Raw genomic sequence first — 114,403 nt, 5'->3', positions numbered from 1 at the left:
GCGCACGAGCCGGGCACGAAGCTCGCGCCACCGACGAGCGTGCCGGTCCGGGCGAAGCTGCTGCCGTCGGCCGTCGTCGTGCCGGAGGTCTCGTTGTAGGGGAACCCGAAGGAGGTCTGGGCGTTGTAGCTCTCGGTGAGGCAGTCGAAGGTGCCCGTCGCGAGGGTCGACCGCGGGTTCGCGGTCGGCGCCGCGTACCCGGCCGACGACCCGCCCGCGACGACGAGCGTCACGGCGAGACCGCCGGCGAGCGCGAGGAGCGACAGCGAGGCACCGGCCGTGCGGAGTCGGCGCAGGCGGCGCTCGCGGCGGCGGGCGGAGCGGCGTTCTCCGCGGGGCGAGGCGGGGGCGAGGCCGCGCTCGAGGCCGGCCAGGGCCTCCTGCCGGGCGCGCAGCGGCGAGTCGAGGCGACTGAGCGCCGTGAGGAGCAGGAGGCCCGCCGCCGTGACGACGAGGTGGCCGACCAGGCCCTCCCGCAGCCAGAGCACGGGGAGCCCCACGAAGGGGACCCGCAGGTAGGCGACGCCCTCGACGGCGCTGCGCTCGACGGGCGTCGAGTCGGCCTCGGGGTTGGCGTCGCCCTTCGTGACGAGGGTGCCCGCGGCCCCGTCGGAGTCGTAACGGTGCAGGCGCATGTGGTCGGCGTGGTCGGGGTCGTCGAAGAGGAGCACCTGGCCGCGGTGCAGGTCGGACTCGGCGACCGGCTTCGCGACGACGACGTCGCCGGGGTGGATGCGGGGCTCCATCGAACCCGTCATCACGGTCGTGGGGTGCCAGCCGATCGCGAGCGGCAGCGCGCCCCAGAGGGCCAGGCCGAGGACCGAGAAGAGGACGACGCGCGCGAGGGTCGCGAGCACGAGGCGCAGCCACTCGGTCGCCGCGTCCGACGAGCCGGGCAGTGCGGCCGACGCCGTGGGCGTGGCTCGCAGGTCCAGGTCGAACGTGGTCATGGCGCCCTCGTGGTCCCGTCGGGTCGTGTGGTGGTGGTGGTGGTGGAAGAGAGGCCCCCTCCGGCTCAGGGGGAGGAGGTCCGGAGGGGGCTGGCCCGCGCTCGGACCGGGGGGCGTCCGGGGCGGGGGCGGAGGGTCGCGGGAGCCGCGACTAGCTGTTCTGGGCCTCCCAGGTGAGGCCGAGCGACGCGGTGCCGCCCTGGGTCGTGTTCGGGGCGGCCGCGTTGACCGTGTAGGTGACCTGGTAGACGCGGGTCTCCGACGCGGTGCCCGTCGGGGCCCAGGTGCCGACGCCCGAGGCGAAGCTCGTGGACTGGGCGCCGAAGCCGGCCAGCGTGCCCGAGTAGAGCGTCGGGGTCTGCGCCGCGGCGACGGGGGTGAAGCCGGCGCAGGTGCCGAAGCCGCCGCCCGTGCCCTGCGTGATGCTGATGTCGATGTTCGACGCGAGGTCCTTCGTGCTCGTGGCGGCGGTGCCGTAGAGCTTGACGGTGGAGGCGAGCGAACCGGTCGAGGTGACCGCGATGCAGTTCTGGCCCGTCTGGCCCGGCTTGAGGTTGGACGCCGTGAAGAGCGCGGCGTTCTTGTCGTCGTCGGTCAGGGCGACGGTGCCGGCGGTCCAGTTGCTGGTGGGGTTGACCGTGGTCGACGAGAAGGCCGAGTACGAGGCCTGCGAGACGGCGAAGCCGCTGCCGACGAGCGCGGCGGGGATGGCGATCCAGGCGGCGAGGCGGGTGGCGCGGCGACCGGGGCGACGGGTGGTGGCGGTGCTGATCATGACGACTCCTGGTGAGGGGGTGGGGCGGGGAAGAGGAAGGGGGCGGGGCTGGTCCGGACGCCGGGTGCGCGTCCTGCTGCCCCTGCCGGTGAGCATCTTGCTGCTCAAGTGGTACGACCATCAAGTTATTTGCTCACCAAGATGCACGCAAGCCGTGACATGTCCCCAGAGAGGGGGTATCTTGATCACCGAGATGCACGCTGGTTGAATCAGGGTGCCGCCCTCGCCGGACCTCACCACCCCGTGCGAGCGGCAGCGGCCCACCCCACCCCTCGGACAGGAGACGCTGTGACCGCGACGACCGGCCCCACCCCCACCCGCGGAGCGATGCCGTGAACGACCGCGAGCGCTCCCCCCAGCCCCTCCCCGGCGACGCCCGGCCCCGCCTCGACGACGCGGGCGACGTCGACGTCACCGACGTCATGGCGGCCTTCAACGAGGTGCAGATGCAGAACGCCGCGATCCTCAAGGTGGTCGCGACCGACATCGGCATCGGCACGACGGACCTGCAGGCCCTCGCCTTCGTCAACGGTCGCACGGCCGTCACGCCCAAGCAGCTCAGCGAGCACCTCGAGCTCTCGACCGGGGCCACCACGAGCCTGATCGACCGCATGGACGCCGCCGGCTACGTGCACCGCGTGCCGCACCCGACCGACCGCCGCAGCACCCTCGTCGAGCTCGCACCAGCGGGCCAGGAGGCCATCTCCGGCGTGGCGACCTTCTACGCCCAGGCCTTCCGCGAGGCGGTCGACCCGTTCTACCTGGACTTCCTCGCCACGGCCTTCCGGTCCATCGGAGCCGCCGTGACCCGCCACGCGGAGGAGCGCTTCGGGTCGTAGCCTGGGCCGATGACGCCCTCACAGCTGCTCGTCGACGCGTTCGACCGCCTGCCCCCGCTCGCCCGCGAGGCCGTCGACGGGCTCGACGCCGACGCGCTCACGTGGCGTGCCGACGCCGAGGCCAACACGATCGCCTGGCTGCTCTGGCACACCGCCCGCGGTCAGGACGCCCAGATCGCCGACCTCGCCGCGAGCGAGCAGGTCTGGACCGCGGACGGCTGGGCCGAGCGGTTCGGCCTGCCGTTCGACGCGGCCGAGATGGGCTACGGCCAGGACCCCGCCGCCGTCGCCGCCGTGCGTGCCCCCGGCGACCTGCTCGTCGCGTACCTCGAGGCCGTCACCCTCCGCACCCGCGGGTACCTCGAGCTGCTCGACGCCGCCTCGTACGACGACGTCGTGGACGACGCGTGGGACCCGCCCGTGACGGCCGGCGCGCGCCTCGTGAGCATCCTCGAGGACTGCGTCCAGCACGTCGGCCAGGCCGCCTACGTGCGCGGACTGCTCGACCGGCACTAAGACGGGGCGCCACGAGGGAGCGGTGCCGGCGCGGGGAGGTGCGCGGCGACGCCGCCCGGGGAGCGGGCGCCTCCCGGCCGACCGGGGGTCGGCGGCCAAGGGAGCGGGCGGGCCGCTGTCAGGCGGCCGGGTCCTGCCCCACGTCCTGCGCAGAGCCCCCCGCGGGCGTGCCCCAGACCTCCCGCTGGATCGCGAGCGCGAGGTCGCGCAGCAGGTCGACGTCGACCGACGACGGATCGCGCGGGTGCGAGTCGAAGACGCAGAGGGCACCGATGCGGACGCCGTCGGGCGACTCGACGGGGTAGCCCGCGTAGAACCGCAGGTCGGACTCGGGCACGAGCACGTCGCTGCCGTCGGACGAGGCCGAGACGACGTACGGCCTCGAGGCCGTGATGGTCGTGCTGCAGAGCGACGCCTCGATCGGGCGCCCGCGCTCGTCGGTGCCCGCACGGGCGGCGTTGTGCTGCACCTCGTCGTCGAGCACGCTGAACGCGGCCGACTCCGTGCCGAAGAGCGTGCGGGCGTGCGCGACGATGGCGTCGAAGCGGGGTCCGGCGTCGGCCCCACGGAGGCGCTGCGCCGTCGGATCGGCCAGGAGGCGCGCGATCGACTGCGGCGCGAGGCGCGCGGCCCGGCTCGGGGCCAGACCACGGTCGGCCTCCTCGGCGTGCCGGGTCAGGCGGGGAGCGAGCACGCGGACGATCCGCTCGGCGACCCGGCGGTGCAGCAGGGTCGCGTCGTCGTCGTCGAGGGTCGGCGTGCTGGGTGCCGGCACGAAGGCCACGAGGTCGCGCTCGCCGTCGGCCTCGAGCAGCGCCTCGAGCGTGAGCTCGCCGAGCTCCTCGACCCAGCGGTCGGCGATGCTGCCCGGCGCGACCCGCAGGGCCGGGACGAGGCTCGACGGCTGCAGGCCGACGACGACGAGCTCGGTCGAGGCCGAGCCGACGCGCTGCACGGTCGCGACCAGCTCGTGCACGAGGGCCGTCCACGTGCGGTCGGCGGACACCGCCGCGGCGTCGTCCTGGCCGAGCACGACGACGACGGCGTCGTGGGCGGAGAGATCGCGGGCGCCCAGCACCGCGACGACCTCGGCCAGCGGGACGGCCGTCGCCGCGTCGGCCTCGACGAAGCTGCCGCGACCCGTGGCGCTGCTCAGCAGGCGCGTGAGCTGGGTCGGCAGGGCGAGCTCGCCCTCCCCCACGGCACGGCCGAGCGTCGGACCGCACCCCACCACGAGCACGCGGTCGGGGTCGGGGCCGGCGGCGTGCACGAAGGGCACGTCGGGCTGACGGGGCAGTCGCGTGGGCAGGCCGCCGAGGGCCCGGAGCCTCGAGCCGAGGACCTGGGACGCGACGCGACGGGTGACAGCACGCACGGCGGCTCCGGTTCTGATCGTGGGACGGGTCCCGGTGGTGAGTCGGTGACCCTGTGCTCGCCACGCTACCGGCCAGCGGGGGCCGGCCCGCCCCCCAGTGCGAGGGCAGGACGCGACGACCAGAGCGGCCCCGAGCGGCCCCGCGTGACGGACCGGGGCCGACGGGGCGGAGCGACGCGCGACTCCTGCCGCACGCCGCCCCCGCGCTCAGCGGCGCGTGCCCGCGAGCGTGCCGAGGACCGCGTCGCCGGGCCTGGTCTCCTCGAAGTCCGCCGTGATCTCGGCCCGGTCCAGGAGGTCCTCCATGCGCCGACGACGCGCGCGCGTGATGAGCGTCACGACCGTGCCCTGCTTGCCGGCGCGACCCGTGCGGCCGGCCCGGTGCAGGTACGTCTTGTACTCGTCGGGCATGTCGGCCTGGACCACGAGCTCGATGTCGTCGACGTGGATGCCCCGCGCCGCGACGTCGGTCGCGACGAGCACGTCGACGCGGCCGCTCGTGAGCAGCTGCAGGTTGCGCGTGCGGCGGGCCTGGTTGAGGTCGCCGTGCAGGCTCGTCGCCCGGATGCCCGCGTCCTCCAGCTGGTCGGCGAGCTGCTCGGCGAAGGCGCGCGTGCGGGCGAAGACCAGCGTCTTGCCCGGGCCCGCGGAGAGCTCCTCGATGATCGCGGCCTTGTCGCGCTGCTCGATGAGCAGCACGCGGTGGTCGATCGTGGCGCTGGCCTGGTCCTCGCCGGCCACCTCGTGCACCGCCGGCTCGACGAGGAACTCGTCGACCAGCGTGGCGACGCCGCGGTCGAGCGTCGCGCTGAAGAGCAGCTTCTGGGCGCGCGCACCCTGCGGCGTGACGTCGGCCGTGCGGCGGATGATGCGCTGCACCGGCTCCAGGAACCCCAGGTCGCACATGTGGTCGGCCTCGTCGAGGACCGTCACGACGACCTCGCTGAGGTCGAGGCGGCCCTGCTCGACGAGGTCCTCGATGCGCCCCGGCGTGCCGATCACGATGTCGACGCCGCGCTGCAGGGCGCCGACCTGGCGCCCCTGGGGCACGCCACCGTAGACCTGCGTGGTGAAGAGCCCGACCGAGCGCGCGATGGGCTGCACCGTGCGGTCGATCTGCAGGGCGAGCTCGCGCGTCGGCGCCAGGATCAGCGCGCGCGGCGCACGACCCATGGCGCGCTTGGCACCGCCGCCGTGCTCCATGAGCTTCTCGACGAGCGGGGCGCCGAAGGCGATGGTCTTGCCCGATCCCGTGCGACCGCGGCCCAGGACGTCACGACCCGCGATCACGTCGGGGATCGTCGCCGCCTGGATCGGGAACGGCGCCTCGGCACCGAGCTCGGCCAGCTGGCGGACGATGTTCTGGCCCAGGCCGAGGTCGCCGAACGACACGCCCTCGACGTCGGACGCCGTCAGCACCTCGGCCTGGAGCTTCTCGAGCTTGACGTCGGCCTCGGGGCTCCACGCCTGGCCGGAGCCGCGGCCGGAGGAGGAGGCGCCGCCGCGGTCGTCGCGACGGGGAGCACGGTCGGTGCGCTCGTCGCGACGGGGAGCGCGGTCGGTGCGCTCGTCGCGACGGGGCGCACGGTCGTCACGCTCGTCACGACGGGGCGCACGGTCGTCACGGACGAAGCCACGCTGAGGACGGTCCTCGCGGACGAAACCGCCCTGGGGCCGCTCCGTGCGACCGTAGCCGCGCTGCGGACGCTCGTCGCGTCCGCCCCGGTCGTCGCGCTGCGGCGCGCGGTCGTCACGGCCGTTCCCGCGCTGCGGGCGGTCGTCGCGACCGTAGCCGCGCTGCGGGCGGTCGTCGCGGCCGTAGCCGCGCTGCGGGCGATCGTCACGGCCGCCACGGTCGTCGCGCTGCGGCCCGCGGTCGTCGCGGCCGTACCCGCGCTGCGGGGCCCGGTCGTCGCGACCGTAGCCGCGCTGCGGGCGGTCGTCACGGCCGTAGCCGCGCTGCGGGCGGTCGTCACGGCCGTAGCCGCGCTGCGGGCGGTCGTCACGGCCGCCACGGTCGTCGCGCTGCGGCCCGCGGTCGTCGCGACCGTAGCCGCGCTGCGGCCGGTCGTCGCGTCCGTACGAGCGCTCGTCACGGGAGGCGCCGCGGGCACCGTTGCGGTCGTCGCGGCGGTCGCGGTCGCCGAAGCGGTCGGCGAACCGGCCGCCGGTCGGCTTGCGGGGCTCGAAGTTGGGGCGGCGGTCGCCGTCGCGCGGGGCGCCGGGAGCGCGGGTGCCGAACTCGCGGCGACCCCGCTCGGCGGAGTCCCAGCGCTTCTTCTGGCGGGGGGCCTCGGCCTCGTCGGGGCGGTGCCCGCGGTGCTTGGGGCTCTTGGAGCCGGCCCCGCGGGGGCCGTCGGGGCGGGAGGCGCGCGAGGGCGCCTTGTCGGAAGGAGACATGGTGGGTGCTTTCCGGGCCTGTCGGGTGACGCGACGGGACACCGGGCAGCCATCGGCCGGGACCGTCCACGATCGTGGTGTCGTCCCGACGAGATCCGTCGGGACTCCGGCCCCTGAGACTGACATGACCCTGTGGAAGGGGGACGCTGTACGCAGCGATCCCGTCGCGCCGTGGCGCGGTGTCTCGAGCCGACCGTACGACGATACCCGACGCGGGCCCCGATCGACAGGCCCGCGCCGGGACCGGCGTCAGGCCGTGGTCGTCCCGGCCGCCCGTCGGCGGTCGGCGCGGCGCTCGACGAGGCCGTAGACGACCGAGTAGAGCACCGGCAGCACGATCAGGGTGAGCACGGTCGACGACACGAGCCCACCGATCACGACGATCGCGAGCGGCTGCGAGATGAAGCCCCCGTGGCCGGTGATGCCGAGCGCCATCGGCACGAGCGCGAAGATCGTGGCGGCCGCCGTCATGAGGATCGGGCGGAGGCGCCGCGACGCACCCTCGAGCAGCGCCTCGCGCACGCGCAGCCCCCGGTCGCGGTACTGGTTCACCAGGTCGATGAGCACGATGGCGTTCGTCACCACGATGCCGACGAGCATGAGCACGCCGACGAGCGACGCGACGCCGAGGGGGATCCCCGAGACGAGCTGCAGCAGGATCGCGCCCGTGGCCGCGAACGGGATCGACACCAGCAGGAGGACCGGCTGCAGCAGGCTGCGGAAGGTCGCCACCATCACGATGTAGACGATGAGGATCGCGATGAGGACCGCGAGCCCGAGCTGCTGGAACGCGGTCGCCTGGTCGCTCGCCGCGCCACCGACGGCCGCGTCGGACCCGGCGGGCAGGTCGAGGTCGGCCAGGGCCGCGTCGACCGAGCTGGTCGCCGTGGACAGCTCGTCGCCGGACGGCGTCACCGTGACGGTCGCCGTGCGGACGGCGTCCTTCGTGGTCACCGACGTCGGCCCGGTGGTCTGCTCGACGGTCGCGATGCTGCTCAGCGCGACGGTCCCCGTGGGCGAGGGCAGCGCGAGGTCCCGCAGCTCCTGCAGGGTCTCGGGCGGCGTCGGTGCCAGCGTGTAGACGTCGACGCTCTCGTCGTCGATCTCGAGCGACCCGACGGCCTGCGGCTGGATCGCCTGGGCGACGATGCCGCCCACCGCGAGCTCGCTGAGGCCGAGGCGGGCCGCGGCGGCGCGGTCCACGTCGACGCCGATGACGGGCTGGGCCTCCTGCAGGTTCGAGGTCGCCTCGACCGTGCCGTCGATGCCGGTGACGGCGTCGAGCACCGTGCGCGTCGCCTCGTCGAGCGTGCCCGGGTCGGGCGCCGTGACGTCGATGGTGATGTCGTTGTCCGTCCCGAAGCCGCTCGACGTCGCGACCTCGAGGTCGCCGACGCCGTCGAGGTCGCCGAGGCGGGCCCGCACGTCGGTCTGCAGGGCGTCCTGGTCGGCGTCCTCGTCGGTCGTGACCGAGTAGGTCACCGTGCTGTCGCCGCCCCCGCCGAGGAACGCCGACAGGCTCCTGCCGCTGGAGCCGATCGTGAGCTGCACGGTCTCGATGCCCGCGACCTCCTCGAGCGCCGCCTCCACCTCGGCCGCGGCGTCGGACTGCACCTGCAGGCTCGACGCGGGCTCCAGGGCCTGCGTGACGGTGAGGGTGTTCTGGCCGCTCGAGCCCAGGAAGTTGGTCGACAGCAGCGGGACCATGGCGCCCGTGCCGATCAGCACGAGCACCGCGACCCCGAGCGTCGCCAGCGGACGCCGGAGCGTCGCGGCGAGCAGGGGCAGGTAGGCCCGCCGCAGGCGGTCCACGGCCACCGGTGCCGTGCCGTGCGTCGCGGGGGCGGTGACGGGCGTGGGGGCGTCGGGCGTGCCTCCTGCGCCGACGGCCCGGTCCTCGCCGCGTCGCGCGGCCCGCTGCTCGCGACGACGCGCCTCACGGGCGTCGACGAGCTGGGCGGCACCCACGGGCAGGGCGTCGGGGTCGGTGGCCTCGGTGCTCGCGGCGCCGTCGGCGTGCTTGTGCGCCTTCGGTGCGCGGAGGAACCAGTACGCGAGCACCGGCACGATCGTGAGGGCCACGAAGAGCGACGCGGCGAGCGCGATCGTCACGGTGAGCGCGAAGGGCCGGAACAGCTCGCCCGTGATGTCGCCGACGAACGCCAGGGGCAGGAACACCACGATGGTGGTCACCGTCGACGCGGTGATGGCACCGGCCACCTCGCGCACGCCCGTCGTGATGGCCGCGAGGCGGTCGGTGCCGGCCGTCAGGTGGCGCTTGATGTTCTCGATGACGACGATCGAGTCGTCGACCACGCGGCCGATCGAGATCGTGAGGGCCCCGAGCGTGAGGATGTTGAGCGAGTAGCCCGAGGCCTGCAGGCCGATGAAGGTGATGAGCACGCTCGTCGGGATGCTGATGGCCGTCACCAGGGTCGACCGGACCGACAGCAGGAACACGAGGATCACGACGACGGCGAAGACGAGGCCGAGCAGGCCCTCGGTGGCGAGGCTGTCGATGCTCTGCTGGATGTAGGGCGCCTGGTCGAAGACGACCGTGAGGTCGACGTCGCCGCCGAGGGAGTCGACGAGGTCGGGCATCGCGGCCCGGACGGCCTCGGACACCTCGACGGTGTTGGCCTCGAGGGACTTCGTCACGGCGATGGTGAGGGCGTCGGCCCCGTCGACGCGGCTGATGGAGGTCACCGGCGCCGAGGTGAGCTCGACGTCGGCCACGTCGCCGAGCGCCACCTCACCGTCGCCGCCGAGGAGCGGCAGGGCCGCCACGTCGTCGACGCTGGTGAGGCGTGAGCCGGCCTGGATCGACAGCGTGCGGCCGTCCTCGGTGAGGGTGCCGCCGGGCAGCAGGGTGCCGTTCGCGTCGAAGGCGTCCGAGATGGCCGCGGTGGTCAGGCTGGCCGCGGCGAGCGCCTCCTGGTCGGGGGTGATCGTCACGCGCTGACCGGCCGCACCGAAGACGCTGGCCTCGCGCACGCCGTCGATCTTCTGCAGGTCGGGCACCGCGACCGACTCGACGCGGTCGACGAGGGCCTGGTCGGTGCTGGCGTCGACGTCGCCCGTCGCCGTGACGGCGATCTGCAGGATCGGCAGGTCGTCGAGGCTGCCCGTGACCACCTGGGTGTCGACGTCGTCGGGCAGGCTCAGCCGGTTGATCGCGGACTGGATCTTCTGCTCGCTGGTCGCGAGGTCGGTGCCGTAGGTGAACTGCACCGACACCTGGCTCTGCCCGGTGGTCGACGTCGCGGTCGTCGTCTCGAGCCCGGGGATGACCTGCACGGCCTGCTCGATGGGCGTCGAGACGTCGTCGCTCACCACCTCGGGCGTGGCCCCCGGGTAGGAGCTGATGACGGCGACCTGCGGGAACTCCACGCTGGGCGCCAGCTCTTGCTTGAGCGAGGTGAGCGCGATGCCGCCGAAGATCGCCACGACGATCGTCACGAGCGCGATCAGGGCTCGGTTGCGCAGGCTGAAGACGGAGAGGAAGTGCACGGGGCTCCTGGTGGTTCGGCGGACCGAGACGACCGGGGTCCTCCCCGGCGGATCCAGGACGATCATCGCCCCCCGACACTGGGAATGCGCAGCGCACGGCGAGGTCCGTGGGGTACCGGCCGCCACCCCCGACGGGGAGGAGTGGTCGTCACGGGCGCGGGGTGCTGCTGAGATGGGGGCGTGACCCTCCTGCTCGAGCGCTCCGCGCGCCTCCTGATCGGCGTCGTGCTCTACGGCGTCTCGCTCGCGCTCATGGTCCGGGCCGACATCGGGGTCGGTCCGTGGGACGTCCTCAGCCAGGGCCTGTCGCTGCGCACCGGCCTCACCTTCGGCACGGTCACCTTCCTCACGAGCCTGGTCGTGCTGCTGCTCTGGATCCCGCTGAAGCAGCGTCCCGGCGTCGGCACCGTCGTCAACGCCCTCCTCATGGGCCCCGTCGTGGACGTCGCGCTCGCGGTCGTGCCCGTGCAGGAGGAGTGGTGGTCGCAGGGCCTGGTCTTCGCGGGCGGGCTGCTCCTGCTCGCCGTCGCCTCCGGCCTCTACCTCGGCGCCGGGCTCGGCCCGGGCCCGCGGGACGGCCTCATGACGGGACTGCACCAGCGCACCGGCTGGCGCATCGGTCGCGTGCGCACCGGCATCGAGCTCTCGGTGCTGCTCGCGGGGTGGCTGCTCGGCGGGCAGGTCGGCGTGGGGACGGCCGCCGAGGCGTTCCTCATCGGACCGCTCGTGGCGGTGACGATCCCCCTGCTCAGGATGCGCCGCGGGGCCTCTTCACGACAGGTGTCGCCAGACGCCGAGAGGGGGTCCGCGCCCGCGAGTTGACAGGGCCTCAGGCAGGAGTAGATTCGCCGCTCGTGACCACCGAGACCCGGTCGCCGAAGCGATGGCTGATCGGCGAACCGCTCCCCTCCGAGAAGCTCGAGGGGCAGCTGCTGCCGAAGCACCTGGCGCTGCCGATCTTCGCCAGCGACCCCCTGAGCTCCGTGGCCTACGCCCCGCAGGAGCTCCTCATGATCCTGCTCATCGGCGGCCTCGGCATGCTCACGCTCGCACCCTGGGTGGCCCTCGCCGTCGTCGTGCTGCTCGTGGTCGTCGTCGCGTCGTACCGGCAGCTCATCAAGGCCTACCCGTCAGGAGGCGGCGACTACGAGGTCGCGCACCGCAACCTGGGCGAGAAGGCCGGCCTGGTCGTCGCCTCGGCGCTGCTCGTCGACTACGTCATGACCGTCGCCGTCTCGGTGGCCTCCGGCATCGACAACATCATCTCCGCGGTGCCCGAGCTGGCACCCGCCCGGATCGAGCTGGCGGTGCTCGCCGTCGTGGTCCTCGCGGCCGTGAACCTCCGGGGCGTCCGCGAGTCGAGCAAGGCCTTCGCGATCCCGACGTACCTCTTCGTGGGGAGCGTCGCCGTCATGATCGTGGTGGCGCTGGTGCGCACCGCCCTGGGCGACCCGCCCGTCGCCGAGAGCGCCGGGTACACCGTCGAGGCGGAGGGCCTCACCCAGGCCGCGTTCGTCCTCCTGCTGCTCCGCGCGTTCTCGTCGGGCTGCTCCGCGCTCACCGGCGTCGAGGCGATCTCCAACGGCGTGCCGGCCTTCCAGCGGCCCAAGATCGGCAACGCGCAGAAGACCCTCGTGCTCATGGGCGGCATCGCCATCGCGCTCTTCGTCGGCCTCACCACCGTCGCGCTCATCGCCGACGTGCACTACGCCGAGGTGCCCTGCCAGCTCATCGGCTGGGAGGCGTGCGCCACCGACCCCCAGCGCAGCCTCATCGCCCAGATCGCCGCCGCCGTCTTCGGCGACGCCCTCTTCGGGCTGCCGTTCTACCTGATCCAGGCCTGCACGGCGGCGGTCCTGCTGCTCGCGGCGAACACGGCCTTCAACGGGTTCCCGCTGCTCGGCTCGATCCTCGCCCGCGACACCTACGCCCCCAAGGCGCTCAGCACCCGCGGCGACCGCCTCATCTTCTCGAACGGCGTGATCGTCCTCGCGCTCGTGGCGTCGGTGATCCTGCTGGTGTTCCGGGCGAACGTGACGCAGCTGATCCAGCTGTACATCATCGGCGTGTTCGTGTCGTTCACCCTCGGCCAGACCGGCATGGTGCGGCACTGGCTGCGCATGCTGCGGAACGGCTGCAGCGACCGCGGCGCCGTCACCCGGGGCCTCGTCATCAACGCCGTGGGTGCGGCGATGACCCTGTCGGTGCTCGTCGTCGTCACGGTGACGAAGTTCACCCACGGCGCGTGGATCGTGTTCGTCATCATGCCGGTCCTGTTCGTGCTCATGCTCGGCGTGAACCGCTACTACCGCGACGTCGACGCCGAGGTCGAGCCCGACGCCACCACCACCTTCGGCGCCACGGGCGACCACGCCGTCGTGCTCGTCAACCGCATGCAGAAGCCGGTGCTCAAGGCGCTCGACTACGCGATCGCCGCCCGTCACGAGTCGCTCGAGGCCGTGCACGTGAGCATCGACGACGAGGCGACGGCCCTGCTGCGGCGCCAGTGGGACGAGCAGAACATCGAGGTGCCGCTGCGCGTCGTCGCGTCGCCGTACCGCGACATCGGCGTGCCGCTGATCCACTACATCAAGCAGCACCGGGCCGAGCACGGCAGCGAGGTGGTGACGGTCTACACGCCCGTGTACATCGTCGGCCACTGGTGGGAGTCGCTCCTCCACAACCACCGCGCCCGCCGGATCCAGCAGAAGCTCATGCTCGTGCACGGCGTCACGGTGTCGCTCGTGCCGTGGCTGCTCGACTCGTCCGAGCTGCTCTACGGTCGTCGGTCGCGGCCGATCCCCGGCCAGGACCGCCGCGGCGAGCCCGTGCGGCCCGTCCGCCGCGCGCTGCAGCCCGGGCACGGCCCGGCAGGAGCCGCGGGTGCGGCCGGCGGGTCCGGCACGATCGTCGGCGACCCTGCCGCGGCGCTCGCCCCCGACACCGGTGCCGGTACCGCGAAGCAGCCCGGCCCCAAGCAGACGCCCCGCGAGCCCGGCAAGGGCAAGAACGTGGGCAACCAGGGCAAGGCCGCCCGGCGACGGGCACGGTCCGCGGCACGGAACTCGCCGCACGGCGGGCGCAAGAGGTCCTGACGGGAGCAGTGTCCTTCCGGTCGCGAGCAGTTATGGTGGGTGCCACGTCTGGCCTGGGGACCGCTCGGCCGTAGCTGAGAAGGATCATCGATGACGGACATCTTCACCACTGAGCACGACGAGCCACCGCAGTCCGAGCGGCGCCGCAGGCGGCTGTCGAAGCCCGTGGCCGTCGTGCTGATCGCCATCGCGGTGCTCGTGGGCGTCGCGCTCCTCGTCGCAGCGGTGGTCGGCGTGTACGCAGCGAGCCTGGCTCGCTCGTTCGACGAGCGGACGACGAAGATCGAGCAGGCCTTCCCCGACGAGGCGACGCGGCCGGAGGCGTCCGACGAGGGGGCCGTCAACATCCTCCTCATGGGCAGCGACTCCCGCGCGGACGCGACCGAGCTCGACGACGAGGGCCCGAGCGACCAGCGCACGGACACGATGATGCTCGTGCACGTGGACGCCGACCGGCAGAACGTCTACGCGATGTCCATCATGCGCGACCTCTACGTGCCGATCCCGGGCAGGGGCGAGGCCAAGATCAACTCGGCGTTCGCCTACGGAGGCTCCCCCCTCACGGTGCAGACCGTCGAGCAGCTCACGGGTGCCCGCATCGATCATGTCGCGATCATCGACTTCGAGGGCTTCAAGGGCATGACCGACGCCCTCGGCGGCGTCGACCTGGTGTCTCCCCGGGAGTTCACCGCCCGGGGCACCCAGATCCAGGTCGGACAGAACCACCTCGACGGCGAGGACGCCCTCAACTTCGTGCGAGAGCGGTACTCCTTCACCGACGGCGACTACACCCGGGTGGCGAACCAGCAGCTGTTCCTCAAGGCGATCGTCGACGAGGTCATCAGCCAGGACACCCTCACCGACCCGGGCAAGATCTCGGCGTTCGTCGACTCGGTGTCGGACTACCTCACCGTCGACGACACCCTCGACGCCGGCACCATCGCGTCGCTCGGCCTGAGCCTGCGCTCGGTGCGCTCGTCCGACATCCACTTCTTCACCGTCCCCACGAGCGGTACGGGCATGGTCGGGTCGCAGTCGGTGGTCTTCACGGCCGACGACAAGATGTCCGTGCTGCAGCAGGCCCTCCGCGACGACAACCTCGAGGCTCACCTACCGACGCTCGTCCGTTGATCGGCCCTCGCCGCCGTGCGCCGTGGACCAGACTGGTCATTTCGCACTGAAGAACATTCGGCACTATTCTTCACGTGCACGTCCGCTCCCGAGGGCTGGTCGAGGTCGACGGTCCGAGGAGGTACGGGGCCACGGCACTCGCCGACGTGCGACCGCCGACCGACACGGCGAACGTTCTTCAGGGGGGACGACCGAGTGAGCACCACAGCAGGGCAGCACCACGGCCTCCGGACCGAGCAGCCCGCTGCCTGGGCCAGGAGGTACTCCCGCTACCTGAGCGCGACGGACGCCGTCGTGGTGGTCGTGGCGGTCATCCTCGCCGAGATCGCCTGGCACTCGTGGACCGTCACGGTGGGCAACGGCGCCTCGTCGACGGGGCCCCTCCTGACCAACCGCCACACGATCGCCTCGGTCGTCCTCGTCGTCTGCTGGTTGACCGCGCTGTCCGCCTACGGAACGCGCGATGCCCGGATCATCGGGCAGGGGACGCTCGAGTACCGCCGGGTCCTGCAGTCGTCGCTCATGCTCTTCGGCACGTACGCCATCGTCGCGGTCATCCTCGACCTCCAGCTCGGCCGCAGCTTCGTCCTGACGGCGTTCCCCCTCGCGGCGGTCGGACTGATCGCTTCTCGGTGGGGCTGGCGACAGTGGCTCGTGCGGCGCCGCGAGGCGGGCCAGTACGTGTCCCGCGCACTGCTCGTGGGTTCGCGCCACACCGTCGAGCACCTCGCCGAGCAGCTCGCCGGCCAGCCCAGTGCGGGGTACGACCCGGCCTTCGGTTGCATCCCGGGGGGCCGAGAGGGAGAGGTGCTCGGGCGACGCGGTCTGCGCGTCGTGGGCACGATCCAGGAGGTCGAGCTCGCCCTGTCGCGCATCGACGTGGACTGCGTCATCGTCACGAGCAGCGACGACCTGTCCCCGAGGGCCGTTCGACACCTGGGTTGGTCACTCGAGGAGTCGGGCACGGAGCTCATCGTCGCCCCCGCGCTCACCGATGTCGCGGGCCCGCGCATGCACGCGCGTCCGGTCGCGGGCCTACCCCTCATCCACGTCGAGTCCCCCGTCTTCGGTGGGCGGAAGGCCTGGACCAAGATCGCCATCGACCGCGCTGCAGCAGCCCTCGGCGTCCTCCTGCTCTCACCCCTGTTGATCGGCATCGCGATCGCGATCAAGTCGACCTCGACCGGCCCTGTCCTGTTCCGGCAGCAGCGCGTCGGGCTGGGTGGCGAGACGTTCACGATGTTCAAGTTCCGGTCGATGAGCACGGACGCCGAGGCGCGACTCGAGGCCTTGCGCCAGGCGCAGCCCAGTGCGGGCAACGAGGTCCTGTTCAAGATGAAGGAGGACCCTCGCGTCACGCGCGTGGGAGCCGTCCTCCGTCGGTACAGCTTGGACGAGCTGCCGCAGCTCTTCAACGTGCTCAACGGGACGATGTCGCTCGTCGGGCCGCGTCCTCCCCTCGACGCGGAGACGAAGGCCTACGAGAAGCACAACTTCCGGAGGTTCCTGGTGCGCCCCGGCATCACGGGCCTCTGGCAGGTCAGCGGCCGGAGCGACCTGTCGTGGGAGGACTCTGTCCGACTGGATCTCTACTACGTCGAGAACTGGTCCGTGCTCAACGATTTCATCCTTCTCGCGCGTACGGCGCGCGCAGTTCTGGCGGGAACGGGAGCCTACTGATGCCCCACGGGAGAACGCCTCCCGTGACCGCGGTCACGACCCCCACGAGAATGCGCTGGTGAACATCCTTGAAGAACGGTAACGCGCCAACATCATCCGTGCGCGTCGTCCCAGAGCTCCGGAGCGTCCACATCGAACGCTTCTTCGCTGGTCGGCCGAGCGCGCTGTACTACCTCGGACGCAACTACGACCTGGGCACGCAGACCGTGCCCGGCAGGATCGAGCACGCCTCTCTCTCCAGGCTGGTCGCGACCCTGTGGCGCAGCGATGCGGAGGTCCTCGAGACCCCCGAGCCCCTGTGGATGCGCGAGTTCCCACGGACGGCAGTCATGGGCCTGACCTGGAAGCTCTCGGGGGTGCTGCGCCGGAGACGACGTCGCGTCGTGTCCTACTGCATGGAGAACAACGACTTCACCACCCTGGTCCTGGGACGAGGACGACGAATTCCCGGCGTCGTCTCCATCGGCCGCGCCGCCATCGCCGCGTACATCCGCACGTGCGTGGACAAGCTCGCCTTCGCGAGCCCCGCAGCCCGCACGGCGTACGGTCCCTTCTTGCGCGGCGATACGGCTCTCGAGCGCAAGGACTTCCTCGAGCTGCCCCCTGCGGAGCCGGTGCTCCCCGACAAGCGGCCGGAGAGCGCGGTGTTCGTCGGAGCCCTCGAGACGAGGAAGGGCGTCGACGAGCTGCGACGCGCCTGGGAACAAGTGGAGCACGCGCGGCCGGATGCCACCCTGACGGTCGTCGGCACTGGCGACGGCGCGGCCTCCTTCGTCGCTTGGTGTGGACGACGTCCCACCCACCGTCGCTACCTCGGTCTCGTGAGCCGCGAAGAGGCGATGGCGGAGATCGCGCGGAGCACTGTCCTGGTAGCCCCCTCGGTCCCCGACGGTCGCTGGAGGGAGCAGATCGGGCTGCCCATCAAGGAAGCCCTCGCACGAGGCTGCCAGATCGTGACGACGGATCAGACCGGACTGGCACCGTGGCTCGGCGAGCACGGACATCAGATCGTCAGTGTCGAGCCCCGGCACGACTTCTCGGATCGCATCGCGCACTCACTGGACATCGCTCTGGGCGCCCCACTGGAGGTGAGCACGATCACCGGTTCCCTGCCCCGGCAGGACCAACGACTCGCGGCAGATGCATGGCTGCACGAGCAAGGCACCGTCTCCACCGAAGAGGTCGCCCTGGTCAACCCCCTGGGCCACGCCCTCGCGCACTACACCCACGCACTCAGTGAGACCCTGTCCGCGGAGGGCGCCCGCGTCTCGACCGCCTCCGTGCCGGAGCCGTCGGCCGACGGCAGCAGCCGGGCCGCATGGCTCGCGGCTTACGCCGGGAAGGTCCGTGAGCTGCGACGGTCCCGCCCAGACCACCTGATCGTGACCTGGCCGGTGCTCGGCTGGCTCGATCTGCTCGTCCTCGGCGTCCTGGCGCCCCGTGGGACCCGGGTATCACTCGTGGTCCACGATCCGGTGCCCCTCGTCCGGGCGATCGGGTACTCCTGGCTGGCGCGCTTCGCAGGGAGCACCGCCCTCCACCGGGTCTCCGTCATCGCGCACAGCAGATCCGCCATGGAGGCCCTGCCTCCAGGACGCATCTCTGACAAAGCGGTGCATCTCCCGCACCCCATCCTCGATCGCGTCCCCGCGCAGGAGCGCCCGACGTCGGAACGCGCCGTCGTCCGTGTGCTCGGCCAGTACAAGCCCGACCGCGACCTCGCGACGCTCGACGCGCTGGGGCGACACCTCGCGGGCCGGTTCGAGCTCGAGATCGTGGGCCGGGGGTGGCCCCACGTGGATGGGTGGACGGTGGAGGACGCCTTCGTCCCAGAGTCGCGCCTCGACCATCTCATCGCGACGAGCTCGGTCGTCCTCATCCCCTACAGCCGCTTCTTCCAGAGCGGCATCGCCGTACGTTGCCTCGAACTCGGCACCCCCGTCGTCGGGCCGAGGGACAGCAGCCTCGCTGACCTCTTCCTCGGCATGGACGACCTCCTGGTGCCTCCGGTCGCCCAGGACGTCGCTCGTGCCGAGGAGTGGGACACGTGCATCAGGCGTGCCGCCGTCATGGCCACGAGCGAGGTCCACGACGTCCGACGAGACGTCCTGGCAAGCAACCGCACGGCCTGGAGGAACTGGCTCCGAGGAACGGGACCCCGCGCGTGACCCACTCGATCCTCTTCATCGCCGCCTGCCTCGCACTGTCCCTCGTCGGCCTCCGTCGGCCGGTCGTGACAGCGACGGTGGCCGTGGCGTTCTACGTCTTCGTCCCCCTCGCGAGCAGCCAGCTCGTCGTGGGCGTCGCCCTGGGGCAGCTCGCTCTCCTTCACCCGTCCACGCTCCTCGTGCTCATCCAGCTCGCGATGTCACTGCTGCTGGACGGGCGCAGGTTCTTCAGCGCGCTCGGATCGGTCCCCCTGATGACGGTGGCCGTCGGCCTCTTCATGACGCTCGCCGTGTTCTCGACGTACCCCGTGACGGGGCTCGGTGGCCTGACCATCGTCTTGCACCAGGTGCTCGCTCCGTTCGGCGTCTTCCTCCTCGTCCAACAGCTCGACACTCGTGCGGCCCGACGCCTGGTGCAGGCCTTCCTCGCGTTCTGCGCGGTGCAGGCACTGCTCGTCGTGCTCGTGGCCATCGGCGTCGTAGGACAGCCCTATGCGGCCACCCTTCGAGCGACCTTCAGCTGGTACGCCCTGGACGCAGCGGGCGGACGAGCCCTCGGGACGGCGGATCATCCGCTGGTGCTCGGCATGCTGCTCGCTCTGGCGATCCCGTTCGTCACGGTCCTCCAGAGGGTCTGGCTCCAGGTAGCACTGTCGGGCCTTTTCGTCCTCGGTGTGGTCCTCGCTCAAGCCAGGACGAGCCTGGCGTTGGCAGTCGTGGCCGTCGCTGCGCTCGTCATCCGCTCCAGCCTGTCTCGCCGTGCACGAGGTGCGCTCGTGGTCGGTCTGCTGATCGCGGGAGCCTTCGCCGTCTCGTCCAGCCTCACTGCCGGCCTCTCGGAACGACTGCGTGACGACGGCGGATCAGCGGACGGCCGCCTGCGGGCCTGGTCGAACGCCTTCGATCTGTGGGGCTCCAACCTCACCCTGGGCTCGGGCCCAGGAGCGAGCGCCCAGGCAGCCTTCGCGGCCGGGCTCGGGACATCCTTCGAGAACCCCCTCCTCATGTACGCGGTCGAGTACGGCGTCCTGGGCACCTTGGCGCTGTTCATCGGCATGTTCGTCGTCCTGCGGCACCGGGCGGGCACCTCCAGCGCTGTCAGCGGGGCCACGGTCGCCGCCCTCGTCGCGATCGTGGCGGTGCACTCGTTCAGCTCGCTGGCCACCATCAACAACTCGGGTGGCCTGCTCTTCCTCTGCCTCGCGCTCGCGTCCCTCCGCACGTCCACCGCGGACGGGACCGACGACGACGCGCTCCAGGACACATGGAGGGATTCGTCGCGAACCCGCCCGGTCGACCGGACCCTGGCGCCTCGATGAGCGGTCGACCACCAGGCGGCTGGAGCAGCAACGTCCTCCTCACGATGGTGGGCAACTCGTTCGCCCCGCTCGCCGCCCTCGCCACTGCCCCCGTCCTCGCCCAGTCGCTGGGCGTCTTCGGGCGAGGACAGGTGGCCGGCGCGATCGCACCGCTCCTGCTCGCATCCACCGTCGCGACCCTGGGGATCCCCGCCGCCGTGAACTACAGCGTGGCGCGACACCCCGCTCTCCTGCGTCGCGTGCTCAGCAGGGCCGCGGTCGTCCTGCTCGTGTCCGGCCTCGTCGCCTCCGCCTCGGTGTTCCTGCTGGTGGGATTCCTCAGCGATGGTGATCCTGCGCTCGGGCAGCTCATAGCCGTGGCGGCCGCGGCCGTGGTCCCCACCGTGCTGACCGGTCTGCTGCAAGCCGCCGCCTCGGGGCTGCACCTGTGGCGGTGCGTCTCCAGGGAGCGCTTCATCTCTGCCCTCGTGCGACTCGTCGCCATCGTGTTCCTCGCCGTGGCCGGCGAGCTCGACGTCTTCCGTGCCGTCGTCGTCCTGGCCGTGTCGCCCGTCCTCGGCTCGCTGGCCTACGGCCCCGTCCTCGCGCTCCTCTGGTCGCACTCGACACCCCGGGACGACGTACCGGGCGATGGGGGACGAACGGGCGAGCTCTTCACGTACGGTCTCCGTGTCTGGGTGGGATCGATGTCCGGTGTGCTCCTGACGCGTCTCGACCAGACGCTCATGGTGCCACTCTCGAGCGAGGTCCAGCTCGGCCTCTACGTGGTCGCCGTCACGGTCGCTGATCTCCCCCTCATCATCACCAACGCTGTGCGCGACGTCACGTTCAGTAGCGACGCTGCCAAGGCGAACGATGCCAGGCTCGGCATGGCCGCGCGCATCTCCACGCTGGCGGCCCTGGTGGTCTGCGGGGGCCTTGCAGCGAGCTGCTGGTGGTGGATCCCCCTCTTGTTCGGCGACGACTTCGCGGGTTCCGTCCCCGTCTGCCTGATCCTGCTGCTCTCGGTCGTCCTGGGGACTCCCGGCTCGCTTGCCGGCATCGCCCTGAGCTCGAGGGGATCACCACAGCTCAGGAGCACCTCCCTGCTCGTCGCGTGCGTCGTCAACATCGTCCTGCTCCTGCTCCTGGTCCCTGTCATGGGAGCCGTAGGCGCCGCAGTGTCGACCCTCGTCGGCACGATCGCCGCAGCGAACCTCAACGTGCTGTTCCTGCGCCGACGCTTCGGGATACCGGCTACGGCGTTCTACGGGTTCCGGGCGGACGATGTCAGCACCCTCCTCGCCCGACTGCGCCGGAAGGACAGGTGAGCGGACGCCGCCTCGACCGCTCAGGCCCCCTGGTCTGGGCACTAGGCAACCTCCGACGTCCTGGTTACCGTAGAACCACCATGCTCGACCGGGGATGAAGTCGAGGTGATTGACCCAGCCCCTTGAACGGTAGGAACTGGTCATGCGACGTACCCGGCTGATGGCGACGGTGGCCCTCACCCTCACCCTCATCGTCACCGCCACGAGTCTGAGCCTCGGTCCGGCGGCTCCCGCGAGCGCTCTCCCCGCGCTCGGCAAGGTCGTGGCGCATCCTCGGCTCCTGGCGGACGCCGAGCAGTTCCAGCAAGCGCTCGGCGGCCTGAGGCAAGACGATCTCGGCAGTGAGTGGCTACGCTCCCTCTCGCAGCGGGGTGAGGAGCTGGCCCGGGCCGACCGGCCGACGTACGACGTGTCCTCGGGCGACCTCCTCGAGGTGTCGCGCTCCGTCCTGGACAGGTCGTACCACTTCAGCTTCCTGTGGCGCCAGACCGGAGAGCGGCGCTGGCTCGACCTCGGCCGCGCCGAGCTCCTGAACGCCGCGAGCTTCCGCGACTGGAACCCCGAGCACTTCCTCGACACCGCCGAGATGATGCACGCGTTGTCGCTCGGCTACGACTGGATGTACGACGGACTGTCCGAGCAGGACCGGCAGACGATCCGCACGGCCCTCATCGACAAGGGCCTCGGGCCGGCTCGGGCCCAGTACACAGCCGGTGCGAGCTGGACGAGACAGTCGGGCAACTGGAACCTCGTCGTCAACTCGGCCGTCGGGATCACGGCACTGGCCCTGGGCACGGAGGGCAGCTCGATCTCGCAGGCGAGCCTCGACGCGGCCAACGAGAGCATCAAGCACGGACTCGCGACCTACGCCCCTGACGGGGGCTTCGACGAGGGCCTGACGTACTGGTCCTACGGGACGAGCTACCTGGCCACCTACCTCGATTCCCTCAGGACGGCCTTGAACGACGACGGGGGGCTCTCACGAAGCCCGGGCCTCAGTCAGACCGTCGCGTTCAGCGAGCACGTCGTCGGCCCGTCCTCACTCGGTTTCGCCTTTGGCGACGCCTGGCAGAACGAGGCCCTGACCGATGCCTCCTTGGGCATGGAGTGGGTCCTGGGCACGGCACCCACCCCGGATCGCGCCGTGGGGCAGCCCCGGACCGACATCGACGCGGCGTCGCCGCGCGGCATCCTCTGGCTCGGCAAGGGTCTGGCAGCGCAGTCGCCCTCGGCTCCGCCCCTGCCCCTCGACAAGGTGACCTCGTCCGCGGGCATGGTCTCGATGAGGGGCGCGTGGAACGACGTGGACACAGCGTTCGTCGCGGCGCGGGATGCGTCGACCGAGCGCACCGGGCACAGCGACCTCGACCAAGGCTCGTTCGTCTTCGATGCGCTCGGCGAGAACTGGATCACGGAGAAGGGCGCCGACTCGTACGGCCTCGACGGGTACTTCGACGTGCCCGGGGGCGAGCGCTGGCGCTACTACTCGAAGCGAGCCGAGGGCCACAGCACCCTGGTGACGAACCCTGCCGACAAGGCCGACGCCATCCCTGCGAAGGGCCAGGGGGCCGCCACGCGCGTTGTCCAGTCGGACGGCGACGCCGGGGCCGCGATCATGGACCTCCAGGGTGCCCGAGCCGACCTCTCGACGTGGCGCCGCGGAGTCCGACTCTTCGATGGTCGCAAGCAGCTGCTCGTGCAGGACGAGATCACCCCCAAGGGCAGTGTCGACCTCTGGTCGTTCCTGCAGACCCGCGCAGCCGTCACCGTGGGCAGCGACGGACGCTCGGCGACCCTGTACCAGGGCGGGAAGAAGGTCCTCGTCCGACTGGTCGGCGGTCCCGGGACGCTCCGTGCCATGCAGGACGCACCGTTGTGGAGCTCCCCTCAGCCGAGTCAGAAGGACTTCTCGCGGAGCACCAAGCTCATGGTGCACACCAGGGTCACGGCCCCCACGACGTTCACGCTCCAGTTGACCCCGCTGCCGACGGACGACGTCCCCGCCGCCGTCACGCCGCAGGCGATGTCGACGTGGCCGAGCACCAGCGCCCGGAACAAGGCCGGGTCCATGACGATCAACGGAGCACCGCTGCCCGCGTTCTCGCCCTCGCAGTTCAGCTACACGCTGACCGCCTCGGTGAAGGGCCCCCCTCCGGTGGTCGGAGTCGCCCCGGGGGTCGGGCAGGAGGTCCGTGTGACGCAGGCGACGAAGGTGCCGGGTCGCGCCACCGTCCGAGTGACGTCGGGGCAGCAGCAGGCCGGCCTGTACACGATCGATTTCGTTCGGGGAGCCCTTCCTCTGGCCGCCCCGACAACGGCCCCGAACGGCGCACACGAGGCCTTGGACCGCGACCGCTACTCCGCCTGGGACGTGCGCGGACGCCAGGTCCTGACCCTGCCCCTGGGACAGGAGCAGATGGTGAGCCACGCCGAGTTGACCTGGGCCGCGGGCGACACCTCCGACACGGCCTACGGCATCGAGGTCTCCGCGGACGGGAGGACCTGGCGACGCGTGTACACCGGGTCCCCCCGATCGCAGGGCGTCGCTGAGTGGGCGTCCTTCACGACGGGCCCCGTACCGGCACGCCACGTCCGTCTCATCGTGAACGCGGGCTCCACTGACCGGGCGGTCTCGCTGCGTCACTTCGAGCTGCACGGCGACAATGCTCCGAGGCGAGCGACGAGCCCCGCAGGGGACACGACCCGCATGACGGGCAGCAACACGCCCGCGCAGCTCAAGCTCGGGTCGACGATGCAGCTGTCCTACGCGTTCGAGGGCGCTCACGCCGCCGCCGCGAAGGACGCGCGGCCGACCTTCACCTCGACCGATCCGTCCGTCGCGACAGTGTCGTCCACGGGAGCCATCACGGCGAAGGGCGCAGGTCGGACGAACGTCGGCGCCTACCTGACCGTCGGCGGCAAGCTCCTGTTCACCGTTCGTCCGATCACGGTGACCGATCCGAAGGAGCTCGAGCTCACGGCGGTCGAGGACGCTCACGTGCACGGTGGCGGGAGCAACGCCACGACGACGTTCGGTCGCGCCCCGGCCATGAGCATCTTGCACAAGCCGTCGTACCCGGCTTTCGATCGCGAGGGCTACGTCAAGTTCGACATCGGCACGCTGCGAACGTCCGACGTCGCCGCCGCTACCTTGGTCGTCCGGTCGTCCTTGCCCGGCGGTACGAGTTCGTCCAAGGAGACGCTGGCCGCCCGCGCGGTGAGCAGCACGTGGGACGAGAAGACCGTCACCTTCGAGGGGCGGCCGTCGATGGGCAGGGTGCAAGGTACTGGTGTCGTGAGCGCCGCCTCGGTCACCACCTCGATCGACGTGACCGACTACGTCCGATCCGCATCGGGTCGGTCGCTGTCGCTCGGGCTCACCCAGACGACCCAGTCACCGACGACGGAGATCTCCGTGGGCACGAAGGAGGGACGGCTCCCGGCGACGCTGCTGATCACCTATCGGTAGCGAAGAGCTCGACCGCTTCGCCCACGCTAGCGGAGCGGCTCCACCGCCCTGTGCAGCCCCTCGACGAGGTCGTCCACCGAAGCGTCGACGGCTTCGGACTCCTCGACAGCGGCGTCGTGCTGGACGCGACGCTCGTCGTCGTCGAGGAAGGCCTGATAAGGGATGAGATGAGCAGGTCTCCCCACGGACGAGAAGTAGTCGCGGTACTTGAACGCGGGAGCCGCGGGCGCGGTCTCGGCGAGGCTGATGAGACGTGCGGGCGTACGGAGGGCGTGCGAGAGGATCAGCCCGTGCATGCCCGATGTGAGCACCTGCTCTGCCCCCTGGATCGCATCGATCATGTCGAGGGGGTCCGTCGTGGGTGGCACGACGCGGTAACCGGCGGCTGCGAGCTGACGCAGCCGCGACCTCGCACCAGCGGACTGGAAAACAGTGAAGTGCGGGATGACGATGGCCCCTGAGCGTCTGCGACCGTCCGCGAACGACCTGGTCAGGAGCCCCGGGTCTCCTTGCGGCGTCCCATCAGGAACAGCGAGCGCCCGCGCCGTGCCCGGTCCTCTGACCGCAAGGACCTTTGCGGGGTCGAGGGCTGATCTCTCCTGGGCCGTCACCTCACGATTGAGACCGCTCCCCCAGATGAGGCCGACCCCACCCTGCGTCAGGTACGGGACGAGGACGGAACCGATGGCCACGACGTCCTCGCTCCCCAAGGGCGCCCACCGCACGCGGGCACCAGTGACCCGGGCGAGGAGCACCTCGTTCAAGGCATCCCCGAAATTGGTCATGGCACGGGAGAGGGGCGACCGAAGCGCGGTCCATGCGATGCCGTGGTCCTTGAGCTCTCGCAGGAACAAGCGTGGGGAATGACGCGGACTCCACCAGTGGACGGCGATCTCAGTGGTCATCGTGCTCCTCCAGGGCGTGCGCGAGGTCGTGTCGGTCCTGAGCGCCGTAGGTCGCCCGGATCTGGTCGTCGTTGCCGCCGCCCCCGACGTTGGAGTCGAGGAGACCGCCTCCGCCTGCGCCTCGGACCGGCACGATCATCGCGGTCCCTCGGCCCAGGACGTGCCTCGTGGGAACGCCAGCCCTCAGACTCGTGGCGTGCAACCAGACGTCGTCCGCCCTGGGAGCGCACGTGAGGAAAGCGAGTCCGCCCTTCGCGAGGGCCGCCAGGACAGCGGGCGGATAGAGCGCGCCCCCCACACCGGTCGAGAAGTTCGCGAATGACCTCGAGCCGGACGGCGCCATCCGCCACGTGGAGTAGGGCGCGAGATCGGTTCCGTCGAAGCGCAGACGGCGCACGCGGTGCGCCATGACCGAGTGGGGTTCGCGCACATGGGCGTCGACGAGGGCGCGCAGCCAGTCGCGCGCGTAGAACACGTCGTCGTCCGCGGTCACGAGCGGGAGGTCGTCGTGCTCGTTCCGTCCGTCCACCACGCCGAACCACTTCTTGTGCGGGCCGAGGTCCGCCGCGAGACAGACCTCGAGCCCACGGCGCTCGAGGCGGCGGAGCACGCTCGGTCGTGGCAGTGAGAACTGGTCCTCATCGAGCCACAACAGGACTCGCCGTGGCTTCACGGTGCCGTGCCCGATCGACTCCACGACCAGGTGCACGTTGCGGAACCGTGCCCCGTACGTCGTCAGCGACACGACCACGGGTGCGGTCCCGGTCACAGGTGACCGCGACAGCCGGTTGCGGGCCGCGTAGAAGACCGTCTTCGACGCTCCGAGGGCCTCCGCACGCATCCGCCTGACGATGCCGCCGAGTGCCGTGATCCTCATCGCGCGGCTGACGGGACTGCGGGGTGACCCATCAGCGCCGCCGATCCGTCTGCCGCAGACCGCCCGTCAAAACGACGCCCCAGAATCGACCGAGACCCGCGTCGTGGTGCCGTCCGAGAGCCATACGGACTCCTGCGCGGCGGCGACGACGATGCTCGACGCCGTCGGGTCGAGGTCGGCGGCACAGCCGCTGAGCGCGGCCGTCGTGGCGGACGCGTCCCCGACCGTCCTCAGGACGCCCACGCCGTCGCAGGCGGGCGAGCCCGCGATGGCCAGGACATAGGTCTGGTCCGTGGAGCTCACCGAGACGGCGTAGGGGACCTGCACGCCGGGACTCCACGTCACCCCACCGTCGGCCGTCGTCATCAGGGCGCCGTCGGAGCAGAGCACGCCCGCGGCCAAGTCGGTCCTCGGAGCGAGACTGACGATGGACTCGCAGGGGGCGACGTCCACGCGGGAGGGCGAGCTGAGCTCGCCGTTCTCGACGGACGACAACCGCCAGGTCGCCGGCAGACGCTCGGGATAGGCGCCGAAGCCTTGCCCCGAGGTGTAGGTCGCTGTCAGGTCGAGGGTGCACGAGGGACCGCTCAGCCCGACCAGGTAGGCGTAGTCGGCAGTGACGGCCTGCAGTCGGGTGACCGAGTGCATGTCCGTGCTGACGGCAGAGGCGCTCCACGTGGCGCCACCGTCGTCGGTCTTCTCGAGGACCGTCGAGCTACCCGCTCCGCAGTCGCCGGTGGCGGCCCGGTACGCGGTCTGGGAGTTCACGGCGGACAAGAACGACTCCGGCGGGGCGAGCGGGCGGGGCGGCTCCGTAGGCTCAGGCGTCGTCGAGGCCTCCGACTCCTCGGGCAGCGCCTCGGGCGGGCTCACGGCCTCGGCCGATGCTGCGCCCTCGTCGGGCCGCAGGAGCACGTGCGCGACGAGTGCCACGTCGAAGATCAGGAACACGACGAGGCCTGCTATGACGAGGGGCTTCCACGAACGCGTACCGCGACGCTTGGCCTGCTTCGGTCGACGAGCCATCACTCGCCCTCACTTTCTCCAGTCCGGAGCCGCGCGGCGACGGCGAGGAGCTGGATGACGACGTCCGCCGCAGGCACCAGCTGTCGTCCCGACTCCTCGTAGACCTCGTCCGAGCGGCGATAGGGATCGACGACGTCGTCGTCGAGGGGGCTGTCGGGGCCCTCGACCGTTCCGCGGCGACTCGCAACAGCCATGACCGCTTCCCTGAGGCGGCCCTTGACGTCGTCGATCGGCAACGCGGCCGCTGCATCGAGGTCGGTCGTGACCATCCCCTCGGCCAACCGGGCGAACTCCCGCAGCGTGAAGGTGTAGCGCGAGGCCCGAGGGAACTGGGACACCACGGCGCGACGGTGCTCGCGACCCATCACGAGGACCAAGTCCGCTTGGGCGATGTGACCCTCCATGAGGAAGCGAGCCTCGTGCGCGTCCGGGACCGCGCCATAGCGACGCGAGAGCGCCTGCGCTTGGTCAGGCATGCGCTGCCCGTCACGGGCATCGGTGCCCGCGCTCTCGAGGACGATGCCCTCGACGAACTTGGACTCCAACCCCACTCTCAGGTACTGCTCGGCCAGCGGCGAACGGCAGATGTTGCCCGTGCAGACGGTCAGGATCCGGAACACCGACGCCGTCATCAGCTGCGCGCCTTCGATCGAGCTGAACCTTGAGGCGTCGACGTCGACGACTGCACGTCGTCCTGGTCCATGCCGTAGTAGTGGCCGTAGTTGCCGTACCCGTAGGAGTCGGGGCCCTTCGTGGGGAGCATGGTGAGGACGATGCCCAGCACGGTGCTGCCGATGTGGTCGAGGTTCCGGAGCGCGGACTCCAGCTCCGTGCGACGTGTACGGCCTGCTGCCGCCACCACGAGGGCGCCACCCGTGAGCTTGGACAGGATGGCGGCGTCTGTGACGGGCAGGAGCGGCGGAGCGTCGATGACCACGTAGTCGAAACCCGTCGTCAGGCGTTCGAGCAGCTCGACCATCGCTTTCGACCCGAGGAGTTCGCTCGGGTTGGGCGGCACCTGCCCGGCGGGGAGCACGAACATGCGTCCTCGACCCCAGGGCTGCATGACGTCCTCGAGATCTGCTCGCCCGATGAGGACATCGGTGAGGCCTGCTGCGCCTTCCAGGCCCATCGTCTCGGCGAGACGGGGCAGGCGGAGGTCTCCATCGACGACGACGACCGAGGCTCCGCTCTCAGCGAGAGCGATGGCGAGGTTCGACGTCGTGGTGGTCTTGCCCTCACTCGGCAGCGAAGAGGTCACGACGAAGGAGCGAGAACCTCCGTCGAGATTGACGAACTGCAGGTTCGTCCGCAGGGACCGGAACGACTCGGCTCTCGGATTGCGGGGATCGACGTGCACCACCAGGGGCTTTCGCTTCGCGTCGGGGTCGAAGCTGATGCCACCCAGGATCGGAGCGCTGGTGACGGTCTTGATGTCGTCCAGGCCGTGGATCCGGGTGTCAAGGGTACTGCGGAGCACGGCGGCACCGACGCCGAGCGCGAGGCCCGCGAGCAGGCCGAGCGCGATGTTGATCAGCGGACGGGGAGATGAGGGCGTCGTGGCGGAGATGGCGGGCTCGACGGTCGCGATCTTGACGAGGCTCGGACCGCCACCCGTCGGGGACTCCAGCTCGTCGACGACGACTGACGCGAAGCTCGCGCCGACGGCATTGGCGATCTCGGCTGCCCTCTCGCCATCCGTGTCCTGCACCGTGATGTCGATGAGGACGGTGTTGGTAGGAGTCTCGGCGTTGATCTGATCGGCGAGCTGCTGCGGGGTGACCGCGAGCCCCAGCTCGTCGATGACCGGGGAGAGCACGCTGCGACTGGTGACGACGTCGACGTACGACCGGACCTTCTGCTGCGCGGCGCTCGAGCCCTGGACCAGGTCACTGGCGCTCGAGGACTCCGACGACTGAACGCTGACGAAGAGCTGGGTCGAGGCGGTGTACTTTGGCGTTGCCGCCAGGGTCGCCAGACCGGCTGCCGCGACGCCGACGAGCATCACCGCCACGATGATCATCCAACCCTTGCGGACGATCCTGATGTAGTCACGCAGCTCCATGCGGCGGCCTCTATTCCTGTCGACGGTCGGGTGCTCGGCGACATCAAGACCCCCGAGAAAGCCCGGGTGGTCGCTGCGCGACGAATGCCGCTGCGGCTCGACCACTCCCCTGAGCCCGACACCATCTTGACACATGGAGGCGCCGTCTCCGAGGAACGGGGCTCCGTGCACCCCAGGGGTACCGCGAAGGGGGGGCCCGCGGCGCGTCAGGCGTCGAGGCGGGCGAGCACGGCTCGCGCGGTGCGCCGCCCGGCACGGGAGGCGCCGATCGTGGACGCCTGGGGACCGTACCCGGCGAGCAGCACGCGCGGGTCGCGGAGGGCCACGCCGCCCTCGACCGGGACGCCGCCCTCCAGCCCGCGCAGGCCGAGGGGGGCGAGGTGGCGCAGCTCGGCGCGCCAGCCGGTCGCCCAGACGATCGCGTCGACGGGCGTCCTCGTGCCGTCGGGCCAGACCACGGCCTCCTGCTCGACGCGCGTGAACATCGGGCGGTCGACGAGCACGCCGCGCTCCCGAGCCGCGGCCGCCGCCCGCGTCAGCCAGAGCCCGGTGCCGGCGACGATGCTCGGCAGCGGGCGACCGGCACGGGCGGCCCGGTCCTGTTCGGCGACGGCCGCCACGGCCTGCGCGACGCCGAGCTCCGTCCCCTCGTGCCAGTGCACGGGGCGCCGCGTCGCCCAGGTCGTCGACGCCGCCACGCCCTCGAGGTCGAGCAGGTGCCCGACCGCGCTCGTGCCGCCGCCCACGACGACGACGCGCAGGCCGCGCAGGTCCGACGCGTCCCGCCACTCGGCCGTGTGCAGCTGCCGCCCGCGGAACGCCCCTCGCCCCGGGACCGTGGGCACGAACGGTGCACCCCAGGTGCCGCTCGCGTTGACGAGCACCTCGGTGACGAGCGGTCCGGAGGCCCCGGTCGCCGACACGAGGAGCCCGCCCCCGCCGTCGGCCGCGTCGGCGACCCGGGTCACCTCCACCGGGCGCCGCACGCGCAGGCCGAAGGCGTCCTCGTAGCGGGCGTAGTACCGCGCCACGACGTCGCGCGCGGGCTCGTCCCTTGCGGCCGTGTCGAAGCTCAGGCCGAGCTCGGACATGCCCGGCAGGTCGGCGACGCGGTGCGCCGCGCCGAGCCGCAACGATGCCCACCGGTGCTGCCACGCGCCTCCTGCGCCCGGGCCGCGGTCGAGCACCACCAGGTCGCGTCCGGGCTCGAGGCCGAGGCGCCGCAGGTGCCACGCGACCGAGAGCCCGGCCTGCCCAGCGCCCACCACGACGACACGGGTACGCTCAGCGGCGCTGGTCTCGCTCACCTGCCCATCATGGCGTGCCGCGACCCCGTCCCGGGGTCGGTGCTCGTCGGGGTACATGATAGGATCAGCCGCAGTTTTTCCACTGTCACCTGTCGGTAGTCCCCGGTTCGTCCGACACCGTTTCCGGGCCTGAACAACGAGGGGGTCACGCATGGGGCGCGGCCGTCAAAAGGCGAAGCACACCAAGGTCGCTCGCGAGCTGAAGTACTTCAGCCCCGACACCAACTACGGTGCGCTCGAGCGAGAGCTCGCGAGCAAGAGCGAGAGCGGCGACGAGTTCGTCGACAAGTGGGCCGACGACTACGACGACGAACAGGCGCACGGGCACGACAAGTCCGCCTGACGCACGTCCGTCCGGCACCGATCGCCGAACAGCAGCAGCACTGAACGATGGAGTCCAGGTCACCCTGAGGTGACCTGGACTTCGTCGTGCTGCCGTCGTGCGGCACCGGCGCAGCGGGCAGGCGCACGGCGAGGGCACCGGCCCGCGGACCACCGGCCTGACCGGGAACCAGTGCGATGACCGGTTCCCGGTCAGAGAGGTGGTTCCAGGCGCGCGGGGCGCGGCGCCGCGAGGCTCAGCCCGCGTACGCCCCGACGAGCCGCACGGCCCCGCCGTCGACGCCCTTGGCGCCCTGCTCGAACCCGTCGAGGTCGCGCGCCGCGGTCGAGACGGTGCCGACCTGCCAGGTGTCGATGCCGGCGACGCGCAGCGCGGTGGCGACCTGGTCGGCGCGCGCGGCGTCGACGACGGCGATCATGCCGATGCCGAGGTTCCAGGTGCCCTCGCTCGACTCGAGCGTCGAACCGGCGAGGTCGCTGAGCACGCGGAACACGGGCAGCGGCGACCAGGAGGCACGGTCCAGCTCGGCCCACGCGCCCTGCGGCAGGACGCGCGCCAGGTTCGCCGCGATGCCCCCGCCCGTGACGTGGCTGAGGGCGTGCACGGCGCCGTCGAGCAGGCCGTCGTCGAGGACGGTGAGCAGCGGCGACGTGTAGAGCCGGGTGGGCTCGAGCAGCGCCTCGCCGATCGTGCCGGAGAGCTCGGGGAGCACGTCGCCCCAACCGAGGCCGCGCTCGGCGAGCACGTGCCGCACGAGCGAGAAGCCGTTGGAGTGCACGCCCGAGGAGGCCATCGCGAGGACGACGTCGCCGTCGCGCACGAGGTGCGGGCCGAGCTGCCGGTCGGCCTCGACGACGCCGACCGCGGCGCCGGCGACGTCGTAGTCGTCGGGGCCGAGCAGGCCGGGGTGCTCGGCGGTCTCGCCGCCGACGAGGGCGGTGCCCGTGGCGGAGCAGGCCCGGGCGATGCCCTCGACGATGCTCGCGATCCGCTCGGGGACCACGCGGCCGCAGGCGATGTAGTCGGTCATGACGAGGGGCCGCGCGCCCACGACGACGATGTCGTCGACGACCATGCCCACCAGGTCCTGCCCGATCGTGTCGTGCTTGTCGAGCGCCTGGGCGATCGCGACCTTGGTGCCGACGCCGTCGGTGGAGGTGGCCAGCAGCGGCCGGTCGTAGCCCTTGAGGAACGACACGTCGAACAGGCCGGCGAACCCGCCGACGCCCCCGACGACGCCCGGACCGTGCGTCGCCGACACGGCGGCCTTCATGAGCTCGACCGCCCGGTCGCCGGCGGCCGTGTCGACCCCCGCTGCGGCGTAGGAGGCACTGCTCGAGGCGGCGGGTGAGGTCACCATTCGTTCATCCGTTCGGTGGCGTGGCAGACTGCTGCGGTCACCCCAACTCTACGGTCTGGAGCCAGATCCGCATGTGCGGCATCGTCGGCCTCGTCGCGCACGAGCCCGCCAATCAACTCGTCTACGACTCGCTCCTCCTCCTGCAGCACAGAGGCCAGGACAGCACCGGCATCGCCACCGCGGAGGGCGGCGTCTTCCACATCCACAAGACCAAGGGGCAGGTGCGCGAGGCGTTCCGCACCCGTGACATGCGGGCCCTGCTCGGCACCATGGGCCTCGGCCACGTGCGCTACGCCACCCGGGGCGCGGCGACGAACGAGCAAGAGGCGCAGCCGTTCTACGTGAACGCCCCCTACGGGATCATCCTCGTGCACAACGGCAACCTCACGAACACCCGTGAGCTGACGAGCGAGCTGTTCCACGTCGACCGCCGGCACCTCAACACCAACAGCGACACCGAGCTGCTCGTCAACGTGCTCGCGCACGAGCTGCAGGCGCAGGTGGGCGGCACCGAGCTCGACCCCGACCAGGTCTTCGCGGCCGTCTCGCGGGTGCACGAGCGGGTCCAGGGCTCGTACGCGGCCATCGCGATGATCGCGGGCCACGGCCTCCTGGCGTTCCGCGACCCGTTCGGGATCCGCCCGCTGGTCCTCGGCCGCCGCACCACCGACTCCGGCAAGGAGGAGTGGATCGTCGCGAGCGAGTCGCTCGTGCTCGAGTCGGGCGGCTACGAGGTCGTGCGCGACGTCGCGCCCGGCGAGGCGGTCTTCGTCTCGCTCTCGGGCGAGATGGTGTCGCGGCAGTGCGCCGCGTCGCCGAGGCTCGTGCCGTGCGCCTTCGAGTACGTCTACCTGGCACGGCCCGACTCGGTGATGAACGGCATCTCGGTCTACGACGCGCGCCTGCGCATGGGCGACAAGCTGGCCGACACGATCGCGACGTACGCGCCCCTGGGCGACATCGACGTGGTCATGCCGATCCCCGACTCGTCGCGGCCCGCCGCGATGCAGGTCGCGCAGAAGCTCGGCATCGAGTACCGCGAGGGCTTCTACAAGAACCGCTACGTGGGCCGCACCTTCATCATGCCGGGACAGGGCGAGCGCAAGCGGTCGGTGCGCCAGAAGCTCAACGCGATGAGCAGCGAGTTCAAGGGCAAGAACATCCTCATCGTCGACGACTCGATCGTGCGCGGCACCACGTCGCGCGAGATCGTCGACATGGCGCGTGCCGCGGGCGCCGCGAAGGTGACGTTCACGTCGGCCGCTCCCCCGGTGCGCTACCCGCACGTGTACGGCATCAACATGCCCACGCGGCAGGAGCTCATCGCGCACGACCGCAAGATCCCCGAGATCGCGCGCGAGCTGGGCGCCGACCACCTCATCTACCAAGAGGTGGACGACCTGCGCTCGGCGATCATCGACGGCAGCGACGTGACCGAGCTCGAGATGAGCTGCTTCACGGGCGAGTACGTCACGGGCACGGTGAGCCCCGAGTACCTCGCCTGGGTCGAGGCGACCCAGCTCAGCTGAGCGCAGGAGGCGCGGGGCCGCTCCGGCGCCCGCGCCTCCGTCGGACGACGGGTGCGGCCGGACCCCCGCACTCCCTAGTCTGGGTGACATGAGCGACGCTGCACCTGGACCTGTCGTACCGGCGCCCGGGGGCGCGCCGGACCCGACCACGACCTCCGGCGCCCCCGCCCTCGCGATCCGCGGCCTGCGCAAGGCCTTCGGCCAGAAGGTGGCCGTCGACGACCTGCACCTCACGGTGCCCACGGGGTCGTTCTACGGCCTCGTCGGGCCCAACGGAGCCGGCAAGACCACGACCCTGTCGATGGCCACGGGACTCCTGCGCCCCGACGCGGGCACGATCACGGTGCTCGGCACCGACGTGTGGCGCGACACCGTGAAGGCGAAGTCGCTCGTGGGCGTGCTCAGCGACGGCGTCGCCCTGTTCGACCGGCTCACGGGCGAGCAGCTGGTGACCTACCACGGGCTCCTCAACGGCATGGACCGCGACACCGTCGCGCAGCGCACGGGCGACCTGCTCGACCTGCTCGACCTGCGCTCGGCGGGCGGCACGCTCGTCGTCGACTACTCCGCCGGCATGACGAAGAAGATCGCCCTGGCCTGCGCCCTCGTGCACGCGCCGCGGTTGCTCGTGCTCGACGAGCCGTTCGAGTCCGTCGACCCGGTGTCGGCGGCGAACATCCGCGACATCCTCGCCGGCTACGTGCGCGGCGGGGGCACGGTCATCGTGTCGAGCCACTCCATGGACCTCGTGCAGCGGATGTGCGACCACGTCGCCGTCGTGGCGTCCGGGCGCGTGCTCGCGGCGGGCACGACCGACGAGGTGCGCGCCGGCTCCACGCTCGAGGACCGCTTCGTCGAGCTCGTCGGCGGCCGCCAGCACAACGAGGGGCCCTCGTGGTTGCACACCTCCTGAGGCTGCGCTTCCGCCTCCTGTTCAACGGGTTCCGACGCAGCACCTGGCAGCTGGTGGGGGCCGTCATCGGCGCCCTCTACGGCCTCGGCCTGCTCGCCGGCATCGTGGTCGCCATGGTCGGCCTGTCCTTCGCCGACGCCGAGTGGGGCCGTGCCGTCGCCGTGCTCGCCGGCGCCCTGCTCGTGCTCGGCTGGCTCGTCGTGCCACTGCTGCTCCGCGGCTTCGACCAGTCGCTCAGCGTGGCCAAGCTGCGCTCGTTCCCGATCCCGCCCCAGCGCCTCCTGGTCGCCCTGCTCGTCGTCGGGCTGCTCGGCGTGCCCGGCCTCGTCACGCTGTTCGCGTCGCTCTCGACCACCCTCAGCTGGATCGGCGAGCCCGTCGCGATGCTCGCGGCGCCCTTCGCGGCCCTGCTGGGCGCGCTCACCTGCGTGACCGCGTCGCGGGCGCTCGAGTCGGTGGGGGCCTCGCTCGCCTCCGGCCGCCGCTACCGCGAGGTGATGGGCGTCGTCGTCTTCGTGCCCGTCCTGCTGCTCGGCCCGCTCATCGCGGTCGTCGGCGGGTCGGTCGCGAGCATCGTCGACGACCTGCCGAGCATCGCCGAGACCGTGTCGTGGACGCCCCTGGGCGCCGTCTGGTCGATCCCCGGCGACCTCGCCCTCGGCGACGGCGGGGCGGCACTGGCCAAGACCGGCATCGCGCTCGCGACGCTCGGCGTGCTGCTGCTGCTCTGGCGGCGCGCCCTGGCGGTGTCGCTCGTCGCGGCGCCGCCCTCGTCGGGCGGCTCGAGCCGGGCCAAGGGCCTCGGCGCGTTCGGGCTGTTCCCGGCGACGCCCACCGGCGCGGTCGCCGCCCGCACCGCCGTCTACTGGCTGCGCGACCCCCGCTACGGCGGCTCGCTCGTGGCACTGCCCGTGCTCGTCGTGCTCGGCGTCTTCCTGTCGGTCACCGGATCGGACTGGTTCCTCGTCGCCCTCGGCCCGCTCTTCGGCGCCGTGCTCGGCATCACCCTCTGCGCCGAGATCTCCTACGACGGGACCGCGTTCGCGGCGCACCTGTCCACGGGGCTCGACGGCGCCGCCGACCGCGCGGGGCGCGTCCTCACGCTGGGCCTGTTCTCGGTGCCGGCCGTCGTGCTCGCGACGGTCGTGCCGCTCGTGCTGCTCGGCCGGGGGGCGGACGTGCCCGCCCTCCTCGGGATCGCCCTCGGCCTCCTGCTCACCGGGTTCGGGGTGTCGAGCGTCGCGTCGACGCGGTTCCTCATGCCCGTGCCCGCCGCGGGCGAGAGCCCCTTCAAGACGCCGCCCGGGTCGACGTTCAAGTCGCAGCTCGGCATGTACGCCGCCTGGGCGATCGTGTTCGCGCTCTCGGCACCCGAGATCGCGCTCGGCGTCGCCGCCGTCGTCACGGGCGAGCTGTGGCTCGGGCTCGCCGCGCTGGTCCTGGGCATCGTGCTCGGCGGGGTGCTCTGCGTCGTCGGCGTCCGCCGCGGCGGCGCGATGCTCGACCGCCGCGGACCGGAGCTGCTGGCCAGCCTCCGCCGCACCCAGGGGGCGTAGGGGCGGGGGCGGGCCCGCGGCCGGGGCGGTCCCGCGGCCGGGGCGGTCCCGCACGACCGGGCCCGGCGGCCCCCGCCCTGGTCGGAAAAGGCGACCACCAGCGGCCGATCTGCCGTACGCGCCCGACCGGAGGCGGCGCGTCGTCCCCGGTCGGTCGCGTCCGGCGCCGAACGGCACGGGGGCGTGGTCGCAGGAGGCACGGGTCCCGGTCCGCCTCCCCGGTCCCTGGGCGCACATGGCGACAGATCGCCCTCGACACGCCGCCCGTACCCACTCGTGGGCGGCGGGGCGGGCCCCGTCGGTCGCGTTCGGCACCGGACGACACGGATCCGGGCTCGCCGGGCAGGTTCCGACAGGAGGCGCAGGGCCGGTACCGACAGGCGGCCCGCGCCGGTGACCGCGAGGGTCACGGGCCCGCCCGGCAGGAGGCGTCGGCCGGTCCTGGGAGGAGGCTCAGGCCCGACAAGTAGCCGTCCCCGCAGACCCGGCAGGCAACCGTGCCGGCCCGAGGTCCGCCCTTCCCGCAGGACGCGCGCGCTACCCTTCGAGGTCGCCCTCGACGACGGGCGGCTCGGCCTCGGCCCGGCGCCGCTCGGCCGAGAAACGGCGGGCGCGCGCGCTCGCGCGGCGGTCGAGCACGAGGGCGACGACACCGCCGACCAGCATGCCGACGACGACGCCCCAGAGGGCCATGTAGCCGAGGGTGGACCCGGCGCCCTCGCCCACCTGGAAGGGGAACGCGATCGTCACGACGACCGCGAGGACGAGACCCGCCAGGGCACCCATGGCGAGGAAGACGGGCACCTTGGGGGCGCGGCGGACGGTCACCTCGTCGCGATCGGCGACCTCCTCGCGGGCGGGGGCCTCCTCGGGGGCGGTGGTCGGGCCTCCTGCGGGCGTCGCGTCGCCGGGGACCTGCGCCGCGAGCGGGACGCCGGCGGCCGCCGACTCGTCGCCGATGCCGGGCACGGGCGGGCGCGGCGCGGCGGACCGGGGGTCGTCGGGGCGGGCGGCGGGGTCGGAGGGGGTGCTCACGCACCCATCCTCCCAGCTCGGGGCAGGAGGCCGCGTGGGCGTTCGCCGTGGGCGTGGGCCCCGCCGCCGCGCCGGCCGCGGGTCCGCGGCACGACCGTCAGCCCGCGGGCAGCTCCCAGCGCACGGGCACGTAACCGGTGAGGTCGGCCCTGCTGCCGCTGGCCGAGACGGACCCGCCCGCGCGCGCCTCCTGCCAGGTCGCGCGCCCGGTGGCGAGCGCGACGAAGGTGGCCGCGTCGGTCTCGACGACGTTGGGCGGCGTGCCCCGGGTGTGGCTCAGCCCCTCGCGGAACTGCACGGCCCCGAACGGCGGCACCCTCACCTCGACGGTCGCGCCCGGCTCGCGGTCGGCGAGCACCTGGAGCAGGTAGCGCACGGCCGTGGCCGTCGTGGGGCGGTCGGCGGTGCCGCCCCCGTCGGTCGCCACGAGGACGGCGCGCACGGCGGCGGCCCCCGCGGTCCCGTCGATCCTCGCCCTGGCCATCCCTCCACGGTAGCCCCGTCGTCCCCAGGCAGGAGGCGCACCCCTCCCCCGCCCTCGGCCGCGCCCCCGCCGATGGGTAGGGTGGCCCCGTGCGAATCCTCGTCCTCGGCTCCGGTGCTCGTGAGCACGCCATCATCACCGCCCTGCTCCGCGAGGACGCGGGGCACGAGATCGTCGCCGCCCCGGGCAACGCCGGCATCGCCGCCGACGTCGAGGTTGTCCACCTCGACCCGTCGAACGGCGCCGTCGTCGCCGAGTACGCGCTCGAGAACGACGTCGAGCTCGTCGTCATCGGCCCCGAGGCCCCGCTCGTCGCGGGCGTCGCCGACGCCCTCCGCACGCGCGGGGTGCCCGTCTTCGGTCCGGGCAAGAAGGCCGCGGCGCTCGAGGGCAGCAAGACGTTCGCGAAGCGCATCATGGACGCCGCGGGCGTCCCCACCGGCCGTGCGACGCGGGTCGGCACGCTCGACGAGGCCGTCGGCGTGCTCGACGACTTCGGCGCCCCCTACGTGGTGAAGGCCGACGGGCTCGCGGCCGGCAAGGGCGTCGTCGTGACGACGGACCGCGCGCACGCCGTCGACCACGCGACCTATTGGTTGCAGCACGGCCCGGTCCTCGTCGAGGAGCACCTCGAGGGCCCCGAGGTGTCGCTCTTCTTCCTCAGCGACGGCCACACCGTCGTGCCGTTGGCACCCGCCCAGGACTTCAAGCGCCTCCACGACGGCGACGAGGGCCCCAACACGGGCGGCATGGGCGCCTACTCGCCGCTGCCCTGGCTGGCCGACCGCTTCGGCAGCGAGAAGGACTTCGTCGACGAGGTGCTCGACACCGTCGCGACGCCCACCGTGCGCCAGCTCGAGTCCGAGGGCACGCCCTTCATCGGGTTGCTCTACGCCGGCCTCGTGCTGACCGAGCAGGGCGTGCGCGTCATCGAGTTCAACGCCCGGTTCGGCGACCCCGAGACGCAGGTCGTGCTGCCCCGCCTGAGCACGCCGCTCAGCGGGCTGCTGTTCGCCGCGGCGACCGGCACGCTCGGCGAGCACGAGTGGCCCCGCTTCTCGCGGCACGCCGCCGTCACGGTCGTGCTCGCGAGCGAGGGCTACCCCGAGGCCGTCGTCAGCGGCCGGGCCATCACCGGCCTCGACGAGGCCGCGGCGGTGCCCGGCGTGCACGTCGACCACGCGGCGACCGCGACCCTCGACGACCAGCTCATCGCCACCGGCGGGCGCGTGCTCAGCGTCGTGGGCGAGGGCGACGACCTCGCCGCCGCCCGTGCCCGCGCCTACGAGGCCCTCGGCCACGTGCGGCTCGAGGGCGGCCAGCACCGCCGCGACATCGCCGAGCGGGTCGCCCGGTGACCGACGCGCCCCGCGAGCTGCCCGGCTGGGTGCACGCCTACTCCGGCAAGGTCCGCGACCTCTACGTGCCCGCCCCGGTCGAGGGTGCCGTCGGTGACGCGGCCACCCTCGCCGACACCGAGCACCTGCTCGTCGTCGCGAGCGACCGGGTGAGCGCCTTCGACCACGTGCTCGAGCCGGGGATCCCCGGCAAGGGCGCTCTCCTGACCCAGCTCAGCCTGTGGTGGTTCGACCAGCTCGACGTGCCCGACCACCTCCTCGACCCGACCACCGCCGACGTCGCCGTCCCGGCCGAGGTGCGCGACCGCGCGATGCTCGTGAGGCCCCTCGACATGTTCCCCGTCGAGGCCGTCGTGCGCGGGTACCTCGTGGGCAGCGGCTGGCTGGAGTACTCCGAGCACGGCACCGTGTGCGGCATCGAGCTCGCACCAGGCCTGAGCAACGGCGACCGCCTGCCCGAGCCGATCTACACGCCCGCGTTCAAGGCCGAGCTCGGCGACCACGACGAGAACATCTCCTTCGAGCGCACCGTCGAGCTCGTCGGCGCCGAGACCGCCGCCGAGCTCCGCGACCGGTCGCTCGACCTCTACCGCCGCGCGTCCGCCGTCGCCGAGGCCCACGGCGTCGTGCTCGCCGACACGAAGTTCGAGTTCGGGGCCGACCGCACCACCGGCGAGATCCGTCTCGGCGACGAGGTGCTCACGAGCGACAGCAGCCGCTACTGGGACGCCACGGCCACCGCCGCGGGCGACCGCACGGCCAGCTTCGACAAGCAGATCGTGCGCAACTGGCTCCGCGACCACTGGGACGGCGAGGGCGTCCCGCCCGAGCTGCCCGACGACGTCGTCGAGCGCACCGCCGGCCGCTACCGCGAGCTCGTCGAGCGCCTCACCTCCTGACGGGGCGCCGCGCCCGTGCCCGCGCACGTGCCCGCACCCGCAGCACGCGGCCGCGCACGTAACCGCGCCCGCGCCCGCAGCACCCCGCCGCGTAGCGTGGGCCCATGGACTCCGCACCGCAGCCCACGTTCCGCACCGTCGCCGAGGGTGAGCTCGCGCTCGACGAGCACGAGGCCATCACGGCGCTGCTCGCCCAGGCGTTCCCGTCGTACGACCACTGGTACCTGGGCGCCCGCAGCTGGGCGGGCATGCAGCCCGAACGACGCGTCCTGGCGACGGTGGACGACGTCGTCGTGGCGCACGCGGGCCTCCGGCGCCAGTTCGTGACGGTCGGCGGGGAGGACCTGCTCGTCACGGCCGTCGGCATGGTCGCGGTCTCGCCGCGCCTCCAGGGCACCGGGCTCGGCGGGGAGCTGCTCGGGCACGTCGACGACGCGCTGCGCGCGCTGGGCTGCCAGTTCGGCCTGCTCGAGACGGGCGAGGGGACGCAGGGCTTCTACCGCCGTGCCGGGTGGCTGCCGCTCGAGGGCGTGACCGGCCACTTCACGGCGTTCAGCGCCGACGGGGCGGGCGTGCTCGTGAGCCAGGACGAGGGCTGGCTCGTGCGCGAGGTCGCCTCGGCGCTCGACGCGTGGCCGTCCGGCGACCTGCACTGGAACGGGCAGATGGTCTGAGGGCGCCCGCGCCCGCGCCCGCGCCGCGCCGGTGCGGCGACCGGACGGACCACCCTGCACGAGCACGCACGGTCGCGTTCGGCGCCGAACGCGACCACCGGACTCGGACACGCCGCCAGGAGCCCCCTGCGCACGGCGCACCCGCCCGCGCTGGTCGCCTTTTGCGCCCACGAGCTGGAGCGGCGACGGCGACGGCGGCAGCAGGGCGGGGCGGGGCGGCGGCAGCCGGGCGGGGCGGGACGCGCAGGAGGCGCGCCGTCCTGGTCGGGACGACGCGCCTCCCGCGCACCACGGGCGGGTGCGTCGCGGCCGGGCGGGTAGCCCCGCTCGGCCGGCCCCGCCCGCCGAGCGGGACTACGCCCCGACGCCGACGGCCGTGGGCTCCTCGTCCGAGCCGGGCGCCGAGGGGCGCACGCCCGCCCGGACGCGCATGCCGAGCTCGGGGTGCACGTTCGTCCAGTACTCGAAGACGCGCTCGAGCAGCTCGGGGCGGGTGACCTTCGACACGTGGCCGACGATGTTCGCGACGAGGCGGTCGCGGGCGTCGTCGTCGAGCACCTCGGAGTACAGGGTGCGGGCCTGACCGAAGTCGTCGTCCTCGGCGTGCAGCGTCGCCGCCGAGCGCACGAGCTCGCCGTCGCTCTCCCAGCCGCCGGTGTCGCCGGCGACCTGCGGGTCGGCGTGCGCGCCGCCGAGCGAGTTCGGCGCGTACACGGGCACCTCGGACTTCTGGAAGTCGAAGCGCATGGCGCCGTCCTTCGAGTACGAGTGCACCTCGTTCTTCGGCGCGTTGACGGGCAGCTGCGCGTGGTTGGTGCCCACGCGGTAGCGGTGCGCGTCGGCGTAGCTGAAGATGCGGGCGAGCAGCATCTTGTCGGGGCTGGCCGCGATGCCGGGCACGAAGTTCGAGGGCGCGAACGCGGCCTGCTCGATCTCGGCGAAGTAGTTCTCGGGGTTGCGGTTGAGCTCCATGGTGCCGACCTCGACGAGCGGGTAGTCCTCGTGCGGCCACACCTTCGTCAGGTCGAAGGGGTTGAAGCGGTAGGTCGCGGCGTCGCCGTAGGGCATGACCTGGACCGAGAGCTTCCAGGTCGGGAACTCCCGGCGGTCGATCGCGGAGGAGAGGTCGCGGAGGTGGAAGTCGGCGTCCTCGCCCGCGATGCGGTCGGCGTCCTCCTGCTTCAGGATCTCGATGCCCTGGTCGGTCTTGAAGTGGTACTTGACCCAGAAGCGCTCGCCCTGGGCGTTGATCCACTGGTAGGTGTGCGAGCCGAAGCCGTCCATGTGGCGCCACGAGCCGGGCAGGCCGCGGTCGCCCATGAGCCAGGTGACCTGGTGGGCGGACTCGGGCGAGAGGGTCCAGAAGTCCCACTGCATGTCGTGGTCGCGCAGGTGGGTGCCGGGGAGGCGCTTCTGCGAGCGGATGAAGTCGGGGAACTTGATGCCGTCGCGGATGAAGAACACCGGGGTGTTGTTGCCCACGAGGTCGTAGTTGCCCTCGCTCGTGTAGAACTTCAGCGCGAAGCCGCGGGGGTCTCGCCACGTGTCGGGGCTGCCCTGCTCGCCGGCGACGGTCGAGAAGCGCGCGAGCATCTCGGTCTCGACGCCGGGCTGGAACAGCGCCGCGCGCGTGTAGGCCGAGACGTCGCCCGTGGTGGTGAAGGTGCCGAACGCGCCGCCGCCCTTGGCGTGCACGACGCGCTCGGGGACGCGCTCGCGGTTGAACTGGGCGAGCTTCTCGACGAGGTAGTGGTCGTGCAGCGCGATGGCGCCGTCGCGGCCGACGCTCTGCGAGTGCTCGTCGCTGGCGACGGGTGCGCCCTGGTTCGTGGTGGTGATCGGTCGGTCGGTCACGGTTGCTCCTTCGTGGTGCTGGTGCGGTTCAGGGGTCGGCGGGGTCGTAGGGCGCGTGCGGGCACGCGGGACCGGCCCGTCGGTCGGGCGGGCCCTTCGGGGCAGGAGGCCGGGGCGGGGCGGGCAGGACGGGCGCTCAGCGCGCGACCACGACCTCCGGCTCGTCGGCGAGCGCGTCGCCCGGCTCGTCGGCGAGCGCGTCGTCCGGCTCGTCGGCGGTCTCGCCGTCGCCGGCGGCGCAGCGCGGACAGAGGCCCCAGAAGGTGACCTCGGCGGTCTGCACGACGAAGCCGGCGTCGTTCGAGGGCGTCAGGCACGGTGCGTGCCCGACGACGCAGTCGACGTCGGAGACGCTGCCGCAGACGGTGCAGACCACGTGGTGGTGGTTGTCGCCGATGCGCTTCTCGTAGCGGGCCGGCGAGCCGGCGGGCTCGATGCGGCGCACGAGGCCCGCCCCGGTGAGGGCGGCGAGCACGACGTAGACGGCCTGCAGCGCGGTGCGCGGCAGGACCTCGACGACGCGGGCGTGCACCTCGTCGCTCGACGCGTGCGCCTGCCCGTCGAGGGCCCGGAGCACCGCGAGGCGCTGCTCCGTCACCCGCAGGCCGGCGGCCTTGAGGGCGGAGCGGTCCGCGTCGTCGATGTCGGTCACGAGGACAGTCAACCACCAATCGTGAACGGTTCACAACAACGGGCGGTCGTGCGGCGCGTCGCGGTCGCCCCCGGACCGGCGGGCACGCCGACGCGGGCCGCCGCCACGGGCCGCCGCGACGCGCCGCCGCGACGGGCCCGTCGGCCACCTGGACCGCCCGGTGCGCCCTCCAACTGGGGCGAGCGGCCGTGGCAGCCGCCCGGATACCGTCGAGCGCGGGGGACGACCGCCGCACGGCGGCTCGAGCGAGGCACCCGAGGAGCACCACGTGACCAGGACGGTCGACACCAGCACCACCACCGGCAGCACCACCAGCGGTCCCGGCGACGCCGGCAGCAGCACCGAGGCGCGCCCCTACGAGCGGCTCCGACCGCTCATGCGCCTCTGGTACCTGTGGTGGCTGAAGCGGTCGCGGCACGTGACCTCGCCGCGCGACGAGCCGTCGTCGCGCTCCGACGACCCCGCCGCCGACACCGTCCTCATCGTCGGCAACGGCCCCGCGCACGGCTGGGGCGTCGCGACGCACGCCGACTCGCTCGTCGGCGCCCTCGCCCGGGCCTCGGCCGCGACCACGGGCCGCCCCTGCTCGGTCGACCTGGTCGGCGACGAGATGATGAGCCTCGAGTCGACCCGCGCCTGGCTCGGCGACACCGACCTCGGCCTGTACGACGCGGTCGTGGTGATGGTCGGCATGAACGACGCCGTGCGCCTCACGCCGCTCGACGTGTGGGAGCGCGAGCTGCGCACCCTGGTGGCGACCGTCCGTCGTCGCGTGCACCCCACGGCCCGCGCCGTGCTCGTCGGCGTGCCGCCCGTGCGGTCGGTGCAGGCCTTCGACGCCGTGCCCGGGCGCCTCGCCGAACGCCACGCCGAGCGCATGAACGCCATCACGGCCCGCCTGGCCGTCGAGGCCGACCTGACGTACTTCCGCCTGCCGGCCGGCCTGCGCCGCGAGGGCTCGCCGCACGGCTCGCCCGAGACGTACCGGCGCTGGGCCGACCTCGTCACCGAGCACGTGGCTCCCGTGCTCGACCGGGTGCGTCGCGGCGAGCCCGACGAGCGGCTCGAGCGCACGCTGCCCGGCCGCGACTTCGCCTGGAGCGGCGGTCGGCGCCTCGTCGAGCAGGCGGCCACGGGCGGCTCGGAGACGCTGCAGCAGCTCGCGAAGGAGGCCGAGCGCGAGTTCGGCGTCGACGTCGCGGTGGTCAGCCTGCTCGACGGGTCGCGCCTCTGGTACGGCATGAACACCGACGTCCTGCCGACGTCGATCCCGCGCGAGCTGTCGTTCTGCGAGGTGACGGTCGCGGAGGACGACCTCGTCGTCGTGCCCGACGCCCGCCGCGACGAGCGCTTCGCCGACAACCCCTACCTCGACGTCAACCACGGCTGGTTCTACGCGGGCGTGCCGATCCACGCCTCGACGGGCGAGGCCATCGGGTCGTTCTGCCTGCACGGCGTGCGGCCGCGGCGGGCCTCGTCGATCTCGGCCGACCGCCTGCGCGCCTTCGCGCAGCGCGCCGAGGCCGAGCTGCAGACGTACGAGCAGGTCGCGCCCGCCGCGACCCCGCTGACGCGTCGGGCCCGGCGCGAGGCCGAGGAGCGCGCGGCCCTCGAGCAGCACTGAGCCGCACGGGAGGACCGGCTCAGCACTGAGCCGCGCAGGAGGCCCGGCTCAGCGCTCCGAGCGCGGCACCTGGACGAGGGCCCCGGCCGCCTCGTTCGCGGCGGAGGCGGCGTCGTGCAGGGTCGCCCCGCCCGCCAGCTCGGCCGCGAGCACGCCCGCGAACTCGTCGCCCGCGCCCGTGGTGTCGAGCGCGACCACACGGGTCGTGGACGGCACGTGCCGGACCCCGTCGGAGTCCGCGACGAAGGCGCCCGCGCCTCCTGCCGTGACGACGACGCTGCGCGCGTGCTCGACCAGGCGACCGGCCACGTCGGCGGGCCGCCAGGCCCCGCCCTCGCGGCCCGCCGTGCGCTCGCCCGGCGTGCCGACCGGCCGTCGCGCCTCGGCGGCGCGCAGCACGGCGAGGCCCTCGGCGGCGTTGACGACGAGCGGGTCGCCGGCCGCGAGCAGCTCGGCGGGGACGTCGCGCACGGGGCTGACGTTGAAGACGAAGCGGGCGTCGTGCTCGCGGCACCACGCGGCGGCCTCGTCGAGCACGGCCGTCGCGACCTCGTGCTGCACGAGGACGGCGTCGGGCCCGGTGCGGTCGAGCTCGGCGCGCACGTGCGCGGGCTCGAGGGCGTCGTTGGCGAGCGGGGCCACGACGATGACGTTCTCGCCGTCGGGCTCGACCGTGATCAGCGCCCGCCCGGTGAGGCCCGGTGCCCGGTGCACGCCCTCGACGTCGAGCCCGTGCCCGGCGGCGGCGGCCACGACCCGGTCGCCCACGGCGTCGTCGCCGACCGCCGCGACGAGCGACGTGGGCACCCGCCGCACGGCGCCCAGCGCCTGGTTGAGGCCCTTGCCGCCCGGCACCTCCTCGTAGTCGGAGCCGAGGACGGTCTCGCCCGCCCGGGGGAACGACCGCACCCGGGCGACCAGGTCGAGGTTGACGGATCCGACGACGGCGACGCGCGCTCCTGCAGTGCTCATGCGACCATCCTGCCCCGCGCCCCCGGCGCCGCGACCGGACGCCCCGGAGGCCCACGAGCGCCCCCGGCCGCGCACGGCCGGTCCCCTAGACTCGGAGCACCCCCCGCAGCCAACGCTAGGAGAGCCCGTGCCCACCGTCGTCGTCGAGGTCATGCCGAAGGCCGAACTGCTCGATCCCCAGGGCAAGGCCGTGGCCGGGGCCCTCTCCCGGCTCGGCCGGAGCCGCTTCACCGACGTGCGCATCGGCAAGCGCTTCGAGGTCACCGTCGAGGGCGAGGTCACCGACGAGGTGCTCGCCGAGCTGCGCGAGCTCGGCGAGGAGCTCTTCTCCAACGCCGTCATCGAGGACGTCGTGCAGGTGTCGGTGCTCGACGCGACGCCCGCCCGCTGATGCGCGTCGGCGTCGTCACCTTCCCCGGCTCGCTCGACGACCGCGACGCGCAGCGCGCCGTCCGCCTCGCCGGCGCCGAGCCCGTCGCGCTCTGGCACGGCGACCACGACCTGCAGGGCGTCGACGCGATCGTCCTGCCCGGCGGCTTCAGCTACGGCGACTACCTGCGCGCCGGGGCCATCGCCGCCCGCTCGCCGATCATGACCGAGGTCGTCGACGCCGCCGGCAAGGGCGTGCCCGTGCTCGGCATCTGCAACGGCTTCCAGATGCTCGCCGAGGCGCGGCTGATCCCCGGCGCGCACACGCGCAACGCGCACCAGCAGTTCATCCGCCGCGACCAGGTGCTGCGCGTCGAGAACGCCGGCACCGACTGGACGGCCGGCTTCACCGAGGGGCAGGAGATCACGATCCCCCTCAAGAACGCCGACGGCCGCTTCGTCGCCGACGCCGAGACCGTCGCGCGCATCGAGGGCGAGGGCCAGGTCGCCTTCCGCTACGTCGGGGTCAACCCGAACGGCTCCGTCGACGACATCGCCGGCGTCTCCAACGCCCGCGGCAACGTCGTGGGCCTCATGCCGCACCCCGAGCACGCCACCGAGCCCGGTTTCGGCCCCGACACCGCCGCCGCCATGGCGAGCGGCGTCGACGGCCTCACCTTCTTCACGTCCGTCATCGAGAGGGCCCTCGCCAAGTGAGCGACACGACCGACCCGACCACCCCCGCCTCCTCCGGCTCCGATTCCGCCGCCGCCGCCGCCGCCGCCGCGACCACGCGTCCCGAGCTCGCGACGGGTGCCGACACCGGCTCGCACGGCGCCGACGCCGAGATGATCGACGTCCGCACCGGGGGCCACGTGCCCGACACGGTGGCGAACGCGGCGGCCACGCCCGACAAGGAGCAGCCGTACGCGGCCCTCGGCCTCAAGGCCGACGAGTACGCGCGCATCAAGGAGATCCTCGGCCGCCGCCCCACGAGCGGCGAGCTGGCGATGTACTCGGTCATGTGGAGCGAGCACTGCTCGTACAAGTCGAGCAAGGTCTACCTCCGCCAGTTCGGGCAGAAGGTCACGCCCGCGATGACGAAGAACCTCATGGTCGGCATGGGCGAGAACGCCGGCGTCGTCGACGTCGGCGGCGGCTGGGCGGTCACCTTCAAGGTCGAGTCGCACAACCACCCGAGCTACATCGAGCCGTTCCAGGGCGCCGCGACCGGCGTCGGCGGCATCGTCCGCGACATCATCTCGATGGGCGCCCGCCCGGTGGCCGTCATGGACCAGCTGCGCTTCGGCGACATCGACGCCCCCGACACGGCCCGCGTGGTCGACGGGGTCGTCGGCGGCATCAGCTTCTACGCGAACTGCCTCGGCCTGCCCAACATCGGCGGCGAGACGATCTTCGACCCGGTGTACCAGGGCAACCCGCTCGTCAACGCGCTCAGCGTCGGCGTGCTCCGCCACGAGGACCTCCACCTCGCCAACGCCCGCGGCGTCGGCAACAAGGTCGTGCTGTTCGGGGCGCGCACAGGAGGCGACGGCATCGGTGGCGCGTCGATCCTCGCGTCCGACACGTTCTCGTCGGGCGGCCCCACGAAGCGCCCCGCGGTGCAGGTCGGCGACCCGTTCGCCGAGAAGGTGCTCATCGAGTGCTGCCTCGAGCTGTTCCGCGACGAGCTGGTCCAGGGCATCCAAGACCTGGGCGCCGCGGGCATCAGCTGCGCGACGAGCGAGCTCGCCTCGAACGGCGACGGCGGCATGTACATCTCGCTCGACGACGTCCTGCTGCGCGACCCCACGCTCACGGCGGAGGAGATCCTCATGAGCGAGAGCCAGGAGCGCATGATGGCCGTCGTCGCGCCCGAGAAGCTCGACGCGTTCCTCGCCGTCACGGCGAAGTGGGACGTCGAGACCAGCGTGCTCGGCGAGGTCACCGACACCGGGCGCCTCGTCATCGACTGGCAGGGCGAGCGCATCGTCGACGTCGACCCGCGCACCGTCGCGGTCGACGGTCCCGTCTACGAGCGCCCCGTCGCTTACCCCTCCTGGATCGACGCGCTGCAGGCCGACACGGCCTCCGGGCTCGCCCGCCCGGAGACCGGTGACGAGCTGCGCGAGCAGTTCCTGCGCCTCCTGGGCTCGCCGAACCTCGCCGACAAGAGCTGGGTGACGAACCAGTACGACACCTACGTGCTCGGCAACACGGCGCTGTCGTTCCCCGACGACGGCGGCATGGTCCGCGTCGACGAGGAGAGCGGCCTCGGCTTCGCGATCGCCACCGACGCGAACGGCCGCTGGTGCCAGCTCGACCCGAAGCAGGGCGCGCGCCTGGCCCTCGCCGAGGCGTACCGCAACGTCGCCGTCACGGGGGCCGTGCCGGTCGCCGTCACCGACTGCCTCAACTTCGGCTCCCCCGAGGACCCTGAGGTCATGTGGCAGTTCGCGCAGGCCGTCGAGGGCCTCTCGGACGCCTGCCTCGAGCTCGAGATCCCGGTCACCGGCGGCAACGTGTCGTTCTACAACCAGACCGGCACGACCCCGATCCACCCGACGCCCGTCGTCGGCGTGCTCGGCGTCGTCGACGACGTCGCCAAGCGCGTGCCCTCGGGCTGGCAGGACGAGGGCGACAACCTCTACCTGCTCGGCACCACCGCGCTCGAGCTCGACGGCTCGGCCTGGGCCGGCGTCGTGCACGACCACCTCGGCGGTCGCCCGCCCGCCGTCGACCTCGACGCCGAGCGTCGCCTCGCCGGCCTGCTGCACGCCGCGGCCGACCAGCAGATCGTCACGAGCGCGCACGACCTCAGCGACGGCGGCCTCGGCCAGGCCCTCGCCGAGGGCGTGCTGCGCTTCGGCGTCGGTGCCCGGGTGTTCCTCGGCGAGATCGTCGAGCGCGACGGCGTCGACCTGGCCACCGCGCTGTTCAGCGAGTCGACCGGGCGCGTGATCGTCTCGGTGCCCCGCGAGGACGACGTGAAGTTCCGCGGCCTCTGCGAGGGGCGCGGCTACCCCGTCGCCCGCATCGGCGTCACGGACGCCGAGAGCGGCACCCTCGAGGTGCAGGACGCCTTCACGGTCGGCCTCGACGAGCTGCGCGAGACGCACCGCGGCACGCTGCCGGCCCGCTTCGGCGCCACGATCGGCTGAGCCCGCCCGGCGCTGCGCCCGAGCCCCTCCCGGACACCCGGGAGGGGCTCGATCGTGGGGCAGGAGGCGCGGAGCAGCCCGCCAGCCGGGCGCCCGGCGCCCGCCGCCCGGCGCCCGGCCGCCCGGCCGCCCGGCGCCCGGCGCGCGCACCGCGGCACGGTGACGACACCGCGGCACATTGGCACGTGCCGCGGTGTCGCGGACGTGCTGCGGTACGGCGTCCGGTGCGCGGCGGGTCAGGCGGCGACGACGCAGGCAGGGCTGCCGAGCGCGAGCCGTTCCACGGCCGGCCCGGGCACGCCCGTGGCCGGGTCGAGGGGCAGGAACGCGACGGTGTCGTCGCCCTGGTTGGCACAGACCAGCACGTCGTCGACGATCGCGAAGTGCCGGGGCCAGGCGCCACCGCAGGGCACCTCGGCGACGAGGGCGAGCGACGCGGCGTCGCCCTGGTCACCCGCCGCACCGACCCGGGGCTCGAGCACGCTGATCGTGTCGCGCCCGCGGACGGCCACGTAGACGCGGCCGTCGTGCACCGCGAGGTGCGAGAGCAGCACGCGCTCGACGTCGTGCTCCCCCGCGCCCTCGAAGGCGGGCACCGACGACTCGAGCACGTACCGCTCACCGTCGCGGCGCAGCACGTGCACGTGGCCGTCGAGCTCCCCCGCCACGACGAGCCGGTCGCCGAGGTGGTCGAGGTGCCGGGGCCCGGAGCCGGCGGGCAGGTCGTGCACGGCGACGACGTCGGGCACGAGGGTGAGCGGGTCGACCCGCAGCTCGTGGAGCCGGTCCGCGCCGAGGTCGGCGACGAGCACCGTGCCGCGCGGGGTGGGCACGACCTGGTGCGCGTGCGGCGCCTCCTGCCGTGCGGTGACGGGACCGGTGCCGGGGGGCAGCGCGAGGGTGCGGGTCGCGCGCTCGGGGTCGGCGGTCGTGGCCGAGAGCACGCCGACCGTGCCGCCGACGTAGGCGGCGACGACGAGCGCTCCCGACGACGGGTCGAGGGCGACGTGGCAGGGCGCCGCACCGCCGGCTGCCGCGACGAGGGCGGGCTCCCCGAGCAGTCCGTCGACGAGGGGCCAGCTGAGCACACGGCCCACCGTCGTCTCGGAGACGGCGTGCAGGGCCCCGCCGGCGAGGGCGAGGAACGACGGGTCGTCGACCTCGACGACCTGCACCGCGCGCCACGCGTCCTCCGCGTGCTCGCGCTCGAGCACCGTCAGCCCCGCACCGGAGCCCCCGCTCACGGCGGTGTACGCACCGACGTAGAGGCGCCTCACGCGTCGCCGCCGGCAGCGATCTGCTCGTGGTGGTGGATCACCTCGGCGACGATGAAGGAGAGGAACTTCTCGGCGAAGGCCGGGTCGAGCCGGGACTGCTCGGCGAGCTCGCGGAGGCGCGCCACCTGCACGCGCTCGCGCTCGGGGTCGCTGGCCGGGAGCCCCGCGGCGGCCTTGAGGTGGCCGACCGACTGCGTGAACTTGAAGCGCTCCGCCAGCAGGTGGACGAGGGCGGCGTCGATGTTGTCGATGCTCTGCCGGATGCCGTTCAGCTCGTCGAGCGCGGCGCGGTCCTCGCCGTCGAGGGCGGAGTCGGACCCGAGGGGGCTGTCGAGGGGGGTGTCGGAGGCCATGCCCCGCAGCCTAGCCAGGGTGCCGTGCGCGCGTCGCGACGCCCGCGCCTCCTGACGGGGGCACGGGCGTCGCGAGCGGTGGGACCGGTCGTCAGTCGACGAGCGTGAGGGTCACCTCGACGTTGCCGCGGGTCGCGTTCGAGTAGGGGCAGACGTGGTGCGCGGCGTCGGCGAGCTCCTGGCGGCGCTCGGCCGGCACCTGGGGCACGTAGATGTCGAGCTCGACGGCCAGGCCGAAGCCGCCGTCGCCGTTGTCGCCGATGCCGACGCTGGCCGAGACGGCCGCGTCGGTCGTGTCGACCTCGAGCTTGCGCGCCACGGAGTGCATGGCGCTGAGGAAGCACGCGGCGTAGCCGGCGGCGAAGAGCTGCTCGGGGTTGGTGCCCTCGCCCGACCCGCCGAGCTCCTTGGGGGGACGCGTGTCGAAGTCGAGGCGGTCGTCCTCGCTGCGGACGTGGCCGTCGCGGCCTCCACCGGTGGCGTGGGCGATGGCTGTGTAGGCGATGTCCAGGGTCATGGGGCCAAGTCCATGCCCCGATCCTGGACGCGCGCTGAGCGATCGGGGCGCGCTGGTCCGTCGGGGTGCGCTAGGGCGTCAGGAGGCACGGGGCGCGCCCGGGGGACGGCGCACCGACCGCACGCCCAGCCGCCCGGCGTAGACCGGTCGCCGTGCACCACCGGCCCGCACCAGGGCCACCACCGGCCCCCTCCGGGCCACGACGAAAGGGACCGACATGGCCACCACCGACCTCACCGGACGCCGCGTGCTCGCGATCGTCACCAACTACGGCGTCGAGCAGGACGAGCTCGTCGTCCCCGCCCGTGAGCTCCGCGACGCGGGAGCGACCGTCGTCGTCGCCGCGCAGTCGACCGAGCCCGTCGAGACGCTCGTGGGCGACAAGGACCCCGGCGAGAGCGTCCGCCCCGACACGACCCTCAGCGAGGTCGACGCGGCCGACTTCGACCTCCTGCTCGTGCCCGGCGGCACCATCAACGCCGACACGCTGCGCCAGGACGACACGGCCGTCGGCCTCGTGAAGGCCTTCGCGTCGTCGGGCCGCCCCGTCGCGGCGATCTGCCACGGCCCGTGGGCGCTCGTCGAGGCCGGCCTCGTGCAGGGCAAGGAGCTCACCTCGTTCCCGTCGCTCGCGACCGACGTCCGCAACGCCGGCGGCAGCTGGGTCGACCGCAGCGTCGTCACCGACGTCGAGGGCGGGTTCACGCTCGTGACGTCGCGCACGCCCGACGACCTCCCCGACTTCGTGCGCGAGGTCGCGACCGCGGCGGCCTCGGCCGAGCGCTCGGCCTGACGGTCGTCGCGCCGACCACCGCGTCGGCACGGCAGCACCCGGGGCGCCCCGTGACGGTCCGATCCGTCGCGGCAGCGCCCCGCTCGTCGGACGGGCGCTGACGCCGGGCCACGACGTGCTGCCCGTCGCGCAGCACGATCGACGGGTCGCCGGTCACGGTCGTCCCGTGCACGCGCACGGCGCCATCGGCGACCCGGTCGGCGGGCGCCGATCTCAGCGGGGCGGGCACCCGACCGTGGTCCCCCTCGGCGAACGATCGGCGTCCCCGGCGTCGACGACCGCGACGTGGTCGATCCGCGTGCCGGGGTGGTCCTCGACGGCGCCCAGCCCGGCGCTCCAGCTCCGCGCCAGGTGGCCGACCCACAGGGTGGCCCCCGCGGCGGCGACCGTCACGAGGACGACGAGCACCACCACGAGGACGGCGAGGACCCCCAGCCCGCGCGCCCGGGGCTCCGGACGCGCCCGCCCGCGGGCCCCTCGACGGTCGCGGATGCGGGTCGTCGGCTCGTCGCCGTCGCTCTCGGGGGTGGGCATGGTCGCCTCCGGTCGGTGGGGAACATGATATTTTACATCACCATGTCCGACCGATCGACGAGCACCCGCGAGCCCCCGCTCCCCCGCGCCCCGTCCGTCGACGGCGCGCCCCCGCGGCTCCGGGCGCGCTGGGACGCCGCCGTGCCCACCCTCGTGGCGACGGGGTCGGCGCTGCTCGCGTTCCTGGGCACGGCGTACTCCGCGGCACGCCCGTCCTGACGCGCGCGGCGCCTCCTGCACGCCGCACGCGCCGGCGCGCCACGGCTCCTGCACGCCGCACGCGCCGGCACGCCGCGCCTCCTGCACGCCGCGCGCACCGGCACGTCACGCCCCTGGCACCCCGCGCCTGCCCGCGCACCGGGCCGCTGCGCCGTGCGCGAGCAGATCAGCGGTGCGACGCGGCGCTAGGCCTCGAGCAGGTCGTGCCGCTGCACGATCGCGTCGCGGCCGGGCCCGACGCCGATCGCCGAGATGCGGGCGCCGCTCATGGCCTCGAGCGCGAGGACGTAGTCCTGGGCCGTCTGCGGCAGGTCGGAGAACTCACGGGCACCGGTGATGTCGTCGGTCCAGCCCGGGAACCGCTCGTAGATCGGCGTCGCGTGGTGGAAGTCGCTCTGCGACACGGGCACCTCGTCGTGGCGGACCCCGTCGACGTCGTAGCCGACGCAGACCGGGATCTCGTCGAGGCCCGTGAGCACGTCGAGCTTGGTGAGCACGAAGTCGGTGACGCCGTTGATGCGGGCCGTGTAGCGGGCGATCGGGGCGTCGTACCAGCCGGTGCGGCGCGGGCGGCCCGTGGTCGTGCCGAACTCGAAGCCGGCCGCGCGGAGGAACTCGCCCGACTCGTCGAACAGCTCGGTCGGGAACGGCCCGGCACCGACGCGCGTGGCGTAGGCCTTGACGACGCCGATGACGCGGTCGATGCGGCCCGGGCCGATGCCGGAGCCGGTGGCCGCGCCTCCTGCGGTCGAGGACGACGACGTCACGAACGGGTAGGTGCCGTGGTCGACGTCGAGCATCGTGGCCTGGCCGGCCTCGAAGAGGACCGTCTTGCCGGCCTCGAGCGCCTGGTGCAGCTCGAGCCCCGTGTCGGCGACCATCGGCCGCAGGCGCTCGGCGTACGAGAGCAGCGACTCGACGATCTCGTCGGCCTCGATCGCGCGACGGTTGTAGACCTTCACGAGCAGGTGGTTCTTCTGCTCGAGGGCCGCCTCGACCTTCTGCCGCAGGATGTTCTCGTCGAAGAGGTCCTGGATGCGGATGCCGACGCGGTTGATCTTGTCGGCGTAGGTCGGGCCGATGCCGCGGCCCGTGGTGCCGATCTGGCGCTTGCCGAGGAACCGCTCGGTCACCTTGTCGAGGGTGCGGTGGTAGTGCGTGATGACGTGCGCGTTGGCGCTCACCTTGAGGCGCGAGACGTCGACCCCGCGCGCGATGAGCGCGTCGAGCTCGTGGAAGAGCACCTCGATGTCGATGACGACGCCGTTGCCGATGACGGGGGTGACGCCCTCGGTGAGGATCCCGGACGGCAGCAGGTGCAGGGCGTACTTCTGGTCGCCGATGACGACCGTGTGGCCGGCGTTGTTGCCGCCGTTGAACTTCACGACGTAGTCGATGCGGCTGCCGAGGAGGTCGGTGGCCTTGCCCTTGCCCTCGTCGCCCCACTGGGCTCCGATGATGACGACTGCCGGCATGGGTCTCTCCTCGTGGTCGGGGACGCACCGTGCGGGTGCACTCGATCCTACCGGGAGCGACGTCCGGGCGGCGTCGGACCGCGTCGTCGGACCGGGCCCGGGGCGAGGGCCGGTCGAGAGAGGATGACCGCGGTCCCCACCGCGGCCACCCCGGCCGCCCGGTCCCCGAAGACCGGTGGCGCTTACCCGAGGTCGATCATGGCGCACGCCGCGTCCCGGGCGCGTACCCCATTGCGGGGGACGTCGCGGGGGCGGGGCGCAGGAGGCGCAGGAGGCACGGGCCGGGCCCGGCAGGACCGCTAGGGTCGCGACGTGACCGACCGACCGACGCCCGAGCCCCGGCCCGACGCCGCCCCGACCTCCCCCTCCGGGTCCGGTCCCGTGCGGCCCGCCCCGGACCGGTCCGCGGACCGTCGGGCCCGTCGGCTCGCCGGGACCGCGCTCGCCGTCGCCGTCGTGGCGCTCGTCGGGTGGGGCGTGACGACGGTCGCGCTGGTCGCGGCCACGACGGACGACGCCGCGACGCCGGTCGCGACGGGTGCGCCCGGGTCGACCGGGGACTCCGGCCCTGCCGTCCGCTCCGTCGCCGACGTCGCCGAGGCGGCGCGCCCCTCCGTGGTCACCGTGCGCTGCGCGGGGCTGCAGGGCAGCGGCTTCGCGGTCGACGACGGGCAGGAGGCGCGCGACGGCTCCGCCCTCGTGACCAACGCGCACGTCGTCGAGGCCTGCACGGCCCCCGCGAGCGGCGCCCTCACGGTCACGACCGCCGACGGCGAGGAGCACCCCGCCACGGTGACCGGCGCCGACGCCGACCGCGACCTCGCGGTGCTCGACGCCGACGTCGACCTCGCCCCGCTGCCGCTCGGCGACGCCTGGCGCCGGGGCGACGTCGTCGTCGCCGTGGGCGCTCCCGGCGGCTTCGAGGGCACGGTCACCTCGGGCGTGCTCTCGTACGACGACGAGCGCGAGCTGCAGTCCGACGCCGCGACGAGCGAGGGGTCGTCAGGAGGCCCGCTGCTGCGCCTCGAGGACGGCCGCGTCGTCGGCGTCACGGCCGGCTCCTACGACGACCTCGAGGACGCTTGGTACGCGGTGCGCGTCGACCTGCTCTGCGACGGCCTCCTGCCGTCGTGCCCGGTGGGCGACGCGGGCTAGGGTCGAGGCATGCCGTCGACCGTGACCGAGGACTACCTCAAGGTCATCTGGAAGGCCGAGGAGTGGCCCGCCCCGGACGGCACCCCCGGCAGCATCACGACGAACGAGCTGGCCGCCACGCTCGGCGTCGGGGCCTCGACCGTGTCGGGCACGCTCCGCAAGCTCGCGCGCGACGGCTACCTCGAGTACGAGCCGTACCGCCCCGTCACGCTCACGCCGCTCGGCCGCGAGGTCGCCGTGCGCACCGTGCGGCGGCACCGCCTCGTCGAGACCTACCTCGTCGAGAAGCTCGGCTACGGCTGGGACGAGGTGCACGACGAGGCCGAGGTGCTCGAGCACGCCGTGAGCGACCGGCTGCTCGCCCGGTTCGACGACGAGCTCGGCCACCCCACCGCCGACCCGCACGGCGACCCGATCCCCGCGGCGGACGGCACCGTCGTGCGCCCGGTCGGCACGCGCCTCCGCGACGTCGCCGAGGGCCGCTGCGGCACGGTCGTGCGCGTCGCCGACGACGAGCCCGAGCTGCTGCGCTACCTGGGGCAGCTCGGCCTGCGGATCGGCGCGCACGTGCTCGTCGGCACCCGCCGCGAGTACGCCGACTCGCTGCAGCTCGAGGTCACCGACCCCGCGACCGGCGCCACCGGCACCGTCGAGCTCGCCGCCCGGGCCGCCGCCTCCGTCTGGGCGGACCCGGCCGAGCACCCGCACGCCGCCGCCTGAGCCGCGGGGAGGGCCGGGCGCCCGGCGTGCCCGTCAGCCGGGCGGCGGGCGCCGACGGGTCGCAGGCGACGGCGGGCCGGACCCGCTCTCGGCCTGCACCCGGGCCTCCTGGTGCGGTACGGTCCCGTCAGCGCGACGGGCCCGACCGTCGCCGACCCGGGGACCCTCCCCGGGGGAACGGACGCACGCGCATGGCAGCACGACGATCGACGACCGGACGACCCCGACGCGAGCGCCCCGCGGTGGCGGTCATCGGCACCCGGGGCTACCCGAGCTGGTACGGCGGCTTCGAGACCGCCGTGCGCCGCCTCGCCCCTGCGCTGGCCGACGCCGGGTGGGACGTCACCGTCTACGGTCGCCACGGCTCCACCCGCCCGGGCGACCCGAGCCGGGACCGCCGCGTCCGGTCCCGCCGCACGCGCGGCGTCGAGAGCACCTCGCTGAGCACGTTGTCCTACGGGCTCACCGCGGTGCTCGACGCCCTGCGCCAGCGCCCCGACGCGGTGCTCGTCATGAACGTCGCCAACGGCTTCTGGCTGCCGCTGCTGCGTCTGCGCGGCATCCCCGTGCTGCTCAACGTCGACGGCATCGAGTGGGAGCGCGCCAAGTGGGGCCGCGCCGCCAAGCTCACTTTCCGGGCCGGCGCGTGGATGAGCGCCCGGTTCGCCGACCGGCTCGTCGGCGACGCGCACGAGATCGTCCGCCGCTGGCGCGCCGACTTCGGCGTCGAGGGCGCGTTCATCCCCTACGGCGGCGACCCCGTGCCGCCCCTGCCCGTCGAGCCGGGGCTCGAGCACCGCGGCTACGCGCTCGTCGTCGCGCGCTTCGTGCCCGAGAACACCGTCGTCGAGTTCGTCGAGGCCGCCCGCGAGCTCGCTGCGACGCACGACGTCGTCATCGTGGGCTCGACCGGCTACGGCGGCGAGCTCGACGAGCTCGTCCGGGGCCTCGCCGAGGCCGAGGAGCGCGTGCACTGGTTCGGGCACGTCAGCGACGACGCCCGCCTGCACGCCCTCTGGCAGCACGCGGGGGCCTACTTCCACGGGCACAGCGTGGGCGGCACCAACCCCGCGCTCGTGCAGGCCATGTTCGCCGGGGCGCCCGTCGTCGCCCGCGACACCGTCTACAACCGCGAGGTGCTCGGCGGCGACGGGGCGTTCGTGGCGCCCGACCCCCGGTCCATCGCCCGCGAGGTCGCGCGCGTGCTCGGCGACCCGGCCGAGCAGCAGCGCCTCAGCGAGGTGTCCCTCGCCCGTGCCGAGGGCGACTACACGTGGCCGTCGGTCTGCGCCCGCTACGAGCAGGAGCTGCGCGACCTGCTCCCCTGAGGGCCGGCTGGCCCTGCTGCCCCTACGGCCCGGGTGCGCGGGGGCGCGGGTTCGCGGGTGCGCCTGCTGTCCCGACGGCCCGGGTGCGCAGCTGGCCCCCGGGCCCCCTCGGGTCGCGGCCCTGGGCTCGTGGCTCGTGGCTCCTGGCTCCTGGCTCCTGGCTCCTGGCTCCTGGCCATGCCCCCTGGCCTCTGGCCTCTGGCCTCTGGCCTCTGGCCTCTGGCCTCTGGCCTCTGGCCTCCTTACCTCCTGCCTCCTGCCTCCTGCCTCCTGCCTCCTGCCTCCTGCCTCCTTACCTCCCGCCTCCCGCCTCCTGCCTCCTGGCCCCGGTCCCGGCCTCCTGGCCCCGACCTCCTGCGGGCACCGACCGCCCCTCGGGGGCCCCGTCCCCGCCGGGTGCACCCTCGTCCCGCCCAGGGCGTCGACGTGACCCGAACTGCCGCGCCAGCGCAGCCCGAGCAGCAGTTCGGGTCACCTCGACGAGCAGCGGCACCGTCGGGAGCGGCCCCGGGGACGAGCGGCGGCACGGCGCACCTGTCGCGTCCGGCGCCGGACGCGACATCTCGCCGGTGACACGCCGCGCAGCACGTCCTGTGCCCCTAGCGACTGTCCGCCGTGGTCGCCTTTTGCGCCATTGGGCCGGGCAGGGCCAGGCAGGGCCGGGGCGGGCCGGGGGCAGGGGGCAGGGGGCAGGGGGCAGGGGGCAGGGGCGGGGCAGCGGGCACCGGGGAGCCGGGCAGGAGCGGGCGCGCAGGAGGCGCGGGTCAGCGGGCGCGGTCGGCGCGCTGCCGGGCGGTGACGGCTCGACGGCGGGCGGTCCGCACGGTGTCGGAGGCACGCCGAAGCTCGCGCTCGAGGTCGCGCTGCTCACGGTCGAGGGCGGTCCCCTCGTCCTCGAGGGCGGCGAGGGCACGGCGCAGCTCCTCGAGCCGGTCGGCGAGGCCCGCACGACGAGCGTCGACGTCGGCGAGGCCGTCCTCGACCTCGGTCCGCGCGGCCTCCGCCCGCTCGAGCTCGCCGTCGGCCGCGACCGCGGCGGCCTCGGCCTCCTCGGCGGCACGGCGGGACTCCTCGGCACGGGCCTCCTGCGCACGGCGGGCCTCGTCCGCACGGGCCCCGGCGCCCGCACCCCGGCCGGACCGCGGAGAGGCGGGAGCAGGGGCCTGCTCGGCCGCGACGTCCGCACCGGGGCGACCCGCGCCTCCTGCACCCGAGCCCGCCACGGCCCCGTCGAGGTCGACCGGGCCGAGCCCGTCGGCGCGCAGCCCGCGCACGAGGCGCCCGGTCCGCACGGCGGCCGCGGCCCAGCGGTCGGCGACGACGGCCCGGGCGGTGGCGTCCACCTCGTCGAGGGCGGCAGGGCTCAGCGGCTGCGCGGCGGCGCGGGCGACCTCGCGGGCGCGACGGCGCCAGCTCGCGACGAGGGCCTTGCGGTCGGCGGACGCGGCCGTGAGCGCCCGGCGGTCGCCCGCCTCCTGCGCCTCGCGGAAGCGCTCGCCGAGCGCCTCGGCCTCGTCGACCACGGGGTCGCCGGAGCGCACGAGCGCGCTCACGACCCAGGCCGAGGCCGACGGCCGCCGGAGCCGCGCCACCCGGCCCGCGAGCTCACGGTCGCCGTCGTCCCGCAGGCGGCGCACGAGCGCGTCGCGCGCGGCGACGAACTCGGAGGGCGCACACGCGGCGAGCTCGTCGGCGGCGTCGTCCAGGGTCACCGCCCGACCGTACCGCGCCCTCCCCGCCCCCGTCGGCCCTGCACCGACATCTGACATCCCACGTGCGCTACCCTCCCTCGGAGGCGGAAAAGGCGACCAGGAGGCGCGCGCAGGGGGCCTGCCGCCAGCCCCTGACGGCGCGGCGCCGCCTCCTGGTCGCGTTCGGCACCGAACGCGACCACCTCGCACCGCCCCGCACCCGCACACACCACGCACCACGCACCCCGCACCCCGCACCCCGCACCCCGCACCCCGCCCATCTTGCACACGCGTGTGCAAGATCGTACGATGAAGGCCATGTCGACCCCACCCGCACCCCGCGCCACCCGGCGCGACGCCGCGGCCAACCGCGAGGCGCTCGTCGCCGCCGCGGTGACCCTGCTCAACCGCGACCCCGCCGTGCCGCTCGAGGCCATCGCCGCGGAGGCCGGCCTCTCGCGCCGCAGCGTCTACGGCCACTTCGCCACGCGCGACGACCTGGTCCGCGAGGTCACCCTCCGGGGCGCGTCGCGCGTCGCCCGGGCCGCCCGCCCCGCCGCGATCGACGACCCGCTGGTGCAGCTCGCCGCCCTGGCCGCCGAGCTCTGGGCCCAGGTCGAGCACGTGCGCGTCCTGGCGCGCATCACCGTCCGCGGCCCGCTCGTCGGCGACGTGGCCGCAGCCCTGGCTCCGCTCCGGGGGGCCGTGCTCGACATCGTCCGACGCGGTACCGCCGAGGGCAGGATGCGCCACGACGTCGATCCCGCGCGCCTCGCCCGCCTCGTCGAGGGCGCGGCCTTGGCGGTCCTCGACGAGGCCGCCGTGACCGACCTCAGCCGCGCGGAGGGGCACCGTCTCGTCGTCGTGACCGTGCTCGGCATGGTCGGGCTCGACTGGCGCTCCGCCGACGAGCTGGTGCGCACCCGTCCGGAGCTGCAGCTCGACGCGCACGCCGGCGACCTCCGCGGGGCCGACGCCGCCACGGCGAGCGCGGCAGGGGCCGCGTCCGAGCCCGAGGCGGCCGTCCGGTGAGGCTCGAGCTGCACGACGTCGCGATCGGCGACGGGCCCGGCGCCGCGCTGCCGCCGCTCTCGGCGACGGCCTCGGACCTCCTGCCGGGCGTCGTCGCGGTCGAGACGCTCGACGCGCCGGTGCTGGCCTCGCTCGTCGCGGGCGGCCGCATGCGCCCCGACCACGGACGCGTCACGCTCGACGGGGTCGAGGACGACGCCGCGGTCCGCGCCGCGTTCGCCCTCGTCGACACCCCCGAGGTCGCCGAGCCCTTCGCCTCCCTGCGCGTCGACCAGGTCGCGCGCGAGGAGCTCGCGCTCGCCGGCCACCGCACCGACCGGGCCACCGTCGCCGAGCTGCTCGACGCGGTCGGCCTCGCCGAGCACGCGCGCACCCGGATGCAGTCCCTGCCCGCCGCCGCGCGCCTCCGGCTGCTCACCGAGACGGCCCTGCTGCGGCCGGGCGTGCGCGGCCTCGTCGTCACCTCGCCCGAGCGGCACGGCGGCGACGTCGCCGACTGGCTCGCGATCGTGCACGACCTCGCCGCCCGGGGCACGGTCGTGCTCGTCGTGACGAGCGTCGCGGCTGCGGCGGCCGTCGCGGAGCTGACCGCCCAGGAGGCCCGGGTCGCCCCGCTCTCCCCGGTGACGGACCTCCTGCCCACCAGCACACCCTCCTCCCCCACCCTCCCCGACGACGACGAGGTCGCCCCCCTCCCCGAAGGGAACGCACCGTGACGATCCTCGCCCTCGTCCGCACCGAGCTGCAGCGCCTCACGAGCACGCCGCTGGCCCGCCTGGCCCTCGCGGCCCTCATGACGGTGCCGCTGCTCTACGGCGGCCTCTACCTGTGGGCCAACCAGGACCCGTACTCGAACCTGAGCCACGTGCCGGCGGCGATCGTCGACGCCGACGCGGGCGCGACGGTCGACGGCGTGGCGACGAACTACGGCCACGACGTCACCGAGCAGGTGCTCGAGGGCGGCGACTTCGACTGGCACGAGGCGTCGGCCGCGGAGGCGCGCCGCGGCCTCGACGACGGCACCTACGACTTCACGTTCACGATCCCGTCCGACTTCTCGGCCGACCTGGCCTCGGCGTCGGGCGACTCCCCGCGCCGCGCGCAGATCGTGCTCTCGACGGACGACACGAACAGCTACCTGGCGACGACGATCGCCGAGCAGGCCTCGAAGTCGATCCGGGCCTCGGTGGCCGAGCGGGTCGGCACGGAGGCCGCGTCGCAGCTGCTCGTGGGGCTGAGCGACGTGCGGACCAGCCTGGGCGAGGCCGCGACGGGCGCGGGCGACCTCAACACCGGCCTCGTCGACGCGGTCTCCGGCGCCGACGAGCTCGTGACGGGCTCCGGCGACGCCGCGACGGGTGCCCGCTCCCTGAGCGACGGCCTCGACGAGCTGGCCCCGGGTGCGTCCGCCCTGGACACGGGGCTGCAGACGCTGCGGTCCTCGACGACGGACCTCCCCGCGCAGGCCCGGGCCCTGGCCGACGGCGCGGCGCAGGTCGCCGCCGGCAACCGCACCCTCGCCGACGGCGTCCAGGAGGCCGCGACCGACAGCCAGGCCGACGTGGACGCGGCGGGCACGCAGGAGGCCCAGCAGGCCGCGCAGGACGCCCTCCGTGAGGCCCTGCTCACCGCCGACCCGTCGCTCGCCGACGACCCGGCCCGCCTCGCCGCGATCGCGAGCGCGGTCGACGAGGCGGTGCAGCCCGTGCGCGAGCAGGTGCTCGGGGCGAACCAGCGGCTGCAGGAGCTCGACGGGCAGGTCGGCGCCCTGGCCGACGGTGCCGAGGAGGTCTCGTCGGGTGCCGCGCAGCTGTCGTCGGCCGCGCCCGCCCTCGCCGACGGCATCGCGAGCGCCGCCGACGGCGCCGCGCAGCTCGACACGGGCGCCGCGAGCGCCGCCTCCGGCGCCTCGACCCTCGCCGACGGCCTCGACGCGCTCTCGACGGGCACGACGAGCCTGCGCGACGGCCTCGTCACGGCCCGTGACGGCAGCGCCACCCTGCGGGACGGCCTGCAGGACGGCGTCACGCAGATCCCCGCGAGCACGCCCTCGGGCCGCGACGCCCAGGCCGACGCGATCGGCGACCCGGTCTCGGTGACGGACGACGCCGTGACCCGGGCGGGCAGCTACGGAGCAGGCCTCGCGCCGTTCTTCGTCAGCCTCGCCGCGTGGATCGGCATGTACGCGCTGTTCCTCATCGTCCGGCCGTTCTCGAAGCGGGCGGTCACGGCCGTGCGGCGGCCGGCGCGCGTCGTCCTCGCCGGCTGGGCCACGCCCCTGGTGCTCGGCGTCGTCCAGATGGTGGCGCTCTTCGCGATCGTCCGGCTGGCCCTCGGCTTCGAGGTGGTGCACCCGGTGGCGACGGTGTCGTTCATGGTCCTGGCCTCGGCCACGTTCGGCGCGATCATCCTCACGCTCAACGTGCTGCTGGGCAGCGTCGGGCAGTTCCTCGGCCTCGTGCTCATGGTCCTGCAGCTCGTCTCGGCCGGCGGCACGTTCCCGTGGCAGACGCTGCCCGCCCCCTTGGCGGCCCTGCACCACGCGCTGCCGATGAGCTACGCGATCGACGCCCTCCGGCAGTTGATGTACGGCGGCAGCCTCGTCACGGCGGGCGAGGACGCGCTCGTCCTGGGCGCCTGGCTGCTCGGCGCGCTGCTGCTCGCCTGGGCGGCGGTCCGCCGCATGACGCGGCACCGGACGCAGCGCGACCTCCGGCCCTCGCTCATCGGCTGAGCGGGGCCCGGGGCGTCAGGAGGACCGCCGCACCGACGCCCCGCCCCGCCGCGCCCCGAGGGCGGTGCCCCCGGCGTCAGGCCCGGCCCTCGAGGTGGTCCACGGCCGTCGGGTCGGCGTCGCGCAGGAACGCGTCGAGCCGCTCGACCTCGGCCTCCTCGCCGATGGCCGCGGCGCCCCGACGCAGCGCCCAGAGCGACCGGAGCACGCCGCGGTTCGGCTCGTGCCGCCACGGCACGGGCCCCTGGCCGCGCCAGCCGGCCTTCCGCAGCGAGTCGAGGCCGCGGTGGTAGCCCACCCGCGCGTAGGCGTAGGCCTCGACGACGGCGCCGCGGGCGTCGGCCTCGTCGGCGAGCAGCGCCCAGGCGAGCGACGACGCAGGATGCTCGGCGACGACCTCGGCGACGGGTCGCGTCGCGAGCGCCCCCGTCACGGCGGGGTCGTCGGGCAGCAGGGTCTCGGGCACGCCGAGCAGGTTCGTGGTCATGGCCCCACCGTAACGCGCGCCCTACCGGCACGGTCGGGAGATGTGTAACATGTCAGATCGCATCGTCCAAGGCCCGACCGAAAGGAGGCCTCGTGCCCGAGCCCTCCGCACCCCGCCCGCCCGCCGTCGGTGAGGCCGTCGCGACCGAGGGGCGCGCCCTCGACGCGCACCGTCGTCACGTCGTCACCCTGACGACCCCGCGCCCCGCCCTGGTCGACCGTCTCCGGCGCGCGAGGACCCGCCGCGCGCCCGGCCGTCCCCGCTCCGCCGACGGCCCCCCGCGACAGGGGCGCACCCGGGCCCTGCTCATCGGTGCGGGCGACGTGGCGGAGCACCTGGTCCCCCAGCTGGTGCTCGACCCCGCCTCGCCCGTGCTGCCCGTCGGGCTCCTCGACGACGATCCCGCGCGTCGGCACCGCCGCGTGCACGGCGTGCCCGTCCTCGGCCGGACGGACGAGCTCGTGCGCGTGCTCGACGAGACCGGTGCCGAGGCCGTCGTCGTCGCCGTGGCCCGGGCCGACTCGGCCCTCCTGCGCGAGGTCGACGCGGTGGCCACGGCGGCCGGGGCGCACGTGCTCGTGCTCCCGCCCCTCGACGAGGTCCTCCGTCGTGGGGCCCGTGCCCGCGACCTGCGCGACCTCTCGCTCGACGACCTCGTCGGCCGGCGACCGGTCGACATCGACCTCGAGGCGGCGTCGGACTACCTGCGGGGCCGACGCGTGCTCGTGACGGGCGCGGGCGGGTCGATCGGCAGCGAGCTCTGCCGTCAGATCGCGGCGCTGCGACCCGCCGAGCTCCTCATGCTCGACCGCGACGAGACCGGCCTGCAGGCCGTCCAGGTGGCGATCAGCGGACACGGGCTGCTCGACACGGGGGACGTCGTCCTGGCCGACATCCGCGACGCCGGGGCCCTCCAGGCCGTGTTCCGCGAGCGACGCCCCGAGGTGGTGTTCCACGCGGCCGCGCTCAAGCACCTGCCCATGCTCGAGCAGTACCCGCTCGAGGCCTGGCAGACGAACGTCATGGGCACGCTCAACGTGCTCGACGCGTGCGAGGCGGTCGGCGTGACGACCGTGGTCAACGTCTCCACCGACAAGGCCGCCGCGCCGACCAGCGTCCTGGGTCGCTCGAAGCGGCTCGCCGAGCGCCTCACGGCCGATCGTGCCGCCCGCACGGGCCACCGCTACCTGTCCGTGCGCTTCGGCAACGTCTTCGGCAGCCGCGGCTCCCTGGTGCCCCTGTTCCGCTCGCTCATCGAGCAGGGCCGCCCGCTCACCGTGACCCACCCCGACGCGACGCGGTACTTCATGTCGATCCCCGAGGCGTGCCAGCTCGTCGTCCAGGCAGGAGCCGTGGGCGCACCGGGCGAGGCGCTCGTGCTCGACATGGGCGAGCCCGTGCGGATCCTCGACGTCGCCCGCCGCATGGTCGAGATGTCGGGGCGCGACGTCGACATCGTGTTCACGGGCCTGCGCCCCGGCGAGAAGCTGCACGAGGAGCTCACGGCACCCGGCGAACAGGCCCACCGGCCGGTGCACCCCCTGATCTCGCACACGGCCGTGCCTCCGCTGGTCCCCTGCGACCTCGATCCCGCGGCGGTGCGCAGCGACGGTGCCGGCGGGCGCGACCGCGTCCGGATCTCGCCCTAGGCTCCCTGCGCAGGCGACGACGGCCCCTGCGGGCGGGGGTCGTCCGCGTGCTGCACCAGCCAGGCGTGCATGACGACCGCGGCAGCCGCGGCGGCGTTGATGCTGCGCGTCGAACCGTACTGGGCGACCTCGACCACGAGCTCGGCCTCGGCGAGCGCCTCGGGCGAGAGGCCCGGGCCCTCCTGCCCGAAGAGCAGCACGCAGCGTTCCGGGAGCGCCGTGCGGTGGACGAGCGTCGAACCCGGCACGTTGTCGACGGCGACGACGGTCAGCCCCTCGTCCCGGGCCCAGGCGACGAACGCGGCCACGTCGGGGTGGTGCACGACGTGCTGGTAGCGGTCGGTGACCATGGCGCCGCGCTTGTTCCAGCGCCTCCTGCCCACGATGTGCACGGTGTCGGCGAGGAACGCGTTGGCACTGCGCACGATCGACCCGATGTTGAGGTCGTGCTGCCAGTTCTCGATGGCGACGTGGAACGGGTGCCGACGCTCGTCGAGGTCCGCGACGATGGCCTCCATCGTCCAGTAGCGGTACCCGTCGACGACGTTGCGCCGATCGCCGTCCCGGAGCAGCTGCGGATCGAGGCGTCGGTCGTCGGGCCAGGCCCCGGGGCCGCCGGGCCAGGGACCCACGCCGTGCGCGGGCTCCGCGCCGACGGCACCCTCCGAGCCGGTGCCGCCAGGTGCCCGGTCGCCGGGCTCGCGGTGGCCGTCGTCAGCGCCACGGTCGCCGGGGGTCTCGGTCTCGGGGCTCACGTCTCGAGCCTACGGTCGCCGGGCGCGCCCGAGGCGCGGTGCCCGGGCGCCGGACGACGGACCTTCCCCGGCGGACCCCGAGCACGACGGAGGCCCCGACCAGGGGTCGGGGCCTCCGTCGCGGGCGCTGTGACCGGTCGTCAGCGGGCCTTGAGGGTGTTGCCCTGACCGTCGCTGAGGTCCTCGGGCTCGTCCCCCGTGTAGGTGATGACGTTGTCGTTGCCGGACGCGTCGACCCGGCGGAGGGTCTCGGCGTTCACGGTGTTGCCGTCTCCCATGACCGTGAGGTCGTCGGAGGGGCCGATGGTGGCGGTGCCGCCGTCGCCCAGGACGACGACGGACCGGCAGCCGTCGGGCAGGTCGAGCTCGGTGACGTCGTCGCGGAACTGCAGGTAGGCGACGTCGTCGACGCAGACGTTGTCCGGTTGCCCGGTCGCGGTGGGGGTGGGCGAGCCCGACGCGGACGTCGTGTCGTGCGAGCCGGTCGTGCAGCCGGTGAGGGCCGCGACGAGGGCGAGGCCGGAGAGGCCGGCGGCGAGGGGTGCGGTGCGCATGGTGGGCCTTTCGTTCGGGGCGGTGGTCGTCCTCGGCGAGCAGGGCGTCGCGGACGAGGGGGCCGGGGCCGGGCGGGAGGTGTGCTCCGCGCCCGGCCCCGGGCGTGGGGACGACCGTCAGCTGGCGGGGCCGAAGGCGTCGAGGCGGAGCACCTGCTCGGCGGCGGTGCCCTGGTCCTGGACGAAGTTCAGCCGCCAGATGTAGGTGCCCATGTCGGCGCGGGTCCACGACCAGGTGCCGTCGGCGGCGACCGTGGCGGTGCCGAGGCGCAGGCCCTTGAGGTTCTGGATCGTGATGGTCGACCCCGCCTTGCCGACGCCACGGAAGGTGTACGGGGCGTTCGGGGCGTACCCGGCCTGGATGCGCGCCGCGTCGGGATCGACGAGGGCGAGAGCACCCAGGGGCAGCGGCTTGAACCCGGCCACGCGAGCCTGCTGCTGGGTGACCTGGCCCTTGTCGGCGATGAAGTCGAGCGTCCAGGCGTAGGTGCCCATGTTCGCCCTGGTCCAGGACCACCGGCCGCTCGCGTCGGCGGTCGTGGTGCCCAGGAGGGTGCCCTTGGCGTTCTGCACGGTGACGGTCGCCCCGGCGCGGGCGGTGCCCTCGAACGTGAACGGCCTGTTCGCGAGGTACCCGACGGACACGTCCGCGGGCTTCGTCACGACCACGGGGGTGGCTGCCGACGCGGCCGGCTTGAAGTCGGCGATCCGGACGGTCTTCTGCCCGGCCTGGCCCTTGTCCTGGACGAAGTCGATGACCCACGTGTAGGCACCCATGTCGCTGCGCGTCCACGACCAGGTGCGGTCGTAGCCGACCTTCGTCGTCCCGAGCAGCAGGCCCTTCGCGTTCTGGACGGTCACCGTGGAGCCCGGAGTGCCGGTGCCCGTGAAGGTGTACGACCCCCCGGGGGCGTAGCCCGCGGCGATCTGCGCCGCGTCGGGGTTCGTCACCCTGAACCGGGGCGCTCCCGTCAGGCCCGGGTTGACGGTCAGCTCCGCGCGGGTGGTGTTCGCGCCCTTGCCCTGCTGCGTGACGACGAGGTGCTGCTCGATGTCGGGGAGGGGACCGGTCGTCAGGCGGTAACGGCCGTCGTCACCGACCCTGCCCCGGGCCAGCACACGCTCCTCGGCCGGGGTGCCGGGCAGGTAGTCGCCCTCGTTGGTGAGGACGACGGGTGCCCCCGCCTCACCCGTGCCCGACACCGTGAGCTCGGGGTGCGCGGGGTCGATCTCGGTCCCCTCGCCCGGCGAGGTGATGGTGACGGCCGGCCCGTAGGGGACCACGACCTCGCCGGAGCCGGCGTCGTAGCCGCGCAGGGACTGCGTGAGCCCGAGGCGCTCGTCGCCGCCCGAGCCGGGCGCCGCGATCGCGAGCGTCCAGGTGCCGTCGAGGCGGACCGTCGTCCGGCCGACCCGCTGCTGGCCGCGCATCACGTCGATGGTCGAGTCGGCCTGGCCCCGTCCGGCCAGCGTCACGTTCTGGGCGCGGTCGCCGGGGAAGGTGGCCACCGCGCTCGGAGGGGTGAAAGCGAGGTCGACGTCGAGGTCCACGCGGTCGATGACCGTCGCCCCCTCCAGCGCCTCGACCCTGACGGGGTTGGAGCCGGGCCCGAGGCCGAGGACCTCGGCGGACCAGTCGCCCGTGGCGGTGTCCGGGTCCACCAGCATGGACTGGGTCGAGTCGAACAGCTGGTAGGTGACGCGGATCCGCGTGGCGTTCGCGGGAGCTCCACCGCTCAGCACGGCCTTGCCCCAGCGCACGTCGGTCTCCTGCACCGAGGCGGTCAGGGGCCTGGGGTCCTCGGCGACGGGGTCGACGGGGACGGTGGTCCATCGGTGGCTCCCCTGAGGGTTGCCCAGGTCGAAGCCGGAGGCGTTGTTGGTGATCGTCCGGACGACGGGCTGGAGGTCCGCTCGCTCCAGGGAGCTCCTCCACGTGCCCGACGGCGACCAGGTCCAGACGTAGGAGGTCCCGGTCAGGTCGCAGGTGCGGATCGCTCCCCAGAACAGGCCCACGCCCGTGGTGTAGGCGCACTTGCCCGTGCGCCCGGCGGCGTCGTAGGTGTCGGCGTCGTACAGGACCCAGAGGGGGGTGCCGTCGCGCTCGTAACCGGCGATCACGGGGAGGAAGGTCGTGGCCGCGGCCTCGGCGGCCTCCTGCGAGGAGAACCGCTGTAGGCCGCTCTGGCCCGGGACGGACGCCCAGAACTCGCTCCTGCCCACCTTCTGGCTGACGAGCGAGAAGGTGCGACCGGCCTGGCCGACGTGGGTGGCGGTGCCGCGCTCGGCGTCGGGCTCTGCCGCCAGGGCGGCGGGCCCGGAGGCCAGTCCGCTGACGACCAGGGCTGCGGCGAGGCTCGTGGCGGCCGCAGCTCGAAGGGATGACTTCATGTCGAGGTGTCTTTCGGAGTCGGGCCGCGCGGATCACGCGATCACGCGGCGGGGCGGGATGAGAAATATCTCATGGCAGAGTTCCGAAGTCAACAAAGGTGCAGTCGATGCATCACGCGAACTTGACACGACCCGACTCAGGCGTAGACTTGAGCGCAGCGGACGCAAGTCCGCGACGACTTCCCCTCACCGCACCGACAGAAGGAGCACCAGCACATGGCACGTGCAGTAGGAATCGACCTCGGGACCACCAACTCGGTCGTCAGCGTCCTCGAGGGCGGCGAGCCCACGGTCATCGCGAACGCCGAAGGGCTCCGCACGACCCCGTCGATCGTCGCGTTCACGAAGGACGGCGAGGTGCTCGTCGGCGAGACCGCGAAGCGCCAGGCCGTGACGAACGTCGACCGCACCATCGCTTCGGTCAAGCGCCACGTCGGCACCGACTGGAAGGCCGACATCGACGGCAAGCAGTACACGCCGCAGGAGATCTCGGCGCGCACCCTCGGCAAGCTCAAGCGCGACGCCGAGCAGTACCTCGGAGAGGACGTCACCGACGCGGTCATCACCGTGCCGGCCTACTTCAACGACTCCGAGCGCCAGGCCACGAAGGAGGCCGGCGAGATCGCGGGGCTCAACGTCCTGCGCATCATCAACGAGCCCACCGCGGCCGCCCTCGCCTACGGCCTCGACAAGGGCAAGGAGGACGAGCTCATCCTCGTCTTCGACCTCGGCGGCGGCACGTTCGACGTCAGCCTGCTCGAGGTGGGCAAGGACGACGAGTTCTCCACGATCCAGGTGCGCTCGACCTCGGGCGACAACCGCCTCGGCGGCGACGACTGGGACAACCGCATCGTCGACCACCTCGTCACGAAGTTCAAGAGCGAGCACGGCGTCGACCTCTCGACCGACAAGATCGCGAAGCAGCGCCTCAAGGAGGCCGCCGAGCAGGCCAAGAAGGAGCTCTCGTCGTCGATGTCGACGAGCATCCAGCTGCCCTACCTGACGCTCACGGCGAACGGTCCGCTCAACCTCGACGAGACCATCACCCGCGCCCAGTTCGAGCAGTGGACCAGCGACCTGCTCGAGCGCACGAAGAAGCCGTTCCACGACGTGATCAAGGAGGCCGGCGTCTCGGTCTCCGACATCGCCCACGTCGTGCTCGTCGGCGGCTCGACCCGCATGCCCGCCGTCAGCGAGGTCGTCAAGTCGCTCACCGGCGGTCGCGAGCCCAACAAGGGCGTCAACCCCGACGAGGTCGTCGCCGTGGGTGCCGCGCTCCAGGCCGGCGTCCTCAAGGGCGAGCGCAAGGACGTCCTCCTCATCGACGTCACCCCGCTCTCGCTCGGCATCGAGACCAAGGGCGGCGCGATGACGAAGCTCATCGAGCGCAACACCGCGATCCCGACGAAGCGCAGCGAGACCTTCACCACGGCCGACGACAACCAGCCGTCCGTCGCGATCCAGGTCTTCCAGGGCGAGCGCGAGTTCACCCGCGACAACAAGAACCTCGGCACCTTCGAGCTCACCGGCATCGCCCCGGCCCCCCGTGGCGTGCCGCAGATCGAGGTCACCTTCGACATCGACGCCAACGGCATCGTGCACGTGTCCGCGAAGGACAAGGGCACCGGCAAGGAGCAGTCGATGGTCATCTCCGGCGGTTCGTCGCTCTCGAAGGACGACATCGAGCGCATGGTCCGCGAGGCCGAGGAGCACGCGGCCGAGGACAAGGCGCGTCGCGAGGAGAACGAGACCCGCAACAACGCCGAGCAGCTCGTCTACTCGATCGAGAAGCTCATCAAGGAGAACGACGACAAGCTGCCCGAGGACGTCAAGTCCGACGTGCAGGCCGATGTCGACGCGCTCAAGTCGGCCCTCGCCGGCGACGACGCCTCCGCCGTGAAGCCCGCCTTCGACAAGCTCAACGAGAGCCAGACGAAGCTCGGCCAGGCGATCTACGCCCAGTCGCAGGGCGACGAGGCCGCGGCCGGTGCCCCCGGTGCCGGTGCGACCGACGGCGCCCCGGCCTCCGGTGACGACGAGGACATCGTCGACGCCGAGGTCGTGGACGACGACGACAAGAAGTGAGGGAGACCGTGACGGAGAACCACCAGCACGACCCGCGCGACGAGTCCGCCGAGCCCCGTCCCGAGGCGGCCACCCCGTCGGAGGACGGCGGCACGGCCGACGTCACCGAGCCCGAGGAGCTGATCGAGGCCGAGGCCCCCGACGTCGAGGTGTCCAGCGACGCCGAGGCGCCGGAGGGCGCGGCCGAGGCGGCCGCGCAGCTCAGCGCCGAGGACGAGGCGATCCTCGGCGAGGCCGAGCGCGACCTCGTCGGCGAGATGCGCCAGGACATGCTCCGGGCGCAGGCCGAGCTCGTGAACTTCCGGAGGCGCGTGGAGCGCGACCGCGAGGCGAACCGCGAGGCCGTCGTCGCCGAGGTCGTCCGGAGCCTCCTGCCCGCCCTGGACGACCTCGCCCGGGCCGAGCAGCACGGCGACCTCGCCGAGGGGCCGATGACCGTCATCGCGCAGAAGATCCGCGGGGGGCTCGACAAGTTCGGGCTCGTCACGGTCGGCGCGAAGGGCGACGTCTTCGACCCCACCAAGCACGACGCGCTCGTCCAGCTGCCCAGCGCCGACGTCACGGTCAACACCGTGGCCGACGTCATCGAGCCGGGCTACGCGCTCGGCGACCGGGTCGTCCGTGCCGCCAAGGTCGCGGTGCACACCCCGCAGTAGCAGCACCCGCGGCGCGAGCCGCACCGGCGGCGGCCCCCTCCGAGGGGCCGCCGCCTCCCCCCACGTTCCCCGGTCGGCCGCACGTCGACCGCGCACAGCACGAGAGGAGGTGCCGCGTGGCTAGCCAGGACTGGTTCGACAAGGACTTCTACGCGATCCTCGGCGTCTCCAAGGACGTCACGCCCGCCGACCTCAAGAAGGTCTACCGCAAGCTCGCCCGCAAGTACCACCCCGACTCCAACCCCGGCGACGCCGCGGCCGAGGCGAAGTTCAAGGAGGTCAGCGAGGCGCACAGCGTCCTCAGCGACCCCGAGCAGCGCCGCGAGTACGACCAGATCCGCGCCATGGGCAACGGCGCCCGGTTCACGGCCGGCAGCGGCGGCCCAGGAGGCGCCGGCGGCGGCTTCGAGGACGTCTTCGGCGGCATGTTCGGCGGCGGAGCAGGAGGCCCCGGTGGCCAGCGCGTCCGGTACCAGCAGGGCGGCGGCGGCTTCGACGACATCTTCGGCGGCATGTTCGGCGGCGGCGGCTTCGGCCAGACCTCAGGAGGCTTCCGCGGCTTCGGCGGCCCCGCCAAGGGCCGCGACGTCACGGCCACGACGACCCTGGACTTCCAGACCGCGATCACCGGTGAGACCGTCACGCTGCAGCAGTCCGACGGCAAGCCGATGAAGGTGCGGATCCCGGCCGGCGTCTCCGACGGGCAGAAGATCCGTCTCCGCGGTCGGGGCGAACCCAGCCACGACGGCGGGGAGCCCGGCGACATGGTGCTCACCGTCTCGGTGAGGCCGCACCCCGTGTTCGAGCGCGACGGCAAGAACCTCCGCGTCGACGTCCCGGTCACCTTCGCCGAGGCCGCGCTCGGTGCCACGATCGAGGTGCCCACGCTGGGCGGCGACCCCGTGCGGCTCCGGGTCGCCCCGGGCACGCCCTCCGGGCGCGTGCTCCGCGTCAAGGGGCGGGGCGTCGCCACGAAGGAGGGCACGGGCGACCTGCTCGCCACCGTCCAGGTCGCCGTCCCCTCGCACCTCAGCGACAAGGCCCGTGAAGCCGTCGAGGCCCTCGCGGCCGCGCTCCCCGCCGAGGACCCCCGAGCCGACCTGATCGACCGCGCTCGCCGCTGAGCCGGGGCGAGGGCCCTCGTGCCCCGCTCCCCCTCGGACCACCGCATCCGGCCCCACCCGCCCGCAGGAGGTGCAGACGATGACCGACACCAGCAGCGCCGACCAGCCGCTCGACGAGAACTCGCCGATCTTCGCGGTCACCGCGGCGTCCGAGCTCGCGGGCATGCACGCCCAGACCCTGCGGCAGTACGACCGCCTCGGCCTCGTCGTGCCCACCCGCACCCGGGGCGGTTCGCGGCGGTACTCGATGCGCGACGTCGTGCAGCTGCGCGAGGTCGCGCGCCTCGGCGGCGAGGGCGTCTCGCTCGAGGGCATCAAGCGGATCCTCGAGCTCGAGAACTCCGTCACCGCCCTGCAGCAGCGCGTCCGCGAGCTCGAGACCGCCCTCGCCGACGAGATCACCAAGCGCCCCGGTGCACGCGTCTTCGCCGCGGGCCCGGCAGGAGGCGTCGAGCCGCTCCGCCACGGCACCCGCCCCCGTCGACAGACCGCGCTCGTCGTCTGGCGCCCCCAGCGGTAGAACGGCGCGGACCGGGCGGTCGGCGCGCAGCACGGCCGGACGGCGCGCGGCACGGGCCGGTCCGTCGGAGGCGGACCGCGCCGGTCGACCGCCCTCGGCGCACCCGCCCGAGCTCCCGCCGCTAGCGTGGCCCGCATGACGGACACCACCGACCAGGCCCGCGGCGCTGCCGCCCGCGTGCAGCACAGCCGCCCCCTGCGGACCGCGGCCCGCGTCGGCTACGCCGTCAACGGCCTCCTGCACGTGCTGATCGGCGTGATCGCGCTCGGCATCGCCCGCGGCGGTGGCGGCGAGGCCGACCAGGGCGGTGCGCTCGGACAGCTCGCCGGGCACCCCGCAGGCGCCGCCCTGCTCTGGGTGATCGTCGTCGGGCTCTGGGGCCTCGGCCTGTTCCAGCTGCTCGAGGCCGCGCTCGTACGCGGCACCGACCGCGACGACTGGGCGGAACGGGCCAAGGAGGGCGGCAAGGGCATCGCCTACCTCGCCGTCGGCGTGACCGCCTTCACGGTGGCCCGCGGCGGCTCGACCGACAGCTCCGAGCAGACGCAGACCCTCAGCGCCCGCTTGCTGGGAGCTCCCGGCGGCGTCGCCCTGCTCGTCGTCCTCGGCCTCGCGGTCGTCGCGATCGGCGGCTACTTCGTCGTCAAGGGGGCCCGCCAGAAGTTCCGCGAGGACCTCGTCGTGCCCGGCGGCAGGCAGGGGCGCGTCGTCGTGGGGCTCGGCGTCGTCGGCTACGTCGCCAAGGGCGTCGTCCTCGTGCTCGTCGGGGCGCTCTTCGTCGTCGCCGCGCTGCAGGCCGACCCCAGCGAGGCCACGGGCATCGACGGTGCCCTGAAGGCGCTGGCCGGGGTGCCGTTCGGCGTCGCGCTGCTCGTCGTCGTGGCCGTGGGCCTCGTCGCGTACGGCGTCTTCCAGTTCGTCCGCGCCCGCCGCGCCCGGCTGTAGCGCCGCCGCCCGCTGGCCGCCGACCGCTAGCCGCGAGGGAACCAGCGTTCTGCCGCCGAACCAGTCTCTTGCCTGGTTCCCGGTCAGGGAACTGGCTCGCGACCCGACCCGCCCCGAGGCGACCCGCCCGGCTCCGGGCGACCCGGTCCGGCCGGGCTCGGCCCGGCGTGCCCCGCCGCGCCGCGCCTCACCCCGGCGGACCGCGCCGCACCGGCCCCGTAGGCTCGGCGTCGTGCTCGACCTCGACGACCTCCGCCGCGCGCCCGACGTCGAGGCGCCGAACCTGTTCGCCGTCGACGCGACCGACCGGCTGGTCCTCGACGAGGCGCAGGAGGCCGTGCGCGCGCACCCCGCCGACGTCGCCGTCCTGGGCGACCACCACGGCGCCCTCACGCTCGGAGCGATCGACCACCTCGGGGCCGTGCGACCGCGCGTGCACCAGGACACCCTGGTCGGCGAGCGCGCCCTCGCCCGCAACGCGGAGCGGCTGCTCGGCGGCGCCGCCCCCGGCACCGCGTGGACGCAGCACGACCTCGACCCCTCGCTCGTGGCCGGTGCACGCGTGGTGCTGCTGCAGCTGCCGCGGAGCCTGGACGCGCTCGACGAGCTCGCGTCCCTCGTGGCCGCGCACGCGCATCCTGAGGTCGTGCTCGTCGCCGGTGGCCGGGTCAAGCACCTGACGACCGGCATGAACGACGTGCTCGCGCGGTCGTTCGGCGAGGTGCGGGCGTCGCTCGCCCGGCAGAAGTCGCGCGCCCTGCACGCGGCCGGCCCCCGGCCGGGCGTCGTCGTCGAGTGGCCCCGCCAGGCCCGGCACGACGACCTCGGTCTCACGGTCGTGGCGCACGGAGCCGCCTTCGCGGGCACGGCGATCGACATCGGCACCCGGGCCCTGCTCGCCGTGCTGGGCGGCGCCCTGCCCGCCGCCCGCGACGTCGTCGACCTCGGCTGCGGGACGGGCGTGCTCGCGACCTCCGTCGCGCTGCAGCGGCAGGAGGCCCGGGTCACCGCCACCGACCAGTCCGCCGCCGCGGTCGCCTCGGCCCGCGCGACCGCCGTGGCGAACGGCGTCGCCGGGCGCGTGGCCGTGGTGCGCGCCGATGCGGGGGACGCGCTGCCCGACGGGTCCGCCGATCTCGTACTGCTCAACCCGCCGTTCCACGTCGGCGCCGCCGTGCACACCGGCCTGGCGGAGCGCCTGTTCGCGGCGGCCGCGCGCCTCCTGCGCCCCGGCGGCGAGCTGTGGACGGTGTACAACTCGCACCTCGGCTACCGCCCGACGCTCGAGCGCGTCGTCGGTCCGACGCGCCAGGTGTCGCGCACGCCGAAGTTCACGGTCACGGCGTCGGCACGACGCTGACCCCGGTGGCGGGGTGGTCCGGGCCCCCACCGTGGGAGCCGGGTCCGTCGGTGGTCGGCCCGTCCGTGCCGGGCCCGTCCGTGCCGGGCCCGTCCGTGCCGGGCCCGTCCGTGGCGGGCCCGTCGGCGGTCCCCGCCGCGCGGGCGTCGCGCTCGACGATGTCGCAGAACCGGCGCGACAGGAGCTCGAGCGAGTAGCGCTCACGGGCGAGCCGGCCGGCGGCCGCGCGTGCGGCCCGCGTGCGCGCGTCGTCGTCGAGGAACGCGACGAGCTCATCGGCGGCCCGAGCCGGGTCCCGCGGAAGACGGAAGCCCGCCCCGGTCTCGGCGAGGACCTCGGCCTGCCAGCCGCCGTACGTCGTCGCCACGGGCCGGTGCGCGGCCAACGCGTCGAAGAACTTGTTGGCGCTGTTCGCCGCGAGCGCCGGGACGTCCGCCGTGCAGCTCAAGGCCAGCGCGGACGCGGCGTAGACGTCGGGGAGGTCCGCCTTCCGGACGGGGTCCACGAGGACGACCGAACTGCCGAGGACGCCTGCGCGCCGGGCCGCAGCCTCGACGCGCTCCCGGTCCGGACCGGTGCCCACCAGCACGATCGTGATGTCGCTGCCGCGGTCGTGGAGGGCGCGCGCGACGGGCACGACCCGGGTGAGGTCGTTCGCGCGGCCGAGGGTGCCGCAGTAGACGACGAGCCGTCGGCCACGCAGGTGGGGGTGGTGCGAGAGGAAGGCGTCGGCGTCGGCCCGCGCGGGGTCGAAGCGGTCCACGTCGCTGATGTTGGGCACCACCTCGAGACGGTCGGCCGGGTGGCCGGTGCGGCGGACCGAGTCCGCCATGCCCGGCGAGAGGGCGACGACGGTCGAGGAGGCCCGGTACGCGGCGCGCTCGAGGAGCAGTGCGGCACCACGGAGGAGGGGGTTCCTCAGCGATCCGAGCGCGAGGGGCACCTCCGGCCAGGAGTCGCGCACCTCGAACACGAGCGGGCTGCGCCGCCCCGCGGTGGCCGCGATCCCCGGCAGGGCGATGGTGAGCGGGGTGCTCGACGCCACGACCGCGTCGCCCCGGAGCCGCCGGGCGAGCCGCGTCGAGCGGACCGCGAACGAGGCGAAGGCGAGCATGCGGCGGGCGTCGCCCATGGCGGGGTCGTAGTCGACGGCGAGCCTGTGCACGGTGAGGCCGTCGGCGACGGTCGTCCCCGGCCCGTGGCCACGGTCGCCGCCGACGACGCAGGAGGCCGGCGTCGTCGCCGACACGACGTGCACGTCGTGCCCGCGACGGGCGAGCGCCGTGGCGAACTGGTGCGAACGGACGCCCCCGTTCTGCTCGGGCGTGAGGTAGTACTGGTGCAGGTAGACGATGCGCACGGCGCGCCCTAGAGGTCGACCACGGCGGCGGCCCAGGAGAGGCCGACGCCGAACCCGACGACGAGCACGCGCGTGCCGGGTCGTGCGCGCCCGTCCGCACGGGCTGCCTCGAGCGCGAAGGGGATGCTCGACGAGGTCGTGTTGCCGGTCTCGGCCAGCGCCACGACGAACTTCTCGGCGGGCACGCCGAGCTTGAGCCGCAGCGTCTCGAGCAGGAACTCGTTCGCCTGGTGCAGGACGACGAGGTCGATCTCGTCGAGGGTGGTCCCCGCCCGGGCGAGGGACTCCTCGACGACCCGCGGCACGACCCGCAGCGTGAAGGCGAGGACCTCGGCACCGGCCATGTGCATGTCGCGGCCGTTCGACGTCAGCCCCCGCGCCTCGGCCGTCGCCTCCGGTGCGATCCGGGCAGGATCGGCGAGCCCGCCCGCGGGCACGATCAGGTGGCGGGCCCCCGAGCCGTCGGTGCCGTAGGAGAAGCCGCGCAGCCTCGGCCGGCTCGCGCCCGCGTGGACGAGGGTCGCCGCCGCTCCGTCGCCGAAGAGGACGCGCAGGGGGCGGTCGTCGCGGTGCACGTAGCGGCTGAGGGTGTCGGCGGTGAGCAGCAGCACGGTCTCGGCCTGCCCCGCCTCGACGAGCGCGGTGGCCAGGCCGAGCCCGGACACCCACCCCGAGCAGCCCTGCCCGACGTCGAGGGCGCCGACGGACGTCGACAGGCCCAGGCGGTCCTGCACGAGGCACGACGTCGCGGGCATCGCGAAGTCCGGGCTCTGCGTGACCAGCAGGACCTGGTCGATGGCCGCCCGGTCGACCCCGTGCTCGGCGAAGAGGCGCTCGGCCGCGGCGACCGCGAGGTCGGACGCGGTCTCGCCCTCGGACACGACGTGGCGGCGGTGCACGCCGGTCTTGCCCGCGAGCGCGGCGATGCTCGCCGGCGGGAAGTGGGCCGCCAGGTCGTCGTCGTCGACGGTGGATGCGGGCAGGTGGGTGGCGATGGGCCCGAGGGCGGCGTGCCGGAGCGGGGGCATGGGACTCCTGGGAGAGGGACGGACGGGACGAGCCGGTGCGGGCGGAGGGGACGAGAGCCCGTGGCGGCGACCGGGCGGGCGCCGGGCCCGGGTCAGGGAGCCCGTCGGTGGACCGGTCGACCGGGCACGCCGAAGACGGTCGTCGAGTCGGGCACGCGGCGCAGCGCCACGGAGCCGGCGCCGACGACCGCGTCACGTCCGACGCGGCAGCCGGGCAGGACGACCGCCGAGCAGGCGACGTGGCTCCCGTCGCCCACGCGCGCGCCGCCGAGCACCTGGGCGGACCCGCTGACCGTGACGTGGTCGCCGAGCGACGCGTCGTGGCCGAGCACCGCGGCCGTGCTGATCCAGGCGTGCCGACCGACCCTGACGTCGCTGGTCACCACGACCTGGGGGTAGACGACGGTCCCCTCGCCGAGCGTCGCGCTCGGCAGCACCAGGGCCCGGTCGTCGACGAACGTGGCGAAGCGCGCACCGCGTGCGCGGAGGATCTCGGCCACGCGCCGCCGGGCCCCGGGGTCGCCCAGGGTGCAGAGGTGCACGTCGCCCTCGCGCGGCACGTGGTCGGCGATGCCACCGGCCACCTCGACGCCCGGCGCGGGAGCGTCGTCGAGGAGGACGACGTCGACGACCCGGTTCTGCACGACCCAGCGGGGCGACGTGCGCACGAGCTCGGCGACCTCGCGACCCGCTCCGCCCGCTCCCGCGAGGACGAGCCGCACACCGGTGCTCACGGTCGGCGCGTCAGCGCGAGCACCTCGCGCAGGTCGGTGCAGTCGTCGAGTCGGCGGGGGTCGACGACCGTGCCGTGGTCGACGTCGAGGTGCGCGATGAGCTCCACGTCGGCGAGGGAGTCCCAGCCGATGTCCTCGAGGCGGTCGTCGAGGCCGAGGCTGCCGGGCCGGGCGTCGAGGAGGTCGTGCGCGAGGGCGAGGAAGGCGTCGGCGTCCATCGGGCTCCTTCGGGGCGGCGCTCACTGTCGACGGAGCGCGGGTACGTGGAATGCTACGTTCTGCATGCTCCGACCGCAAGGTCACGGCGTCCGGCGATGGGTACAGTGGCGGCCATGGCTCCCCGCGACGAGATCGAGTGCTGGCTCACCGACATGGACGGCGTGCTCGTGCACGAGAACCAGGCCCTGCCGGGTGCCGCGGCACTGCTGCAGCAGTGGGAGGACGAGGGCACGCCGTTCCTCGTCCTCACGAACAACTCGATCTTCACTCCGCGCGACCTCAGCGCGCGGCTGCGCTCGTCGGGCATCACGGTGCCGGAGGACCGCATCTGGACGAGCGCGCTCGCCACCGCCGACTTCTGCGCGCAGCAGATGCCGGGCGGCTCGGCGTTCGTCATCGGCGAGGCGGGCATGACCACGGCCCTGCACGAGGCGGGCTTCATCATGACCGAGTCCGATCCCGACTTCGTCGTCGTGGGCGAGACCCGCAACTACTCCTTCGAGGCGATCACCAAGGCGGCCCGGCTCATTCTCGGCGGCGCCCGCTTCATCGTGACGAACCCGGACGCGACGGGCCCGAGCGCCGAGGGCGTGCTGCCCGCGACCGGTGCCATCGCCGCCATGATCACGAAGGTCACCGGCAAGGACCCCTACGTCGTGGGCAAGCCGAACCCGATGATGTTCCGTTCGGCGATGAACCGCATCGGGGCGCACAGCGAGAACACGGCCATGATCGGCGACCGCATGGACACCGACATCATCGCGGGCATCGAGGCGGGCCTGCACACGATCCTCGTGATGACGGGCATCAGCGACCAGGCCGAGATCGACCGCTACCCGTTCCGCCCGAGCGAGGTCCTCAGCGGCGTGCACGAGCTCGTGCGCGCCGAGCCGGTCGAGACCGAGCTCTGAGCGGGGCGGCCCGGCCGGCGCTCGGGCGCACGGGACGCCACGGCCGGTCCGGGCTCAGCCCGCGGCGGGCGCGAGGCTCGTGGTGAACGCCTGCCCGGCGTCGCGGCTGACGAAGCAGGCGTAGCCGCGGGAGCCCGCCGACCACTCCTCGTCCGAGGCCGGCCAGCTGGCCGAGAGCAGCACGTCGCGGTACGCGCCCGCCGCCGAACGGTCGAGGGCCTCCCCGGTCGAGCACCGGGCGGCCACCTGCGACCGCAGGGCCTCCTCGCCGGGCCAGGTGCTCGCGGCGTCGCCCTCGAGCGTGAGCAGCGTCGTGAGCTGGGCGGCGTGCGGCTGGGCGCAGTCGACGACCTCGTACTCCTGCTGCCAGGCGTCCGGGAAGGCCGCGAGGCACTCCCCGCCCTGCAGGTCCTGCCACGCGTGCGTGCCCACGGGCAGCGGCCCCTCGGCGGCGGGCTCCTCGACCGGCGCCGCGGGCTCGGCGGTCACGGTGCGCGTCACCGTCGGCAGCGGCTCGGCGGCACGGGCAGCCCCGGCGTCCGCGGTCGCAGCCGGAGCGCTCGCCGCCTCCGCGGCGTCGAGCCGGAAGCCCCGCGCGAGGAAGAACAGCGCCACGAGGGCGAGCAGCACGACCACGGCCGCGCCGACGCCCAGCAGCACCTTGCGGCCCCGCGACCAGCCCGCGATGCCCTCCCGGCCCGAGCCGTCGGTCCCCGGCGGGGGCGTCTCGCCGGGTGCGCTCGGCGCAGCCGGTCCCCCGGGGCCGCGCACCGGGCCGGAGGCCGTGGCGGGTCCGGCCGCGGCGGTCACGCCCGGCAGGGCGTCGGCCTCGGGCGTCGTCACGCGGGGGCGGTCCGCGGCGGCGAGGGCCGGCAGCACCGACGTGGCCGTCTCGGGGGCGGAGGCCGCGGCGGGAGCGGCGGCGGCCGAGACGGGAGCGGCGAAGGCGGCCGTCGGCGCGTCCCCACCGGGCAGGAGGTCCGGGTCGTCGGCGAGGTCAGGGTCGTCGGCGAGGTCAGGGTCGTCGACCACGTCCCGGTCGTCGGTCAGGTCCGGGTCGTCGATCAGGTCCGGGTCGGCGGCGAGGTCCTCGTCGCCAGCGGCGGCCGGTCCGACGAGGAGGTGGGCGTCGTCGACCGGGTCGGGGTCGACGGCGAGGTCGGGGTCCTCGGCCAGGTCGTCGTGCTCGAGCTCGGGCTCGGGCTCGGGCTCGGCGGGCTCCACGTGTGCACGCTCGGCCTCGACCGGCTCGGCCTCGACCGGCTCCACGTCGACCCGCTCCACGTCGACCCGCTCCGCGTGGGCGGGCTCGTCCTCGGGACCACCGTGGGCAGGAGCGGGCGCCGAGGCGGGCGGCTCCCCCGCCACGGAGGTCGTCGGCTGGTCCCGGGGCGTGGGGTCGGCACCGACCACGCCGAGGATCTCGGTGAAGGTCGGACCACCGTCGCGGGGCGCCGCCGTCGCACCGGGCGCGCCGGCGGCACCGGCGCTGGCAGCAGCAGCACCCGCTCCCGCGAGGAACGGCCACGCGGCGGGCAGCGAGGTCGACGGGCGGCCCCCGTCGACCTGTCGTCCGGGTGACGCCTCGTCGACGTCCGTCGCCGCGCCCTCCTCGACCTCGCGTGCAGCAGGCACCTCGTCGATCTCGGGAGCCGCGGGCACGGCGTCCGCGGCAGGAGCGTCCACGGCGTCGCCAGCTTCGGCGTCGCCGCTGAGGGACCAGCTGTCGGACGCCCTCGGGGGCTCCGCGTCGTCGCGGGCGGGCCCGGCCACGCCCTGCGGCTCGGACGGGGACGGCGGGCTCACCGGAGGCGCCGCGGCGGCGGGCGGGACGGGCAGTCCGGCAGCCTCCGCGAGACGGCGCTCGCGTCGCGTCATCTCCCGGTGCTCGGTCACCCACCAGGGGTCGGCGGCGGCACCGTCGGCGCTGGACGGGACGGCCTCCGGCACGAGGTCCGCGCCCTCTGCCCGCGAGGTCGTCGCCGTCGGCTCCGGCTCCGGCTCCGGCTCCGGCTCCGGTTCCACCTCCGGCTGCCGCTCCGGCTCCGGCTCCGGCTCCGGCTCCACGACGAGTTCGACGTCGGGGTCAGGAGCCTTGGCGCGACCGCCCAGGCCGACGCCGTGCTCCGGCTCGATCAGCTCGGCCTCCACGACCGGCACGTCGCCGACGGGGGCGTCCACCTCGCTCGCGACGGCCGGCACGGGGGCCTGCGGGACCTCGGGCCCCTCGGGCGCGGCGACGGGGAGGACCGCCGTCGCGGGCGAGTCGACGGCGGTGCGGTCCTGCTGCGGCTCGCCGGCGGTCGCCTCGTGGTCCGGGCTCGTGCCCCGGCCAGCGTCCACGGCCGCGTCCGCGTCCTGCTCGGCACCCGCCGTCGGGCGCTCGCCGGACGTCGCCCCGTCCCCCGCCTCCGGCGGCGACGACGACGCCCCGAGCTTCTGCCAGTCGAACGCGCTGGGCGCAGCGGCGGCGGGGGTCAGGAGCAGGGCCGTGAACGGGCCCGGCTCGGCCGGCTGGTCCTCGTCGCGGTCCACGGCCTCCTGACGGGAGTCGTCCTCGTGGGCGGGCGCAGCCGCGTCCGCGTCGGACCGGCGCCCGTCGCCGAGGACCGGCTCGCGCTCGGACGGCGCGGCGGTCTCGGCCGGCACGACGCGTCCGGTCGGCACGGCCGGCGTGGACGGCGCCTCGGCTCCGGTCGCGGGCGCCGAGGGCCCGGCGGCCGCGGCGCGCAGCGCACGGAGGTCGAGCGCCTGGGGATGCCCGTCGGCACGCGGCGGGGCGTCGACCGGCGGCGGCGGCACGAAGGTCGGGAAGGCGGGCGTGCGAGGGACGACGTCCGCGTCGGGCTCGTCGCGCGCCTCCTGTGCCTCGGCGTCGCCCTCGGGCGCGGACGCAGGAGCGGGACCAGCAGCAGGGGACGGGACGGAGCCCGCGGGCCGCACGGCCGCCGGGAGGACCGCGGTCGGGGTCGCACCGTCCTCCTCGGGCACGCGCTCCTCGGTCGCACGGTCCTGGAGGGCACCGTCGTCGGACCCGCGTCCGTCCTCCGCCGCGACGTCGGCCTCCGCGGGATCGTCGGCCTCAGTGGGATCGTTCACCTCCGCGGGGTCGTCACCGAACTGCGCGCCGAGCCACCCGGTCGGGTCGTCGACCGGACCGTCGGGGCCGTCGTCGCGGCGGTCGGTCACGGCTCGAGCCCCAGATCGGCGAGGGAGACCGCGGCGAGGTAGGGGTACCCGGCCGCCTCGATGGCCTCGCGGGCGCCGGTGGCACGGTCGACCACGACGGCGACGGCGGCGATCTCGGCACCGACCGCCTCGAGGGCCTTGGCGGCGGCGAGCGGCGAGCCGCCGGTGGTGGAGGTGTCCTCGAGCACGACGACGCGCTTGCCCTGCAGGTCCGGTCCCTCGACCTGCCGACCGCGGCCGTGGTCCTTGGGCTCCTTGCGCACGACGAACGCGTCGTAGCTGCGGCCGAGCGCGACGCCCTGGTGGAGGACGGCCGAGGCGATGGGGTCGGCGCCCATGGTCAGCCCGCCGACCGCGGACACGTCGGGCACGTCGGCGATGAGGTCGACCATGACCTGCCCGATGAGCGGGGCCACGCGGTGGTCGAGGCTGACCCGGCGGAGGTCGACGTAGTAGCTGGCCTTCTTGCCGCTCGTCAGGGTGAAGTCGCCGTGGAAAACGGCGAGGTCGCGGATGGACGAGATGAGCTGCTCACGGGCGTCGGTCACAGTCGTCCATGCTAGGCGAGCACGGTGCGCGGTGCCGGTCCTCGCTCAGGTCTGGTCCGGCTCGCCCCGGCGCGCGCTCTCGACGGCCGCCTCGCGCCGGTGCCGGCTGGTGCGCTCCTCGAGCTCGGTCCAGCTCGCCGGCGGGAAGAAGAAGTCCTCGTAGCGGGCGGGGCCGAGCAGGGCGAGCCTGGTCAGTCGCACGTCGACGCTCTCCGGCCCCGGGCACAGCGGCTCGATGCGGGCGGGCGGCACGTCCGACCGCCGGTGGTAGGTGCTGGTCGACCCGGCGACCGGTCCTCTGTCATCAGCATCTGACATGTCCGTCTGTCTACACGGTCGGCGGCGACCGTGTCGAACGCGATGTCCGCGGAGGACGCCGTGCCCACAGGAGGCGCGGTGACCGCCCGGGGGACCGGTGGCCCCGGGTACCGTGGAGGGATGCGCGTCGCGACCTGGAACGTCAACTCCGTCCGTGCCCGAGCCGGGCGGATCGTCGACTGGCTGGTCCGCGAGGACGTCGACGTGCTCGGCATGCAGGAGATCAAGTGCAAGCCCGAGCAGTTCCCGTTCGAGGCGTTCCGCGAGGCCGGGTACGACGTCGAGCTGCACGGCCTCAGCCAGTGGAACGGCGTCGCCTTCGCGAGCCGCCTGCCGATGGAGGAGGTCGAGATCACGTTCCCGACCCAGCCCGGCTTCGCCAAGGGGCAGGAGGGCCCGGACCAGCCCAAGGAGGCCCGCGCGATCGGCGTCACGGTCGAGGGCGTGCGCCTCTGGAGCCTCTACGTGCCGAACGGCCGCGAGCTCGGCGACCCGCACTACGCCTACAAGCTCGACTGGCTGGCCGCCCTCGCCCGCGAGACCGAGCAGTGGCTCGCCGAGCGCCCCGAGCAGCCGCTCGCCCTGATGGGCGACTGGAACGTCGCACCGCTCGACCGGGACGTCTGGGACGTGCGCCTCTTCGAGGGCTCCACCCACGTCAGCCAGCCGGAGCGCGACGCCTTCGCCGCCTTCGAGCGCGCGGGCCTGCAGGACGTCGTGCGCCCCCTCGTGCCCGAGGGCTACACCTACTGGGACTACAAGCAGTTGAGGTTCCCGCGGGACGAGGGGATGCGCATCGACTTCGTGATGGGCTCGGACGCCTTCGCCGACCTCGTCGTGCACGCCCGCATCGACCGCGAGGAGCGCAAGGGCGACGCCCCCAGCGACCACGTGCCCGTCGTCGTCGACCTCGAGCTCGACACCGAGCTCGACGACGACCGGCCGATGATCTTCTGACCCCTCGGACGGCCCGGCCCCGCGCCGGACGCGGGAGCGCCGCACGGCGCCTCAGAGGCGCACGGCCTCACGGAGCCCCACCACGCCCCGGGTGTCGAGCACCTGGCAGCCCTCGAGCGGCGTGAGGTCGAGCTGTGAGTGCGGCGTGAGCACGATGGCGAGGTCGGCGTCACGTGCCGCGGTCGTGGACTCGACCCGATCGACCCCGACGGGCCAGTCCGCGGCGGTGACGAACGGGTCCACGGCGCAGACCCGGGCGCCCTTGAGCCGGAGCAGCTCGGCGACACGGAGCGCGGGCGACTCCCGCGCGTCGGACGTGTCGGGCTTGTAGGTCAGCCCCACGATGAGGACGCGGGCGCCGCGCACCGCCGTGGAGCGGTCGTTGAGCAGGGCCTCGGCGCGCTCCACGACGTGCGCGGGCATGCCCTCGTTCACCTCGTTGGCGAGCTCGACGAAGCGGAAGGGGCGCCCGAGCTTGCGTCGGACCTCCCAGGACAGGTAGGTCGGGTCGACGGGCAGGCAGTGCCCGCCGACGCCCGGCCCCGGGAGGAACTTCATGAACCCGAAGGGCTTGGTCCCCGCCGCCTCGATGGCCTCGCGGGCGTCGACGCCGAGCTCGTGGGCGGCCATCGCGAGCTCGTTGACGAGGGCGATGTTGACGTGCCGGAAGGTGTTCTCGAGGAGCTTGGCGAGCTCCGCCTCGCGCGTGCCGCTGACCGGGACGACGGTGTCGACGAGGCCCTCGTAGAACCTCGAGACCCGCTCGAGCGACAGCGCGTCGATGCCCGACACGATCTTCGGCGTCGTCTCGAAGGTCCAGCGGACGTTGCCGGGGTCGATGCGCTCGGGGCTGTAGCCGACCGAGAAGTCCGCCCCGGCCCGGAGCCCCGACCCCGACTCGAGGAGCGGGACCAGCACCTCCGCCGTGGTGCCCGGGGACGTCGTCGACTCGAGCACGACGGTGCTGCCCGGCCGCACCAGCGGCGCGAGGGCCGTGGCCGCGGACTCGACGAAGCGCAGGTCGGGGAGGGTCTCGCGCAGGGGCGTGGGGACCGTGACGACCACGACGTCGAAGGGGCCGGCCGTGCGCACGTCGTCGGTCGCACGGTAGCGACCCGAGACGAGGGCGGCGACGAGGCGTTCGTCGGGCACGTCGCCGACGTACGAGCGACCGGCGGCGAGGTCGTCGGCGCGGCGGGGGTCGACGTCGACGCCGACGACGGCGTGGCCGACCTCGGCGGCCCGCAGCGCGAGGGGCAGGCCGACGTAGCCCTGGCCGAGGACGACGACGCGGAGGGGGGTGGGGGTCACGGAGGGGTGCCTTTCGTTCGAGTGGCGACAGCGTGAAATGCTACGTGCGATACTCGGATCTGTCACGCCCGTCCTCCCGTGCACCCGCTCGACCGATCGAGAGGCCTCCATGCCCGCTCCCACCCCCTCCGCGACGTCCGCGCAGCGGGCCACCTCGGCGGCCACCGCGACGGTGGACCGTTCCGGCACCGGTCCGTCGCGGATCCTCCTCAGCCCCGCCGACGTCGGGCCCCTCGAGGCGGGGGCCGCCGCCGAGGCCGTCACGAGCGGCTGGTTCGCCCCGTCGGGGCCGGACGTCGCCGGGTTCGAGCACGACCTCGCCGCGCGCGTGGGCCGTCGGCACGCCGTCGCCTGCTCCTCCGGCACCGCGGCGCTGCACCTCGGCCTCGTCGCCGCCGGGGTCCGCCCGGGCGACCTCGTCGTGACGGCCACGTTCACGTTCGCGGCCACCGTCAACGCGGTCCTCCTCGCGGGGGCCGAGCCGCTCCTGCTCGACTGCGACCCGCGGACGGGCGACCTCGACCTCGGGCTGCTCGGCGACGCCGTGCGACGCGCACGGGGCGGTGGAGCACGCGTCAGCGCCGTCGTCCCCGTGGACGTCTACGGCCGCGTCACGGCCCACGAACGCCTGCTCCCCCTCGCCCGGGAGCTCGACCTGGTCGTCGTCTCCGACGCGGCCGAGTCGCTCGGCTCCCGGCGCGGCGGCGTCGACGGCGCCGCCGTGGGCCGGGCGGCCGCCGTGTCCTTCAACGGCAACAAGATCGTCAGCACGTCCGGCGGCGGCGCCCTGCTCACCGACGACGACGCGCTCGCCCACCGCGCACGGCACCTCGCGGCGCAGGCGCGACGGCCCGCCGACCACTACCTGCACGACGAGCCGGGCTTCAACCACCGGCTCAGCAACGTCCTGTCCGCCGTCGGTCGCGTCCAGCTCACGCGGCTCGACGGGTTCCTCGCCCGTCGACGCGCGACGCGCGAGCGCTACCGGGAGGCCGTCGACGGCCTGGACGGCGTCGAGCTGCTGGGCGGGCACGACGACGAGGGCGACAACTGCTGGCTCACGACCGTGCTCGTCGACCCCGGGACCGGCACGACCCCGAGCGCCCTCCTGCGGGCCCTCGACCGGCGCGGCATCGAGACCCGCCGAGCGTGGGCCCCCCTGCACCGGCAGCCGGCCTTCCGTCGCCACCGTTCGGTCGTGACGGGCGCGGCCGACGACCTCTTCGCCCGGGGGCTCTGCCTGCCCAGCGGCTCGACGCTGCGCGGCGACGACCGCGAGCGCGTCGTGGACGCGCTCGTCGAGGAGCTCGGGCGTGCGCGCTGAGCACGTCCGAGCAGCGGCCCGACGCGCCCTGGACGTCACGGTCGCGCTCCTGGTCGCCGTCGCGGCCCTCCCCGTCGCGCTCCTCGTGGCCGTCGTCGTCGCCCTGGCCCTCGGGCGGCCCGTCCTGTTCCGGCAGGTGCGCGCGGGGCAGCACGGTCGGCCCTTCACGATGCTCAAGTTCCGGAGCATGCTGCCCGTCGACCGGCAGCGCGGCGTCGTCACCGACGAGCAGCGGCTCACCCGGTTCGGGCGCGTGCTCCGGTCGACGAGCCTCGACGAGCTGCCCGGCCTGCTCAACGTCCTCCGCGGGGAGATGAGCATGGTCGGCCCACGCCCCCTCCCCCTGGCCTACGTCGGGCTCTGGACGCCCCACCAGGCCCGACGGCTCGAGGTGCGCCCGGGCCTCACCGGCCTCGCGCAGGTGTCGGGGCGCAACGCCCTCTCCTGGGAGGACCGGCTCGCCCTCGACGTCGAGTACGTCGAACGCCGGTCGCTGGCCCTCGACCTGGTCGTGCTCCTGCGGACCGTCCGCGTGGTCGTCCGCCGCGAGGGCGTGACGCAGGCGGGCCACGCCACCTCGTCGCCCTTCCTGGGCTCCCCGTCGCCGTCCTGACCGCCCACCCGCGGGCGCGTGCCCGCCGTCCGCCCGTCCGCCACCGCCGCGAGAGAGAGCCGCCGTGCCCGCCCGACCTCCCCTGACCCGCCCCCGCCCCGCCCCGACCTGGGACGTCTGCCACGTGAGCAGCGCCCACCGCTGGACCGACAACCGCGTCCACCTCCGCGAGGCGGCCACGACCGCCCGGCACCACCGGACCCTCCTGGTCGCCGTCGACGACGACACCGTCGTCGAGGGATCGGGCGTCGACGTCGTGCTGCTGCCCCGTCGTCCCCGGGCGGTCCGCATGCTGTGGAGCACGCCCCACGCGGTGCTCGTCGCGGTGCGGAGCGGCGCGACCGTGCTCCACCTGCACGACCCCGAACTCGTCTGGGCCGTGCCCCTCCTGCGGGCGCTCGGCCGCAGGACGGTCTACGACGCGCACGAGGACCTCCCCGACCAGGTGGCCGTCAAGACCTGGATCCCGGCCCCCGTGCGGCGCGCCGCGGTCCTCGCCTCCCACGCGGTCGTGCGCCTCGCGGGCACCAGCGACCAGGTCGTGGCGGCCACGGCCATCACCGCTCGACGGTTCCCGCCGCACAGGACCACGGTCGTGCACAACTTCCCGAGGCTCCGCCCCGAGGAGGAGTCGGCACGACCGGCGCCCGAGCGCCCGCCCCGGGCCGTGTACCTGGGCGTCGTGAGCGAGCACCGCGGCTCCCGCGTGATCGCCGAGGCCGCCTGCCACCCCGAGCACCCCGAGGGGTGGGTCGTCGACGTCGTCGGCAACGTCGTGCCGACGGCCGAGGCGTCGGTCTTCGACGAGGCCGTGGCGCGCGGGACCGTCGCCCTGCACGGGCTCGTGTCGCCGGAGGCCGCCCGCGACCTGCTCCTGGGCGCACGCGTGGGCATCGTCGTCCTCCTGCCCACGCCGGCGTACCGCCGGGCCCTCGCGACGAAGATGTTCGAGTACATGGCGGCGGGGATGCCCGTCATCGCGTCCGACTTCGCGCTCTGGCGCGAGGTCCTGGCCGGGCACGACTGCGCGACGTTCGTCGACCCCGCCAGGCCCGAGGAGCTCGCCCGCGCCCTGCGCCGGTACGCCGACGACCCCGAGCTGCTGCGGCGCCACGGCGAGGCCGCGCGCAGGGCGGCCGTCGAGGTGTTCACGTGGGCCGCCGAGGAGCCCCGGCTGCTCGAGGTCTACCGTCGCTGCGGCCTCCCGGCCCCCGCGAGCCCCGACGGGCCCGCGCGCGCGGTCCCCGACGCCCAGCGGTGACGGCACCCGCCAGGATCCGTTCGGCGCTGCTCCGGGTGCTGTCGGGCAGCGCCCTGGGGCAGGGTGCGCTGCTGGCCGCCTCGCCCCTCCTGGCCCGGCTCTACGACGAGGAGGCCTTCGGCGTGCTCGCCCTGGTGACGAGCACGTCCGCCGTGCTCGGCGCCGTCGCCTCGGGCGGGTGGGAGCGGGCGGTCGTGTCGACGAGGAGCGAGACCGTGGCACGGGCGCTCGTCGCCCTCGGCGTCGCGACCAGCCTCGTCGTGGGCGTGCTCGCGGCGGTGCCCGCGGGCCTCCTGGCCGGCCGGCTCGCCGACGTGCTCGGCACCCCGCCGCTCGCCGGGCTCTGGTGGCTCCTGCCCCTGACCAGCACCGCCATCGGCGTGCAGCGCACCGTGGCGGTCGCCCTCGTCCGGCGGTCGGCCTTCGGCTCGCTCGGGCGCCGCAACGCGGTGCAGGGGCTCGCGCAGGTCGGCGTCGCCCTGGTCCTCGCACCCACGGGAGGCCCCCTGGGCCTCGCCCTCGGTCCCGCCGTGGCCCGCGCCCTGGGCAGCCTCGGCACCCTCGTCGGCAGGCCCGGCCGACGGCGACGCGGCGTCCCCGTGCGCGTGCTCCTGGCCGTGGCGGGTCGCTCGTGGCGTCGCGCGGCTGCGTCGTGCGCGTCGTCGCTCGTCAACGTCGTGGGCCTGCAGGCGCCCGTCGTCCTCCTGTCGACGGCCTTCGGGGCGACCACCGTCGGGCTCGTGGCGCTCGCCACGCGCCTCGTCGTGTCGCCCGCCGTCGTCGTCGCGGAGGCCGTCGGCCACGTCGTCGACGCCCGGCTGGGCGGGACGGTGCGGGCGGGCCGGGCGCGCGCGGCGCACCAGGTCACGCGCTCCGTGCTGGCGGGCACGGCGGTGGCCGCTCCCGGGGCCGCCGCCCTCTGGGCGCTGGCCCCGGTCGTCGTCCCCCTCCTCGCGGGCGACGGGTGGCACGGTCTCGTCGACGTGGTGCGGTGGGTCGTGGTGTCCGGTGCCGCGCAGGCCGTGGCCCTGCCCGTCTCCCGCACGCTCGTCCTCCTGCACCGCCCCGGAGCGCAGCTCGCCTGGGACGTCGTGCGCTTCGTCGCCACCAGCGGGGCCCTGCTCGTCACGGCCGCGGTCACCCACGACCCGCTCGCCACCGTCGCCGCGTGGTCGCTGTCGACGGCGGCCTGCTACCTGGCCCTCGTGGGCACCTCGATCGCGGCCGCGAGGTCGTGGGACTCCGGCCGGCCGGGGTGACGCGGCGTCCACGCGAGGGCGAGCACGACCCAGAGCAGGCGGTTGTCGTTGAGGTCGCCGCTGACGAGGGCGTTGCCGGTGAGGAACACCGCGAGCGCGAGCAGCACGACGTCGACGGTCGACGCGTCGGCGGCGCGCAGCCGACGCACGGCGGCCGTGAGCGACGCCACGAGGGCGACCGTGAGGGCGAGGCCTGCCAGCGCCCCTCCCTCGACGAAGGCCTCGAGGAGGACGTCGTGGGGGTAGAGGCGCGTGGTGTTGCCGACCAGGAACTCGCCGGGCCGGAGGACGCGGGCGTACCCTCCCCAGCCCGTCCCGACGAGGGCGTCCGGGTACTGGTGCAGGTGCCGCCACGCGGCCTCCCAGAGGGGCGACCGGGTCGACGTCGCCTCCGAGGCGGAGGAGAGGGACCCGGTGAGCCGTCTGGCGCCCGCGCTGCTGCTCGTCGCGACGACCGCGACCCCCGCGGCGGCGAGCAGGACGACCACCGTCGTGCGACGCGCCCGCCCCGGCCAGGGGGCGAGCAGCGCGACGACGACGATCGTGAGCAGGGCCGTGAGGAACGGCCCGCGCGACCCTGCGCCGACCAGGACGACGCCTCCCGCGGCGGCCAGGGCGACGGCCGCGCCGCGCAGGAGCGGTCGTCCCCGCAGCACCGGGGAGAGCGCGAGCACGAGCGCCGCCAGCAGCACGAGGCCGCTCGCCCGCCCCGCGGTGATCGTCGTCGAGCCCTCGACGGTGAGCCGCCCCCAGGCGCCGCTGTCGGGCGACAGGAGGGCTCCCACCACCGTGACGAGGTGGAACCCCGTGAGCGCCGCGAGCCAGGTCGCCAGCACCTCCGACGAGCGCAGCGTGCGGAGCGCCGCGACGACGAGCAGGACCGTGAGCACGAGGGCGGCGAGCTTGCCGCTCCGGTACCCGACGCTCACCGGGACCAGCGCACCGGGCACGAAGCAGGCGAGGACGGCGGCGAGCCCCCAGGGCAGGAGGGCGGCACGGCGGACGAGGACGTCACGGACCAGCGCGAGCGCCACCACCGCACTGGCCAGCAGGGCGGGGTCGACGGGGAGCCAGGCGAACGCCGCCGTGGCCTTGAAGGTGCCGCTCGAGACCGCGAGCGCCTGGACCACGGCGAGGGCGTGGTCGGCACGGGTGGCCTCGGGGTGCGACGCCCCGCGCGGGGCGGACGGGGCGGGCGCAGGGGTGGTCAAGCTCGGTCCGATCGGGGACGGGGACGGGCGGCCCATCTTACCCACGGTGCACGAGATCTGATATTCTGCACTCCCCCGTCGTCCACCCGAACTCGTCCAGCAGGGGAGCCATGAGCCTCGTCCCCGTCCTCCGCGCGCTCGCGCGGCACCGCGTCGCCGCGGGACTCGTCGCGGTCCTCGCGCTCGCGGCACCCCTGGCCCTCTACGCGACGTCCGATCCCGTCTACCGGACCTCGACGAGCCTCTACGTCGCCGTGCAGCCCGACACGGCGGGGCCGTCCGCCCTCGAGCTCGGCCAGGGCAACACCGCCGCGAGGGACCGCGTCGTGTCGTACGCCCAGGTGGCCCGCACGGCCCTCGTCCTGCGCCCGGTCGTCGACGAGCTCGACCTCGACGAGAGCGTCGACCAGCTGGCCGCCCGGGTGTCGGCGGTGCCGCCGACCGACAGCGTCGTCCTCACGCTCGTGGTCGAGGACGAGTCCCCGGCGCGCGCGGCCGAGGTCGCCGACGCGGTGGCCCGGTCGCTGACCGAGGTCGTCGACCGCGACCTCGAGCCCGCCGCCGACGGTGGTCGCGCACCCGTCCGGCTGACCGTTCTCGAGGACGCCAGGGTCCCCACGCGCCCCGAGACGCCGGGCCTGGCGGCGCACCTCGCCGTCGGCCTGGTGCTCGCCGTGCTGGGCGCCTCCGGCGTCGCCGTGCTCCTCTCGCGGACGGAGGTGCGGTTCCGGCAGCCCGCCGACCTCGCGGAGGTCACCAGCACGCCCGTGCTGGGCATCGTGCCCTTCGACCCGCAGGCCGCCTCGCACCCGCTCACGGTGCAGGTCGACCCCCGGGGGCGACGCGCAGAGGCCTTCCGCACGCTCAGGACCAACCTCCGGTACGTCGACGCCCGGGGCGACCGCCGGTGCTTCCTCATGTCGTCGCCGCTGCCGAGCGAGGGCAAGACGACCACGGTCTGCAACCTCGCGATCGCGCTCGCGCAGGCCGGCCGTTCCGTCGCGCTCGTCGACGCCGACCTCCGCCGCCCCCGCGTCGCCGAGGTCATGGACCTCGAGGGCGCCGTCGGCGTGTCCGACATCCTGATCGGTGCGGCCGAGCTGGAGGACGTCGTCCAGCCCTGGGGCCGGGACGGGCTCGTGGTCCTGCCCGCCGGGCAGGTCCCGCCCAACCCGGCCGAGCTCGTCGCGTCCGAGGGCATGCGCGCCCTGCTCGAGGAGCTCCGGTCGACGTACGACCACGTGCTCGTCGACGCCCCGCCGCTCCTGCCCGTCTCGGACGCCGGGGCGCTCGCGTCGCTCGTCGACGGCGTGCTCGTCGTGGTGGCGGCGCGCCGCACGCGCCGCCGCGACCTGGCGTCCGCCCTGGAGGTGCTGCGCGCCAGCGGGCGCGAGGCCGCCGCCCTCCTGCTGACGATGGCCCCCCTGCCCCGCGACACCCGGGGCGCCTACGCCCTGTACGTGCCGAAGGAGTCGCTGCAGCTCGACGCGAGGGAGGGGGCGGAGTGACCGCCGACGGCACGATCCTCTGCCTCTGCACCGCGAACGTCTGCCGTTCGCCCCTCCTGGCGGCCGCCTTCGCCAGACGGCTCGGACCGCGCGTCGAGGTGCTCAGCGCGGGGACGCGGGCGACGCCCGCGTGGACCGTCACGCCGGCCACGCTCACGGCCGCGCGCGCCGTCGGCCTCGACCTCGCCGGGCACCGCCCCGCCCGCCCCGACGTCGAGCTCGTCGACCGCGCCGACCTCGTCGTGACCGCGACGCGCGAGCAACGGTCCGAGGCGGCCCGGCTCCTGCCCCGGGCGGCACGCAAGGCGTTCACCCTGCACCAGCTGCTCCGGCTGACCGACGCCGTGACCCCGGACGACCTCGACCGGACCCGGACCCTCGTCGCCGCGGGGTCCTCGCCCGTCGCCGCCACGGCCTCCCTGCTCGGCGGCCTGCGCGGGCACGTGGCACCGCCCGTCGCGCCGGCCGACGACGACCTGGCCGATCCCTACGGTGAGAGCGCCGCCGTGCAGACCCGGTTCGCCGGGCAGGTCGTCGAGCACGCCGACCGCTTCGCCGTGCTGCTCGACGCGGTGCTGGCGCCCGGCCGCGGCGTGGCCGTGTGACCCGTCGGCGCTCCGGCATCATGGTCGGGTGACCGTCCTGCACGACCCCACCGCCCACACCTTCGCCTCCGACAACTACGCCGGCGCGCACCCCGAGGTGCTCGCCGCCCTCGCCGACGCCGCCGGTGGCCACGTCGGCTCGTACGGCGCCGACCCCTACACGGCACGCCTCGGTGAGATCGTCGTCGACACCTTCGGCGAGGGCACGACGGTCCACCCCGTGCTCACCGGCACGGGCGCGAACGTCGCGGCCCTGCAGGCGCTCACGCCGCGCTGGGCCGCGGTGATCTGCGCGACGACCGCGCACGTGTACACCGACGAGGGCGGTGCCCCCGAGCGCCTCGGCGGCATCAAGCTGCTCACGGTGCCGACTCCCGACGGCAAGCTCACGCCCGAGCTGATCGACCGGCAGGCGTACGGCTGGGGCGACCAGCAGCGCCCCCAGCCGCTCGCGGTGACGATCACGCAGAGCACCGAGCTCGGCACCGTCTACACGCCGGACGAGATCCGGGCGATCACCGACCACGCCCACGCGCTCGGCATGCGCGTGCACATGGACGGCGCGCGGTTGGCCAACGCGGCCGCGTCCACCGGGGCGTCCCTGCGCGAGCTGACCCGCGACTCCGGCGTCGACAGCCTCTCGTTCGGCGGCACGAAGAACGGCCTCGTGCTCGGCGAGTCGATCGTCGCCTTCACGCCCGAGGCCGAGGCGGGGGTGACCTTCCTGCGCAAGATGGACGCCCAGCTGGCGTCGAAGATGCGGTTCGTGTCGGCGCAGTTCGTCGCCCTGCTCGAGGGCGACCTGTGGCTGCGCTCGGCGACGCGCGCGAACGCGATGGCGGTGCGCCTCGCGGACGGCCTCGCCGAGCTGCCGGGCGTCGTCGTGACGCAGCAGGTCGAGGCGAACGGCGTGTTCGTCGTGCTGCCCCGCGAGGTCGTCGAGCCGCTGCGCGAGGCGCACCACTTCTACGACTGGGACCGCGCGACGGGCGAGGTGCGCCTCATGTGCTCGTTCGACACGACCGAGCAGCACGTCGACCGCTTCGTGGCCGACGCCGCGGCCGCGATCGCCCGGCTCTGACGACGCGGAGGGCCCCGCACCGTGCTGGTGCGGGGCCCTCCGTGACGAGCGCAGGAGGCGCGGGCTCAGTCGAGGTCGTCGAGCACGTCCGCCCCGGGCTCGGCGAGCTCGTGGCGCACGACCGTGAGGTGCTCGCCGCCCTCGGCGACGTCGACCCGGACGGTGTCGCCGTCCTCGATCGTGCCGCCCAGCAGCGCCATGGCGAGCGCGTCGTCGATCTGCCGCTGCATGAGCCGTCGCAGCGGACGGGCGCCGTAGACGGCGTCGTAGCCGCGCTCGGCGAGCCAGCTGCGCGCCTCCGGCGTGACGGCGAGCTCGAGGCGCCGGTCGGCGAGCCGACGGGCGAGCCGGTCGACGTAGAGCGAGACGATCTGGCCGAGGTCGTCCGTCGTCAGCGTCGAGAACACGACGAGGTCGTCGAGGCGGTTGACGAACTCGGGCTTGAAGGCCTGACGGACGACGGCCTGGACGGCCTGCTCCTTCGCGGCGTCGTCGAGCGTCGGGTCGGCGATGACCTGCGACCCGAGGTTCGAGGTGAGCACGAGGATCGTGTTCCGGAAGTCGACCGTGCGACCCTGGCCGTCGGTGAGCCGGCCGTCGTCGAGCACCTGCAGCAGCACGTCGAAGACCTCGGGGTGCGCCTTCTCGACCTCGTCGAGCAGCACGACGCTGTAGGGGCGCCGGCGCACGGCCTCGGTGAGCTGGCCGCCGGCCTCGTAGCCGACGTACCCGGGGGGCGCGCCGACGAGGCGCGAGACGCTGTGCTTCTCGCCGTACTCGCTCATGTCGATGCGGACGAGGGCCTTCTCGTCGTCGAAGAGGAAGTCGGCGAGCGCCTTCGCCAGCTCCGTCTTGCCGACGCCGGTCGGGCCGAGGAACAGGAACGACCCGGTCGGCCGGTCGGGGTCGCTGATGCCGGCGCGGGTGCGCCGGACGGCCTCGCTGACGGCCTGCACGGCGGCGCGCTGGCCGATGATGCGGCGGCCGAGCTCGCTCTCGAGGTGCAGCAGCTTGTCGGTCTCGCCACTGAGCAGCCGACCGACGGGGATGCCGGTCCAGGCGGCGACGACCTCGGCGATGTCGGCGTCCGTGACGCTGTCGTTCACGAGCCGCTCGCCCGACTCCTCGAACTGCTCGGCGGCCGCGAGGCGGCGCTCGATGTCGGGGATCCGCTCGTAGCTGATGCGGGCGGCGTCCTCGTAGCGGCCCTCGCGGAGGGCGCGGTCGGCGTCGATGCGCGCCTCGTTGAGCTCGCTGCGCAGCGTGCCGATGCCCTGCAGCGACGCCTTCTCGGCCTGCCAGCGGTCGTTGAGCCGGTCGTAGGCGGCCTGCTGCTCGGCGATCTGGGCGCGCAGGGCCGTGAGGCGCACCTGCGAGGCGTCGTCCTTCTCCTTCTTGAGCGCCAGCTCCTCGATCTGCAGGCGGACCAGCCCGCGGTAGAGCTGGTCGAGCTCGACGGGCGAGGAGTCGATCTCCATCTTGAGCCGCGAGCCGGCCTCGTCGACGAGGTCGATGGCCTTGTCGGGCAGCTGGCGGCCCGAGATGTACCGGTTCGAGAGGGCGGCGGCGGCGACGAGCGCACCGTCGGCGATGGTCACGCCGTGGTGCGCCTCGTAGCGCTCCTTGAGCCCGCGGAGGATCGCGACGGTGTCCTCCACGCTCGGCTCGCCGACGTACACCTGCTGGAACCGCCGTTCGAGCGCGGCGTCCTTCTCGATGTACTGGCGGTACTCGTCGAGGGTCGTCGCGCCGATGAGGCGCAGCTCGCCGCGGGCGAGCATGGGCTTGAGCATGTTGGCGGCCGCGACGGAGCCCTCGCCGCCTCCTGCGCCCATGAGGGTGTGCAGCTCGTCGATGAAGGTGACGACCTGGCCGTCGCTCTCGGTGATCTCCTTGAGGACGGCCTTGAGGCGCTCCTCGAACTCGCCGCGGTACTTCGCGCCGGCGACGAGGGCCGCGAGGTCGAGGCTGACCAGGCGCTTGTCCTTGAGGGAGTCGGCGACGTCACCCGCGACGATGCGCTGGGCGAGGCCCTCGACGACGGCGGTCTTGCCGACGCCGGGCTCGCCGATGAGGACGGGGTTGTTCTTGGTGCGGCGCGTGAGCACCTGGCTCACGCGCCGGATCTCGGCGTCGCGGCCGATCACGGGGTCGAGCTTGCCGCTGCGGGCGATCGCCGTGAGGTCGACGCCGTACTGGTCGAGCGCGCTCTTCTGCTTCTCGTCGGAAGCCGGCGCGCCCTGGAGGTTCGCCATGGGGTGCCTTCCTTGGTGCGGGTGGGCGCCGGGGGTGCCGGCGCCGGTTGAGTCGTTGTGGCTCAAGTTTACGCCACCGCGTCGCGCTTGACCAGCACGGAGGTGCCCCGGGCAGGATGTCCGCATGCTCACCGTCGACCTCGCCCGCCGCCTCGCCGACGCCGGCCTGCGCTGGCACCCCGCCACCGGCGACCGCTTCGTCGTCGACACCCCGGGCTTCGAGGAGGACGTCTTCACGATCAGCGACATGACCATCGAGGCGCACCACTACCCCACCGGGACCGTCCTCGGCTTCAACGGCACCACCGAGTGGGCCCTCGACTCCGTCGCCGCCGACGACTCGCTCTGGCTGCCCCGCGAGGACCAGCTGCGCGCCCTGCTCGGCCCGACCTTCGTCTCGCTCACCCGCGACGGCGACGCGTTCGTCGTCACGACGACAGGAGGCGCCGAGAGCGACCCCGACGCCGAGGTCGCCTACGCGCGCGCCCTGTTGTCGTACATCCGTCGTTCGACCGACCTCGACGAGCCGACGCTCGACACGAGCGCCCTGGACTGACGGCCACGCCGGGCCGCACCGACGCCGTCGCCGGCGCCCGGTCCTCCTGCACGACACCGCGCAGCACTAGGGTGACCGCCATGACCTCGCCCACGACGGCCGACACCGGCGGCGCCGACGCGCCCGACGCCCCCGCGATCCCCCGCCGGAAGGTCGTCTCCTGGGCGCTCTGGGACTGGGGCTCCGCCGCCTTCAACGCCGTCGTCACGACCTTCGTCTTCAGCACGTACCTGGCGAGCGGAGCCTTCGTCGACCCCGAGATCGTGGCGGCCGCCGGGGACGACGCGCGCAACCCCGCGCTCGTGCTCGCCAAGGCTGAGAACGCGACCGTCGTCTCCGGGGCCGTCACCATCGCGGGCGTGCTCATCGCCCTGCTGGCGCCCGTCCTGGGGCAACGCTCCGACGGCTCCGGTCGCCGCAAGACCTGGCTCGCGGTGCACACCGCGCTCGTCGTCGTCGCCATGGTCGCCATGGCGACCGTCGCCCCGACCCCCGGCGCGCTCGTCTACGGCGCCGCCCTGCTCGCGGTCGGCAACCTGTTCTTCGAGTTCGCGAGCGTCAACTACAACGCCATGCTCGTGCAGGTCTCGACGAAGAAGACGATCGGCAGCGTCTCCGGCTTCGGCTGGGGCATGGGCTACGTCGGCGGCATCGTCCTGCTCCTCCTGCTGCTCGTGGCGTTCCTGCAGTCCTTCGGCGTCGACGGCCGGGGCGGGCTCCTCGGCGTGCCCACCGGCACCGAGGGCGGCGCCTGGGACGTCCGGCTGTCGATCCTCGTCGCCGCCGTCTGGTTCGCCGCGTTCGCGGTGCCCGTGCTCCTCGCCGTGCCCGAACCGCCCAGGACGACCCGCGCCTCCGGCCGGGGCAGCGTCCTGTCGTCGTACCGTGCGCTCGGGCGCACCGTCCGGGCGCTGTGGCGCACCAACCGACAGGTGCTGCTCTTCTTGGGGGCCAGCGCGGTGTTCCGCGACGGCCTCGCCGCCGTGTTCACGTTCGGGGCGATCATCGCCGCACAGGTGTTCGGCTTCTCGTCGGCCCAGGTCATCTACTTCGCGGTCGCGGCGAACCTCGTCGCCGGGCTCGGCACCTTCGCGGGCGGCTGGCTCGACGACCGGATCGGCTCCAAGCGCGTCATCGTCGGCTCCCTCGTCGGGCTCGTGCTCGCCTGCGGCGTCTCGCTCACCATCGGCACCTCCCAGTCGGCCTTCTGGGTCGTCGGGCTGTTCCTCTGCCTCTTCGTCGGACCCACCCAGGCGGCGAGCCGCACCATGCTCGCGCGCGTCACCCCGCCCGGGCGCGAGGGCGAGATCTTCGGGCTGTACGCCACGACCGGGCGCGCCGTGAGCTTCCTCGCCCCCGGACTGTTCACCGTCTTCGTCGGCGTGACGGGCGACACCCGCTTCGGCATCGTCGGCATCGCCCTCGTGCTGCTCGCCGGGCTGCTGCTCATGCTCCCGGTGAAGCAGGTCCAACGCGCGATCGACTGACGCGCGCTCCCGGCCGGGGCCGGGCTGCGCCTCCTGCCCCGGCCCCTGATCGGCGCCGCCGCCTCCTGGTCCTGGCCGCCGCCTCCTGCCTCCTGCCTCCTGCCTCCTGCCTCCTGCCTCCTGCCTCCTGCCTCCTGCCTCCTGCCTCCTGCCTCCTGCCCAGGGTCGCAAAAGGCGACAACTCGACGACGACACGCCGGACACCCGGCAGGAGGCCCGCCCTGCGTCGACCGGCCGGTCGCCTTTTCCGCAGTGCCACCACCACCACGCCGCCGTCCTACCCCCCGGGCGCCGAACGCGACAACTCGACGACGACACGCCGGACACCCGGCAGGAGGCCCGCCCTGCGCCGACCGGCCGGTCGCCTTTTCGGAAGTGCCACCACCACCACGCCGCCCGCGCACCCGCCCACGCGACCAGCCCCGCCCGCAGCCCCGCCCACGGCACCGCCCGCGGCCGTAGGGTCGAGGCGTGAGCGCACACGACGACGAGTACGAGATCAGCACCGCCCCCGCGGGCCTGGCCGGCACGGGGGCAGAGGGGGCGGCCCGGCCGGACGACCGCACGACGGCGTGGATCCACGCCGAGCGCCTGGCGTTCCACGAGCCGCGCGGCGACGCGGCGGCCGTGCTGCGCGAGGCGGAGCGGATCACCGCCGACGGCCGGCAGCTGACGGCGGTCGTGCCCCGCACGCCGCGGCCCGGGTCGCTCGAGGGGCAGGGCGTGCCCGTGGCGACGTTCGCCACGTTCACGAAGTCGCTCAACGTCGGGGGCGGCCACCTGCTGCCGGCGCACCTCGTCGCCGGCGTGACGGTGCAGCCGACGCACCGGCGCCGCGGGATCCTCCGCCGCATGATGACCGCCGACCTGCAGCGCGCCGCCGACGCGGGCCTGGCGGTCGCGGCCCTCACGGCGAGCGAGGCCACCATCTACCGCCGCTTCGGCTTCGGCAGCGCGATGCGCGAGCGCACGGTCACGGTCGACCGCTCGGCGCCGGTGAGCCTGCTGCGCGGTCCCGGGGCCGACCGGTCCGGGACCGTCGAACTGGTCGCCGCCACCGAGGTCGGGGCGATCGCGCGCGAGGTCTTCGCCGCCTTCCACGCCGTCACGCCCGGGTCGATCGACCGGCACGAGGGCGTCTGGCCCGGAGTGACCGGCCTCGGCTCGAAGCCCGAGGGCGGCGACGACGACACGGTCCGCGCTGCCGTGCACCGCGACGCCGACGGCGTCGCCGACGGCTGCCTGACCTACCGCGTCGTCGAGCTCCCGCAGACCGGGGCCGGGGGCGGGTCGGGGCAGCAGCTGCAGGTGGTCGACCTCGTGGCGGCGACCGACGAGGCGCACCTCGACCTCTGGGAGCTGCTGCTCAGCATCGACCTCGTCGACAGCGTCCGGTACCCCACGGCCCGCGTCGACGATCCGCTGCTGCTGGCGCTCGCGAACGGCCGGGCCCTCTCGGTGACGCACGAGGAGGACCACGTCTGGTTCCGCCTCCTGGACGCCCCCGCCGCGTTCGGGGCGCGCCCCTACGCGGCCGACGGCTCCGTGACGCTGCGGGTGCACGACGCCCTCGGGCACGTCGAGGGCACGTGGCGCCTGACGAGCGCAGGAGGCACCGGCAGCCTCGACCCCGTCACCGGCGCGGGCGAGGTGGGCACCGCCTCCGGCCCCGACGTCGAGCTCGACGTGGCCGACCTCGGCTCGGCCTGGCTGGGCGGGGTCGACGTGGGCACGCTGCGGCAGGCCGGCCTGCTGCGCGAGCACCGGACGGGTGCGGTGCAGGAGCTGCGCGCGATGCTCCTGCCGGAGCGGGCGCCGTACGGCATCACGTACTTCTGACCTCGCGGGCGCCGGACGGCCGCTGACGCGACCGGCCGGCTGCCCGCCGCGCCCGGCCGGACGCTCCCCGTGCCCGGCAGCTCAGCCCCGGGCACCCGGCCGGCGGCTCAGCGGCGCTCGAGCCCGTTCGCGCGGGCGACCTCGCCGTACCAGCGGGCGCTGGGCTTGGGCGTGCGCTCGAAGGTCTCGCGGTCCCAGCCGATGAGGCCGAAGGTGGGGCGGAACCCGCTGGCCCACTCGTAGTTGTCGAGGGCGCTCCAGTGCTGGTAGCCGAGCAGCTCGATGCCCTCGTCGATCGTGTCGTGCAGGTGCTCGAGGGCGCCCTGCGTGTACGCGATGCGACGGGTGTCGTCGTCGGTGGCGATGCCGTTCTCGGTGACCATGACGGGCACGTGCCCGCTGAGCTCCCACGCGGCGCGGACGCCCTCGGCGGCGGCGGGCGGGTAGAACTCCCACCCGGTGAGGGTCGTCTCGAGCCCCTCGGCGACGGGCCGCGGGCCCTCCGGCCCGATGAAGGTCTGCGTGTAGGCCTGGACGCCGACGAAGTCGTCGCCGGCGGCCATCTCGCTGTACCAGTCGTCGCGCGGGTAGCCGTACTCGCGCAGCGCCTCGGCGGCGCCCTCCTCGTCGACGGCCTTGAACGCCTGCGTGGCGACGGTCCAGCCCGACTTGAGGCCGGGCACCTGCGAGAGCACCTCCCGCGAGCGGCGGTGCGAGGCGAGCAGGGCGTCGGCCACCTGCAGGTCGGGGGCCGGCAGGCCGTGGGCGACGAGGTTCGAGGCGTCCTCCCCGCCCGCGAGCATGGCGGCGATGTTGGGCTCGTTGACGGTGCAGACGTAGCGGACGCCCTCGGCGACGACGGGCAGCGCGGTCTCGGTGTACCGGGCGAAGAGGTCGGCGGCGTCGTCGGCACGCCAGAAGCCGTCGCGCTCGAACCAGCGCGGCACGGTGAAGTGCATCAACGTGACGATCGGCTCGATGCCGAACTCGTGACAGGTGTCGACCATCCTGCGGTAGTGGTCGATCGCGGCGCGGCTGACGACGCCGCGCTCGGGCTCGATGCGCGCCCACTCGATGCTGAAGCGGTACGAGCCCAGGCCGAGCTCGGAGAGCAGCCGGATGTCGTCGCGGTACCGGTGGTAGCTGTCGGCGGCGTCGCCGCTGGGCTCGACGATGCTCGTGCCCGGCGCGTGCTCGTGCACCCACCAGTTGCTGTTCACGTTGCCGCCCTCGATCTGGTGGGCGGCGGTGGCGGCGCCCCAGAGGAAGCCGTCGGGGAAGGTCAGCACGGGGTGGGTCCTTTCGTCGTGGAGCGGAGGGTGCGGCGGCGCCGCGGGGTCAGTGCCCGGCCCAGAAGTCGTCGAGCAGCCGCACGGTGTCTGCGGGCCGCTCGATCTGCGGCGAGTGGAACGCCTCGGCGACCACCGCGTAGCGGGCGTCGAGCCGGTCGGCCATGTCGCGCTGCCAGGCGATCGGCCAGGCCGCGTCGTGCTCGCCGTGGGCGACGAGCACGGGCAGTCCGGTCGCGGCGAGCTCTGCCGTGGTGTCGTCGAGGGCCTCGAGGACCAGGCCGCCCCCGACGATGCTGTGGTCGCTCGTGGCGCGCATGCGCATCCGGACGAACGCGAGGTCGGGGTCGAGCTCGTCGTCGGCGAGGCCGTGCGTCGCGGGGTTCACGGCGTCGAAGAGCGCCGCGGAGCCCTTCGCGGCGGTGAGGCCGCGTTCGAGGTACTTGCGGTCGGTCCAGCCGTGCGGGCCCGAGCAGAGCAGCGTCACCGAGCGGAACGACGTCGGCGAGGCGATCGCCGCGGCCCGGGCGATCACGCCGCCGAGGCTGTGCCCGAGCAGGTGCACGGGCCGACCGTCGTCGAGCAGCGCGGCGACGCGGACGACGTCGGCGGCCTCCTCGACGAGCGCGTGGTCGGCGAGGGCAGGAGGCGCGGCCGAGTCCGCCTGGCCGCGTCGCGAGATCACGACCACGGCCCAGCCGGCGTCGCGGAGGAGCGGCAGGGCGACGCGGAAGTCCTCCTTCGACCCCGTGTAGCCGGGCACGACGAGCACGGTCCCGCGGCTGCGGGCGGCGTCGAGGCCCTCGGACGGCACGACGCGGTAGGCGCTGAGCCGCCCGACGGGGAGGTCGACGGCGACGGTGTCGACGTGCTCGGGGACCGGGAGGGCGCCGAAGACGGGGTGCGGGGCGAGGTCGGCGAGGTTCACGGCTGGACCGTGCCCGTCGCTCCGGGCCCGGCGCCGGGCCGGCCCGCGGGCGGGACGGCGGCGGGCGAGGCGTCGGCGCCGCGAGGCGCCGCGCCACCGGGGCCGGGGCCGTCGGCGGAGCGACCGGCGTCGTCGGGGCCGGTCGCGCTTCCTGCCGCCCCCGCGCGCAGCGCGTGCGCGCGCGCCGGGTCGGGCACGGCGTCGAGCAGGCGGCGCGTGTACTCGTGCTGCGGGCGCTGCAGCACCTCGGCGGTGCCGCCGCGCTCGACGACCTCGCCGCGGTGCAGCACCATGACGTCGTCGGTGACGAGCCGCGCGCTGAGCAGGTCGTGCGTGATGTAGAGCAGCGAGACGCCCCACTGCTCGCGCAGGTCCTCGAGCAGGGCGAGCACGCCCGCGCGCAGGCTGACGTCGAGCATCGAGACCGGCTCGTCGGCGATGATCACCTGCGGGTCGCTGGCGAGGGCGCGCGCGATGACGACGCGCTGGCGCTGGCCGCCCGAGAGCTGGTGCGGCAGCTTCGCCGCGAACTGCTCGACGGGCGAGAGGCCCACGGTCTCGAGCAGCTCGAGGACCCGCCGGCGGGCATCGGCCCCCCGCAGGCCGGTGTAGTTCAGGACGGGCCGGGTCAGCGCGTACTCGACGGTGTGCAGCGGGTTGAGCGCCGCGTACGGGTCCTGGAACACCATCTGCACGTCGCTGCGGAAGTCGCGCAGGGCGCGACGGCGCAGCCGCGGCACCTCGACGTCGCCGAACCGCACGGCCCCGGTGGTCGGCTGCTCGACGCCCGTGATCAGCTTCGCGAGCGTCGACTTGCCCGAGCCGCTCTGCCCGACCAGGGCGAGCGACTGCCCGGGCTCGAGCGTGAACGACACGTCGCGCACGGCCCGCACGGGTTCCTCGCCGCGGCGGGGCGCCGGGTACGTCTTCGAGACCGCGTCGACCGTGACGGCCGAGCGCGCCGTGCTCGTGCTGCGGGTCGAGACGGAGGGGGTGCTCGTCGACGCCGCCGACCTCTTCTCGCCCTTCGCCCGCCGGACCGAGCGGTCCTCGAAGCCGGGCAGCGAGACCACCTCGGCGCGCGGGTCGGCGTAGTGCGACAGGAGCATGCGCGTGTAGTCGTCCTGCGGGTCGGCGAGCACGCGGGGGCTCGGGCCGTCCTCGACGATGCGGCCCTCGTGCAGGACGAGCACGCGGTCGGTGGCCTCGAGGACGATGCCGAGGTCGTGGCTGATGAGCACCGCGGTGAAGCCCTCGCTGCGCTGCAGGCCCACGATGGTGTCCATGACGGCGTGCTGCACGAGCACGTCGAGGGCCGTGGTCGGCTCGTCGAAGACCATGAGCTGCGGCTCGAGGCCCAGGGCGAGCGCGATGGAGACGCGCTGGCGCATGCCGCCCGAGAGCTCGCCCGGGTACCGGTCGAGCACCTCGCGGGGCAGCTCGACCTTGCCGACGAGCTCGACCATGCGGTCGTGCTGGCGCTCGCGGGGCACGTGCCCGTGCGCCCGGAACACGTCGCCGAAGTGGTCGCGAACGCGTCGCACGGGGTTGAGGGCGTTCATGCCCGACTGCAGGACCATCGCGAACCCGCCCTGGCGCTGGCGGCGCAGCTGCTCGGGGTCGAGGTCGCGCACGTCGGCGCCGTCGAACCAGATGCTGCCGCCGTTCGTGCGCGCGGGCGGCTTCTGCAGGCGCGTGAGGGCGTAGCCGAGCGTCGACTTGCCCGAGCCGGACTCGCCGACCAGGCCGACGAACTCACCGCGGCGCAGCTGGAACGACACGTGGTCGACGGCCTGCACGGGGGTCGCGCCGTGCGACTCGTAGACGACGCTGAGGTCGCGCACGTCGAGCAGGAGGTCCGGGTCGCCCCCGGCGGGAGCGGTCGGGGTGGCGGTGGCGGTGGCGTCGCTCATCGGGCGACCTCCTTCTCCGCGCGCGGTGCGCGCTTCGAGCGGCCGCCCTCGCGCAGGCGCGGGTTGCCGACGGCGTCGACGCCGAAGTTGATGAGGGTCAGGCTCATGGCCAGCAGTGCGATGCAGAGGCCGGGGGCGAACAGGAGCACCCACTGGCCGGTCAGCAGGGCGTTCGAGTTCTGGGCCCAGTAGAGCATCGTGCCCCAGCTGACGATCGACGAGTCGCCGAGCCCGAGGAACGACAGCCCGGCCTCGGCGAGGATCGCCGCGGTGGCGGCGCCGAAGAAGGCGTTGACGATGAGGCTCGTCATGTTGGGCAGGATCTCGCGGAAGACGATGCGGCCCGAGCGCTCGCCCGAGAAGCGGGCGGCGGTGACGAAGTCGCGCGACCGGAGGCTCTGGGTCTGGCTGCGCAGCACGCGGGCGCCCCACGCCCACCCCGTCACGACGATCACCGCGATGATGACCGCGATGCCGCCGTTCTGCAGGTAGGCGGCGATGACGATCATGAGCGGCAGGCTCGGGATCACGAGGAAGAGGTTGACGAGGAACCCGATCACCTCGGCGCCGAAGCCCTTCACGTAACCCCAGCTGAGGCCGATCGCCACCGCGATGAGGGTCGACAGGAGGCCCGCGACGAGCCCCACGACCACGCTGACGCGCGAGCCGTACAGGAGCTGGCTGAGGACGTCCTCGCCGGCGGCGGTCGTGCCGAACCAGTGCGCGGCGCTGGCGTCGCTGCTGCGCTCGAAGCCGTTCTCGCTCGCCCCGTAGGGGGCCAACAGCGGCGCCAGGACCGCGAGGAGGAGGAAGGAGCCGAGCACGACGACGCCGAGGCGCGCCTTCGGGTTCGACCAGACGGTCGCGGCCGAGCGGCCGAGGGTGCGCCACGGGCTGGGCGGGCGCTGGTCGGGTGCTCCCTGCTGCGGGAGCCGGACGGAGACGGTGGAGGTCATCGGCGGGTCCTAGGGTCGAGGACGCCGTACAGCAGGTCGACGAGGAAGTTCGCGACGAGCACGCTGACGGTGATCATGAGGAAGAGCGCCTGCATCAGGGGATAGTCCTGCCCGATGACGGCGTTGAAGAGCAGGTACCCGATGCCGGGGTAGCCGAAGACCTGCTCGACGAGGATCGAGCCGCCGACGACGCCGCCGAGGGCGAGGCCGAAGCCCGTGAGGTTCGGAAGGATCGCGTTGCGCGCCGCGTAGCGGATCGCGACCGTGCGACCACGGAGGCCGTTCGCCTCGGCGAAGGTGACGTAGTCGTCGCCGAGGGTGCCGATCATGGCGTTGCGCATGCCGAGGATCCACCCGCCGAGGCTCGTGACGAGGATCGTCAGCGCCGGCAGGGCCGCGTGGTAGAGCGCGTCGAGGAGGAACTCCGGGTCCGGGCTCGGTACGAGCGTCGGCCCGTAGGCGCCGCTCGTGGGGAACAGGTGCAGCACGTAGCCGAGGAAGAACAGGAGCAGCAGGGCCGTCCAGAAGTAGGGGAACGTGCTCATGAAGCTGCCCGACAGCGTCGGCAGCGAGTCGAGCCAGGTGCCGCGCTTCCAAGCGGCCAGCACGCCGATCAGCGTGCCGAGCACGAAGGCGAGGACCGTCACCGCGCCCACCAGGACGAGCGTGTACGGCAGCGCCTGCGTCACGAGGTGCGACACCGACTCGGGGTAGAACGTGTAGCTCACGCCGAAGTCGAGGGTGACGACCTGCCGCAGGTAGCCGACGTACTGCTCCCAGAGGTTGCCGTCGGGCACGCCGAGCTGGGCCTCGATGGCCGCGCGGGTCGCGTCGGTGACGGGGCCGTTCTGCGACAGCTTCGCGATCGCCGCGTCGGTGGGGCTGCCCGGCATGAGGCGGGGCAGCAGGAAGTTCAGCGTGACCGCCGCCCAGAGGGTGAGGACGAACAGCCCGGCCTTGCCGAGGAGGTACCTCATTCGTCGTCACCGCCCTCGGCGTCGACGCGCTCGAGGCGGGTGAAGATCATGAGGGGGGCCCAGTCGTAGGTCTGCGGTGCGGTGTACGGGTCGTCGGCGCTCGGCCAGCCGGTGAACTTCGAGGTGTTGAACAGGCCCCAGAGCCCGCCGTGGTACATCCCGATCACGGGCAGCCGGTCGTGCACGACGCCCTGGAGCTCGGTGATGATGGCCCGCTGCTCGGCCTCGTCGACCGTCGACTTGTAGTCGGTGAGCAGCTGGTCGACCGCGGGGTCGCTGAAGCGCTCGAAGTTGTTCTGCGTGCTCTCGCCCACGGGCTGGTAGAACTCGCTCGACAACAAGTTGTCGTAGGCCTGGAACACGTCGCCGTTGCCCATGCCGCCCATGGCCATGTCGAAGTCGCCGTTGTTGATGGCGCTCTGGTAGCCGGCCGGCTGCGGGGCCTGCACCTGCACGTCGATGCCGATCGCGCCCAGCTGGCGGCGCACCTCCTGCACGGCCCGCAGCCAGTCGCTGTAGCCGTTGGCCGTGGTGATCGAGAACGACAGCTGCGTGCCGCCGGCGTCGACGAGCTCGCCGTCGCGCAGCTCGTAGCCCGCCTGGGCGAACTCGGCGAGGGCGGCGTCGCGGTCCTGCGTGACCATGCCGCCGTCGGGCAGCGACGGGTCGAGGTACTCCTCCTGGTTGGGCAGGATCAGCCCGGTCTGGCTGGCCGCCTCGAGGTACCCCTCGGTGGCCGTGTCGGCGATGCGGTCGCGGTCGAGGGCCTTCGAGATGCCCTGGCGCACGTGGACGTCGTCGAACGGCGCCTTCGTCAGGTTGGGGATGAGCCCGATGACGCCGCCCGGCGGGAACCAGAAGGTGTTGTCGGGGTTCGCCGCGCCCCAGGTGCCCTCGACGTCGCTGATGAACGAGTACGCCCAGTCGTAACCCCGCGTGACGGTGTCGAGCTGGTCGTTCGTCGCCGGCAGCACGAGGTGCTCGACCTCGACGTCGTCCGCCTGCCAGTAGGTCGGGTTCTTGTCCATCGTGTACTGCTGCGCGGTGTAGTTGCCCAGCACGAACGGGCCCGTCCCGACGGGGTCCGGGTCGCGGAAGGTCTCGGGGTCGTCGACGTCGGACCAGAGGTGCTCGGGGACCATGAGCGTGACGCCGATGATCGAGACCGACGGGGCGTCGTCGCTCTGGAGGTGGAACACGACGTGGTCGCCCTCGACCTCGATGCGGTCGATGTGCGTCCAGGCACCGCGCACGTCCAGCGCCGGGTGCTCGCGGAGCAGGTCGAACGTGAAGGCCACGTCGTCGGCGGTGAAGGGCTCGCCGTCGCTCCACTCGACGTCGTCGCGGATCGTCATGTCGATCGTGCGCGCGTCGGGCTGGTCGTAGGCCGAGGCCAGCCAGGGCGTGATCGAGCCGTCGAGCACGTTCGTGAACAGCAGCGGCTCGTAGACGTAGCTCGCCGCCACGCGCTTGTTGGCCAGGTAGGGGTTGAAGTTCCGCTCGAAGAGAGGGGACCCCTTGTCGGCGTTGATGAGCATGGTGTCGGCCCCGATGCTGGGGTCGGGCTGACTGGTGATCTGGATGCTGCAGCCCGCCAGGGCCATCGCGGTGGTCGCGGCGGCGAGGGCCGTCAGCGCGCGGAGGCGCCGTCGGGATCGTGGGGGCTGGGTCGGTGGGGTCGTGCGCGTCGTTGCCACGGGGCTCCCTCGGGTAGGTCGTCGTCGAACCGGGTCCGACGAGTGTAAGCGCATACACGGTACGGGCGCAACGGACCCCAGCGCGTTCCCATCACGGCCCGGCAGGATCGTCACGTCCCCGTCCGCCGACCCGCAGGACCACCGTGATCAGCAGCCCCGCCCTCCGGCTCGTGGCCGGGACCCTGCCCGTCGTCGCGGCAGGGGCCGAGCGCCTCGCCGCCGAGTTCTACGAGCGCCTGTTCACCGCGCGGCCGGACCTCCTGCGGGACCAGTTCAACCGGGCAGACCACGCCACCGGGCGCCAGGCCCGGGCGCTCGCGGGCACGATCGTCGAGCACGCGGCCCGGGTCGTCGCGCCCGTGCTGCCCGTCGCGGGCCGGGCGGGCACGACCTCGGGCACCGGCACTCCTCTCGACGCGCAGGCCCTCGCCGAGCTGAGCGCGGGCGCGACCGGCCGCCTCGGCAGCGCCGGCGCGGGCACGAGCAGCGACGACGAGGTCGCCCGCCTCGCCCTCCGGCACGCGGCCCTCGGTGTCGCCCGGGGCGAGTACCCCGTCTTCGGCGAGCACCTCGTCGCCGCCCTGCGCTCCGTGCTCGGCGACGACGCGACCCCGGCCGTCGTCGCCGCCTGGCAGGAGGTCTGGGCCGACCTGGCCGACCAGCTCGCCGACCGCGTGGAGGCCGTGCAGCGCGCCGCCGACCTCGACCCGGACGACCCGTGGCGCGAGGCGATCGTCACCGACAAGCGGCTCGCCGCCGAGGACGTCGTCGCCCTCACCCTCGTCAGTGCCGACAACGAGCCGCTGCCCGGCTACGCCGCGGGCCAGTTCGCCTCGCTGCAGGTGGAGCTGCCCGACGGGGCGCGGCAGGTCCGGCAGTACAGCCTGCGCGGCGGCGACGACGAGCAGTGGCGCGTCAGTGCGCGCGTGCTCCCCGCCGCGCCGGGGGTCCCCGCGGGCGAGGTGTCCACCCACCTGCTCGGCGCCGTCGAGGTGGGCGACGTCGTGCGCGTCTCGGCACCGCTCGGCGACCTCGTGCTCGACCGGTTCGGCGGCGACCCCTTGCTGCTCGTCTCGGCCGGCATCGGCTGCACGCCCGTGCTCGGCATGCTCGACCGTCTCGTGCGCAGCGGGTCGACCCGCCCCGTCACCGTCCTGCACTTCGAGCGCACCCCCGAGCGGCACGCCCACCGGGCCGAGCTCGAGGACCTCGTCGGTCGCCTGCCGGGCGGGGTCCTGCGCGTCAGCTACACGCAGGGCGCCCTCTCCACGCCCGACGACAACGGCGAGTACCTGGATCCCGTCGACGTGCGCTCTCTGGCGGTCGGCGACCGGCACCGGGTGTTCCTCTGCGGCCCGGTCCCCTTCATGTCGATCGTGCGCGACGCCCTCGTCGACGCCGGGCTCGACCCGGCCCGCGTGCACTACTTCGTGTTCGGCCCGGACGACGGCAGCGTCACCGGGCCCGGGGCGCGGCGCAGGAGGCGCGAGGCGCGCTGGGCGTGACCGGTCGCGACGGCACCTCCCGTCCTGTCCCCCTCGGCGTCCGCATTCTCCGATCGCTCTCCTTTGTGAGGACATTTCCGCGGCTTTGTCCCTTCAGCGAAGAGTCCTCATGAAATCGATGCCATTTCATGAAGTCATCATTCGCGACATATCGATAGACTGATATCGACAATCGACGATTCGACGCATTGCGCGTCGATCCGAATTCTTTTCCTGCAAGGAGCCCCCATGGCACGCAAGACCCTCGTCCAGCTCGTCGACGACCTCGACGGGACCCCCATCGCCGACGGCGAGGGCCGCACCGTCTCGCTCACGCTGGACGGCGCCTCGTACGAGATGGACCTCTCGACGGAGCACGCCGACGAGCTCGACAGCCTCCTCGAGCCCTACCTGAACGCCGCGCGCAAGGTCGGACGCAAGACCGCCGGCCGCCCGTCGTCCTCGTCCTCGTCCACCGCCCCCAAGAGCGACCCGAGCGAGCTGCAGAAGATCCGCGAGTGGGCCAAGGAGAACGGCCACGCCGTCTCCGACCGCGGCCGCATCTCGTCCGTCGTGCGCGAGGCCTACGACGCCGCGCACTGACCTCGTCGACGCCCTGCTCGTGAGCTGCTCCCCCGAGGCGGGGACGGGGCAGCTGCCACGGCAGGGCGTCCTGCTCTCGTGCCGAGTCCGGGAGCGGGCCTCGGTCAGGACCCCCCGAGCACCGTCGGCTCCGGCGCGCGACGCGGAGCCGTGACGGCCACCATGGCCGCGGCCGCGAACAGGGCGAGGGACATGCCCAGGAGCTCCCCCGCCGTCTCGGTCAGGGTCAGGGCGACCGCCACGACGTGCGCGACGTGGGGTTCGAGCACGCTGTGCACCTGGTCGATCGCCACCCCGAAGACCGCGATGACGACTGTGCACCCGAACAGCACGAGCGAGTCGCGTCGGTCCCGGGCCTCGGAGCGCACCGTCGCGACCACGACGACGAGCCCCAGGGCCAGGGCCTCCCCGGCCCAGACGAGCAGCTCGCCGAGGTCGGTGCTGCGCAGGCCCGCGATCGCCGGCAGGCCCCAGCCAGCGGCGAGCGCGGCACCGAGGCGCTCGTGCACCTGCAGGAAGTCGTCGAGGAACAGCCCCGCGAAGGCCAGTGCCCACGCCGCGTGCACCAGCGTCCGCCGGACGACGGCGACGACGAGCAGCACGACGACGGCCACCACGATCTGCGCGTGCCCCACGATCTCCGCGTAGGACCCGTCGAGGTCCCCCCTCCAGCGCGGATCCCCGAACCGGGTCACCGGCTCCCCCGGGTCGTTCGAGGCGTGGTAGGCGACGTTCCCGACGAGGAGCAGCACGTCCACGACCAGCACCGCGAGGACGAGCGCGAGCGCGGAGGGGCGCCCCAGCAGGGACCGCCACGAGCGGCGCCCCCAGGGTGCGCCGTCGACGGAGGTGCGGCCGTCGTCGGGCCGCTGTGGTGCAGGAGGGATGTCGCTCCACCTTTCCGTGGCAAAAGGGCCAGTCTAGGTGGAGGGCCCACCGCCTGTCTCGTCGCGCTCCGACCTCAGTCGACGTCGTCGAGCAGGAGCGCCCGCACCGCCTCGTCCGTGCGGGCGACCCGGTCGGCCCTGGGCGACGAGAAGAGCGCCGCGTCCTCGGCCGTGACGAGCGACTCCTCCCGCCACTGTGCCTCGTAGAGCGCCGAGCGGTAGCCCGAGGACGCCTGGCACGCGACGTCGGCGCGGGCGAGCGCGCGCCCGGCCCCGGTGACCGGCACGGGCTGCCGATCGGTGACGGGCGTCAGCAGGCCCATCGGGTCGTCGGGCAGCCGCCGAGCAGCCTCCGGCACGGCCGCCGCCAGGCAGCCGTGCCAGCGCTCCGCCGCGGCGACCACGGCGGGGTCGGCGAGCGCGTGCCGCCGCGCGACGGCGCGCAGCTCGCGGGCGCGGGCCTGCACCTCCTGCCCCTCGAAGGGCGCGCCCCAGGAGGTGCCGCGCACCTCGGGCAGGCACGCGTCGAGCGCGCGGCCCAGCTCGGCGTCGGCGTTGTGCTCCATCGCCCAGGCGGTCCACGCCACCTCGGCGGCGTCGGTGACGGGACCGTGGCCGGAGCGCTCCGCCCGCTCGGCGTCGAGCGGCGGCACGACGACGGAGCCGTCTCGCCAGGCGTCCGCCGCGAGCAGGACCGTCGGGTCGCGGTCGGGCGCCGTCCGGTCCCAGCCCTGCTCGGCGAGGCACGGGCGGAGGCGCAGGTCCTCCGCCCACGACTCGGCGTCGGGCGTGACCCCGACCGCCCTGTCGAGGGGCATCGTCCACGCGACGACGTCGCATTCCGGCTGGTGCGGCACGGGGATCGAGGGCGGCGGGGACCAGTGCCACGACAGCAGGAGCGGCACGTGCCGGGGCCGAGCCGCGGGCGTGGACTTCATCCTGGCGGGGGAGGACGCGCCTCCTGCGCTGCTCGGCACCGGTGCAGGTCGTGCCCGGTGCGCGGCGGCGGGCAGGATGGGACCGTGCAGACCCCGTTCGTCTCCCTCGAGCAGATGCTCGCCGAGCCCGTGACCGTCGTCGACCTCGGCTCGGGCGCCGTGGGGCAGTCTCCCCACGAGGCCTTCGCCGCCGGGCACGTCCCCGGAGCGGTCCACGTCGACCTCGACCGGTGGCTCGCCGCGCCCCCGAGCGCGACAGCGGGTCGGCACCCGCTCCCCGACCCCGAGACCTTCGCCGAGGGGATGCGCCGTGCGGGCGTCGGCGCCACCGACCAGGTCGTCGCGTACGACCGGGCGGGCGGCGTGTTCGCGGCCCGCCTCGTCTGGATGCTGCGGGCCGTCGGCGTCGACGCGGCCGTCCTGGACGGCGGCCTCGGAGCGTGGACGGCGTCCCACGGCGAGGACTCCCTCGAGACCGGCGAGACGGGACGCCCGACGTCGGGGTTCCCGGCCCGGGACATCCCTCCTGCGCTCCTCGCCGACCTCGACGTCGTCGCCGGGTTCGCCGACGCGGCGCTCCGGGGCGAGCCCTCGGGGGCGGTCCTGCTGGACGCCCGCGAGGGCACGCGGTTCCGGGGCGAGCCCCACCCCCTCGACGCCGTGTCCGGCCACATCCCCGGGGCGCGCAGCCTGCCCTGCCGGGACAACCTCGACGACCGCGGGTTCCTCCTGCCCGAGGGGACCCTCCGAGCCCGGCTCTCCGCCGCTGGGATCGAGGAGGACACGCCCGTCATCTCGTCGTGCGGCTCCGGCGTGACGGCGTGCCACACCCTCCTGCTGCTCGAGCACCTCGGGCTCGGGAGGGGCAGGCTCTACCCGGGGTCCTGGTCGCAGTGGAGCGGTACGGACCTGCCGGTCAGCTGAGCACTGCAGAGACCGCCAGGCGCAGCGACGCCGCCTCGGACCGTGCTCGCGAGGACGCCGCCGGATCAGCCCCCGGTGCTCTCCCGCAGCAGCACGCGCACGGGCAGGGTCACGCGCTGCGGCGGCAGGGCGGGGTCGGCCAGGCGCGCCAGGATCGTGCGCACCGCCACCCGCCCGAGATCGTCCATCGGCTGGCGGACGGTCGTGAGCGCCGGCACCGAGAAGCGCGTGGCGTCGATGCCGTCGAACCCCGTCACCCGCACCTGGCCCGGCACGTCGACGCCCGCCGCGCGGAACGCCTCCAGCACCCCCAGCGCCGTCTGGTCGTTGGCGCACACCACGAGGGCCGGCAGGCAGGAGGCCCGCCCCACGTCCGCCC

97 protein-coding genes (2 of these 97 only partly in view) are annotated in these 114,403 nt (G+C 74.0%); 51 read left to right on the top strand and 46 right to left on the bottom strand.

Annotated features, from left to right (window positions below; translation table 11 throughout):
- Nucleotides 1-950 carry the 5' portion of a signal peptidase I gene (locus ACYVHQ_RS07980; RefSeq protein ID WP_460511835.1) on the bottom strand. Its footprint begins 538 nt before the window's first position, so only the first 950 of its 1,488 coding nucleotides appear in the window; its start codon is at nucleotides 948-950; its stop codon lies beyond the left edge, outside the window.
- A 151-nt stretch (nucleotides 951-1,101) separates the two neighbouring features.
- Nucleotides 1,102-1,725 (bottom strand): hypothetical protein, encoded by a 624-nt coding sequence (locus ACYVHQ_RS07975; protein WP_460511833.1) that lies wholly within the window; start codon nucleotides 1,723-1,725, stop codon nucleotides 1,102-1,104.
- Nucleotides 1,726-2,057: 332 nt separating this feature from the next.
- On the opposite strand from ACYVHQ_RS07975, the gene ACYVHQ_RS07970 reads away from it, so the two are divergent.
- Nucleotides 2,058-2,564 carry a MarR family winged helix-turn-helix transcriptional regulator gene (locus ACYVHQ_RS07970; protein ID WP_460511831.1) on the top strand — a complete coding sequence of 169 codons (507 nt, stop codon included), beginning with the start codon at nucleotides 2,058-2,060 and terminating at the stop codon, nucleotides 2,562-2,564.
- A 9-nt stretch (nucleotides 2,565-2,573) separates the two neighbouring features.
- Nucleotides 2,574-3,080: a mycothiol transferase gene (locus ACYVHQ_RS07965; protein ID WP_460511830.1), complete on the top strand. Its 507-nt coding sequence runs from the start codon at nucleotides 2,574-2,576 to the stop codon at nucleotides 3,078-3,080.
- Nucleotides 3,081-3,198: 118 nt separating this feature from the next.
- Here the strand turns inward: ACYVHQ_RS07965 and ACYVHQ_RS07960 are convergent, their stop codons facing one another.
- The 3 genes from ACYVHQ_RS07960 to ACYVHQ_RS07950 form a co-directional block, all read right to left on the bottom strand.
- Nucleotides 3,199-4,455, bottom strand: coding sequence for an SGNH/GDSL hydrolase family protein (locus ACYVHQ_RS07960; protein ID WP_460511828.1), 1,257 nt, complete (start codon nucleotides 4,453-4,455; stop codon nucleotides 3,199-3,201).
- A gap of 207 nt (nucleotides 4,456-4,662) precedes the next feature.
- On the bottom strand, nucleotides 4,663-6,855 hold the full coding sequence (locus ACYVHQ_RS07955) for a DEAD/DEAH box helicase (RefSeq protein WP_460511826.1): 2,193 nt from the start codon (nucleotides 6,853-6,855) through the stop codon (nucleotides 4,663-4,665).
- 249 nt (nucleotides 6,856-7,104) lie between these two features.
- Nucleotides 7,105-10,365 carry an efflux RND transporter permease subunit gene (locus ACYVHQ_RS07950; protein WP_460511825.1) on the bottom strand — a complete coding sequence of 1,087 codons (3,261 nt, stop codon included), beginning with the start codon at nucleotides 10,363-10,365 and terminating at the stop codon, nucleotides 7,105-7,107.
- Nucleotides 10,366-10,545: 180 nt separating this feature from the next.
- Between ACYVHQ_RS07950 and yczE the strand changes: the two genes are divergently transcribed.
- The 8 genes from yczE (at nucleotide 10,546) to ACYVHQ_RS07910 (ending at nucleotide 24,537) form a co-directional block, all read left to right on the top strand.
- Complete coding sequence (gene yczE, locus ACYVHQ_RS07945; RefSeq protein ID WP_460511823.1) at nucleotides 10,546-11,187, top strand: membrane protein YczE; 642 nt, start codon at nucleotides 10,546-10,548, stop codon at nucleotides 11,185-11,187.
- Between the two features lie 32 nt (nucleotides 11,188-11,219).
- Nucleotides 11,220-13,460, top strand: a complete 2,241-nt coding sequence (locus ACYVHQ_RS07940; RefSeq protein WP_460511821.1) for an APC family permease — start codon at nucleotides 11,220-11,222, stop codon at nucleotides 13,458-13,460.
- A 90-nt stretch (nucleotides 13,461-13,550) separates the two neighbouring features.
- Complete coding sequence (locus ACYVHQ_RS07935) at nucleotides 13,551-14,591, top strand: LCP family protein (protein ID WP_460511819.1); 1,041 nt, start codon at nucleotides 13,551-13,553, stop codon at nucleotides 14,589-14,591.
- A 195-nt stretch (nucleotides 14,592-14,786) separates the two neighbouring features.
- Nucleotides 14,787-16,271 carry a sugar transferase gene (locus ACYVHQ_RS07930; RefSeq protein ID WP_460511817.1) on the top strand — a complete coding sequence of 495 codons (1,485 nt, stop codon included), beginning with the start codon at nucleotides 14,787-14,789 and terminating at the stop codon, nucleotides 16,269-16,271.
- Nucleotides 16,272-16,369: 98 nt separating this feature from the next.
- The gene (locus ACYVHQ_RS07925) at nucleotides 16,370-18,439 is read left to right on the top strand and encodes a glycosyltransferase (RefSeq protein WP_460511815.1); all 2,070 of its coding nucleotides are present in this window, start codon (nucleotides 16,370-16,372) and stop codon (nucleotides 18,437-18,439) included.
- Nucleotides 18,436-19,758 (top strand): O-antigen ligase family protein, encoded by a 1,323-nt coding sequence (locus tag ACYVHQ_RS07920; RefSeq protein ID WP_460511813.1) that lies wholly within the window; start codon nucleotides 18,436-18,438, stop codon nucleotides 19,756-19,758. Before ACYVHQ_RS07925 ends, ACYVHQ_RS07920 begins: the two co-directional genes overlap by 4 nt.
- The gene (locus ACYVHQ_RS07915; protein ID WP_460511811.1) at nucleotides 19,755-21,068 is read left to right on the top strand and encodes an oligosaccharide flippase family protein; all 1,314 of its coding nucleotides are present in this window, start codon (nucleotides 19,755-19,757) and stop codon (nucleotides 21,066-21,068) included. Before ACYVHQ_RS07920 ends, ACYVHQ_RS07915 begins: the two co-directional genes overlap by 4 nt.
- A 142-nt stretch (nucleotides 21,069-21,210) precedes the next feature.
- Nucleotides 21,211-24,537, top strand: coding sequence for a CBM96 family carbohydrate-binding protein (locus tag ACYVHQ_RS07910; protein ID WP_460511809.1), 3,327 nt, complete (start codon nucleotides 21,211-21,213; stop codon nucleotides 24,535-24,537).
- Nucleotides 24,538-24,563: 26 nt separating this feature from the next.
- Here ACYVHQ_RS07910 and ACYVHQ_RS07905 read toward each other — a convergent pair whose 3' ends face one another.
- From ACYVHQ_RS07905 to ACYVHQ_RS07880, 6 genes are all read right to left on the bottom strand, one after another.
- A complete protein-coding gene (locus tag ACYVHQ_RS07905; RefSeq protein ID WP_460511807.1) occupies nucleotides 24,564-25,442 on the bottom strand; it encodes a polysaccharide pyruvyl transferase family protein in 879 nt (292 codons plus the stop codon).
- On the bottom strand, nucleotides 25,432-26,139 hold the full coding sequence (locus tag ACYVHQ_RS07900) for a hypothetical protein (protein ID WP_460511805.1): 708 nt from the start codon (nucleotides 26,137-26,139) through the stop codon (nucleotides 25,432-25,434). The genes ACYVHQ_RS07905 and ACYVHQ_RS07900 overlap by 11 nt, the downstream gene beginning before the upstream one ends.
- 246 nt (nucleotides 26,140-26,385) lie before the next feature.
- A complete protein-coding gene (locus tag ACYVHQ_RS07895; RefSeq protein ID WP_460511803.1) occupies nucleotides 26,386-27,345 on the bottom strand; it encodes a beta propeller repeat protein in 960 nt (319 codons plus the stop codon).
- Nucleotides 27,345-27,977, bottom strand: a complete 633-nt coding sequence (locus ACYVHQ_RS07890) for an arsenate reductase/protein-tyrosine-phosphatase family protein (protein WP_460511802.1) — start codon at nucleotides 27,975-27,977, stop codon at nucleotides 27,345-27,347. Before ACYVHQ_RS07890 ends, ACYVHQ_RS07895 begins: the two co-directional genes overlap by 1 nt.
- Complete coding sequence (locus ACYVHQ_RS07885) at nucleotides 27,977-29,515, bottom strand: tyrosine-protein kinase domain-containing protein (RefSeq protein ID WP_460511800.1); 1,539 nt, start codon at nucleotides 29,513-29,515, stop codon at nucleotides 27,977-27,979. Before ACYVHQ_RS07885 ends, ACYVHQ_RS07890 begins: the two co-directional genes overlap by 1 nt.
- A 101-nt stretch (nucleotides 29,516-29,616) precedes the next feature.
- Nucleotides 29,617-30,717: an FAD-dependent oxidoreductase gene (locus tag ACYVHQ_RS07880; RefSeq protein WP_460511798.1), complete on the bottom strand. Its 1,101-nt coding sequence runs from the start codon at nucleotides 30,715-30,717 to the stop codon at nucleotides 29,617-29,619.
- A 151-nt stretch (nucleotides 30,718-30,868) separates the two neighbouring features.
- On the opposite strand from ACYVHQ_RS07880, the gene ACYVHQ_RS07875 reads away from it, so the two are divergent.
- Entirely contained in the window at nucleotides 30,869-31,060 is a 192-nt protein-coding gene (locus tag ACYVHQ_RS07875) for a DUF3073 domain-containing protein (protein WP_460511795.1), read from the top strand.
- 235 nt (nucleotides 31,061-31,295) lie between these two features.
- On the opposite strand, the gene purM is transcribed toward ACYVHQ_RS07875, so the two are convergent.
- Complete coding sequence (gene purM / locus ACYVHQ_RS07870) at nucleotides 31,296-32,420, bottom strand: phosphoribosylformylglycinamidine cyclo-ligase (RefSeq protein WP_460511793.1); 1,125 nt, start codon at nucleotides 32,418-32,420, stop codon at nucleotides 31,296-31,298.
- 71 nt (nucleotides 32,421-32,491) lie between these two features.
- On the opposite strand from purM, the gene purF reads away from it, so the two are divergent.
- From purF to ACYVHQ_RS07855, 3 genes are all read left to right on the top strand, one after another.
- Nucleotides 32,492-33,949 (top strand): amidophosphoribosyltransferase, encoded by a 1,458-nt coding sequence (gene purF / locus ACYVHQ_RS07865; protein ID WP_460511791.1) that lies wholly within the window; start codon nucleotides 32,492-32,494, stop codon nucleotides 33,947-33,949.
- 88 nt (nucleotides 33,950-34,037) lie between these two features.
- Nucleotides 34,038-34,862: an ABC transporter ATP-binding protein gene (locus ACYVHQ_RS07860; RefSeq protein ID WP_460511789.1), complete on the top strand. Its 825-nt coding sequence runs from the start codon at nucleotides 34,038-34,040 to the stop codon at nucleotides 34,860-34,862.
- Entirely contained in the window at nucleotides 34,844-36,418 is a 1,575-nt protein-coding gene (locus tag ACYVHQ_RS07855) for a transporter (protein ID WP_460511787.1), read from the top strand. Before ACYVHQ_RS07860 ends, ACYVHQ_RS07855 begins: the two co-directional genes overlap by 19 nt.
- 537 nt (nucleotides 36,419-36,955) lie before the next feature.
- On the opposite strand, the gene ACYVHQ_RS07850 is transcribed toward ACYVHQ_RS07855, so the two are convergent.
- Both ACYVHQ_RS07850 and ACYVHQ_RS07845 read right to left on the bottom strand, forming a co-directional pair.
- Entirely contained in the window at nucleotides 36,956-37,453 is a 498-nt protein-coding gene (locus tag ACYVHQ_RS07850) for a hypothetical protein (protein ID WP_460511785.1), read from the bottom strand.
- A gap of 97 nt (nucleotides 37,454-37,550) precedes the next feature.
- A complete protein-coding gene (locus ACYVHQ_RS07845; RefSeq protein WP_460511783.1) occupies nucleotides 37,551-37,937 on the bottom strand; it encodes a sterol carrier family protein in 387 nt (128 codons plus the stop codon).
- Nucleotides 37,938-38,026: 89 nt separating this feature from the next.
- Between ACYVHQ_RS07845 and purD the strand changes: the two genes are divergently transcribed.
- The 3 genes from purD to ACYVHQ_RS07830 all read left to right on the top strand — a co-directional run bounded on the left by purD (nucleotide 38,027) and on the right by ACYVHQ_RS07830 (nucleotide 40,868).
- Complete coding sequence (gene purD, locus ACYVHQ_RS07840; RefSeq protein ID WP_460511781.1) at nucleotides 38,027-39,295, top strand: phosphoribosylamine--glycine ligase; 1,269 nt, start codon at nucleotides 38,027-38,029, stop codon at nucleotides 39,293-39,295.
- Nucleotides 39,292-40,194: a phosphoribosylaminoimidazolesuccinocarboxamide synthase gene (locus tag ACYVHQ_RS07835; RefSeq protein ID WP_460511779.1), complete on the top strand. Its 903-nt coding sequence runs from the start codon at nucleotides 39,292-39,294 to the stop codon at nucleotides 40,192-40,194. The genes purD and ACYVHQ_RS07835 overlap by 4 nt, the downstream gene beginning before the upstream one ends.
- 104 nt (nucleotides 40,195-40,298) lie before the next feature.
- Nucleotides 40,299-40,868, top strand: a complete 570-nt coding sequence (locus tag ACYVHQ_RS07830) for a GNAT family N-acetyltransferase (RefSeq protein WP_460511777.1) — start codon at nucleotides 40,299-40,301, stop codon at nucleotides 40,866-40,868.
- Between the two features lie 354 nt (nucleotides 40,869-41,222).
- Here the strand turns inward: ACYVHQ_RS07830 and ACYVHQ_RS07825 are convergent, their stop codons facing one another.
- Nucleotides 41,223-42,722, bottom strand: a complete 1,500-nt coding sequence (locus ACYVHQ_RS07825) for a catalase (RefSeq protein WP_460511775.1) — start codon at nucleotides 42,720-42,722, stop codon at nucleotides 41,223-41,225.
- Nucleotides 42,723-42,858: 136 nt separating this feature from the next.
- Nucleotides 42,859-43,374 carry a Fur family transcriptional regulator gene (locus ACYVHQ_RS07820; RefSeq protein ID WP_460511773.1) on the bottom strand — a complete coding sequence of 172 codons (516 nt, stop codon included), beginning with the start codon at nucleotides 43,372-43,374 and terminating at the stop codon, nucleotides 42,859-42,861.
- A gap of 268 nt (nucleotides 43,375-43,642) precedes the next feature.
- Here ACYVHQ_RS07820 and ACYVHQ_RS07815 point away from each other — a divergent pair, with 268 nt between their 5' ends.
- Complete coding sequence (locus ACYVHQ_RS07815; protein ID WP_460511771.1) at nucleotides 43,643-44,998, top strand: GAF domain-containing protein; 1,356 nt, start codon at nucleotides 43,643-43,645, stop codon at nucleotides 44,996-44,998.
- Between the two features lie 48 nt (nucleotides 44,999-45,046).
- On the opposite strand, the gene ACYVHQ_RS07810 is transcribed toward ACYVHQ_RS07815, so the two are convergent.
- The gene (locus ACYVHQ_RS07810; protein ID WP_460511769.1) at nucleotides 45,047-45,970 is read right to left on the bottom strand and encodes a ribokinase; all 924 of its coding nucleotides are present in this window, start codon (nucleotides 45,968-45,970) and stop codon (nucleotides 45,047-45,049) included.
- A 127-nt stretch (nucleotides 45,971-46,097) separates the two neighbouring features.
- Here ACYVHQ_RS07810 and purS point away from each other — a divergent pair, with 127 nt between their 5' ends.
- The 3 genes from purS to purL all read left to right on the top strand — a co-directional run bounded on the left by purS (nucleotide 46,098) and on the right by purL (nucleotide 49,500).
- Nucleotides 46,098-46,361: a phosphoribosylformylglycinamidine synthase subunit PurS gene (gene purS / locus ACYVHQ_RS07805; RefSeq protein WP_460511767.1), complete on the top strand. Its 264-nt coding sequence runs from the start codon at nucleotides 46,098-46,100 to the stop codon at nucleotides 46,359-46,361.
- A complete protein-coding gene (gene purQ / locus ACYVHQ_RS07800; protein ID WP_460511765.1) occupies nucleotides 46,361-47,056 on the top strand; it encodes a phosphoribosylformylglycinamidine synthase subunit PurQ in 696 nt (231 codons plus the stop codon). The genes purS and purQ overlap by 1 nt, the downstream gene beginning before the upstream one ends.
- Nucleotides 47,057-47,187: 131 nt before the next feature.
- Nucleotides 47,188-49,500: a phosphoribosylformylglycinamidine synthase subunit PurL gene (gene purL, locus ACYVHQ_RS07795; protein WP_460511888.1), complete on the top strand. Its 2,313-nt coding sequence runs from the start codon at nucleotides 47,188-47,190 to the stop codon at nucleotides 49,498-49,500.
- A gap of 236 nt (nucleotides 49,501-49,736) precedes the next feature.
- Here the strand turns inward: purL and ACYVHQ_RS07790 are convergent, their stop codons facing one another.
- The 3 genes from ACYVHQ_RS07790 to ACYVHQ_RS07780 form a co-directional block, all read right to left on the bottom strand.
- On the bottom strand, nucleotides 49,737-50,777 hold the full coding sequence (locus tag ACYVHQ_RS07790) for a lactonase family protein (RefSeq protein ID WP_460511763.1): 1,041 nt from the start codon (nucleotides 50,775-50,777) through the stop codon (nucleotides 49,737-49,739).
- Nucleotides 50,774-51,130 carry a chorismate mutase gene (locus ACYVHQ_RS07785; protein ID WP_460511761.1) on the bottom strand — a complete coding sequence of 119 codons (357 nt, stop codon included), beginning with the start codon at nucleotides 51,128-51,130 and terminating at the stop codon, nucleotides 50,774-50,776. The genes ACYVHQ_RS07790 and ACYVHQ_RS07785 overlap by 4 nt, the downstream gene beginning before the upstream one ends.
- A 91-nt stretch (nucleotides 51,131-51,221) precedes the next feature.
- Nucleotides 51,222-51,641: an organic hydroperoxide resistance protein gene (locus tag ACYVHQ_RS07780; protein WP_460511886.1), complete on the bottom strand. Its 420-nt coding sequence runs from the start codon at nucleotides 51,639-51,641 to the stop codon at nucleotides 51,222-51,224.
- A 223-nt stretch (nucleotides 51,642-51,864) separates the two neighbouring features.
- Here ACYVHQ_RS07780 and ACYVHQ_RS07775 point away from each other — a divergent pair, with 223 nt between their 5' ends.
- The gene (locus tag ACYVHQ_RS07775; protein ID WP_460511759.1) at nucleotides 51,865-52,440 is read left to right on the top strand and encodes a type 1 glutamine amidotransferase domain-containing protein; all 576 of its coding nucleotides are present in this window, start codon (nucleotides 51,865-51,867) and stop codon (nucleotides 52,438-52,440) included.
- A 213-nt stretch (nucleotides 52,441-52,653) separates the two neighbouring features.
- Here the strand turns inward: ACYVHQ_RS07775 and ACYVHQ_RS07770 are convergent, their stop codons facing one another.
- A complete protein-coding gene (locus tag ACYVHQ_RS07770) occupies nucleotides 52,654-52,974 on the bottom strand; it encodes a hypothetical protein (RefSeq protein WP_460511757.1) in 321 nt (106 codons plus the stop codon).
- Between the two features lie 42 nt (nucleotides 52,975-53,016).
- On the opposite strand from ACYVHQ_RS07770, the gene ACYVHQ_RS07765 reads away from it, so the two are divergent.
- On the top strand, nucleotides 53,017-53,193 hold the full coding sequence (locus ACYVHQ_RS07765; RefSeq protein WP_460511756.1) for a hypothetical protein: 177 nt from the start codon (nucleotides 53,017-53,019) through the stop codon (nucleotides 53,191-53,193).
- A 185-nt stretch (nucleotides 53,194-53,378) separates the two neighbouring features.
- On the opposite strand, the gene ACYVHQ_RS07760 is transcribed toward ACYVHQ_RS07765, so the two are convergent.
- The gene (locus ACYVHQ_RS07760) at nucleotides 53,379-54,668 is read right to left on the bottom strand and encodes an adenylosuccinate synthase (protein ID WP_460511754.1); all 1,290 of its coding nucleotides are present in this window, start codon (nucleotides 54,666-54,668) and stop codon (nucleotides 53,379-53,381) included.
- Between the two features lie 312 nt (nucleotides 54,669-54,980).
- On the opposite strand from ACYVHQ_RS07760, the gene ACYVHQ_RS07755 reads away from it, so the two are divergent.
- From ACYVHQ_RS07755 to ACYVHQ_RS07745, 3 genes are all read left to right on the top strand, one after another.
- Complete coding sequence (locus ACYVHQ_RS07755; RefSeq protein ID WP_460511752.1) at nucleotides 54,981-55,823, top strand: S1C family serine protease; 843 nt, start codon at nucleotides 54,981-54,983, stop codon at nucleotides 55,821-55,823.
- 9 nt (nucleotides 55,824-55,832) lie between these two features.
- Entirely contained in the window at nucleotides 55,833-56,543 is a 711-nt protein-coding gene (locus ACYVHQ_RS07750; RefSeq protein WP_460511750.1) for a metal-dependent transcriptional regulator, read from the top strand.
- 191 nt (nucleotides 56,544-56,734) lie between these two features.
- Entirely contained in the window at nucleotides 56,735-57,871 is a 1,137-nt protein-coding gene (locus ACYVHQ_RS07745) for a glycosyltransferase (RefSeq protein WP_460511748.1), read from the top strand.
- A 764-nt stretch (nucleotides 57,872-58,635) separates the two neighbouring features.
- Here the strand turns inward: ACYVHQ_RS07745 and ACYVHQ_RS07740 are convergent.
- Nucleotides 58,636-59,583, bottom strand: a complete 948-nt coding sequence (locus tag ACYVHQ_RS07740; protein ID WP_460511746.1) for a hypothetical protein — start codon at nucleotides 59,581-59,583, stop codon at nucleotides 58,636-58,638.
- 297 nt (nucleotides 59,584-59,880) lie between these two features.
- Between ACYVHQ_RS07740 and ACYVHQ_RS07735 the strand changes: the two genes are divergently transcribed.
- The 3 genes from ACYVHQ_RS07735 to ACYVHQ_RS07725 are packed head-to-tail and all read left to right on the top strand — an operon-like array spanning nucleotide 59,881 to nucleotide 63,328.
- The gene (locus tag ACYVHQ_RS07735) at nucleotides 59,881-60,594 is read left to right on the top strand and encodes a TetR/AcrR family transcriptional regulator (RefSeq protein WP_460511745.1); all 714 of its coding nucleotides are present in this window, start codon (nucleotides 59,881-59,883) and stop codon (nucleotides 60,592-60,594) included.
- Nucleotides 60,591-61,310 carry a P-loop NTPase family protein gene (locus ACYVHQ_RS07730; RefSeq protein ID WP_460511743.1) on the top strand — a complete coding sequence of 240 codons (720 nt, stop codon included), beginning with the start codon at nucleotides 60,591-60,593 and terminating at the stop codon, nucleotides 61,308-61,310. The genes ACYVHQ_RS07735 and ACYVHQ_RS07730 overlap by 4 nt, the downstream gene beginning before the upstream one ends.
- A complete protein-coding gene (locus ACYVHQ_RS07725) occupies nucleotides 61,307-63,328 on the top strand; it encodes a YhgE/Pip family protein (RefSeq protein WP_460511741.1) in 2,022 nt (673 codons plus the stop codon). The genes ACYVHQ_RS07730 and ACYVHQ_RS07725 overlap by 4 nt, the downstream gene beginning before the upstream one ends.
- 76 nt (nucleotides 63,329-63,404) lie before the next feature.
- Here the strand turns inward: ACYVHQ_RS07725 and ACYVHQ_RS07720 are convergent, their stop codons facing one another.
- Nucleotides 63,405-63,815: a DUF3151 domain-containing protein gene (locus tag ACYVHQ_RS07720; RefSeq protein WP_460511739.1), complete on the bottom strand. Its 411-nt coding sequence runs from the start codon at nucleotides 63,813-63,815 to the stop codon at nucleotides 63,405-63,407.
- Nucleotides 63,816-63,907: 92 nt separating this feature from the next.
- On the opposite strand from ACYVHQ_RS07720, the gene ACYVHQ_RS07715 reads away from it, so the two are divergent.
- Entirely contained in the window at nucleotides 63,908-65,464 is a 1,557-nt protein-coding gene (locus ACYVHQ_RS07715; RefSeq protein WP_460511737.1) for a polysaccharide biosynthesis protein, read from the top strand.
- Here the strand turns inward: ACYVHQ_RS07715 and ACYVHQ_RS07710 are convergent.
- From ACYVHQ_RS07710 to ACYVHQ_RS07700, 3 genes are all read right to left on the bottom strand, one after another.
- Nucleotides 65,461-66,219, bottom strand: a complete 759-nt coding sequence (locus ACYVHQ_RS07710) for a TrmH family RNA methyltransferase (protein ID WP_460511735.1) — start codon at nucleotides 66,217-66,219, stop codon at nucleotides 65,461-65,463. The two genes, ACYVHQ_RS07715 and ACYVHQ_RS07710, sit on opposite strands and share 4 nt — an antisense overlap.
- Before the next feature lie 140 nt (nucleotides 66,220-66,359).
- Nucleotides 66,360-66,773, bottom strand: a complete 414-nt coding sequence (locus ACYVHQ_RS07705) for a DUF3060 domain-containing protein (RefSeq protein ID WP_460511733.1) — start codon at nucleotides 66,771-66,773, stop codon at nucleotides 66,360-66,362.
- Nucleotides 66,774-66,890: 117 nt separating this feature from the next.
- The gene (locus tag ACYVHQ_RS07700) at nucleotides 66,891-69,164 is read right to left on the bottom strand and encodes an Ig-like domain-containing protein (protein WP_460511732.1); all 2,274 of its coding nucleotides are present in this window, start codon (nucleotides 69,162-69,164) and stop codon (nucleotides 66,891-66,893) included.
- A gap of 216 nt (nucleotides 69,165-69,380) precedes the next feature.
- Here ACYVHQ_RS07700 and dnaK point away from each other — a divergent pair, with 216 nt between their 5' ends.
- From dnaK to ACYVHQ_RS07670, 6 genes are all read left to right on the top strand, one after another.
- Nucleotides 69,381-71,249, top strand: a complete 1,869-nt coding sequence (dnaK, locus tag ACYVHQ_RS07695; protein WP_460511730.1) for a molecular chaperone DnaK — start codon at nucleotides 69,381-69,383, stop codon at nucleotides 71,247-71,249.
- 8 nt (nucleotides 71,250-71,257) lie between these two features.
- On the top strand, nucleotides 71,258-71,905 hold the full coding sequence (locus ACYVHQ_RS07690; protein ID WP_460511728.1) for a nucleotide exchange factor GrpE: 648 nt from the start codon (nucleotides 71,258-71,260) through the stop codon (nucleotides 71,903-71,905).
- Nucleotides 71,906-72,021: 116 nt separating this feature from the next.
- Nucleotides 72,022-73,029: a DnaJ C-terminal domain-containing protein gene (locus tag ACYVHQ_RS07685; RefSeq protein ID WP_460511726.1), complete on the top strand. Its 1,008-nt coding sequence runs from the start codon at nucleotides 72,022-72,024 to the stop codon at nucleotides 73,027-73,029.
- Between the two features lie 79 nt (nucleotides 73,030-73,108).
- The gene (locus ACYVHQ_RS07680) at nucleotides 73,109-73,549 is read left to right on the top strand and encodes a heat shock protein transcriptional repressor HspR (protein WP_460511725.1); all 441 of its coding nucleotides are present in this window, start codon (nucleotides 73,109-73,111) and stop codon (nucleotides 73,547-73,549) included.
- Nucleotides 73,550-73,684: 135 nt separating this feature from the next.
- Complete coding sequence (locus ACYVHQ_RS07675; RefSeq protein WP_460511723.1) at nucleotides 73,685-74,494, top strand: DUF1206 domain-containing protein; 810 nt, start codon at nucleotides 73,685-73,687, stop codon at nucleotides 74,492-74,494.
- Between the two features lie 232 nt (nucleotides 74,495-74,726).
- The gene (locus ACYVHQ_RS07670) at nucleotides 74,727-75,854 is read left to right on the top strand and encodes a class I SAM-dependent methyltransferase (RefSeq protein ID WP_460511721.1); all 1,128 of its coding nucleotides are present in this window, start codon (nucleotides 74,727-74,729) and stop codon (nucleotides 75,852-75,854) included.
- Here the strand turns inward: ACYVHQ_RS07670 and ACYVHQ_RS07665 are convergent.
- The 4 genes from ACYVHQ_RS07665 to ACYVHQ_RS07650 all read right to left on the bottom strand — a co-directional run bounded on the left by ACYVHQ_RS07665 (nucleotide 75,832) and on the right by ACYVHQ_RS07650 (nucleotide 79,194).
- Nucleotides 75,832-77,214 carry a glycosyltransferase family 4 protein gene (locus tag ACYVHQ_RS07665; protein WP_460511719.1) on the bottom strand — a complete coding sequence of 461 codons (1,383 nt, stop codon included), beginning with the start codon at nucleotides 77,212-77,214 and terminating at the stop codon, nucleotides 75,832-75,834. The genes ACYVHQ_RS07670 and ACYVHQ_RS07665 overlap by 23 nt on opposite strands.
- 8 nt (nucleotides 77,215-77,222) lie before the next feature.
- Nucleotides 77,223-78,242, bottom strand: a complete 1,020-nt coding sequence (locus ACYVHQ_RS07660; RefSeq protein WP_460511717.1) for a ketoacyl-ACP synthase III — start codon at nucleotides 78,240-78,242, stop codon at nucleotides 77,223-77,225.
- 92 nt (nucleotides 78,243-78,334) lie between these two features.
- A complete protein-coding gene (locus ACYVHQ_RS07655; protein WP_460511716.1) occupies nucleotides 78,335-78,976 on the bottom strand; it encodes an acetyltransferase in 642 nt (213 codons plus the stop codon).
- Complete coding sequence (locus tag ACYVHQ_RS07650; protein WP_460511714.1) at nucleotides 78,973-79,194, bottom strand: acyl carrier protein; 222 nt, start codon at nucleotides 79,192-79,194, stop codon at nucleotides 78,973-78,975. Before ACYVHQ_RS07650 ends, ACYVHQ_RS07655 begins: the two co-directional genes overlap by 4 nt.
- Nucleotides 79,195-79,308: 114 nt before the next feature.
- On the opposite strand from ACYVHQ_RS07650, the gene ACYVHQ_RS07645 reads away from it, so the two are divergent.
- Entirely contained in the window at nucleotides 79,309-80,106 is a 798-nt protein-coding gene (locus tag ACYVHQ_RS07645; RefSeq protein WP_460511712.1) for an HAD-IIA family hydrolase, read from the top strand.
- Nucleotides 80,107-80,160: 54 nt separating this feature from the next.
- Here ACYVHQ_RS07645 and ACYVHQ_RS07640 read toward each other — a convergent pair whose 3' ends face one another.
- The 3 genes from ACYVHQ_RS07640 to ACYVHQ_RS07630 are packed head-to-tail and all read right to left on the bottom strand — an operon-like array spanning nucleotide 80,161 to nucleotide 84,161.
- On the bottom strand, nucleotides 80,161-83,295 hold the full coding sequence (locus ACYVHQ_RS07640; RefSeq protein WP_460511711.1) for a septum formation family protein: 3,135 nt from the start codon (nucleotides 83,293-83,295) through the stop codon (nucleotides 80,161-80,163).
- Nucleotides 83,292-83,843: an orotate phosphoribosyltransferase gene (gene pyrE, locus ACYVHQ_RS07635; RefSeq protein ID WP_460511710.1), complete on the bottom strand. Its 552-nt coding sequence runs from the start codon at nucleotides 83,841-83,843 to the stop codon at nucleotides 83,292-83,294. The genes ACYVHQ_RS07640 and pyrE overlap by 4 nt, the downstream gene beginning before the upstream one ends.
- A gap of 45 nt (nucleotides 83,844-83,888) precedes the next feature.
- On the bottom strand, nucleotides 83,889-84,161 hold the full coding sequence (locus ACYVHQ_RS07630; protein WP_460511708.1) for a hypothetical protein: 273 nt from the start codon (nucleotides 84,159-84,161) through the stop codon (nucleotides 83,889-83,891).
- 120 nt (nucleotides 84,162-84,281) lie between these two features.
- Here ACYVHQ_RS07630 and ACYVHQ_RS07625 point away from each other — a divergent pair, with 120 nt between their 5' ends.
- Nucleotides 84,282-85,118 carry an exodeoxyribonuclease III gene (locus ACYVHQ_RS07625; protein WP_460511706.1) on the top strand — a complete coding sequence of 279 codons (837 nt, stop codon included), beginning with the start codon at nucleotides 84,282-84,284 and terminating at the stop codon, nucleotides 85,116-85,118.
- A 51-nt stretch (nucleotides 85,119-85,169) separates the two neighbouring features.
- Here ACYVHQ_RS07625 and ACYVHQ_RS07620 read toward each other — a convergent pair whose 3' ends face one another.
- Nucleotides 85,170-86,429 carry a nucleotide sugar dehydrogenase gene (locus ACYVHQ_RS07620; protein ID WP_460511705.1) on the bottom strand — a complete coding sequence of 420 codons (1,260 nt, stop codon included), beginning with the start codon at nucleotides 86,427-86,429 and terminating at the stop codon, nucleotides 85,170-85,172.
- A gap of 109 nt (nucleotides 86,430-86,538) precedes the next feature.
- Between ACYVHQ_RS07620 and ACYVHQ_RS07615 the strand changes: the two genes are divergently transcribed.
- The 4 genes from ACYVHQ_RS07615 (at nucleotide 86,539) to ACYVHQ_RS07600 (ending at nucleotide 90,886) form a co-directional block, all read left to right on the top strand.
- Nucleotides 86,539-87,753, top strand: coding sequence for an aminotransferase class I/II-fold pyridoxal phosphate-dependent enzyme (locus ACYVHQ_RS07615; RefSeq protein WP_460511703.1), 1,215 nt, complete (start codon nucleotides 86,539-86,541; stop codon nucleotides 87,751-87,753).
- A complete protein-coding gene (locus ACYVHQ_RS07610; RefSeq protein ID WP_460511701.1) occupies nucleotides 87,743-88,366 on the top strand; it encodes a sugar transferase in 624 nt (207 codons plus the stop codon). Before ACYVHQ_RS07615 ends, ACYVHQ_RS07610 begins: the two co-directional genes overlap by 11 nt.
- Before the next feature lie 124 nt (nucleotides 88,367-88,490).
- The gene (locus tag ACYVHQ_RS07605; protein ID WP_460511700.1) at nucleotides 88,491-89,627 is read left to right on the top strand and encodes a glycosyltransferase; all 1,137 of its coding nucleotides are present in this window, start codon (nucleotides 88,491-88,493) and stop codon (nucleotides 89,625-89,627) included.
- Nucleotides 89,624-90,886, top strand: a complete 1,263-nt coding sequence (locus tag ACYVHQ_RS07600) for a lipopolysaccharide biosynthesis protein (RefSeq protein ID WP_460511698.1) — start codon at nucleotides 89,624-89,626, stop codon at nucleotides 90,884-90,886. Before ACYVHQ_RS07605 ends, ACYVHQ_RS07600 begins: the two co-directional genes overlap by 4 nt.
- On the opposite strand, the gene ACYVHQ_RS07595 is transcribed toward ACYVHQ_RS07600, so the two are convergent.
- Nucleotides 90,820-92,097, bottom strand: a complete 1,278-nt coding sequence (locus tag ACYVHQ_RS07595) for an O-antigen ligase family protein (RefSeq protein WP_460511696.1) — start codon at nucleotides 92,095-92,097, stop codon at nucleotides 90,820-90,822. The two genes, ACYVHQ_RS07600 and ACYVHQ_RS07595, sit on opposite strands and share 67 nt — an antisense overlap.
- Nucleotides 92,098-92,207: 110 nt before the next feature.
- On the opposite strand from ACYVHQ_RS07595, the gene ACYVHQ_RS07590 reads away from it, so the two are divergent.
- The 3 genes from ACYVHQ_RS07590 to ACYVHQ_RS07580 are packed head-to-tail and all read left to right on the top strand — an operon-like array spanning nucleotide 92,208 to nucleotide 95,291.
- Complete coding sequence (locus ACYVHQ_RS07590; RefSeq protein WP_460511695.1) at nucleotides 92,208-93,605, top strand: tyrosine-protein kinase domain-containing protein; 1,398 nt, start codon at nucleotides 92,208-92,210, stop codon at nucleotides 93,603-93,605.
- Nucleotides 93,602-94,210 carry an arsenate-mycothiol transferase ArsC gene (locus ACYVHQ_RS07585; RefSeq protein ID WP_460511693.1) on the top strand — a complete coding sequence of 203 codons (609 nt, stop codon included), beginning with the start codon at nucleotides 93,602-93,604 and terminating at the stop codon, nucleotides 94,208-94,210. Before ACYVHQ_RS07590 ends, ACYVHQ_RS07585 begins: the two co-directional genes overlap by 4 nt.
- A gap of 28 nt (nucleotides 94,211-94,238) precedes the next feature.
- Nucleotides 94,239-95,291 (top strand): threonine aldolase family protein, encoded by a 1,053-nt coding sequence (locus ACYVHQ_RS07580; protein ID WP_460511690.1) that lies wholly within the window; start codon nucleotides 94,239-94,241, stop codon nucleotides 95,289-95,291.
- A gap of 65 nt (nucleotides 95,292-95,356) precedes the next feature.
- On the opposite strand, the gene ACYVHQ_RS07575 is transcribed toward ACYVHQ_RS07580, so the two are convergent.
- Entirely contained in the window at nucleotides 95,357-97,546 is a 2,190-nt protein-coding gene (locus ACYVHQ_RS07575; RefSeq protein WP_460511689.1) for an ATP-dependent Clp protease ATP-binding subunit, read from the bottom strand.
- 124 nt (nucleotides 97,547-97,670) lie between these two features.
- On the opposite strand from ACYVHQ_RS07575, the gene ACYVHQ_RS07570 reads away from it, so the two are divergent.
- From ACYVHQ_RS07570 to ACYVHQ_RS07560, 3 genes are all read left to right on the top strand, one after another.
- Nucleotides 97,671-98,102, top strand: coding sequence for a pilus assembly protein CpaE (locus ACYVHQ_RS07570; RefSeq protein ID WP_460511687.1), 432 nt, complete (start codon nucleotides 97,671-97,673; stop codon nucleotides 98,100-98,102).
- An 80-nt stretch (nucleotides 98,103-98,182) separates the two neighbouring features.
- The gene (locus tag ACYVHQ_RS07565; protein WP_460511685.1) at nucleotides 98,183-99,589 is read left to right on the top strand and encodes an MFS transporter; all 1,407 of its coding nucleotides are present in this window, start codon (nucleotides 98,183-98,185) and stop codon (nucleotides 99,587-99,589) included.
- A gap of 471 nt (nucleotides 99,590-100,060) precedes the next feature.
- Nucleotides 100,061-101,428 carry a GNAT family N-acetyltransferase gene (locus ACYVHQ_RS07560; protein WP_460511683.1) on the top strand — a complete coding sequence of 456 codons (1,368 nt, stop codon included), beginning with the start codon at nucleotides 100,061-100,063 and terminating at the stop codon, nucleotides 101,426-101,428.
- A 107-nt stretch (nucleotides 101,429-101,535) separates the two neighbouring features.
- On the opposite strand, the gene ACYVHQ_RS07555 is transcribed toward ACYVHQ_RS07560, so the two are convergent.
- The 6 genes from ACYVHQ_RS07555 to ACYVHQ_RS07530 are packed head-to-tail and all read right to left on the bottom strand — an operon-like array spanning nucleotide 101,536 to nucleotide 109,188.
- Nucleotides 101,536-102,717, bottom strand: a complete 1,182-nt coding sequence (locus ACYVHQ_RS07555; RefSeq protein WP_460511681.1) for a glycoside hydrolase family 1 protein — start codon at nucleotides 102,715-102,717, stop codon at nucleotides 101,536-101,538.
- 49 nt (nucleotides 102,718-102,766) lie between these two features.
- On the bottom strand, nucleotides 102,767-103,645 hold the full coding sequence (locus tag ACYVHQ_RS07550; RefSeq protein ID WP_460511678.1) for an alpha/beta fold hydrolase: 879 nt from the start codon (nucleotides 103,643-103,645) through the stop codon (nucleotides 102,767-102,769).
- Nucleotides 103,642-105,558 (bottom strand): ABC transporter ATP-binding protein, encoded by a 1,917-nt coding sequence (locus tag ACYVHQ_RS07545; protein ID WP_460511677.1) that lies wholly within the window; start codon nucleotides 105,556-105,558, stop codon nucleotides 103,642-103,644. Before ACYVHQ_RS07545 ends, ACYVHQ_RS07550 begins: the two co-directional genes overlap by 4 nt.
- On the bottom strand, nucleotides 105,555-106,514 hold the full coding sequence (locus ACYVHQ_RS07540; RefSeq protein ID WP_460511675.1) for an ABC transporter permease: 960 nt from the start codon (nucleotides 106,512-106,514) through the stop codon (nucleotides 105,555-105,557). Before ACYVHQ_RS07540 ends, ACYVHQ_RS07545 begins: the two co-directional genes overlap by 4 nt.
- Nucleotides 106,511-107,491 carry an ABC transporter permease gene (locus ACYVHQ_RS07535; protein WP_460511673.1) on the bottom strand — a complete coding sequence of 327 codons (981 nt, stop codon included), beginning with the start codon at nucleotides 107,489-107,491 and terminating at the stop codon, nucleotides 106,511-106,513. The genes ACYVHQ_RS07540 and ACYVHQ_RS07535 overlap by 4 nt, the downstream gene beginning before the upstream one ends.
- Nucleotides 107,488-109,188: an ABC transporter substrate-binding protein gene (locus ACYVHQ_RS07530; RefSeq protein ID WP_460511672.1), complete on the bottom strand. Its 1,701-nt coding sequence runs from the start codon at nucleotides 109,186-109,188 to the stop codon at nucleotides 107,488-107,490. Before ACYVHQ_RS07530 ends, ACYVHQ_RS07535 begins: the two co-directional genes overlap by 4 nt.
- Nucleotides 109,189-109,331: 143 nt before the next feature.
- On the opposite strand from ACYVHQ_RS07530, the gene ACYVHQ_RS07525 reads away from it, so the two are divergent.
- Both ACYVHQ_RS07525 and ACYVHQ_RS07520 read left to right on the top strand, forming a co-directional pair.
- Nucleotides 109,332-110,693, top strand: a complete 1,362-nt coding sequence (locus ACYVHQ_RS07525; RefSeq protein ID WP_460511671.1) for a globin domain-containing protein — start codon at nucleotides 109,332-109,334, stop codon at nucleotides 110,691-110,693.
- Nucleotides 110,694-110,921: 228 nt separating this feature from the next.
- Nucleotides 110,922-111,275 (top strand): histone-like nucleoid-structuring protein Lsr2, encoded by a 354-nt coding sequence (locus ACYVHQ_RS07520; protein ID WP_460511669.1) that lies wholly within the window; start codon nucleotides 110,922-110,924, stop codon nucleotides 111,273-111,275.
- A gap of 104 nt (nucleotides 111,276-111,379) precedes the next feature.
- On the opposite strand, the gene ACYVHQ_RS07515 is transcribed toward ACYVHQ_RS07520, so the two are convergent.
- Nucleotides 111,380-112,033: a hypothetical protein gene (locus ACYVHQ_RS07515; protein WP_460511667.1), complete on the bottom strand. Its 654-nt coding sequence runs from the start codon at nucleotides 112,031-112,033 to the stop codon at nucleotides 111,380-111,382.
- Between the two features lie 203 nt (nucleotides 112,034-112,236).
- Nucleotides 112,237-113,100 carry a hypothetical protein gene (locus ACYVHQ_RS07510; protein ID WP_460511665.1) on the bottom strand — a complete coding sequence of 288 codons (864 nt, stop codon included), beginning with the start codon at nucleotides 113,098-113,100 and terminating at the stop codon, nucleotides 112,237-112,239.
- Nucleotides 113,101-113,184: 84 nt separating this feature from the next.
- Between ACYVHQ_RS07510 and ACYVHQ_RS07505 the strand changes: the two genes are divergently transcribed.
- Entirely contained in the window at nucleotides 113,185-114,024 is an 840-nt protein-coding gene (locus ACYVHQ_RS07505; protein ID WP_460511664.1) for a sulfurtransferase, read from the top strand.
- A 65-nt stretch (nucleotides 114,025-114,089) separates the two neighbouring features.
- Here the strand turns inward: ACYVHQ_RS07505 and ACYVHQ_RS07500 are convergent, their stop codons facing one another.
- Nucleotides 114,090-114,403 carry the end of a LacI family DNA-binding transcriptional regulator gene (locus ACYVHQ_RS07500; RefSeq protein ID WP_460511662.1) on the bottom strand. The gene runs 829 nt beyond the window's last position, so only the last 314 of its 1,143 coding nucleotides appear in the window; its start codon lies beyond the right edge, outside the window — the gene reads right to left on this strand; its stop codon occupies nucleotides 114,090-114,092.

The sequence above is a fragment of the Frigoribacterium salinisoli genome, from assembly GCF_054781095.1.
Note: the sequence above shows the minus strand (reverse complement) of the source record. Positions and strands in the feature narration are given on the sequence as shown.

Coding starts and splice junctions, on each gene's coding strand:
- ACYVHQ_RS07975 (WP_460511833.1), bottom strand. CDS start 1,725: ATGATCAGCACCGCCACCACCCGTCGCCCCGGTCGCCGCGCCACCCGC.
- ACYVHQ_RS07965 (WP_460511830.1), top strand. CDS start 2,574: ATGACGCCCTCACAGCTGCTCGTCGACGCGTTCGACCGCCTGCCCCCG.
- ACYVHQ_RS07955 (WP_460511826.1), bottom strand. CDS start 6,855: ATGTCTCCTTCCGACAAGGCGCCCTCGCGCGCCTCCCGCCCCGACGGC.
- ACYVHQ_RS07935 (WP_460511819.1), top strand. CDS start 13,551: ATGACGGACATCTTCACCACTGAGCACGACGAGCCACCGCAGTCCGAG.
- ACYVHQ_RS07915 (WP_460511811.1), top strand. CDS start 19,755: ATGAGCGGTCGACCACCAGGCGGCTGGAGCAGCAACGTCCTCCTCACG.
- ACYVHQ_RS07910 (WP_460511809.1), top strand. CDS start 21,211: ATGCGACGTACCCGGCTGATGGCGACGGTGGCCCTCACCCTCACCCTC.
- ACYVHQ_RS07905 (WP_460511807.1), bottom strand. CDS start 25,442: ATGACCACTGAGATCGCCGTCCACTGGTGGAGTCCGCGTCATTCCCCA.
- ACYVHQ_RS07895 (WP_460511803.1), bottom strand. CDS start 27,345: ATGGCTCGTCGACCGAAGCAGGCCAAGCGTCGCGGTACGCGTTCGTGG.
- ACYVHQ_RS07890 (WP_460511802.1), bottom strand. CDS start 27,977: ATGACGGCGTCGGTGTTCCGGATCCTGACCGTCTGCACGGGCAACATC.
- ACYVHQ_RS07875 (WP_460511795.1), top strand. CDS start 30,869: ATGGGGCGCGGCCGTCAAAAGGCGAAGCACACCAAGGTCGCTCGCGAG.
- purM (WP_460511793.1), bottom strand. CDS start 32,420: ATGGTGACCTCACCCGCCGCCTCGAGCAGTGCCTCCTACGCCGCAGCG.
- purF (WP_460511791.1), top strand. CDS start 32,492: ATGTGCGGCATCGTCGGCCTCGTCGCGCACGAGCCCGCCAATCAACTC.
- ACYVHQ_RS07860 (WP_460511789.1), top strand. CDS start 34,038: ATGAGCGACGCTGCACCTGGACCTGTCGTACCGGCGCCCGGGGGCGCG.
- ACYVHQ_RS07845 (WP_460511783.1), bottom strand. CDS start 37,937: ATGGCCAGGGCGAGGATCGACGGGACCGCGGGGGCCGCCGCCGTGCGC.
- ACYVHQ_RS07830 (WP_460511777.1), top strand. CDS start 40,299: ATGGACTCCGCACCGCAGCCCACGTTCCGCACCGTCGCCGAGGGTGAG.
- ACYVHQ_RS07810 (WP_460511769.1), bottom strand. CDS start 45,970: ATGAGCACTGCAGGAGCGCGCGTCGCCGTCGTCGGATCCGTCAACCTC.
- purQ (WP_460511765.1), top strand. CDS start 46,361: ATGCGCGTCGGCGTCGTCACCTTCCCCGGCTCGCTCGACGACCGCGAC.
- purL (WP_460511888.1), top strand. CDS start 47,188: ATGATCGACGTCCGCACCGGGGGCCACGTGCCCGACACGGTGGCGAAC.
- ACYVHQ_RS07785 (WP_460511761.1), bottom strand. CDS start 51,130: ATGGCCTCCGACACCCCCCTCGACAGCCCCCTCGGGTCCGACTCCGCC.
- ACYVHQ_RS07775 (WP_460511759.1), top strand. CDS start 51,865: ATGGCCACCACCGACCTCACCGGACGCCGCGTGCTCGCGATCGTCACC.
- ACYVHQ_RS07770 (WP_460511757.1), bottom strand. CDS start 52,974: ATGCCCACCCCCGAGAGCGACGGCGACGAGCCGACGACCCGCATCCGC.
- ACYVHQ_RS07765 (WP_460511756.1), top strand. CDS start 53,017: ATGTCCGACCGATCGACGAGCACCCGCGAGCCCCCGCTCCCCCGCGCC.
- ACYVHQ_RS07760 (WP_460511754.1), bottom strand. CDS start 54,668: ATGCCGGCAGTCGTCATCATCGGAGCCCAGTGGGGCGACGAGGGCAAG.
- ACYVHQ_RS07750 (WP_460511750.1), top strand. CDS start 55,833: ATGCCGTCGACCGTGACCGAGGACTACCTCAAGGTCATCTGGAAGGCC.
- ACYVHQ_RS07745 (WP_460511748.1), top strand. CDS start 56,735: ATGGCAGCACGACGATCGACGACCGGACGACCCCGACGCGAGCGCCCC.
- ACYVHQ_RS07735 (WP_460511745.1), top strand. CDS start 59,881: ATGTCGACCCCACCCGCACCCCGCGCCACCCGGCGCGACGCCGCGGCC.
- ACYVHQ_RS07720 (WP_460511739.1), bottom strand. CDS start 63,815: ATGACCACGAACCTGCTCGGCGTGCCCGAGACCCTGCTGCCCGACGAC.
- ACYVHQ_RS07705 (WP_460511733.1), bottom strand. CDS start 66,773: ATGCGCACCGCACCCCTCGCCGCCGGCCTCTCCGGCCTCGCCCTCGTC.
- ACYVHQ_RS07700 (WP_460511732.1), bottom strand. CDS start 69,164: ATGAAGTCATCCCTTCGAGCTGCGGCCGCCACGAGCCTCGCCGCAGCC.
- dnaK (WP_460511730.1), top strand. CDS start 69,381: ATGGCACGTGCAGTAGGAATCGACCTCGGGACCACCAACTCGGTCGTC.
- ACYVHQ_RS07680 (WP_460511725.1), top strand. CDS start 73,109: ATGACCGACACCAGCAGCGCCGACCAGCCGCTCGACGAGAACTCGCCG.
- ACYVHQ_RS07675 (WP_460511723.1), top strand. CDS start 73,685: ATGACGGACACCACCGACCAGGCCCGCGGCGCTGCCGCCCGCGTGCAG.
- ACYVHQ_RS07660 (WP_460511717.1), bottom strand. CDS start 78,242: ATGCCCCCGCTCCGGCACGCCGCCCTCGGGCCCATCGCCACCCACCTG.
- ACYVHQ_RS07650 (WP_460511714.1), bottom strand. CDS start 79,194: ATGGACGCCGACGCCTTCCTCGCCCTCGCGCACGACCTCCTCGACGCC.
- ACYVHQ_RS07645 (WP_460511712.1), top strand. CDS start 79,309: ATGGCTCCCCGCGACGAGATCGAGTGCTGGCTCACCGACATGGACGGC.
- ACYVHQ_RS07630 (WP_460511708.1), bottom strand. CDS start 84,161: ATGTCAGATGCTGATGACAGAGGACCGGTCGCCGGGTCGACCAGCACC.
- ACYVHQ_RS07625 (WP_460511706.1), top strand. CDS start 84,282: ATGCGCGTCGCGACCTGGAACGTCAACTCCGTCCGTGCCCGAGCCGGG.
- ACYVHQ_RS07615 (WP_460511703.1), top strand. CDS start 86,539: ATGCCCGCTCCCACCCCCTCCGCGACGTCCGCGCAGCGGGCCACCTCG.
- ACYVHQ_RS07590 (WP_460511695.1), top strand. CDS start 92,208: ATGAGCCTCGTCCCCGTCCTCCGCGCGCTCGCGCGGCACCGCGTCGCC.
- ACYVHQ_RS07575 (WP_460511689.1), bottom strand. CDS start 97,546: ATGGCGAACCTCCAGGGCGCGCCGGCTTCCGACGAGAAGCAGAAGAGC.
- ACYVHQ_RS07570 (WP_460511687.1), top strand. CDS start 97,671: ATGCTCACCGTCGACCTCGCCCGCCGCCTCGCCGACGCCGGCCTGCGC.
- ACYVHQ_RS07565 (WP_460511685.1), top strand. CDS start 98,183: ATGACCTCGCCCACGACGGCCGACACCGGCGGCGCCGACGCGCCCGAC.
- ACYVHQ_RS07545 (WP_460511677.1), bottom strand. CDS start 105,558: ATGAGCGACGCCACCGCCACCGCCACCCCGACCGCTCCCGCCGGGGGC.
- ACYVHQ_RS07540 (WP_460511675.1), bottom strand. CDS start 106,514: ATGACCTCCACCGTCTCCGTCCGGCTCCCGCAGCAGGGAGCACCCGAC.
- ACYVHQ_RS07535 (WP_460511673.1), bottom strand. CDS start 107,491: ATGAGGTACCTCCTCGGCAAGGCCGGGCTGTTCGTCCTCACCCTCTGG.
- ACYVHQ_RS07520 (WP_460511669.1), top strand. CDS start 110,922: ATGGCACGCAAGACCCTCGTCCAGCTCGTCGACGACCTCGACGGGACC.
- ACYVHQ_RS07510 (WP_460511665.1), bottom strand. CDS start 113,100: ATGAAGTCCACGCCCGCGGCTCGGCCCCGGCACGTGCCGCTCCTGCTG.